General features: G+C 68.3%; 86 protein-coding genes and 1 pseudogene (1 of these 87 cut by a window edge). 39 read left to right on the plus strand and 48 right to left on the minus strand.

Annotated features, from left to right (window positions below; genetic code table 11):
• From ASE63_RS25910 to ASE63_RS25920, 3 genes are all read left to right on the plus strand, one after another.
• On the plus strand, positions 1-1,318 hold the 3' portion of the coding sequence (locus ASE63_RS25910; protein WP_056808504.1) for a cbb3-type cytochrome c oxidase subunit I. The gene continues 1,238 nt to the left of window position 1, outside the view; the window shows 1,318 of its 2,556 coding nt (coding positions 1,239-2,556); its start codon lies off the left edge, out of view; it ends in the stop codon at positions 1,316-1,318.
• Positions 1,315-1,644: a hypothetical protein gene (locus ASE63_RS25915; RefSeq protein ID WP_056808506.1), complete on the plus strand. Its 330-nt coding sequence runs from the start codon at positions 1,315-1,317 to the stop codon at positions 1,642-1,644. The genes ASE63_RS25910 and ASE63_RS25915 overlap by 4 nt, the downstream gene beginning before the upstream one ends.
• A 79-nt stretch (positions 1,645-1,723) precedes the next feature.
• On the plus strand, positions 1,724-2,173 hold the full coding sequence (locus ASE63_RS25920; protein ID WP_056808507.1) for a low affinity iron permease family protein: 450 nt from the start codon (positions 1,724-1,726) through the stop codon (positions 2,171-2,173).
• 12 nt (positions 2,174-2,185) lie between these two features.
• Here ASE63_RS25920 and glgX read toward each other — a convergent pair whose 3' ends face one another.
• Positions 2,186-4,273, minus strand: coding sequence for a glycogen debranching protein GlgX (gene glgX / locus ASE63_RS25925; RefSeq protein WP_056808509.1), 2,088 nt, complete (start codon positions 4,271-4,273; stop codon positions 2,186-2,188).
• A gap of 177 nt (positions 4,274-4,450) precedes the next feature.
• Positions 4,451-4,654, minus strand: a complete 204-nt coding sequence (locus ASE63_RS27655) for a hypothetical protein (RefSeq protein ID WP_156410622.1) — start codon at positions 4,652-4,654, stop codon at positions 4,451-4,453.
• A gap of 153 nt (positions 4,655-4,807) precedes the next feature.
• On the opposite strand from ASE63_RS27655, the gene treY reads away from it, so the two are divergent.
• On the plus strand, positions 4,808-7,375 hold the full coding sequence (gene treY, locus ASE63_RS25930; RefSeq protein ID WP_056808512.1) for a malto-oligosyltrehalose synthase: 2,568 nt from the start codon (positions 4,808-4,810) through the stop codon (positions 7,373-7,375).
• On the opposite strand, the gene treZ is transcribed toward treY, so the two are convergent.
• From treZ to ASE63_RS25950, 4 genes are read right to left on the minus strand one after another with little or no spacing between them, the layout of a single operon-like run.
• The gene (gene treZ, locus ASE63_RS25935; protein ID WP_082610310.1) at positions 7,372-9,105 is read right to left on the minus strand and encodes a malto-oligosyltrehalose trehalohydrolase; all 1,734 of its coding nucleotides are present in this window, start codon (positions 9,103-9,105) and stop codon (positions 7,372-7,374) included. The genes treY and treZ overlap by 4 nt on opposite strands.
• A 17-nt stretch (positions 9,106-9,122) precedes the next feature.
• Positions 9,123-9,980 (minus strand): SDR family oxidoreductase, encoded by an 858-nt coding sequence (locus ASE63_RS25940; RefSeq protein WP_056808514.1) that lies wholly within the window; start codon positions 9,978-9,980, stop codon positions 9,123-9,125.
• 27 nt (positions 9,981-10,007) lie between these two features.
• Positions 10,008-10,196, minus strand: a complete 189-nt coding sequence (locus ASE63_RS25945) for a DUF3008 family protein (protein WP_056808516.1) — start codon at positions 10,194-10,196, stop codon at positions 10,008-10,010.
• Positions 10,197-10,223: 27 nt separating this feature from the next.
• Positions 10,224-10,556, minus strand: a complete 333-nt coding sequence (locus ASE63_RS25950) for a GNAT family N-acetyltransferase (RefSeq protein WP_082610311.1) — start codon at positions 10,554-10,556, stop codon at positions 10,224-10,226.
• A 153-nt stretch (positions 10,557-10,709) separates the two neighbouring features.
• On the opposite strand from ASE63_RS25950, the gene ASE63_RS25955 reads away from it, so the two are divergent.
• The 3 genes from ASE63_RS25955 (at position 10,710) to ASE63_RS25965 (ending at position 12,220) form a co-directional block, all read left to right on the plus strand.
• Positions 10,710-11,225 carry a cupin domain-containing protein gene (locus ASE63_RS25955; RefSeq protein WP_056808519.1) on the plus strand — a complete coding sequence of 172 codons (516 nt, stop codon included), beginning with the start codon at positions 10,710-10,712 and terminating at the stop codon, positions 11,223-11,225.
• 118 nt (positions 11,226-11,343) lie between these two features.
• Complete coding sequence (locus ASE63_RS25960) at positions 11,344-11,643, plus strand: hypothetical protein (RefSeq protein ID WP_056808520.1); 300 nt, start codon at positions 11,344-11,346, stop codon at positions 11,641-11,643.
• 16 nt (positions 11,644-11,659) lie between these two features.
• Positions 11,660-12,220 (plus strand): general stress protein, encoded by a 561-nt coding sequence (locus ASE63_RS25965; protein ID WP_056808521.1) that lies wholly within the window; start codon positions 11,660-11,662, stop codon positions 12,218-12,220.
• A 207-nt stretch (positions 12,221-12,427) separates the two neighbouring features.
• On the opposite strand, the gene ASE63_RS25970 is transcribed toward ASE63_RS25965, so the two are convergent.
• Together ASE63_RS25970 and ASE63_RS25975 are read right to left on the minus strand one after the other, a co-directional pair.
• Positions 12,428-13,039 carry an invasion associated locus B family protein gene (locus ASE63_RS25970; RefSeq protein ID WP_056808522.1) on the minus strand — a complete coding sequence of 204 codons (612 nt, stop codon included), beginning with the start codon at positions 13,037-13,039 and terminating at the stop codon, positions 12,428-12,430.
• A gap of 190 nt (positions 13,040-13,229) precedes the next feature.
• Positions 13,230-13,478, minus strand: a complete 249-nt coding sequence (locus ASE63_RS25975; RefSeq protein ID WP_056808524.1) for a hypothetical protein — start codon at positions 13,476-13,478, stop codon at positions 13,230-13,232.
• 367 nt (positions 13,479-13,845) lie between these two features.
• On the opposite strand from ASE63_RS25975, the gene ASE63_RS25980 reads away from it, so the two are divergent.
• Together ASE63_RS25980 and ASE63_RS25985 are read left to right on the plus strand one after the other, a co-directional pair.
• Positions 13,846-15,276 carry an aldehyde dehydrogenase family protein gene (locus ASE63_RS25980; protein ID WP_056808526.1) on the plus strand — a complete coding sequence of 477 codons (1,431 nt, stop codon included), beginning with the start codon at positions 13,846-13,848 and terminating at the stop codon, positions 15,274-15,276.
• A gap of 137 nt (positions 15,277-15,413) precedes the next feature.
• Positions 15,414-17,735, plus strand: coding sequence for a molybdopterin guanine dinucleotide-containing S/N-oxide reductase (locus ASE63_RS25985; protein ID WP_056808528.1), 2,322 nt, complete (start codon positions 15,414-15,416; stop codon positions 17,733-17,735).
• A 15-nt stretch (positions 17,736-17,750) separates the two neighbouring features.
• Here the strand turns inward: ASE63_RS25985 and ASE63_RS25990 are convergent, their stop codons facing one another.
• Positions 17,751-18,182, minus strand: a complete 432-nt coding sequence (locus tag ASE63_RS25990) for an Rrf2 family transcriptional regulator (protein WP_056808530.1) — start codon at positions 18,180-18,182, stop codon at positions 17,751-17,753.
• A 426-nt stretch (positions 18,183-18,608) separates the two neighbouring features.
• Here ASE63_RS25990 and ASE63_RS25995 point away from each other — a divergent pair, with 426 nt between their 5' ends.
• The 5 genes from ASE63_RS25995 (at position 18,609) to ASE63_RS26015 (ending at position 24,630) form a co-directional block, all read left to right on the plus strand.
• Positions 18,609-20,831, plus strand: a complete 2,223-nt coding sequence (locus tag ASE63_RS25995) for a TonB-dependent receptor (RefSeq protein ID WP_056808532.1) — start codon at positions 18,609-18,611, stop codon at positions 20,829-20,831.
• 68 nt (positions 20,832-20,899) lie between these two features.
• Positions 20,900-21,865, plus strand: coding sequence for a PhnD/SsuA/transferrin family substrate-binding protein (locus ASE63_RS26000; RefSeq protein ID WP_056808534.1), 966 nt, complete (start codon positions 20,900-20,902; stop codon positions 21,863-21,865).
• 16 nt (positions 21,866-21,881) lie between these two features.
• Positions 21,882-22,691 carry an ABC transporter permease gene (locus tag ASE63_RS26005; protein WP_056808662.1) on the plus strand — a complete coding sequence of 270 codons (810 nt, stop codon included), beginning with the start codon at positions 21,882-21,884 and terminating at the stop codon, positions 22,689-22,691.
• Positions 22,688-23,428, plus strand: a complete 741-nt coding sequence (locus ASE63_RS26010; protein ID WP_056808535.1) for an ATP-binding cassette domain-containing protein — start codon at positions 22,688-22,690, stop codon at positions 23,426-23,428. The genes ASE63_RS26005 and ASE63_RS26010 overlap by 4 nt, the downstream gene beginning before the upstream one ends.
• 11 nt (positions 23,429-23,439) lie before the next feature.
• Positions 23,440-24,630 (plus strand): NnrS family protein, encoded by a 1,191-nt coding sequence (locus ASE63_RS26015; protein ID WP_056808537.1) that lies wholly within the window; start codon positions 23,440-23,442, stop codon positions 24,628-24,630.
• A 9-nt stretch (positions 24,631-24,639) separates the two neighbouring features.
• Here ASE63_RS26015 and ASE63_RS26020 read toward each other — a convergent pair whose 3' ends face one another.
• The gene (locus ASE63_RS26020; RefSeq protein WP_200962628.1) at positions 24,640-25,068 is read right to left on the minus strand and encodes a DUF1810 domain-containing protein; all 429 of its coding nucleotides are present in this window, start codon (positions 25,066-25,068) and stop codon (positions 24,640-24,642) included.
• Between the two features lie 166 nt (positions 25,069-25,234).
• Here ASE63_RS26020 and ASE63_RS26025 point away from each other — a divergent pair, with 166 nt between their 5' ends.
• On the plus strand, positions 25,235-27,172 hold the full coding sequence (locus ASE63_RS26025) for an AI-2E family transporter (protein WP_244491615.1): 1,938 nt from the start codon (positions 25,235-25,237) through the stop codon (positions 27,170-27,172).
• Positions 27,173-27,348: 176 nt separating this feature from the next.
• Here the strand turns inward: ASE63_RS26025 and ASE63_RS26030 are convergent, their stop codons facing one another.
• The 5 genes from ASE63_RS26030 to ASE63_RS26050 all read right to left on the minus strand — a co-directional run bounded on the left by ASE63_RS26030 (position 27,349) and on the right by ASE63_RS26050 (position 33,566).
• Entirely contained in the window at positions 27,349-28,302 is a 954-nt protein-coding gene (locus ASE63_RS26030; RefSeq protein ID WP_056808543.1) for a helix-turn-helix domain-containing protein, read from the minus strand.
• A gap of 237 nt (positions 28,303-28,539) precedes the next feature.
• Positions 28,540-28,779: a hypothetical protein gene (locus ASE63_RS26035; protein WP_056808545.1), complete on the minus strand. Its 240-nt coding sequence runs from the start codon at positions 28,777-28,779 to the stop codon at positions 28,540-28,542.
• 42 nt (positions 28,780-28,821) lie between these two features.
• Entirely contained in the window at positions 28,822-30,660 is a 1,839-nt protein-coding gene (locus ASE63_RS26040; RefSeq protein WP_056808547.1) for an SLC13 family permease, read from the minus strand.
• A gap of 55 nt (positions 30,661-30,715) precedes the next feature.
• Positions 30,716-31,927 carry a M20/M25/M40 family metallo-hydrolase gene (locus ASE63_RS26045; protein WP_056808550.1) on the minus strand — a complete coding sequence of 404 codons (1,212 nt, stop codon included), beginning with the start codon at positions 31,925-31,927 and terminating at the stop codon, positions 30,716-30,718.
• A gap of 88 nt (positions 31,928-32,015) precedes the next feature.
• On the minus strand, positions 32,016-33,566 hold the full coding sequence (locus ASE63_RS26050; RefSeq protein WP_056808553.1) for an AbgT family transporter: 1,551 nt from the start codon (positions 33,564-33,566) through the stop codon (positions 32,016-32,018).
• A 387-nt stretch (positions 33,567-33,953) separates the two neighbouring features.
• On the opposite strand from ASE63_RS26050, the gene ASE63_RS26055 reads away from it, so the two are divergent.
• The 8 genes from ASE63_RS26055 (at position 33,954) to ASE63_RS26090 (ending at position 45,422) form a co-directional block, all read left to right on the plus strand.
• Entirely contained in the window at positions 33,954-35,102 is a 1,149-nt protein-coding gene (locus tag ASE63_RS26055; RefSeq protein ID WP_244491617.1) for an alpha/beta hydrolase, read from the plus strand.
• A gap of 149 nt (positions 35,103-35,251) precedes the next feature.
• On the plus strand, positions 35,252-36,307 hold the full coding sequence (locus ASE63_RS26060) for an AraC family transcriptional regulator (protein WP_162261836.1): 1,056 nt from the start codon (positions 35,252-35,254) through the stop codon (positions 36,305-36,307).
• 226 nt (positions 36,308-36,533) lie between these two features.
• Positions 36,534-37,643 carry an efflux RND transporter periplasmic adaptor subunit gene (locus tag ASE63_RS26065; RefSeq protein ID WP_244491619.1) on the plus strand — a complete coding sequence of 370 codons (1,110 nt, stop codon included), beginning with the start codon at positions 36,534-36,536 and terminating at the stop codon, positions 37,641-37,643.
• Positions 37,640-40,753 (plus strand): efflux RND transporter permease subunit, encoded by a 3,114-nt coding sequence (locus ASE63_RS26070; protein WP_056808560.1) that lies wholly within the window; start codon positions 37,640-37,642, stop codon positions 40,751-40,753. The genes ASE63_RS26065 and ASE63_RS26070 overlap by 4 nt, the downstream gene beginning before the upstream one ends.
• Positions 40,750-41,925, plus strand: coding sequence for an efflux RND transporter periplasmic adaptor subunit (locus ASE63_RS26075; protein WP_056808562.1), 1,176 nt, complete (start codon positions 40,750-40,752; stop codon positions 41,923-41,925). Before ASE63_RS26070 ends, ASE63_RS26075 begins: the two co-directional genes overlap by 4 nt.
• Positions 41,926-42,009: 84 nt before the next feature.
• Positions 42,010-42,528: a DUF1269 domain-containing protein gene (locus tag ASE63_RS26080; RefSeq protein WP_056808563.1), complete on the plus strand. Its 519-nt coding sequence runs from the start codon at positions 42,010-42,012 to the stop codon at positions 42,526-42,528.
• Positions 42,525-44,264 (plus strand): hypothetical protein, encoded by a 1,740-nt coding sequence (locus ASE63_RS26085; RefSeq protein WP_056808565.1) that lies wholly within the window; start codon positions 42,525-42,527, stop codon positions 44,262-44,264. The genes ASE63_RS26080 and ASE63_RS26085 overlap by 4 nt, the downstream gene beginning before the upstream one ends.
• A gap of 102 nt (positions 44,265-44,366) precedes the next feature.
• Entirely contained in the window at positions 44,367-45,422 is a 1,056-nt protein-coding gene (locus tag ASE63_RS26090) for an AI-2E family transporter (protein ID WP_056808567.1), read from the plus strand.
• 92 nt (positions 45,423-45,514) lie between these two features.
• Here the strand turns inward: ASE63_RS26090 and ASE63_RS26095 are convergent, their stop codons facing one another.
• A complete protein-coding gene (locus ASE63_RS26095) occupies positions 45,515-47,251 on the minus strand; it encodes a metallophosphoesterase (protein ID WP_056808569.1) in 1,737 nt (578 codons plus the stop codon).
• 504 nt (positions 47,252-47,755) lie between these two features.
• Here ASE63_RS26095 and ASE63_RS26100 point away from each other — a divergent pair.
• The 8 genes from ASE63_RS26100 to ASE63_RS26135 are packed head-to-tail and all read left to right on the plus strand — an operon-like array spanning position 47,756 to position 55,102.
• Positions 47,756-48,268 carry a Na+/H+ antiporter subunit E gene (locus ASE63_RS26100; RefSeq protein WP_056808571.1) on the plus strand — a complete coding sequence of 171 codons (513 nt, stop codon included), beginning with the start codon at positions 47,756-47,758 and terminating at the stop codon, positions 48,266-48,268.
• A complete protein-coding gene (locus ASE63_RS26105) occupies positions 48,261-48,551 on the plus strand; it encodes a monovalent cation/H+ antiporter complex subunit F (protein ID WP_056808572.1) in 291 nt (96 codons plus the stop codon). Before ASE63_RS26100 ends, ASE63_RS26105 begins: the two co-directional genes overlap by 8 nt.
• A complete protein-coding gene (locus tag ASE63_RS26110) occupies positions 48,548-48,841 on the plus strand; it encodes a monovalent cation/H(+) antiporter subunit G (RefSeq protein ID WP_056808574.1) in 294 nt (97 codons plus the stop codon). The genes ASE63_RS26105 and ASE63_RS26110 overlap by 4 nt, the downstream gene beginning before the upstream one ends.
• Entirely contained in the window at positions 48,838-49,770 is a 933-nt protein-coding gene (locus ASE63_RS26115) for an MnhB domain-containing protein (RefSeq protein WP_056808575.1), read from the plus strand. The genes ASE63_RS26110 and ASE63_RS26115 overlap by 4 nt, the downstream gene beginning before the upstream one ends.
• Complete coding sequence (locus tag ASE63_RS26120) at positions 49,767-50,117, plus strand: NADH-quinone oxidoreductase subunit K (protein WP_056808577.1); 351 nt, start codon at positions 49,767-49,769, stop codon at positions 50,115-50,117. Before ASE63_RS26115 ends, ASE63_RS26120 begins: the two co-directional genes overlap by 4 nt.
• On the plus strand, positions 50,114-51,637 hold the full coding sequence (locus ASE63_RS26125) for a proton-conducting transporter membrane subunit (RefSeq protein WP_244491620.1): 1,524 nt from the start codon (positions 50,114-50,116) through the stop codon (positions 51,635-51,637). Before ASE63_RS26120 ends, ASE63_RS26125 begins: the two co-directional genes overlap by 4 nt.
• Positions 51,634-53,265: a complex I subunit 5 family protein gene (locus tag ASE63_RS26130; protein WP_056808579.1), complete on the plus strand. Its 1,632-nt coding sequence runs from the start codon at positions 51,634-51,636 to the stop codon at positions 53,263-53,265. Before ASE63_RS26125 ends, ASE63_RS26130 begins: the two co-directional genes overlap by 4 nt.
• A 19-nt stretch (positions 53,266-53,284) precedes the next feature.
• The gene (locus tag ASE63_RS26135) at positions 53,285-55,102 is read left to right on the plus strand and encodes an SLC13 family permease (RefSeq protein WP_056808581.1); all 1,818 of its coding nucleotides are present in this window, start codon (positions 53,285-53,287) and stop codon (positions 55,100-55,102) included.
• 151 nt (positions 55,103-55,253) lie between these two features.
• On the opposite strand, the gene ASE63_RS26140 is transcribed toward ASE63_RS26135, so the two are convergent.
• From ASE63_RS26140 to ASE63_RS26180, 9 genes are all read right to left on the minus strand, one after another.
• Positions 55,254-56,741, minus strand: a complete 1,488-nt coding sequence (locus tag ASE63_RS26140; RefSeq protein WP_056808582.1) for an alpha/beta hydrolase — start codon at positions 56,739-56,741, stop codon at positions 55,254-55,256.
• 168 nt (positions 56,742-56,909) lie between these two features.
• Positions 56,910-58,193, minus strand: a complete 1,284-nt coding sequence (locus ASE63_RS26145; protein WP_056808585.1) for an NAD(P)/FAD-dependent oxidoreductase — start codon at positions 58,191-58,193, stop codon at positions 56,910-56,912.
• 60 nt (positions 58,194-58,253) lie between these two features.
• Positions 58,254-58,583, minus strand: a complete 330-nt coding sequence (locus tag ASE63_RS26150) for a c-type cytochrome (protein ID WP_082610315.1) — start codon at positions 58,581-58,583, stop codon at positions 58,254-58,256.
• Positions 58,580-59,356, minus strand: coding sequence for a sulfur oxidation c-type cytochrome SoxA (gene soxA / locus ASE63_RS26155; protein WP_056808587.1), 777 nt, complete (start codon positions 59,354-59,356; stop codon positions 58,580-58,582). Before soxA ends, ASE63_RS26150 begins: the two co-directional genes overlap by 4 nt.
• Positions 59,357-59,361: 5 nt before the next feature.
• Positions 59,362-59,685 (minus strand): thiosulfate oxidation carrier complex protein SoxZ, encoded by a 324-nt coding sequence (gene soxZ, locus ASE63_RS26160; protein WP_056808589.1) that lies wholly within the window; start codon positions 59,683-59,685, stop codon positions 59,362-59,364.
• A gap of 7 nt (positions 59,686-59,692) precedes the next feature.
• Positions 59,693-60,187: a thiosulfate oxidation carrier protein SoxY gene (locus tag ASE63_RS26165; protein WP_056808590.1), complete on the minus strand. Its 495-nt coding sequence runs from the start codon at positions 60,185-60,187 to the stop codon at positions 59,693-59,695.
• Entirely contained in the window at positions 60,150-60,596 is a 447-nt protein-coding gene (gene soxX, locus ASE63_RS26170) for a sulfur oxidation c-type cytochrome SoxX (RefSeq protein ID WP_082610316.1), read from the minus strand. Before soxX ends, ASE63_RS26165 begins: the two co-directional genes overlap by 38 nt.
• A 10-nt stretch (positions 60,597-60,606) precedes the next feature.
• Positions 60,607-62,802, minus strand: coding sequence for a molybdopterin cofactor-binding domain-containing protein (locus ASE63_RS26175; RefSeq protein ID WP_056808592.1), 2,196 nt, complete (start codon positions 62,800-62,802; stop codon positions 60,607-60,609).
• Between the two features lie 96 nt (positions 62,803-62,898).
• The gene (locus ASE63_RS26180) at positions 62,899-63,366 is read right to left on the minus strand and encodes a (2Fe-2S)-binding protein (RefSeq protein ID WP_056808594.1); all 468 of its coding nucleotides are present in this window, start codon (positions 63,364-63,366) and stop codon (positions 62,899-62,901) included.
• Between the two features lie 470 nt (positions 63,367-63,836).
• On the opposite strand from ASE63_RS26180, the gene ASE63_RS26185 reads away from it, so the two are divergent.
• The 3 genes from ASE63_RS26185 to ASE63_RS26195 all read left to right on the plus strand — a co-directional run bounded on the left by ASE63_RS26185 (position 63,837) and on the right by ASE63_RS26195 (position 65,795).
• Complete coding sequence (locus ASE63_RS26185; protein WP_056808596.1) at positions 63,837-64,088, plus strand: hypothetical protein; 252 nt, start codon at positions 63,837-63,839, stop codon at positions 64,086-64,088.
• A 111-nt stretch (positions 64,089-64,199) separates the two neighbouring features.
• Complete coding sequence (locus ASE63_RS26190) at positions 64,200-65,357, plus strand: GGDEF domain-containing protein (RefSeq protein ID WP_056808597.1); 1,158 nt, start codon at positions 64,200-64,202, stop codon at positions 65,355-65,357.
• A gap of 120 nt (positions 65,358-65,477) precedes the next feature.
• Complete coding sequence (locus tag ASE63_RS26195) at positions 65,478-65,795, plus strand: hypothetical protein (RefSeq protein WP_056808600.1); 318 nt, start codon at positions 65,478-65,480, stop codon at positions 65,793-65,795.
• A gap of 18 nt (positions 65,796-65,813) precedes the next feature.
• Here the strand turns inward: ASE63_RS26195 and ASE63_RS26200 are convergent, their stop codons facing one another.
• The 4 genes from ASE63_RS26200 to ASE63_RS26215 all read right to left on the minus strand — a co-directional run bounded on the left by ASE63_RS26200 (position 65,814) and on the right by ASE63_RS26215 (position 70,554).
• The gene (locus ASE63_RS26200) at positions 65,814-66,926 is read right to left on the minus strand and encodes a CoA transferase (RefSeq protein WP_056808602.1); all 1,113 of its coding nucleotides are present in this window, start codon (positions 66,924-66,926) and stop codon (positions 65,814-65,816) included.
• Between the two features lie 22 nt (positions 66,927-66,948).
• On the minus strand, positions 66,949-67,719 hold the full coding sequence (locus ASE63_RS26205; protein WP_056808604.1) for an SDR family NAD(P)-dependent oxidoreductase: 771 nt from the start codon (positions 67,717-67,719) through the stop codon (positions 66,949-66,951).
• Between the two features lie 37 nt (positions 67,720-67,756).
• Entirely contained in the window at positions 67,757-69,259 is a 1,503-nt protein-coding gene (locus ASE63_RS26210; protein WP_056808606.1) for an aldehyde dehydrogenase, read from the minus strand.
• Positions 69,260-69,330: 71 nt separating this feature from the next.
• Positions 69,331-70,554, minus strand: coding sequence for an ABC transporter substrate-binding protein (locus ASE63_RS26215; RefSeq protein WP_056808608.1), 1,224 nt, complete (start codon positions 70,552-70,554; stop codon positions 69,331-69,333).
• Positions 70,555-70,802: 248 nt separating this feature from the next.
• On the opposite strand from ASE63_RS26215, the gene ASE63_RS26220 reads away from it, so the two are divergent.
• Positions 70,803-71,567: an IclR family transcriptional regulator gene (locus ASE63_RS26220; protein WP_056808610.1), complete on the plus strand. Its 765-nt coding sequence runs from the start codon at positions 70,803-70,805 to the stop codon at positions 71,565-71,567.
• A 152-nt stretch (positions 71,568-71,719) separates the two neighbouring features.
• Here ASE63_RS26220 and ASE63_RS26225 read toward each other — a convergent pair whose 3' ends face one another.
• Both ASE63_RS26225 and ASE63_RS26230 read right to left on the minus strand, forming a co-directional pair.
• Complete coding sequence (locus ASE63_RS26225) at positions 71,720-71,938, minus strand: DUF2934 domain-containing protein (protein ID WP_162261837.1); 219 nt, start codon at positions 71,936-71,938, stop codon at positions 71,720-71,722.
• A gap of 104 nt (positions 71,939-72,042) precedes the next feature.
• Entirely contained in the window at positions 72,043-74,661 is a 2,619-nt protein-coding gene (locus ASE63_RS26230; RefSeq protein ID WP_056808614.1) for a GNAT family N-acetyltransferase, read from the minus strand.
• Between the two features lie 169 nt (positions 74,662-74,830).
• Here ASE63_RS26230 and ASE63_RS26235 point away from each other — a divergent pair, with 169 nt between their 5' ends.
• Positions 74,831-76,285, plus strand: coding sequence for a protein adenylyltransferase SelO (locus ASE63_RS26235; protein ID WP_056808672.1), 1,455 nt, complete (start codon positions 74,831-74,833; stop codon positions 76,283-76,285).
• A gap of 215 nt (positions 76,286-76,500) precedes the next feature.
• Positions 76,501-78,099, plus strand: coding sequence for a gamma-glutamyltransferase (locus ASE63_RS26240; RefSeq protein ID WP_056808674.1), 1,599 nt, complete (start codon positions 76,501-76,503; stop codon positions 78,097-78,099).
• 66 nt (positions 78,100-78,165) lie between these two features.
• On the opposite strand, the gene ASE63_RS26245 is transcribed toward ASE63_RS26240, so the two are convergent.
• The 9 genes from ASE63_RS26245 to ASE63_RS26285 form a co-directional block, all read right to left on the minus strand.
• Positions 78,166-78,510: a Rid family hydrolase gene (locus tag ASE63_RS26245; RefSeq protein WP_056808616.1), complete on the minus strand. Its 345-nt coding sequence runs from the start codon at positions 78,508-78,510 to the stop codon at positions 78,166-78,168.
• On the minus strand, positions 78,507-79,673 hold the full coding sequence (locus ASE63_RS26250; RefSeq protein WP_056808618.1) for an FAD-dependent oxidoreductase: 1,167 nt from the start codon (positions 79,671-79,673) through the stop codon (positions 78,507-78,509). Before ASE63_RS26250 ends, ASE63_RS26245 begins: the two co-directional genes overlap by 4 nt.
• Positions 79,670-81,118 carry a (2Fe-2S)-binding protein gene (locus ASE63_RS26255; protein WP_056808621.1) on the minus strand — a complete coding sequence of 483 codons (1,449 nt, stop codon included), beginning with the start codon at positions 81,116-81,118 and terminating at the stop codon, positions 79,670-79,672. The genes ASE63_RS26250 and ASE63_RS26255 overlap by 4 nt, the downstream gene beginning before the upstream one ends.
• On the minus strand, positions 81,115-81,423 hold the full coding sequence (locus ASE63_RS26260) for a (2Fe-2S)-binding protein (RefSeq protein ID WP_056808623.1): 309 nt from the start codon (positions 81,421-81,423) through the stop codon (positions 81,115-81,117). Before ASE63_RS26260 ends, ASE63_RS26255 begins: the two co-directional genes overlap by 4 nt.
• Positions 81,404-82,537 (minus strand): FAD-dependent oxidoreductase, encoded by a 1,134-nt coding sequence (locus tag ASE63_RS26265; RefSeq protein WP_056808625.1) that lies wholly within the window; start codon positions 82,535-82,537, stop codon positions 81,404-81,406. The genes ASE63_RS26260 and ASE63_RS26265 overlap by 20 nt, the downstream gene beginning before the upstream one ends.
• Before the next feature lie 6 nt (positions 82,538-82,543).
• Positions 82,544-83,344, minus strand: coding sequence for an ABC transporter permease (locus tag ASE63_RS26270; protein ID WP_056808626.1), 801 nt, complete (start codon positions 83,342-83,344; stop codon positions 82,544-82,546).
• Positions 83,341-84,219, minus strand: coding sequence for an ABC transporter permease (locus tag ASE63_RS26275; RefSeq protein ID WP_056808628.1), 879 nt, complete (start codon positions 84,217-84,219; stop codon positions 83,341-83,343). Before ASE63_RS26275 ends, ASE63_RS26270 begins: the two co-directional genes overlap by 4 nt.
• Positions 84,216-85,271, minus strand: a complete 1,056-nt coding sequence (locus ASE63_RS26280; RefSeq protein WP_056808629.1) for an ABC transporter ATP-binding protein — start codon at positions 85,269-85,271, stop codon at positions 84,216-84,218. The genes ASE63_RS26275 and ASE63_RS26280 overlap by 4 nt, the downstream gene beginning before the upstream one ends.
• 145 nt (positions 85,272-85,416) lie before the next feature.
• Positions 85,417-86,373 (minus strand): ABC transporter substrate-binding protein, encoded by a 957-nt coding sequence (locus tag ASE63_RS26285; protein ID WP_082610318.1) that lies wholly within the window; start codon positions 86,371-86,373, stop codon positions 85,417-85,419.
• Positions 86,374-86,574: 201 nt separating this feature from the next.
• Here ASE63_RS26285 and ASE63_RS26290 point away from each other — a divergent pair, with 201 nt between their 5' ends.
• A complete protein-coding gene (locus tag ASE63_RS26290) occupies positions 86,575-87,471 on the plus strand; it encodes a LysR substrate-binding domain-containing protein (protein WP_056808675.1) in 897 nt (298 codons plus the stop codon).
• Between the two features lie 58 nt (positions 87,472-87,529).
• On the opposite strand, the gene ASE63_RS26295 is transcribed toward ASE63_RS26290, so the two are convergent.
• On the minus strand, positions 87,530-90,661 hold the full coding sequence (locus ASE63_RS26295; protein ID WP_056808678.1) for an efflux RND transporter permease subunit: 3,132 nt from the start codon (positions 90,659-90,661) through the stop codon (positions 87,530-87,532).
• Between the two features lie 7 nt (positions 90,662-90,668).
• Positions 90,669-91,907: an efflux RND transporter periplasmic adaptor subunit gene (locus tag ASE63_RS26300; protein WP_056808680.1), complete on the minus strand. Its 1,239-nt coding sequence runs from the start codon at positions 91,905-91,907 to the stop codon at positions 90,669-90,671.
• A gap of 88 nt (positions 91,908-91,995) precedes the next feature.
• Here ASE63_RS26300 and ASE63_RS26305 point away from each other — a divergent pair, with 88 nt between their 5' ends.
• Positions 91,996-92,661: a TetR/AcrR family transcriptional regulator gene (locus ASE63_RS26305; protein WP_056808633.1), complete on the plus strand. Its 666-nt coding sequence runs from the start codon at positions 91,996-91,998 to the stop codon at positions 92,659-92,661.
• 198 nt (positions 92,662-92,859) lie between these two features.
• Here ASE63_RS26305 and ASE63_RS26310 read toward each other — a convergent pair whose 3' ends face one another.
• The 6 genes and pseudogenes from ASE63_RS26310 to ASE63_RS26335 all read right to left on the minus strand — a co-directional run.
• Positions 92,860-93,309, minus strand: coding sequence for a MucR family transcriptional regulator (locus tag ASE63_RS26310; protein WP_056808635.1), 450 nt, complete (start codon positions 93,307-93,309; stop codon positions 92,860-92,862).
• A 383-nt stretch (positions 93,310-93,692) separates the two neighbouring features.
• On the minus strand, positions 93,693-95,441 hold the full coding sequence (locus ASE63_RS26315; RefSeq protein ID WP_056808637.1) for a hypothetical protein: 1,749 nt from the start codon (positions 95,439-95,441) through the stop codon (positions 93,693-93,695).
• A gap of 28 nt (positions 95,442-95,469) precedes the next feature.
• Entirely contained in the window at positions 95,470-96,576 is a 1,107-nt protein-coding gene (locus ASE63_RS26320; RefSeq protein WP_056808639.1) for a chemotaxis response regulator protein-glutamate methylesterase, read from the minus strand.
• The gene (locus ASE63_RS26325) at positions 96,573-97,439 is read right to left on the minus strand and encodes a protein-glutamate O-methyltransferase (protein WP_056808642.1); all 867 of its coding nucleotides are present in this window, start codon (positions 97,437-97,439) and stop codon (positions 96,573-96,575) included. The genes ASE63_RS26320 and ASE63_RS26325 overlap by 4 nt, the downstream gene beginning before the upstream one ends.
• 67 nt (positions 97,440-97,506) lie before the next feature.
• Entirely contained in the window at positions 97,507-97,989 is a 483-nt protein-coding gene (locus tag ASE63_RS26330; RefSeq protein ID WP_056808644.1) for a chemotaxis protein CheW, read from the minus strand.
• Between the two features lie 80 nt (positions 97,990-98,069).
• Positions 98,070-98,553, minus strand: a pseudogene (locus ASE63_RS26335) (methyl-accepting chemotaxis protein); the annotation flags it as partial.

Consider the following 98,553-nt stretch of genomic DNA (forward strand, 5'->3'; position numbering starts at 1 on the left):
CGGCGGTATGGTCTTCCCGCTGCTTGCGGCCATCACCTATTGGGCGCCCGCCTTCAGCCGGCGCCCGCTGAGCGAGCGGCTGGGCCGCTGGGCCTTCGGGCTGATCTTTGCCGGCTTCAACATCGCCTTCCTGCCGATGCACCTGACGGGCCTGCTCGGCATGCCGCGCCGGGTCTACACCTATCCGGCCGAGCGCGGCTGGGATTGGCTCAACATGGTCTCGACCCTCGGCAGCTTCATCCTCGCCGCGGGCATCCTCGTCTTCGTCTTCAACATCGTCAGGCATTTCCGGCCGTCAGGCAGCAAGCCGGCCGGCGACATCTGGGGTGCGGGTTCGCTCGAATGGCTGCCCAACCACACCTACGGGCTCCGCAGCGTGCCGCGCATCGACAGCCGCGAGCCGCTCTGGGAGCAGCCCGGCCTGGCGCGCGAGGTCGATGCCGGCGCGCATTACCTGCCCGGCACGGCGACCGGCACGCGCGAGACCATCGTCACGTCGCCGATCGAGGGCGAGCCCGAATATGTGATGCGCCTCAGCGGCCCGGGCTGGGCCCATGTCGTGGCAGCGGCCGGCACGGCCGGCTTCTTCCTGCTGCTCACGGTCAAGCTCGTCGTCCCGGCCGCGCTCTGCGCGGTCGCGGCGATCGTGGCGATGGTCGTCTGGATGTGGGATTGCGACCCACCCTCCGCCGGCGAAGTCGACATCGGCGGGGGCCTGCGCCTGCCGACCTATGCCTCGGGGCCGAACTCGCATGGCTGGTGGGCGGTCGCGATCCTCGCCATGGTCGCGGGAGCGCTCTATCTCTCCTTCATCTTCAGCTATCTCTACCTATGGGTCGTCTCGCCAACCCAGTGGCCCGGCGGCGCCGCCCTGCCGCCGCTGGCTTCCACCATGCTGCCCGTCGCCGCGCTGCTGGCGAGCGGAGCCGCCCTCTTCGCCGCCGCGCGCCTGCTGCGCCGCGAGCGCCTGCCGCGGATCGGCTTGGCCGCGCTGCTTGCGCTCGGCGCGCTTCTCGCCGCGGCGGCCGTCGGGCTTGACCTGTGGGCGCAGTGGCAGGCGGGCGTCCGGCCGCAGGCCAATGGCTATGGCGCGCTGGTCTACGGCCATGGCGTGCTGCAGGTCCAGATCGTCAGCGCGGTCGTGGCAGTCGGGCTTTTTGCCGCGGCGCGCAGCCTCGCCGGCAGGCTCACGGCGGCGCGTCGGGCGGTCTTCGACAATCTCGCACTGCTCTGGGCCTATGCGCTCGCGCAGATGCTGTTCGGTCTGGCGCTGACGCATGGCTTTCCGCGGCTGGTGGCCGAGGGGCTGCCGTCATGACGAAGCCGGAGCCCGTCGCGCGGCTGTTAAGGATGCTGTTCGGGCCGCTGGTCTGGGCCGCGCATTTCCTTTTGGTCTATGCGGCCGAATCCGTCTTCTGCCGCCTGCTGGACGGGCCCGGCCATAGCATCTTCGTCATCACCGCGACCGCGATCGCACTTGCCATGGTGCTGCTGCGCAGCTCCGCCGCGATGCGCCTGAAGCCCGCAGCGAGTTCGGACCATGAGGGCTTCCTGCTCCGGGTCGAAATGAGCCTCAGCGCACTCGCAGGCCTCGGCATCCTCTATGTCGGCACGGTCGGCGCTCTCCTTCCCGCCTGCCGCTAGCCCACTGCGATTGCAGCGGAACTTTCGCCTGGACACCCGGTTCAGGAAGACCAGCCTAGCGGCCCGACACAGGTGCGCGATGAACCGCTCCCACGAACACATCATCCACCGCGGCAACCGGGCATCGCTGTTCACGCGCCTTGCGCAATCGGTTTCGCGGTGGACCGGCAAGCCGGTGACCTTCTTCGCCGCGGTTTCCCTCATCGTGGTCTGGGCGGTATCCGGGCCGATCTTCGGCTTCAACGACACCTGGCAGCTCGTCATCAACACCTCGACGACGATCATCACCTTCCTGATGGTGTTCATCATCCAGAACAGCCAGAATCGCGACACCGCGGCGATGCAGATCAAGCTGGACGAGCTGATCGTGCGCTTGGAAGGCGCACGCGAGGAACTGCTGGATCTGGAGGAGCTCGACGAGGGCGATCTCTCGCAAATCCGCGACGATTTCACCGCCCGGGCGAACAAGGCGCGGCAAAAGGACCGTAGCGCGGCTTCGCAGCCTCAGGACGCGACCGGCGCGCCCTGAGGCGCTCGCCCACTACATCAAAACGATCAGCGAACGCGGCGCGAGCGTGATCTGCTGCTCGGCCTTCACGCCCTTGCGGCCTTCGTCCGAGTTCGGGCCGATCTCGGTGTCCAGCACCACCGACCACGATCCCTTCTTGACCCGCGGCGGGATCTTGAAATCGACCTCGCCGTCGAAGGAGTTGAACAGGATCAGCGCCTCGTCGCCGCCTTCCTCGACATCGGGCATGTGCATGAGGAGCCCGATCGCGAGCAGGCCGGCATCGTCCCAATGCTCCTCCTGCTGGTCGCCGCCGGCCGGGTTGACCCAGCGCAGGATGCAGCCATGGCGGAAGGAGGCCCGCCGGAAGATCGGGTGCTCGGCCCGCAGCGCCGCCAGCCGGCGCACGAAGGCGACCAGCGCCTCGTCGCGCTTCGAGATCTCCTCCCAGCGCATCCAGGCGATGTCGTTGTCCTGGCAGTAGACGTTGTTGTTGCCGCGGTTGGAATGGCCGTGCTCGTCGCCGGCGAGCAGCATCGGCGTGCCGTGCGAGAGAAACAGCGTCGCCAGCATGTTGCGCTTCTGGCGCTCGCGTACCGCGATGATGCCCTCGTCGTCCGTCGGCCCCTCGACCCCGTAGTTGAAGGACAGGTTGTGGCCGTGGCCGTCCTGGTTGTCCTCGCCATTCGCCTCGTTGTGCTTGTCATTGTAAGAGACGACGTCGTTCAGCGTGAAGCCGTCATGGGCGGTGATGAAGTTGACGCCTGACCAGGGGCGGCGGCCGTTCTGGTCGTAAACGTCGCCGGAGCCGGTCACCCGGGCGGCGAGATCGCGGACGATGCCTTCCTCGCCCTTCCAATAGGCCCGCACCGTGTCGCGGTACTTGTCGTTCCACTCGGCCCAGCCTGCCGGAAAACCGCCGACCTGATAGCCGCCGGGCCCGATATCCCAGGGCTCGCCGACCAGCTTGACCTTGCGCAGCACGGGGTCCTGGCCCATCGCGTCGAAGAAGCCGCCGCGCGGGTCGAAGCCATGCGGCTCGCGGCCGAGGATGGTGCCGAGATCGAAGCGGAAGCCGTCGACCTCCATGACCTCGACCCAGTAGCGCAGCGAGTCCATCACCATCTGCAGCACGCGCGGATGCGAGGTGTTGACGGTGTTCCCGGTGCCGGTGTCGTTGATGTAGTAGCGCGGCTCGTCCGGCATCGTCCGGTAGTACGAGAAATTGTCGATGCCCTTGAAGGAGAGCGTCGGGCCGAGCTCGTTGCCCTCGGCGGTGTGGTTGTAGACCACGTCGAGCACGACCTCGAGACCGGCATCGTGGAACTTGCGGACCATGTCGCGGAAGGACGACAGCCGCGCCTTGCCGAGATAGCGCGTCGTCGGCGCGAAGAAGCCGATGCTGTTGTAGCCCCAGTAGTTCGACAGCCCCTTCTCGGCGAGGTGGTGGTCATCGAGGAAGGCGTGGATCGGCAGGAGTTCGACGGAGGTGACGCCCAGGCTCTTGATGTAGTCGATCACGGCCGGCTCGGCGAGGCCGTCGAAGCGGCCGCGCTTGTCCTCGGGAACCGCCGGATGCAGCTGGGTGAAGCCGCGGACATGGGTCTCGTAGAAGATCGTCCGATCCCAGGGCACTGCCGGCGATGGCGGGCGCAGCGGGTCGGCATTCCAATCCACCACCACGCATTTCGGCGTGAAGGGTGCGCTGTCGAGCTCGCTGAACGTCAGGTCGCGATCCTCTTCCGCGCCGATCTCGTAGCCGTAATGCGCCTCGTTCCAGGCGAGCCTGCCGGCGTATTCGCGGGCATAAGGGTCGAGCAGGAGCTTGTTGGGATTGAAGCGGTGGCCCTCCTCCGGGGCGAACCGGCCATGAACGCGATATCCGTAGCGCTGCCCCGGGCCAATGCCGGGCAGATAGCCGTGGAAGATGCCGTCGGTATATTCCGGCAGCGTTATGCGCGCGGTTTCAGTCTCGCCGCTGTCGTTGAAGAGACACAACTCGACCCGCTCGGCATGGGCCGAGAACAGCGCGAAGTTGGTGCCATCCTCGTCGCAGGTCGCGCCGAGGTCGAGGTGATGGCCCGGCCTGACATCGATCGAACCGCCGCTTGCATCGGTCATCCGCTTCCGCCTTCTTTTCGATTGAAAGCGGTGACACGCCGCTCCGCGAAGCCTGCAACGTTCTGCCTGTCGCCCGGTTCCCGGGCGATCATCAGTACCGGACGAAGCGGCTTTGGCCGAGCAGGACCCGACAAGCCGGCTCATGCCGGCCGGGCGTCGCGACCGAGGTGCGCGGGATCAGGCGTGCGAACTCGGCGTGCCTTCGATCGGGCGCTTCTCCTGGCCGCTCGGCGACGTGATGCAGCTGTAATGTTCGATGGCATTGCGCAACGCCGCGCTTTCCATCTCTTCGATGGAGCCTGGCTTGCATCCGCCCAGCGCCTTGAGCCGGGACTGCGCGCGTTCCATGTCGAGCGGGGAACGAATCGGTGCGACTTGCATGGCTCACCTCCATGACTACAACCGGAGCCCCACCCCCTGGTTCCGCCCAGTTCAGCCTATTTTTGGGTCCTCGTCCATCGCCAGAAACGAGAACCGATGCGTCGTTGCCGCGTTAGGGGAAGGCCACGCTTCGCTGGCCGCAGAGGAGCCTGGATGAATCGCCCCGACGCCGTGCTTTCGACCTACCGGCTGCAGTTTCACAAGAATTTCCCGTTTGCTGCTGGGGCCGCGCTGGCCGGGTATCTGCGCCGGCTGGGGGTCAGCCATGTCTATGCCTCGCCGATCCTGACCGCGCGCGCCGGCTCGCAGCACGGCTACGACGTCATCAGCTATGACGAGATCAATCCCGAGCTCGGCGGCATCGCGGGCTTTCGCGTCATGGCGGAGGCGCTGCGGTCCGAAGGTCTGGGCATCATCCTCGACATCGTTCCCAACCATGTCGCGGTCGGCGGCGACGACAATGCGATGTGGCTCGACCTGCTAAAGCGTGGGCGCGACAGCCGCTATGCCGACTGGTTCGACATCGACTTCGACGACAGCGACCCGGTGCTCGGCGGGCGTGTCCATGTGCCGTTCCTCGGCGCGCCCTTGCAGGAGGTCCTCGACGGCGGCCAGCTGGAGCTCGTCGAGGATCCGCAGCGGGCCGGCTTCGCGCTGCGCTATGGCGAGCATCTCTATCCGATCCGGACGGAGGACGACGTGGCCGTCCGGGCGGGCGGCATCGAGAGCTTTCGCGAGCCCGAGGCCCTGCGCGAGCTTCTGTCCCGGCAGCACTACCAGCTCGACTACTGGCGCAACGCCTCTGACCGGCTCAACTGGCGGCGCTTCTTCGAGATCACGCAGCTCGCCGGCATGCGCATGGAGAACCCCGATGCCTTCGAGGCGGCACACCGGCTGGCCCTCGGATTCTACGAGGAGGGGCTGATCGACGGCTTGAGGATCGACCATGTCGACGGGCTGGCCGATCCGGCGGGCTATTGCGCGATGCTGCGCGCGAGGCTCGACGCGTTGGCATCGCGTCGGCCGGACTGGGCGACACCCGAGCCGGCCTGGCTGATCGTGGAGAAGATATTGGCGCCGGGCGAGGCGCTGCCCGCAGCCTGGGGCGTCGACGGCACGACGGGCTACGACTTCATGGACCAGGTCAGCGCCGTGCTGCATGGCGAGGATGCCGATAACCGGCTCGGCGGCTTCTGGTCCGAGATCAGCGGGCGGCCGGCGAGCTTCGCCGACGAGGAACAGAGCGCGCGCCGGGAGGTGCTGGAGCATGGCTTCGAAGGCCAGTTCGAGGCCGTCGTCGACCGGCTGATGGCGCTGGCCTCCGCCGCCGGTCGCGAGGAGGACATTCCGCGCGGGGCGATGCGGCGCGCCACCGCGGCGCTGTGCTGCCATATGCGCAGCTACCGGACCTATCTGACCGGGACGACGGCGCCGGAGGATCCGGGCCCCTTCTTCGGTGAGGCGCTGGAGGCCGCCCGCGCCCAGCCGCAGGCCGAACTAATCGCGCTGGAGTTCATCGCTGGCGTGATGAGCGGCACGCTGGAGGCGCTGCCGGTCGAATTACGGCAAACCGTGATCCGGCGCCTCAACCAGCTGACCTCGCCGCTGGCGGCGCGCAGCGTCGAGGATACGGCGTTCTACCGCTACGGCCGGCTGCTTTCGCGCAACGATGTCGGCTTCGATGCCGCCCGCTTCGCCATGCCGGTCGCGGACTTCCATAACCTGATGGCCGAGCGCCAGGAGCAGCAGCCGCGCGCGATGCTCGCGCTGGCCACCCATGACCACAAGCGCGGTGCCGATGTCCGCGCGCGGCTCGCGACCGTGAGCCATGACGTCGCGGACTGGCAGCAGGCGGTCTCCGGCTGGTTCGAGATCAACGACGCGATCAGGCCGGAGGGGCTGGATCGCGGCGACGAGTACCAGCTCTACCAGATGTTGCTCGGCACCTGGCCGGTCGAAGGCATCGGCGGCGATTATGGCGAGCGCCTGCAGGGCTGGTGGCAGAAGGCCCTGCGCGAGGCCAAGCTGCGGACCGGCTGGGTCGCCCCCAACGAGGCTTACGAGACGATCGCGTCGGACTTCCTCCAAGCCGCGCTCGACCCGGCTCGGAGCGCGCGCTTGCATGACGCGCTGCGCGCTTATCTCGACCGCATCGCGCCTGCCGCGGCGCTGAACGGGCTCGCGCAACTCGTGCTGCAATGCACGGTGCCGGGCGTGCCCGACACCTATCAGGGCAGCGAGTTCTGGGATTTCAGCATGGTCGACCCCGACAACCGCCGGCCGGTCGATTACGGCGCCCGTGAGCGGGCCCTGTCGCAGCCTGTAGATGAGGACGAGCTCCTCGCAACCTGGGACGATGGTCGGATCAAGCAGACCATCCTGCACCGGCTGCTGCTGGCACGCCGCGATCATCCGGCGCTTTTCGCGGGCGACTATGGTCGCCTGCCTGTGCAGGGCGCGCGCGCCGATCGGGTCATTGCGTTCACGCGAGAGAACGAGAAGCTAGCGCTTGCCGTCATCGTGCCCATCGGTTGTCCGGCGAGCGTCGCGCCCGATCTGACGCTGCGCGAGACGTGGTGGGAAGAGACCGACGTCGCGCTTCCGTCGATCGTCGGCGAATGGTCGCCGCTGGTGGGCAAGGCGATGGCAGCGGGAACCGCGTCCATCGCCGATGGCGGCCTCGGCTGCCATGTGCTTCTCGGGCGAAAAGGCCGAGATTAGGAGAGGAAAGCGCGGAAGGACCTGCCGTCGAGCCGGATTCCATCGGCTTCGACGGCGGCCTCGCCCAGGCCGAAGACGGGTTTGCCTGCCGGAAGCTCCGTCGTGACCACCTCCTCGCCGAAATTCACGAGCAGCACCCAGTCGCGCTCGCCGAGGCGCCAGCCGGCACGGATCGTCCGTGCGCCCAGCGCCTCGGCGCCGCTGCTGCGGCAGTCGTCGAGATGTGGGACGACATGCTCGAAGCGCAGCGCGATGAGCCTGCGGTAGAGCGAGAGCCACGCCTCGGCGTCGTCGCCGGGCAAGGGCTGCGAGGCGGCGAAGGTCTCAGGCAGATTGGGGTCGAGCGGCTGCCGATCGCTGCCGGGGTCCTGATGGGAGAATTCCCGCTTGCGCCCTTCTCGGATGGCCTGGGCCAACTCCTCCTTGTGATCGGTGAAGTAGAAGAAGGGCGTGCGGCTGCCGAATTCCTCGCCCATGAACAGCATCGGAATCTGCGGCGCGAGCAGGAGCAGGGCCGCAGCCAGTTTGACCGCCTCGGGATCGGCCAGGGCCAGGAGCCGCTCTCCGAACAGGCGGTTGCCGGTCTGGTCGTGGTTCTGCAGGCAGTTGACGAAGCAGGAAGGGGGGAGATGCCCGCTCGACATGCCGCGCGGGAGATCCCGGGAGGGCGGGGTCTCGCCCTGATAGGCGAAGCCTTCCGCGAGGATCCGCGCCAGATGGCGCGCCGGATCCGATGCGAAGCCGGCGTAATAGGTCGCGGTTTCGCCGGTGAGCAGGACATGCACCGCGTGATGGAAATCGTCGTTCCACTGCGCTTCGTATGCGGGCAGGAGACCGGCGTCGTTATCCTCGTTCTCGACGACCAGATGCACGTGCCTGTCGGCCGGCAGCGCCTTCCTGACCTCCCGGTTGAACTCCATCAGGAATTCGGTCGAGGGGATGGCGTGGACGGCGTCGAGCCGCAGGCCGTCGAAGCGGTATTCGTCGAGCCATTGGATGGCGCAGGCGATGTAGAAGGCGCGCACCTCCGGCCGGTCGAAATCGATCCCCGCGCCCCAGGGCGTCTCGGCGCCCTGCTGGAAGAACTGCGGGGCATAGGCGTGGAGATAGCAGCCATCCGGCCCGAAATGGTTGAAGACGACGTCGAGGAAGACGCTCAGGCCCAGCTCATGCGCGCGGTCGACGAGCTGCTTCAGCGCCGCCGGCGAACCATAGGCCTCTGCCGGCGCGAATTGCAGCACGCCGTCATAGCCCCAGGACCGCGTGCCGGGGAAATCCGCGACGGGCATCAGTTCGATCGCGGTGATGCCGAGTTCCGCCAGCCGCGGCAATTCGCGCTCGACGCCGGCGAAGCCGCCCGCGAGCCCGGGATGAATCTCGTAGAGGATGGTCTCGCGCCATGGCCGGCCGCGCCAGTCGCTGCAGCGCCAGACATGGCCGTCGGCATCGGTCAGGACGCTCCAGCCCTCGATCCCCTCCTCCTGCCTACGAGAGGCGGGGTCGGGCACCGCGGTGCCGTCCGGCAGGCGGTAGCGGTAGCGCGTGCCATAAGGCAGATCGGCGCGGTGCTCGAACCAGCCGGAGCCGATCGCCGCCATCGCCGCGCGCGAGCCGTCGGCCCATTCGATATCGACCGAGTCGAGGGCAGGCGCCCAGAGCCGGAAGCTTGCAAGCGAGCCCTCGCGCTGGGCGCCTAAACGGTGGCGCTCGCGCCATTCGGGATTGAGCATCGTGACAGCCTGCGACGTCAGAGAATCGGATGGCCGCCGGTCACGGCGATGGTCGCGCCCGAGACGTAGCTCGAGAGCGGGTCGGCCAGCATGACGTAGGCCGTCGCCAGTTCCGCCGGCTGGCCGGGCCGCTTCATCGGCACCTGCTTGCCGAACTCCGTGACACGGTCGCCTTTCATGGTCGAAGGGATCAGCGGGGTCCAGATCGGCCCGGGTGCGACCGTGTTGGCGCGAATGCCCTTCTCCGCCAGTAACTGGGCGAGCCCGCCGGTGAAATTCTGGATCGCACCCTTCGTCGTCGCATAGGCGAGCAAGGTCGGGTTCGGCTTGTCGGCATTGACCGAGGCCGTGTTGATGATCGAGGAGCCGGGCTGCATATGCGGCACGGCGGCCTTGGTCAGGTAGAACATGGCGTGGATGTTGACCGCGAAGGTCAGCTGCCACTCCTCGTCGGAGATGTCGCCGATCTCCTTGAAGGTCGCCTGATGGGCCGCGTTGTTGACGAGGACGTCGATGCCCCCGAGATCGGCCACCGCCTTCTCGACGATCGCCCGGCAATGTGCCGGGTCCTGGATGTCGCCCGGCACGAGGACGGCAGTGCGGCCGGCCTTCCGGACCAGTTCGGCCGTCTCGTTCGCGTCGTCGTCCTCGTCCAGATAGGAGATCAGAACGTCGGCGCCTTCGCGTGCGAAGGCGATGGCGACAGCCCGGCCGATGCCGCTGTCGCCGCCCGTGATGACAGCGCGCTTGCCCGCGAGCCGCCCCGAGCCGACATAGCTGTCCTCGCCATGGTCCGGCCGGGGCGACATCGCATCGGTCCGGCCCGGCATGGGCTGCTGCTGGTCGGGAAAAGGCGGTTCGGGGTGGCTCGCCATCGGGAATCCTAACTGCGCAAAAGGCGATCAGTGCTTGGTCTTGTGCTCGGGCTTCCCCTTGCGCTTGGTGGACGCCATCTTTTCCAGTTCGATTTCGCTCATCGACTTCTCCATGGACTTGGAGGCGCCTTTGAGTTCGCTCCTCTTCATGTCTCCGCGTTTGGCCGCGAGAGCGGCGCCGGCGGCTTTCTGCTGGGCGGCTGATTTGGCAGGCATGGCGTCCTCCTTCGCTTCAAGTGGCGGCTAGCGAGAGCCCGATCCGGCCACGTCCTCGCGGCCGGCGAGCAGATCCTCGTAGTCGGGGTTGAGCCGGGCCCAGTTCGCGATGAAGGAACAGGCCGGCACGATGCGCTCGCCGCGACTGCGGGCGAGGTCGAAGATGCCGCGGGCGAGCCTGGCGCCGAGCCCCCGGCCGCGCATGGCGCGCGGCACCTCTGTGTGGGAAATGACGAGGTAGTCGTCGATGCGCCGGTAGGTCGCGAAGGCCTCTCCGTCGGGGACGTCCATGACGAAGCGGTTATGCTTGGGCTCGTCGCGAACCTGACTATGACCGAGACTCGTCGGTTCCGTCCGCATGGCGGCTCCCTGCAATAGGCGGCTGTCAGGGATCAACCGCTGGCTCGGACGACGGTTCCCGGCGGGTGAGCCCGGCGGAGCCGTAAACGCGCTAAATCAGCGGAACCCCGGTCGTCGCAGCCTCGTTCCCGCTGGCAAAGCGAGGGACCTTTAATGATCCAGGCAACCGTTACCGCCATCCATATCGAGGAGCGGAAAGGTATTCCCAACAACCCGCGGCTTCCGGTGCTGCTCTATGAGGCGGCCTTCCCGCCCGAAGCGCCGGAACTGGCCTCGGCCATGGAAAAACGCTTCGCCGAGAATGGCTGGCCGCCGCAATGGCGAAACGGCATTTACGATTTCCACCATTACCACGCCCGCGGGCACGAGGTGCTCGGCATCGCGGCCGGATCGGTCCGGGTCGTGCTAGGTGGCCCTGACGGTCGCGAACTGACGCTGCGGGCCGGCGACGTGATCCTGCTTCCGGCCGGCACCGGCCACTGCCGCATCGAGGCTTCCGAGGATTTCCTCGCGGTCGGCGCCTATCCGCCCGGCCAGAGCGCCGACATCCTGCGCGATCCTCCGACCGCAGCGATCCGCGAGGCGATCGCCAAGCTCACCTTCCCGGTGGACGACCCGGTTCGCGGCAAGGACGGGCCGCTCAGCCAGCACTGGGTCGACACCCTTTAGATCCCCAGAGTGCCGATCTGGCTCGATTGCGCGGAATTCGGGGAACAGAATCGCCGCCCCAGGTGTTGGAAAGGCATCCCGCGGCATTGACCGCGCCAAAATCTCAGGGACCTCAAACATGAAAAAACTCGTGCTCGCGTCGCTCGTCGCGGCAGCGACTGCCTCTGGCGCATTCGCACAGACCTCCACCACCTCGCCTACGCCGGCACCCAAGGCGGACGCCGACAAGAACGCGCCGCTGCCCGGCGCCAACAGCTTCACCGAGGGCCAGGCCAAGAGCCGTCTCGAAGCCAATGGCTACTCGCAGATCGGCACGCTGGCGAAGGACGACAACGGCGTCTGGAAGGGCAGCGCCACGCATGGCGGCGCGCAGGTGACCGTATCCGTCGACTACCGCGGCAACATCACCCGCCATTGATCCGAGGAGCTACCAGATGACCCAGACATTGACCCGTTCCTATGACAACTACGAAACAGCGCGCGCCGTCGTCGAGCGGCTCGAAGCCGGGGGCATCCGCTCCGCGGATATCAGCGTCGTTGGCCATCACGAGAAGGCGAACGACAGCCATTACCAGAAGGCTGACGACAGCAATGCCGGCGAAGGCGCCGGCATTGGCGCAGCGCTCGGCGGCGCAGCGGGCCTGCTCGCAGGCATCGGCCTGATCGCGATCCCCGGCATCGGCCCGGTCGTCGCTGCCGGCTGGCTGGCCTCCACGGCCGCCGGAGCGGCCGCCGGCGGCGTTACCGGCGGCGTCATCGGTGCCTTCACCAACGCAGGCCACAGCGAGGAGGACGCCAACTATTATGCCGAAACCGTCCGGCGCGGCGGCAGCGTCGTCTCGGTGCGCGTGGCGGACGAGCAGGTGCCGGCGGTGGAAGCCATCCTGGACGGCGCAACGCCGATCGACCGCGACACCCGTCTGGCAGAGTATCGTGAGGGCGGCTGGAACCGCTTCGACGAAGCCGGCGCCCCGTATCGCCCGCCGGTCGTCTGAGTTCCTCCCCGCCTAGCCCCGCTTCGGCGGGGCTTTTTTCAGCGGTGCAGGTCTGCAGGATCGTGCGCAGCCGATACAGCTCCTGCGCTATCGCTGCGCATGAATGTGCTGACGACGACAGGCTTCCTGCACCGCGCCTGATACGGGATCGCCCCGGTAATCGCTGTCCTGCCGTCTGCTATTTGTCTCGCCGCCTTCGCGGGTCGCTCAGAGCGCTTCCTTCGACAGCGCGTCAAGCGCCTGGCCGAGGCCGTTGAACGAGAGCGGGAGGTTGATCGCCCGGCCCGTCGCATCCGTGAAGCCCAGCCGTCCGCGCTCGGTGGCCGCGCGCCAGCTCTTGAACTGCTCGTCCTTGACGACCACGTCGGCGATGCATCCGCCGGGCATGCAGCGGCGCCAGCTCAGGTCGAGCAGGGCGCCATCGTTCTCCATCGCCACCTGCACATTGCTCGGGAATGAGACGTTCGCCGGCACGACCGCCGTGGCGCGCAGCGGCTCGCCCTTGCCGGTGCGTCCGATGGCGAACTGCGCCAGCGGCGCGGACTGCCCCTGAACCTGGAATGTCTGCGCGACCTCGCAGGCCCGCTCGGGCTTGTCGGCCACGAGGCGCTGGCAGCGCAGCGTCCAGTCGCCGAAGCTCGCCGTGGTCTGGCTCGGTCCGGCCGGAACTGCGGGAGCTGCTGGCGCCGCCTGCGCGTTCTGCCTGGGCGCGCCAGCCGGCTGCGACAGGGCTGCGTTGCAGGTCAGCGCCAGCGCGGCGAGCGCGAGGGCAGCGGAGAGTGCGATCGGCTTTGCATTCTGGGTGGCGCGAAAAGGCATGGTGGAATCCGGGATCGAGGCAGGCAGACGATTCTTCTGCCAGAGTTCTCGCAGACAGGACGGCAAGCGTCTACGTCCGTCGCCCGGGTCCAGGCGATGAAACTGAGGCGCAGGCGTGAATCGTCCGTGGCGTCAAGGCCGCGCCGGCGCTGGCTCTTCGCCCCCCCCGTGGCCCCTCTGCACTGGAAACTCAGGGCGTGCGCCGCAGGACGTCGTTTCCGAAGAAGTCGGTCTGCTGGGGCGAACTCGTCAGGTTGGACCGGACATAGTTCGGCCCGCCCGTCGACGCGGTGTTGGGGCCGGGATCGAGATAGCTGCGCTGATCGGGAAGCGGCATCGACATCGGGGCCGAGACGACATCGGGCGCCTGGTTCTGGGAGACGCAGGCCGAGAGGCCCAGGAGGCACAGGAGGGGCAATCCAAGGCGGTAGGCGTTCATGGCAGTCTTCCCTCTGTCCTCGTCAGGGGCGCATTCCCCGGACAGCCAGAAGACTGAACCATTTGTTGCCGGCCGGCACAATGCCACCGGCTGCTCAAAGCCCGTCCTTTGAGAACATGGCGCCAATGCAGGAAACCGACACGCCGGACCGTGACAAGCCCCCACGTCATGCCTAGGTTCAGGCGGCAGACGGCGGCGCTCGACGGGTTTGCCTTGAAAGCGCGTGCCATTCTCCGACCTGTAGCCGCGGATGTGATCGAGTTGTCGCCTTCATCGTCCGCCGGACCAGTCGTCATGCCTGCCGAGCCCAAGCCCGGCCGCTAGTACGGCTGCAAGGTCCCCGTTCCGAGCCTGAGGAAACGATCCCATGTCGCATAACCTGCAGTTCTACATCGATGGCCAGTGGGTGCAGCCGTCCGGCTCCAAGACGCTCGAGGTGATCGATCCCTCGACCGAAGAGGCCATCGCCACCATCGCGCTCGGCGACGAAGCCGATGTCGACAAGGCCGTCGCTGCCGCGCGCGCCGCGTTCCCGGCTTTCGCCGCGACATCGAAGCAGGAGCGGCTCGCCCTGATGCGGCGCCTGCTCGAGGTCTACAAGGCGCGCTATGCCGACATCGCCGAAGCGCTGTCGCGCGAGATGGGCGCGCCGATCGAGCTCGCCACCAAGGCGCAGGCCGGCATGGGCACCGCCCATCTTTCGAAGATGATCGAGACGCTGGAGAATTTCGAGTTCGAGGAGGTGCGCGGCACCACGCTGATCGCGAAGGAGCCGATCGGCGTCGTCGGCATGATCACGCCGTGGAACTGGCCGATGAACCAGATCATGTGCAAGGTCGCGCCGGCGCTTGCCGCCGGTTGCACCATGGTGCTGAAGCCCTCCGAGATCGCGCCCCTGAACGCGATCATCTTCGCCGAGATCGTGCATGAGGCCGGCATCCCGAAGGGCGTGTTCAACCTCGTCAACGGCGACGGCCCGACCGTCGGCGAGGCGATCTCGCGCCATCCCGGCGTCGACATGGTCTCGTTCACCGGCTCGACCCGCGCCGGCATCCTGGTCGCCAAGGCCGCTGCCGACACGGTCAAGCGGGTGCATCAGGAGCTCGGCGGCAAGTCGGCCAACATCATCCTCGACGATGCCGACCTGAACCGCGCCGTGAAGCTCGGCGTCGAGAGCGTGATGCGCAACTCCGGCCAGTCCTGCAACGCGCCGACCCGGATGTTCGTGCCGGCTGCGCTGCACGACAAGGCCGTGGCGATCGCCAAGGCCGTTGCCGAGCCGCTCAAGGTCGGCGCTCCCGCTTCGAACGACACCTTCCTCGGCCCGGTCGTCAGCGAGACCCAGTACAACAAGATCCAGAAGCTCATCGAGGCCGGCATCAAGGAGGGCGCCGATCTGGTGGTGGGCGGCCCGGGGCGTCCCGAAGACCTCAATCGCGGCTACTATGTCCGCCCGACGATCTTCGGCAACGTCACCGACGAGATGACCATCGCGCGTGAGGAGATCTTCGGGCCGGTGCTGTCGATCCTGCCCTATCAGAGCGACGACGAGGTGGTGGTGCGCGCCAACGACACCCCCTACGGCCTGGCTTCCTATGTCCAGTCCGGCTCGATCGAGCGCGCCCGCAAGGTCGCGGCGCAGATGCGCTCGGGCAATGTCTACATCAATTACCCTGCCTGGGACGCCGGCGCCCCCTTCGGCGGCTACAAGCAGTCTGGCAACGGCCGCGAATACGCCGATTTCGGCCTTGAGGAGTTCCTCGAGATCAAGGGCACCGTCGGCTACGCCGCCGCGTGACGATATTGGCCGGCCGGGGCGTTCCGCTCCGGCCGGTCGGGCATGCCCGCCATCGCGCCGGCGTTATCGACGACGCGCCGCAGCAGCGCTAAACGCGCCACCAATGGGCCGAACAGTGGCCCTTCGAGATCAAGCCAATGAGCCAGACAGACCAAGCCGAGGCGCTGCGCGAGCAGGGCTTCGTGCCCCACACCTCGCATTGGGGCGTGTTCTCGGCGCGGATGAAGGATGGCGAGCTCGAGGTCAGGCCGCATGCGGGCGATCCCGACCCGAACCAGATCATCGAGAACTTCCCCGCGGCGCTGCGGCACCGGGCGAGGATCGCCCAGCCGATGGTCCGCCGCGGCTGGCTGGAAAACGGCCCGGGCCCCGACGCCCGGCGCGGCCGCGACGAATTCGTGCCCGTCTCCTGGGAGAAGGCGCACGACCTGCTCGGTGGAGAGCTCACGCGCATCAGGGACGGCGCAGGTCCTGGCGCGATCTTCGGCGGCTCCTATGGCTGGGCCAGCGCCGGGCGCTTCCACCACGCGCAGAGCCAGATCCACCGGTTCCTGAATGTCGCCTGCGGCGGCTACGTCAAGTCGGTCAACAGCTACTCCTCGGGCTCCTCGCAGGTGCTGGTGCCGCATATCATCGGCGAATACGAGGACCTGACCAAGCGCAACGTCTCCTGGGAGCAGATCGCCGAGCACACCGACATCGTGCTGGCCTTCGGCGGCATGGCGCTGAAGAACTCGATGGTCGCCGGCGGCAGCGTCAGCAAGCATGTCGAGCGCGGGGCGATGCGGCGCGCAGCCGAGCGCGGCTGCCAGTTCGTGCTGGTCGGGCCGCTGCGCTCCGACCTGCCCGAGGAGGCCAAGGCCGAATGGCTCTCCTGCATTCCCGGCAGCGACACCGCCCTGATGATGGGCATCGTCCATACCCTCGTCGTCGAGGGCAAGCATGACCACGCCTTCCTCGACCGCTGCACCGTCGGCTGGCCGGTCTTCGAGCGCTACCTGCTCGGCGAGAGCGACGGCCAGCCCAAGGATGCGGCCTGGGCCGCGAAGATCACCGGTGCATCGGCCGAAGAGATCGCGGCGCTGGCGCACCGGCTGCACGGCAAACGTGCGCTGATCGTCGTGGCGCATGCGCTGCAGCGCGCGGAGCATGGCGAGCAACCGGTCTGGATGGGCATGGTGCTGGCAGCGGCGCTCGGCCAGATCGGCCTGCCCGGCGGCGGCTACGGCTATGCGCTCGGCGCCATCGCCTATTACGGACGCCGCTTCAACGCCGTGCCGGTGCCGACCTTCTCGCAGGGCAAGAACGGCGTCACCGACTACATCCCGGTCGCGCGCATCTCCGACATGCTGCTCAACCCTGGCGAAACCTACCGCTACAACGGCCAGACCCGGACCTATCCGGAGATCAAGCTGGTCTACTGGGCGGGCGGCAACCCGTTCCATCATCATCAGGACCTGAACCGCCTGCGCCAGGCCTTCGGGAAGCTCGACACGCTGGTCGTCCATGAGCTCGCTTGGACGGCGACGGCGCGCCATGCCGACATCGTCCTGCCCTGCACGATGACGCTGGAGCGCGAGGATATCGGCGGCAGCTCGAACGACCCGCTGCTGCTGCCGATGCATCCGGTCGTGCCGCCCTATGGCGAGGCGCGCGACGACTACGAAATCTTCGCCGATCTCGCCGAGCGTCTGGGCGCGCGCGAGGCCTTCACCGAAGGGCGCAGCGTGCGCGACTGGCTCGAATATCTCTACGAACCGACCCGCGTGGGTCTCGCGGCGAAGGGGCTTCCGGCCCCGAACTTCGCCGAGTTCTGGGGCAGCGAGGGCTACATCCTGCCGCAGCAACCCGACGATGGCGGCCGCCTGCGCGCCTTCCGCGACGACCCCGAGGCCAAGCCGCTGCCGACGCCGAGCGGCAAGCTCGAAATCTTCAGCGAGACGATCGCGAGCTTCGGCGAGGCAGATTGCCCGGGCCATCCGACCTGGCTTGGCCCGACCAACGTACCTGATCCGGCGACGCCTTATGTGCTCGTCGCCAACCAGCCGCGCACCCGGCTGCACAGCCAGTTCGATTTCGGCGGCCATAGCGACGGCGCCAAGCATCGCGGCCGCGAGGTGGCGCGGATGCATCCGGAGGACGCAGCAATGCGTGGCATCTCCGACGGCGACATCATCCGCTTGCATAACGAGCGCGGCGCCTGCCTCGCCGGCGTCGTGCTGACCGACGGCATCCGTCGCGGCGTGATCCAGCTGCCGACCGGTGCCTGGTACGATCCGGTCGATCCCGCGGAGGAAAAGCCGCTCTGCGTGCACGGAAACCCGAACGTGCTGACGCGCGACATCGGCACCTCGGCGCTGGCGCAGGGCTGCACAGGCCAGCTGACGACGGTTCAGGTCGAGCGCTTCGACGGCAACCTGCCGCCGATCAACGCCTTCGAGCCGCCGCAGGCTGGCTAAGCCCGGCTGCCGGCTTCAGGCGGCCGGCCTGGCGATGCCGTAGCGCTCGGGATCGGCGAGAAGATCCTGAAGCGTGTGGCGGTCCAACTCCGCCAGGAAGGCATCCATCGCATCGGACAGGATGGCGCGCCAGCAATCCTGCCGCAGCGTCGAGCGACCTTCCGCCTCGCCGAAGCACTCCAGCACCGAGAAGGCCGGCTCGGTGAGGCGCACCAGCGCGCCGAGCGAGATCGTTTCGGGCGCGCGCGCCAGCACCAGGCCGCCGGAGCGGCCACGCTGCGCCTTGAGGAAGCCCTCCCGCGCCAGCAGGTTGGCGACCTTCATCAGATGGGTGCGTGAAATCTCGTGAGCGCTCGCCGCCTCCTCGACGGTGATCAACCTGTCGGGATGAGCAGCCGCGAATGTCAGAAGCCGCAATGCGTATTCGCTGAATTGGGTCAGGCGCATGGCGCCTCCTGTAGCACGATCGAAATAGACAGCAGCAGTTTATAACTATTCGAGAGTGCAAAAAGTTCAGCTTCGCTGCGAGCTCATGGCAAAGTTCGGGCATTTTCGCGGTTTCGACTGCCCGACCGGGTGCGACTGGTCGCCACAACCCCGGGCATGTATCCGGCAACAGCCAAAAACGACGCCGATTTCTGTTTACAGCACGATCCTCTCGGCCTAGTAAAACTGCATCTGAAATTCATATTTTAGAGTCAGTCCAGTTTCACCGAAAGCCTGCCCGGCACGAGCCCGTCCGCAGATCCCGACGGGACGGCCACGGCTTTCGGCCGCCTCCACGCATGCCTATTCCGCCGAGAAGGTCAGCCAGCGATGACGCCGCGTTCTGTAACCGCCCGCCCCGATCTGCCAGTCCGGCCGCGTCGCCACTTGCGTCTCCCCGTCGGACAGATCGCGCTCGGGCTGCTGCTTGCCAGCACGGTGAGCCAGGCCTGTCTGGCTCAGTCGGCCACGCCAGGCTCCGCGATCCAGCTCGATCCGATCGTCGTCGAGGGCAGCCGCGACGGCGTCCCGGCCTTCGTCCGCGAGCGCTTCTTCGCGACGGCCGGCGGCGCGACCCTCCTGACGACCGAAGCCCTGTCGCTGACCGGCAACCCGACCATGGCGAAGGCGCTGCGCGACGCGCCGGGCGTGGTGGTGCAGGAGTTCTTCGGCGGCAACGACCAGCCGCGTATCCAGATCCGCGGCTCCGGCCTGCAGCAGAACCCGGTCGAGCGCGGCATCCTGATGCTGCGCGACGGGCTGCCGCTGAACCGTGCCGACGGCTCCTATATCGTCGGCCTCGCCAATCCGGCCCAGGCACAGTCGATCGAGGTCTATCGCGGCCAGACATCGCATCGCCTCGGAGCAACTGTGCTCGGCGGCGCGCTCAACTTCGTCTCGCCGACGGGCAACAGCGCGCCGGGCTCCCAAGTGGCGGTGTCCGGCGGCAGCTTCGGGCAGCTCGACGTCTCCGGCCGGACCGGCTTCAACCGCGACGGCGTCGACGGCATGCTGCAGGCCGACATCAGTCGCCGCGACGGCTACCGCGTCTACAATGAATCGCAGCGCGTCAATGTCGGCGCCAATGTCGGCGTCGCCCTCACCGACAGCATCAAGACCCGCTTCTTCGTCGGTTATACCGATCTCGGCTTCGATGTCGCCGGGCCGCTGACCAAGCAGGCGCTGCGGGCCGATCCGCGGCAGATCCATGGCGGACCGCGCGTCGTCGGCGGTACCGCGATCGGGCCCGGGCCCAATGTCCCGCGCGACCGGCCGCGGCGCGAGACGCAGCAATTCTTCATCGGCAACCGCACCACGGCCGAATTCGGCCCGCATCTGTTCGATCTCGGCCTCGGCTACACCTATACCGACGACATGTTCCGCTTCCCGATCGCGTCCGGCGTGCGGGTCACCAAGGGCGGCGATTTCACGGCGGTCGGCCGCTATGCCTACAAGCCTGACCAGTCCGCGGCGCTGCCGCTGTTCGAGACGACGGCGCAATATGTCGTCGGGTCGGCCAAGCGCGAGAACTATCTCAACCAGGGCGGCGTGCAGGGCGCGCTCTTCGGCGAGAGCGATCTCGATGCCAGCACGCTCTCGCTCTATGCCGGCGCCAACATCCCGGTCTGGCAGGGCGTCACGATCTCTCCGGCGCTATCCTACTCCTACGCCACGCGCGACAATACCGACACCTATGCGCTCGCGCGGCGGCCGACCGTCGCCTACAGCCCGGCCTCGCCCTACACGCTCCTCCCGAATGGCTCGGTGCCGACGCAGAAATCCAGTTATGCGCGCAGCTATGACGGCTGGAGCCCTAGCCTCAGCGTGAGCTATCGGCCGGACGCCAACCAGATGTTCTTCGCCGCGCTCTCGCGCAGCTTCGAACCGCCGACCCATGACGACCTCCTGGCGACGGTCAACGGCACGCCCAACAGCAGCGCCGGGCGCCCGAACCCCGCTGCGCCGATGATGGCCGCTGCCGCCTTCACCACTCCGGCGCTGAAGGCGCAGACCGCGACCACGCTGGAGGGCGGCTGGCGCGGCCGCCATGGCGACTTCTCCTGGGACGGCGTCGCCTACTATTCCTGGGTCGACAAGGAACTGCTCAGCCTGCGCGACGCGTCCGGCACCTCGCTCGGCGCGATCAACGCCGACAAGACCACCCATTTCGGCATCGAGCTCGGGCTCGGCGCCAGGCTGCTGGAGCGGCTGACCGGGCGCCTCGCCTATACCTATCAGGACTTCCGCTTCGACAACGACCCGGTGCGCGGCAACAACCGCCTCGCGGGCGCGCCGCGCCATCTCGTCAACGCGACGCTGCAGTTCCAGGCGACGGAAGCCTGGATGCTCCAGGCCTCGCTGCGCTGGAATCCGGAGAAGACCCCGGTCGACAACATGAACACGCTCTATGCCGACCCTTATGCGCTGCTCGACCTGCGCACCGAATATCGCATCAACGAGAGCTTCACCGTCTTCGGCGAGGTCAGCAACCTCTTCGACAAGACTTATGCCTCCTCGACGCTGGTCGTCGACCAGGCCCGCGCGGACCAGGCCGCGTTCCAGCCCGGCACCGGCCGGGCCGTCTTTGGCGGCGTCCGCGCCCGGTTCTGAACATGTCGACCGCATCCACGTCCTCCGCCTCGACGGGCGTCGCAAGAACATCACCGCAGGAGAGCGCCATGCTCCATCGCCGCCGCTTCCTCGCCGCCGCCTCTGCGGCGCTCGTCGCGCCCGCCATCGCCCGCGCCGCCGAGCCCCTCGTGCTCTGGGGCCCGCCGGCGACGCCGGGGCTGCTGCTGGTGCGTGCGGCCGCCGATGCCGTGCTGAAGCCGCTCGGCCTGCCGGTCGAGGTCCGCGTCTGGCGCACGCCCGACGAGATGCGCGCCGGAATCAGCTCCGGCGGCATGAAGGCGGTGGTGGTGCCGAGCTATGTCGCCGCCAACCTGCATAACCGCGGCCTCGGCATCAGGCTGGCGAACATCCTGACCCATGGCCTCCTCCATGTCGTGGCGCCGGTGGGAACCGTGACGAGCCTCGCCGACCTCAAGGGCAAGCGCGTGGCGGTGCCGTTCAAGAACGACATGCCGGACTTCATCTTCCGCCGGCTGCTCGTCGCGCAGGGCATCGCGCCGGCTGAACTGAGCATCGACTATTCGGGTTCGGGCCCCGAAGCCGTGCAGATCCTGCTGGCGGGTCGGTGCGACGCGGCGCTGCTCAGCGAGCCCGCCGCCGCGGGCGCCCTGCTGCTGTCGGGCTTGCGCGGCAAGCCGCTCGAACGCGCGATCGACACCCGCAAGGCCTGGACGCAGGCGACCGGCGCCGCGACCCTGCCCCAGGCCGGCCTCGCCGTAACCGACGCGCTGACGAAGCAGATCGGCACTGACGGCATCGCGCTGCTGCAACGCGCGATCGAGGTCGCGCTGACGGAGATCACCGCCGACCCCGCCGCCACCGCGGCTCAGGCGGAAGCGATCTTCCAGCTGCCCGCGCCGGTGCTGGCGAAGGCCGTGCCCTTCAGCAACCTGGCGGCGCAGCCGGGCTCGGCCGCGCGCGCCAGCCTCACGACGCTGTTCGAAGCGCTGGCGGCGGATGATCCACGCATCATCGGCGGCAAGCAGCCGGGCGACGCCTTCTACGCGCTGTGAACGCATCGTCGTGATCATGCGCCACGGGCTCGCCTTTCTCGGCTGGGCCGGCCGCTATGTCTGGTCCGGCTGGGCCGGCGCGGCCGGGCTGTTCTGCATTGCCGCCGCCTGGCAGGCGGGGCACGAAGCCTATGGCTCCTTCATCCTGCCCTCGCCGCTCGAAACCGTCCGGGAGATGGGCAAGCTCGCCGGCGACGCCGGCTTCCGCCGCGCCGCCCTGGAAACGGCCGAGCGCGCCGCGGCAGGCTTTGCGCTCTCGGTCCTGATCGGCACGAGCGCCGGCATCGCTGCGGGCTATTCCTTCGCGGCCATGCGGCTGATGCGCCCGATCGTGACCGTGATCCTCGGCGTGCCGCCGATCGCCTGGATCGTGCTGGCGCTGATCTGGTTCGGCGCCAGCGGCGGCACCGCGATCATGACGGTGGTCGTCGCCTCGCTGCCGATCTCCTTCGCAGGCGGGCTCGAAGGCGTGGCGACGCGCGATCGCTCGCTCGACGCGATGGCGCGCTCCTTCGGCGCCGGAAGCTGGATGCGGCTGCGCACGGTCACCGCGCCGCATCTCGTCTCCTATCTCTTCCCGGCCTGGATCACGACGGCGGGCTCGGCCTGGAAGGTCACGGTGATGGCCGAGCTGCTGTCCAATGCCGGCGGTCTCGGCGGCGACCTCGCGAGCGCGCGCGCCCTGTTCGATATCCCGCGGGTCACCGCCATCGTCCTCGTCGTCGTCGCCTTCGCCCTCATCACCGAATACGTGCTGATCCAGCCGCTGCGCGACCGCCTCGAGCAATGGCGCCAGGCCGGCCTGCCCTGGGGCGTGAAGCGATGAGGCTGGAGCTGGACCGCATCGGCCACGCCTTCCTCGGCCGCGCCGTCTTCGAGAATCTCTCGCTGTCGCTCGGCCAAAGCGAGGTCGTCGCGCTGGTCGGCCCTTCGGGCTGCGGCAAGACCACCGTGCTGCAGATCGCCGCCGGGTTGGTCGACCCGCTGCGCGGGCGCGTGCGGCGCGGCTATCGCTGCCATGCGGTCGTCTTCCAGGAGCCGCGCCTGCTGCCCTGGATGACCGCGCGCGACAACATCGCCTACGGGCTCGCCGCGGGCGGAACCAGCCGGGCGGTCCGTCACGCCATCGCGGAGCGGCGCGCCGCCGAAGTCGGCCTGCATGCGCGCGATCTCGACAAATACCCGGCCGAGCTTTCGGGCGGCATGCGCCAGCGCGCGGCGGTCGCCCGCGCGCTGGCGGTGGACCCCGAGATCGTCTTCTTCGACGAGCCTTTCACCGCCGTCGATGTCGGCCTGCGGCGCGTGCTGCAGGACCTCGTCATCGAGGCCTCAGGTCGCGACGGGTTCTCCGCCCTCTTCGTCACCCATGACCTGTCCGAGGCGGTCAGGCTGGCGCATCGCGTCATCGTTCTGTCCGGCCGGCAGGAAGGCATCCTGGCCGAGCGCAGGCTGGACGGCCCGCCGGGCAGCCGCGACGACCGGGCCGTATTCGAACTCGTCCAGGATTGGACGCGGGATCCGGCCTTCGCCGACCTGTTCGACGGCAGCAGGGACGCGGCATGAGCCGGTGCGACATGGCGAAGCCCGCCCCCTCCTTCCACCCGCTGCTCAGCGAGGGGTTGAAGCTGTTTTTCCCGGTCGCGGCGCTGCACGCAATGCTGCTGCCGCTGCTCTGGGTCACCCTGCTCGGCCTCGACCTGCCTTTCGCGCGCGAGGTTCCGCCCGGGCAATGGCACGCACATGAGATGATCTTCGGGACCTATGGCGCGGCACTGGCCGGCTTCCTGACCTCCGCCATCCCGGAATGGACCGACACCGCGCCGCGCCGGGGGGGCGCGCTCCTGCTGCTGTTCGGGCTCTGGCTGCCCGGGCGCCTGGTCGGGCTCGTCGGCGCCGATACGCTGATCGCGCTCGCCGCGGCGACCGATCTCGCCTTCTACGCCGTGCTCTTCTGGTATGCGCTCTGCCCGATGCTGGAGCGGCGCAACAGCCGCCACGCCGCCTTCATCTTCTGGCTCGGCCTGTTCATCCTGGTCGAGGTCGCGATCCGGGCCGCCTGGCTCGCGGGCGCCTACGACGTTGCCGGGCGGCTGCTCCATGCGGCGCTTTCGATCTTCGTGATCTTCCTGTCGCTGGCGCTGGCGCGCATCGGCGTCGCGGTCATCAACAACGCGCTCGACCCCAGCGGCGAGACCACCCCTTATCGCCCGCATCCCGGCCGCCAGAACCTGACCACCGCGCTCGTCGCCTTGCAGCTGACCGCCGCGCTGTTCTGGCCGGCGTCGCAGGTTTCCGGCTGGCTTGCGCTGGCAGCCGCCGCCGCCTTCTTCGACCGGCTGGCGGAATGGTTCATCGGCCGGGAGGCCTTCCGCTTCGAAGTGCTCGCGCTCGCCCTCGCCAACGCCTTTGCCGGCATCGGCTTCCTGGCCATCGGCCTTGCCGGTCTCGGCGCGCCGCTGGCGGCAGCGACGGGCCTGCACCTCCTCTCGATCGGGGCGCTGGGCGTCGCGATCATGGCGGTCTTCGTCATCGCCGGCCTGCGGCACAGCGGCTACGACCTCGTCCTGCCTCCGGCGGCGAAGCTGGCGCTCACGACGATCGCCTCCGCCGGCCTCGTCCGCGTCCTGCCGGAACTCGGCATCGGTACCGCCTGGCTCGGCCCGCATTACGGCCTCGCCGCCGCGTTGTGGTCGGCCGCCTTCGCCATCTGGCTTGCGGGTTACTGGCCCATCCTCACGCGGCCGAAAGGCGACGCCGGGCATTGAAGTGGGCCGTCAGCCTCCGAGAAGCTGCAAGCTGCGCGCATCCATCCGTCCGCCGCAGCAGCGCAGGATAGCCTGCCGGAAGAGATTGTCGCGCTCGTCCGATGCGAGGGAGAACAGCGTCATGCTGGAGGCGAACTTCAGATCGTCCGGCGTACCGAAGATGGCGTGCAGGTCGCGATCCTCGATGGCGAGAACCGCCTCGGTGCAGCGCTTCAGGCGCGGCCCGAGCAGCAGATGGGCCAGATAGGCCCGCGCCTCGGCAAGATCGGCGATGCCGAACTGCTGGGCCGTCGCAGAGATGCCGAGGCCGCGCAGCTGCGGGAAGATGAACCACATCCAGTGGCTGCGCTTGCGGCCGGCGGCGAGCTCCGCCAGGGCTTTGTCGAACAGGGGCGCCTGGGCGGTGACGAAACGATCGAGCCTGGAGGCGTCGGCCATGGCCATCTCCTGCTTTTTTGGTGAGGTAGTCCGGCGCCCGGCCCCCTTCAAGCGGCGTGGCTCGACGCATTCGCCAACGGCCGCAGCAGCAGGCGGAACCTGACGGGCGATCGCGGGTTCTCGCACCGGAGCCGGTGGTGGCCTCCCTGAAAGCGGCGCAGGCAAGGTGGCAAAAATCGATCGATCCGTGGTCTCCGCCGAAAGACTGGCTCCGCGCCTCGCCGGAATGGAGGGCGTCGGCAGCCATTTCGGCAACATCGCCAGCGTCATGCTGATCGTTGCCGCGCTCTATCTGGGGCGCGACGTCTTCGTGCCGGTAGCGCTCGCCATCCTGTTCAGCTTCGTACTGGCACCACTCGTCAAGCTGCTGCAGAAAATCCGGATTCCGCGCGCCATCGCCGTCTGCGGCGTCGTGCTCCTGGCCTTCGCGGTCCTCTCCGCCCTGGCCGTGGCGATGGTGAGCCAGGCAACACAACTCGCCGGCGACCTGCCGACCTATCAGAGCACCATGCGCGAGAAGATCGCCTCGCTGAAGGGTGCCGGGCCGGGCAGCAACGTGCTCTCGCGCGCCGCCGATGTCTTGCAGGAGCTCGGCAAGGAGCTCGACCGGCCGCAGGACACCAAGCCCCTGCCCGGAACGGAGCAGCGCCAGCCGATCCCGGTCGAGGTTCACCAGCCGGAAGCGGGCGCGCTCGAGACGTTGAGCGCCTTCCTGGCGCCGCTGATCCATCCGCTGGCGACGACCGGCCTCGTCCTGATCTTCGTGATCTTCATCCTCCTGACGCGCGAGGACCTGCGGAACCGCTTCATCCGACTGACCGGAACCAGCGACCTGCAGAAGACGACCGCCGCGTTCGACGATGCCGGCAAGCGGCTGAGCCGCCTGTTCCTGACGCAGCTGCTGCTCAACGCCTCGTTCGGATTGGTCATCGGCACCGGATTGTGGCTGATCGGCGTGCCCAGTGCCCTGCTCTGGGGCATTCTCGCCGCAGTCCTGCGCTTCGTGCCCTATGTCGGCGCGATCCTTTCGGCGGTCTTTCCGATGGTCATCGCCGCAGCCGTCGATCCGGGCTGGACGATGCTGCTCTGGACGGCGGCGCTGTTCGCAATCACCGAGCCCATCGTCGGCCATGTCATCGAGCCGCTGCTCTACGGGCGCTCGACCGGCCTTTCCCCCTTCGCGATCGTCGTTGCCGCGACGTTCTGGACCTGGCTGTGGGGGCCGATCGGCCTCGTACTGGCGACGCCGCTGACGATCTGCCTCGTCGTGCTCGGTCGCCATGTCGAGCGGCTCGAATTCCTCGACGTGCTCCTCGGCGACCGGCCCGCGCTATCCGCGCCCGAAATCTTCTATCAGCGCGTCCTTGCAGGGGACCCGGCCGAGACCGCCGACAAGGCCGAGGAGGTGCTGAAGGAGCGCTCGCTGTCGGCCTATTACGACGAGGTTGCGCTGGAGGGCCTGCGGCTGGCTGCAGCGGACGCCACGCGCGGCGTCCTCGATGCGGAGCGGCAAGCTCGGATCCTCGAGACCGTTCGCGAGGTGGTCGACGATCTGTCCGATCGCGACGACAAGTCGCCCAAGGCCGGCGACGCCACGCGCGACACCGAAGCCGCAGCGGCGATCGACGAGAGCATCGACACGCTCGGCATGGCCGATCTGCCCGTCCTCGCGCCGGAGCAGCTTCGCGACGGTTTCGACGGGGAGGATCGCGTCGTCTGCATTGCCGCGCAGTCCGATCTCGACGAGGCCGCCGCGCTGATGCTGGCCCAGCTTTTGACCAAGCACGGCCTGCAGGCGCGCGTCACGGCTCCCGACACGCTGTCGAGCGCCAAGCTGGCCGCACTGGCGCAGGCAGCTCCGGCGCTGATCTGCCTGTGCTATCTGAACGGCGCGAGCACCGCGCATATGCGCTACGCCATCAAGCGGCTTCGGCGGCGCATGCCGAGCGTCGACATCGTCATCGCCTCGCTATCGGGAGCCGATCCCGCTGGCGACGCAGCCGGCCCCTCGCCGCAGGCGGACGAGACCGCCTCGACCCTGCGAGGCGTGACCCAGGCTTGCATCGAACGCGCCACTGCGCCCAGGATCGACGCCGCCGCTTGAGCGGCAAGGGGAGAGGATCGGCCTGAAACCGCGCCGTCTTCCGGGCTTCGCGAAGCCAAGAGCCCGGAACCCCATAACCGCCCCGGCACCGGGCCTTATCCTGAAACCGCAGTATTCATGGTTCCGGGGTCAGCCTGCGGCTTGCTGCGGAATGACGATACGGGAGACAGCAGGCGCTAAAACCGCAGCAGGCACTCGCGTAGTGTCAAAGGCACAGCTGAACGCTGCTCCTTGGGCCTGACGCGAAGCGTCAGCCCTGCCGTGGCGGCTGCGCGGACATCGCGCGGATTCAGGTCGAACTCCTGCTTGAAGGCCCGGCTGAAGCTCGACGCATCCTCGAAGCACAAGGAATCGGCGATGGCGTTGATGCTGGTGCTGTTCGATGGATCGGACAGGTCCGCATAGCTCCGCAGCAGCCGCCGCTGGCGGATATAGCGGGCGACGCCGCCATCGTCATGAAAGAGGCGGTAGAGTTGCGTCCGCGACATGCCGATCTCGCGGCAGAGCAAGGTGGCGTCGAGGCCGGGCTCGCGCAGGTTCCGGTCGATGAACTGCCGCGCCTTCTCGCGGCGGGTCAGGTTGATCTGGCTGGTAGCGATGTCGAGACGATCGGAAGACGGCCCCGTGCAGGCCAGCACCATCGCCCGGACGGCATTGGTGAGGCGCGGCACATCCTCGGCTTCGAGATCGACGAAGCTGCGTTCGAGCAGCGCTATATAATCCCCGAGCAGCCGGCCGAGCGGCGTGTCGAGGGCTTGCGCCTGGGCCGCCTCCAGAATCGGGGCCAGTTCGCGGAAGCTGTCGCGCGGGAGGTAGAGCTGGAGCCGCTCGTCCTGCGAGCGCTGGCTGACGAGTTCGCGCCCCAGCGAGGCGATGAACGGCACGGAGGGCGGCACGTCGAGCGCAAGACCTTGCCCGACCGAACCCAGGGTCCGGCGCTGGCCGAGCGTGATGACCCAGTGATCGACCGGGTTCGAGCGCAGGAGCGTGCGGTCGCGGACCGCCGTCAAACCCGGCGCCTTGACACGGCTCAAGCCGAAATTGTCCAGCGTCCAGACGATGCTGCTGGCGGCGAAGCCGGCTTCGCGATCCGCCAGAGCGACATTGAAGACGCCCTCGAACCAGCCCATCCATGCATCGAACTGTTCCCTGATGGGAAGATCGCTCGTGGTGAACCGGACTGGAATCATGATGCTACTGCGCTGACGAGGTACCGCTAGGTAACACGTTGCGCGGTAAAGTTGATACTTTAGAGACAAGTTGTCACGAAACGGCACCGGGCCGCGAAGAGCGGCTCGATTTCGCCTCGATCAAGACCAATTTTGCGCGATTTGAGACTTCCGCACTGCGGCAGAGGTAAAAACCACTCAGCGGCGGCAGACCTGGACGCGACGGTGAACCCAACGGCCACGGTGGTCGCGAACGCGCCGCGTCTCCCACCAGCAGCGTCGCGGGCCGACATGGCGGCCATGGCGCCATTGCGCCGGCACGACACCGCTTTCAGCGCCGAGGCCGGAGGCCATGGCGGCCGGTGCGGCGACGGCACCTTCCGTCGACAGAACGGCCAGCAGCAGCCCGGCGCCGAGCGCGAAAGTGCGAACCAACATCTTTGCTTTTCCTTGGTTGAAACCGAGCCGATCAGCCCCCGCTCAGAACCGCCAGATCAGCGGCACGATGAAGACCGCCACCACGAAGAACCAGAGCAGCAGCGGCAGGCCGAGCTTCCAGTAATCCCCGAAGGCGTAGCCGCCCGGCCCCATCACCATCAGGTTGGTCGGGGTGGCGATCGGGGTGAGGAAGGCGGCGGCGGCGGCGACCGCCGTGCTCATCAGCACCGGACGCGGCGAGATACCCATGCTGGTGGCGGCCGCGACGCCGATCGGGATCACGATCAGGGCCGTCGCCGTATTGCTGATCAGCTGGCCAAGCACCGCGGTCAGCACGAAGAGGCCGGCGAGCAGCGCCATCGGCCCGGCATCGCCGACCATGTAGACGAGTCGCTCCGCCAGGAGCTTGGCCGCACCGGTCTCCACCATCGCGGTCGAGAGCGGCATCATCGCGCCGACGAGGATCACGGTGGTCCAGCTGATCGCCCGATAGGATTGCTCGACCGTCATGATGCCGCAGAGGATGACGGCACCGGCGGCAAGCAGACCCGCTACCGCCGGCGGGACGATGCCGGTGGCCAGCATCAGCACCATGGCGAACAGGATGATGACCGCCTGCTTCGCACCGGGGCCCATCGGCACCGCCTGGCGCCGGACGAGTTCGGGCGAGCTGACGACCAGCACGTCGGGGTCGTCGAGATGGGTATCGAGCGCTTTCCAGGTGCCCTGAAGCAGCATGGTGTCGCCCGCCTGCAGCACGATGCCACCAGCATCCTTGGTGGCGTTGGCGGCCGCGATCTCGTTTCCGGAGCGCTGGACGGCCAGCACGATAAGGTCGCCGCTCTCGGTGACCATGCCCGGGAATACGCTCTCACCGATCAGCCCGGAGCGCGGCGGGATCACCACCTCCGCCAGGCCGGAGCGGCGGTTGAACAGCGTCTCTTCGCCCTGCCCCGTGGCTGCGCTGTCATCGCGGAAGGCGAGATGCATCGCCGCCGCGAAATTCGCCGCCGCCTCCGCATCGCCGCGCAGCAGGATGTGGTCGCCCTCGGCGATGGTGGCGCGACGCAGGGGGCTCGCGCTCTCGCCGTCCTGTACGGCGACGAGCTGCAGCCCGGGATAGGCGGCGAGGTCCATCGCCGAGGCCGGCTGGCCGACGAGAGGACAGGTGGCGCGCACGCGCAGCTGATAGATGCCGCTGGCGAGGCCGTATTGCTCGACCAGCGTCTTGGCGTGCCGGCTGAAATCGGCCGGCATGGTCGCACCGTTGCGCTCCGGCAGGAGCTTCTGGCCGAACAGGATCATGATCGCCATCGAGCCGATGAGCAGCGGGATGCCGGCGAGCGCGAACTCGAAGAAGCCGAATGCGCCGGCGCCGGCATCTGCAGCCGCATCCGAGACGAGGACGTTCACGGGCGTGCCCGTCAACGCCAGCATCGAGCCGGCATGGGCGGCGAAGACGAGCGGCATCAGGAGCTGGGAGGAGTTGCGCCGCAGCCTCACCGCGATGACCACGACGACGGGCAGGAGCGCGGCGACGGCACCGTTGACGCTGATCAGGGCCGTCAGCAGGGCGACAAGGGCCATGGTCAGGAGCAGGAGCCGGGTGCGGCTCTCCTCGCCGGCCCCCTTGATCAGGAGCTGTCCGGCCCAGGCGGTGACGCCCGTCATCTCCAGTCCCGAGCTTATGATGAAGAGCGACGCGATGAAGATGACCGCCGGATCGCCCAGCCCGCCGAGCGCCTGCGGCAGGGTCAGCACGCCAGTCGCCCAAAGGGACAGCGCCGTGCCCATCGCCACCAGGACGACGGGCACCTTGTTCGTGACGAAAAGGACGACGGCGACGCCGATGATCAGGGCCGTGTAGGCGATTGGGCTCACTCTTTCAGCTCCTGTTGGGCTTTTGCGCCGCCATCGGCCTCCCGGGGGGCGGGCGTCAGTCCTCGAGCGTGGCCATCAGGATGCCGAGCCGGCACCCCTTCTCGTATTCGTCGAGCTTCACGAACTCCTTGATCGTATGGATCTCGGCCTGGCCGGCACCGATGGTGATCGTCGGGATGCCGGCCTTGTCGAGCCAGTTCGCGTCGAGCCCGCCATTGGAGAAGAGATAGCTCGGCTCGATGCCGAGCAGCCCCAGTGCCCTGGCGGCGCGCTTCACCACCGGCGAATCCTCGGCCAGCTTGAACGGCGGATAGGAGGCGGCACGCCGGAAGGTCACCTCCGCGGTCGCGCCCTCATGGTCCGTCACAGCCGCCTTGGCCTTGGCGAAGGCCGCCTCGTAGCCGTCGACGATCTTGGTGGCGAAGGAGAGTTCGGGGCTGCGCGCCTCGCCCTTGAGGAAGGCATAGTCGGTGACGACGTTGGTGGCGTCGCCTGCCGGCTTGCCGTCCTTGCCACCGAAGATGCCGATATTGCTGGTGCCGAATTCGTCGCCCTTGACGACCTTGCCGAACCAGCCGGCGGCCTTGGCCTCGGCCAGGCCGATGGCGCCGACCAGCGTCGCCGAGATGCCCTTCTCCGGCGCGACGCCGGCATGGGAGGCGAGGCCCTTGATCGAGACCTCCCAGTTCTCCTGGCCGACGGCGCCGACGATCAGCTCGGAAGCCAGTTGGCCATCGACATTGACGCACATCACCGGGCCGCCGAGCTCCTTCGGATCGAGCTCGCGGGCACCGTGCAGGCCGCTTTCCTCGCGCACCGTGAAGAGCAGCGTGATCGGCGGATGGGGCAGCTTGTTCTTGAGCAGCGTCTCGGCCAGCACGACGAGCAGGGCGACGCCGGTGCGGGCATCGCCGCCGAGCGCGGTCGTGCCGTCGGAAACGATGCAGTTGCCCTCGCGCTTCGGCTTGGCACCGGCGCAGAGCGGGACGGTGTCGAGATGGGTCGAGAACAGCAGGCGCGGGCCGGGCTTGGTGCCCGGCAGGTCGACGATCAGGTTGCCGGTCTGGGTCGGGAGCGGGATGCGCTTGTTGGCGTCGTCGAAGCGAATCGCCGAGGCCGGCACGCCGATCTTCTTGAGGGCCTCGCTGACGGCGGCTGCGATCGCGGCCTCCTCGCCGGTGACGCCCTCGACCGAGAGGAAGTTCATCAGGTGGTCGATCGCCGCCTCGACATCGAGGGGAACATTGGCTGTGCTCATGGCATCCATCCGAAACTGGGGCTTCGATACGAAGCGGGCTTGCATGCGAGGCCGGGACGCCCTGAGACAGGCTGCCCCGCCCTCCTCGATTACGGCCTCACAGCCCCCAGGGCAGGCCGAGAACCTTCCAGAGCGCGAAGAGCGCAGTCCACAGCACGAACATCCACACGACATAGGGCAGCATCAGCGAGACGATGGTGCCGACGCCGGCATTGCGGTCGTATTTCTGGGCGAAGCCGACGACGAGGGCGAAATAGGCGTTGAGCGGGGTGATCGCGTTCATCGGAGAATCGCCGACGCGATAGGCCGCCAGCACGGCTTCCGGCTCGACGCCGAGCTTCATCAGCAGGGGCACGAAGACCGGGGCGAAGATCGCCCATTTCGCGATGGCGCCGGTCAGCAGCAGATCGATGATGGCGACGACGACGATGAAGCCGAGCAGCAGCGGCAGGGCGCCGATATTAGCCGCCTGCAGTGCACCCGAAAGGCTGAGCGCCATCACGGTGCCGATGTTGGTGTAGGTGAAATAGGCGACGAACTGGCTGAGCACGAAGAACAGGAAGATCGTGCCGCCCATGCTCTTGATCGACTTCTCGATCGCCGCGATCACCTCGGTCAGGGTGCGCATGGTGCCCGCGCCGATGCCGTAGCACCAGCCGCTGACGAGGAACATCAGCATGATCAGGGCGATCAGCCCGTTCATGAAGGGCGAGTTGCCGATCAGCTCGCCGGTCGCCGGATTGCGCAAGGGCGCCCAGGACGGCAGCGTCAGCACGCAGAACACGGCCGCCAGAGCGAGCAGCCCGAAGCCGGCATAGCGCAACCCGCGCGTTTCCGTCTCCGACAGGATCGCACCCTGCTCGGTCGTGGTGCCTTCGGCCGCTTTCGACGGGTCGTAGGCGCCCAGGCGAGGGGCAATCATCCTGTCTGTGATGAATGCGACGACGACGGTGAGGAAGATCACCGAGGCGATCGAGAACCAGAGATTGGAGGCAAGGCCGATCGTCCGGTTGGGATCGACCAGACGCGCGGCATCGTTGGTGAACTCGACCAGCACCGCATCGAGCGGCTTGATCAGCATGTTGACGGTGAAGGCGCCGGCCACCGCCGCGAAACCGAGCGCCAGGCCCGCCAGCGGGTTCCGGCCGACCGCGAGATAGGCGATGCCGGCGAGCGGGATCAGCACGAGATAGCCCGCATCGGCGGCGATCGACGCCAGGATGCCGACGAAGGCGAGGATGTAGGTCAGCGCCCATTTCGGCGAAACGATCACCAGCTTGCGGATCAGCGCGGTGACGAGCCCGGATTCCTCGGCGACGCCGGCGCCGATCATCGCGACGATCATCAGCCCGACCGCGGTGAAGCTCATGAAGTTCGGGATCAGCGACGAATAGATGAAGCGGATGCCCTCGATATTGAGCAGGCTGCGGATCTCGGTCGTCGCCGTCTCGATCTGATGGGTCTCGGCATTGATGCGCTCGAAGGAGACCCGCGCGCCGAACAGGCTGAGGATGGCCGAGAGCACGATCACGATGCCGATCAGGATCAGGAAGATCACGACCGGGTGCGGCACCATGTTGCCGACCTTCTCGACGCCGTCGAGAAAGCGCTGCATCGTGGTCTTGGGTGCGGTGCTTGCGGTAGCCATATCGGCCTCCCTCCGGCCAGGGCGAGGCCCGGCGCATACGATCGTGCCACCGCGCGGAGAGCGCAGCGGGGACGTCCCGCAGAACTTAAATGCCTGCGCCGCGAGGGCATCTGCACAGAATCCCAAAGCTTGGGCAGGCTGTCCCAAACTCGGCAAAAATGCGGCAGCACGGGCGCCGCGCCGACCGCATGACCGCAATGCGGCATGCCAAGGCGTCTCGCCTTGCTGCGGGAGCAGCGCTTCACTATCCTCCCCTCGTCGGAGGGGGGCTCCGATCTGACCGTCCCGGTTGGGACTCGGAGCAATGCTGATGCGTGCCTACGGATCTCTGCGGGTCCGCCGTGACGGCGGGCGCCGGCTGGCCGCTCTATTTTACCGGCCCCATCGATGACGCGGCATGCGCGGGCAGCGGCGCGCATCGTCCTGGCGATGGCTGCGGCGCTCGCTCTGTCGGCCTGCGCCTCGGTGCCCCGCGGTCTCCTGCAGCCCGTCGCAGCCGTTCCGGGCACAGACAAGATCGACATGCTGACCGCGACGACGCGCGCCTCTTCCGACGAGCCGGGCGTGCTCTATGACGGCCGGCGAGGCCGCGGCATGTCCTTCACCAACATCGTCGTGTCGATCCCGCGGGATCGTGAGCCCGGCACGATCCAGCTGCCGCGGACCGTCCCCGGCGACCCGGCACGGGATTTCGTCGTGACCTCCGCGACCTCGCTGCGGCGGGGCGAGCTGCCGCAATGGTTCGCCTCGGCCGGCGGGCGCAAGCGCCGGGCCTTCGTCTTCGTCCACGGCTTCAACACGCCGTTCGACCGCGCGGTCTTTCGCTTCGCCCAACTCACCCATGATTCCGATGCGGACGCAGCGCCGGTGCTGTTCTCCTGGCCGTCGAGGGGAAACCTGCTCGACTACCGGCTCGACCTCGACAACGCGTCCTATTCGCGCTCGGACCTTGCGGACCTGCTGGCGATGGCGGCACGAAGCCCTGCGGTCGGCGAGGTCGTCATCCTCGCCCATTCGATGGGCGCGTGGCTCGCGGTCGAGGCGCTGAAGCAGCTCGCCCTCAAGGAAGGCGGCGTACCGAAAAAGATCAACAACCTGATCCTCGCCTCACCCGATCTCGACATCGGCGTCTTCCGGCGCCAGGTCGAGGATATGGGACCGCGCCGCCCTCGCATCACGATCTTCGCCTCGCAGACCGACCGGGCGCTGCAGCTCTCGCAGTTCCTGGCGCGCGGCGCGACGCGGCTGGGCGCAATCGACCTCTCGCGCGAGGAGTACCAGGCCGAGTTCGGCGGCCTCAGCGGCGTCACCGTGATCGACATGAGCGCGATCCAGGCCGGCGACCGCATCAATCACGACACCTTCGCTTCCAGCCCCGAGATCGTCCGCCTCATCGGCGGCAGGCTCGTCGACGGGCAGGTCATAACCGATTCCGACGTCACAGGGGCAGGCACCGCGGTGGAGACGATCGGCTCGGCGGCAGGCCTGCTCATCACGGCGCCGATCCGGGTCTTCGACGCGGCCGCTACGCGATAGCAACTCCAAGATCCGAGAAGGAGAACAGCAGGCAAGAACAGCGGCAAGCGAGAGGCCTGAACAGAAGAGGCGATGCCGCGACGAAGCCAGCGAAAGCCACAACAGAGATCAGCAGCGGTCTTCGTCTTGTATCGAGTATGGAGGTCATCATGTCACTGCGCGTGAGCATCCGATCGAAGCCATCATCGAAAGCTGTCCATGACCGCCTGGCCAGCGCCGACAGCGACATATCCTGGGAGCAGATCGACGCCTGGACGGGCACCGGCTCCGCCACGATCGCCGTCTGGCCCGAACTCGACGCCAAACCGGTCTCCGCGCCGGAGCCGGCGATCTGGCACTTCGGCGACCTCGTAATGACAAGCCTGAGGCAATCCTTCCCATCACCTCCGCATTGGCCGCCGCACCTGCCGGATCATGGCTGCGTCGTCCTGCTGAGCAGCCGGCACCCGGCGCGCACGGCGGCATCGGTTCTCATCATGTCGCCGCATGCCGGGCTCGACCCGGCAACCCTGCCCTGGCCGGCCGGCCATTCGGGGCTGGATTGCGACGTGCTGACCCTGTTCATGCCGATTACTGCTTGCGATGGCGCGGCGCCCGCCGCGGCCGCGTCGCATCTCGACTCCAGCGCCGGCCACGGGGCGCTGCTTGCCGGCTTCATGCGGCAGCTTGCCGGGCATCTCGGGCAGATCCCGGAACACCGCAGAGGAATGCTGGCGGACGCGACGCACCAGCTGGTGATGGCCTGCATGGGCGAGCCGGCGCCACGCCCGGCCCCGCTGTCGCACCGCCCGAAGGCCGGCATGGTCGAACGCATGCGCGCCGTCGTCCAGCAGAACATGGGCTCGCCCGAATTCGGCCCGCAGCAGCTGGCCCGGCTGCTGGCGATGTCGCGCTCAAAGCTCTACCGCCTGCTCGACGGCGACGGCGGCGTCGCCCGTTTCATCAACAGCGAAAGGCTCTCACAGGCCGCGCGCGACCTGGCGACCGCGGATGAGGCGGTCTCGGTCCAGGCCATCGCCAGCAGGGCCGGCTTCCGCGATCACTCCACCTTCAGCCGGGCGTTTCGCCGGGCCTTCGGGTGCAGCCCGTCGCAGGCCCGCGAACAGGCGCTCCTCGCCCTGCCGGACCCCATCCCGCTGCCTGGGGCGGAGCGGGCAGTACAAGCCGCTGCGCAGTCCTGTGGAGGGGCGCCGCCCGCACGATAGGAGACCGCGCAACCGCGCCGGAGAATGGGATGAGCAGCCCAGATTTGGGATTCTGAGCTGATCCGGCCCGGAGGGAGTGTTGCTAGCCTTCCACGAGCCGCCTGAAAGATCGGTGCGATGACGCATGTCCGGCGCTTCGGGACCGGTATCTGTGGCGGCGACAGGACATCGCGATGCGGGCGAAGGATTCATGCGGAAGCCGAGATGCGACCGGGACAGGCGCGGCGTGAGCAGCATTGGCTCCCCCTTGGCGGTGCGCACTCGCCTGGCCAGTTGCCTCGCCGTCGCGGCGCTGGCCCTCGCCGGCTGCCAGCCCGAGGCCGACAAGGCGCCACCGGCGCCGGTCAGGATGGTCCGGACCATCGCGATCGAGCCGCCGCGGCAAAGCAGCGACCTCAGCTTCACCGGCCATATCGAGGCACAGGATCAGGCCTCCCTGTCCTTCCGGATCGGCGGTCGCCTGGCCGAGCGGCTGGTCGGCGTCGGCTCGACCGTCGCGGAAAATGAGGTCGTCGCCCGGCTCGATCCGGAGAACGAGCTCAACGATCTGCGCGCAGCGCGGGCGGCCCTGACCGCGGCCGAAGGCGCGCTGCGCAAGGCGGAGAACCAGTATCAGCGCCAGAGCCAGCTGCGGACCCGCAACGTCACGAGCCAGGCCGATTTCGAGGCCGCCGAACAGGGCCGCGTCGCGGCGCGGGCGCAGGCGGAAGCCGCGCAGGCGCGGGTCAGGACCGCCGAGGACATCGTCGCCTTCACCACGCTCAAGGCCGATGCGCCGGGCATCGTCACCAGCGTCGGCGCCGAGCCGGCAGAGGTCGTCCCGGCCGGGCGCATGATCGTCCAGCTCGCCCGCCGGGATGGGCGCGACGCCGTCTTCGAGCTGCCGGCCGAGGCGATCCGCGCCATCCCGGCCGACACGAATGTCTATGTGGCACTCACCGGCGATCCGGCGACCACGGTCCGCGGGCATGTGCGCGAGGTCGCGCCGCAGGCCGATCCCGTCACGCGAACCTTCCGGGTGCGGGTCGGCCTGATCGATCCGCCGGCCTCCTTCAGACTCGGCACTGCTGTGTCCGGCAGCATCCGAGGCGGCGAAGTATCAGGCATCGCGATCCCCGCGACCGCCCTGACCGAGCGCGGGCAGGACACGAGCGTCTGGATCGTCGATCCAAACGCGCTGACGGTCTCACTGCGCAAGCTCGATCTCATCTCGCGCGATCCGGCGACGGCGCTTGTCGGCAAGGGGTTGGCGCTCGGCGACATCGTCGTCACCGCCGGCGCCAATCTCCTGCAGGAAGGGCAGCGCGTGCGCCTGTCCGGAGCCGAGGCACGATGAGTTTCAACCTCTCCGAATGGGCCCTGAAGAACCGCTCGGTCGTGATCTACCTCATGATCGTGGCGGTCGCGGCCGGCATCTTCGCCTTCGTCAAGCTCGGCCGCAACGAGGATCCCTCCTTCGTCATCAAGTCGATGGTGGTCGCGGCCGCCTGGCCGGGCGCGACGATGGAGGACACGCTCAGCCAGGTCACCGAGCGGCTGGAACGCCAGATCGAGGAGACGCCGGGGCTCGACTTCGTGCGCAGCTTCACCAGGCCGGGCATGACGACGATCTTCGTCAACCTGAAGCAGTCCGTTCCCGGCCGCGACGTGCAGGAGACCTGGTTCAAGGTCCGCAACCTCGTCGCTGACATCCGCCATACGCTGCCCGCCGGCACGCAGGGCCCGTTCTTCAACGACCGCTTCGGCGACACCTTCGGCATCATCTACGGCTTCACCGCGGACGGCTTCACCGGCCGCGAGCTGCGCGACCATGTCGAGGCGGCCCGTTCGCGGCTGCTGCTGGTGCCGGACGTCTCCAAGATCGAGATCATCGGCGCGCAGGACGAGCGCATCTTCATCGAGTTCTCGGTGCGCGAGCTCGCCAATCTCGGCATCGACCGCACGGCGCTGCTCGCGGCGCTGCAGAGCCAGAACGTCGTGCGCCCGGCCGGGACCGTCCAGACCCGGGACGAGACGTTCTCGCTGCGCGTCTCCGGCGCCTTCCAGTCGGAAGCCGACCTGCTCGCGGTGAATTTCCCGGTCGGCGACCGCATGGTGCGGCTCGCCGACATCGCGACCGTCCGGCGCGGCTTCGCCGATCCGCCGCAACCGATGTTCCGCGTCAACGGGCAGGAGGCGATCGGGCTGGGCATCGCCATGCGCGACGGCGGCGACATCCTGGCGCTCGGACGCAACCTCAAGACGGCGATGGCCGGGATCACGGCCGACCTGCCCATCGGCATCGAGTCGCGGCTGGTCGCGGACCAGTCCGTCACAGTCGACGAGGCAATCGACGACTTCATGACCTCGCTCTGGCAGGCGGTGGCGATCATCCTGGTCGTCAGCTTCATCAGCCTCGGCGTGCGTCCGGGCCTGGTGGTCGCGCTCGCGATCCCGCTGACGCTCGCCGTCGTCTTCGCCGTCATGAACGTCGTCAACATCGACATGCAGCGCATCTCGCTGGGCGCGCTCATCATCGCGCTGGCGCTGCTCGTCGACGACGCGATGACCACGACGGATGCGATGGTGACGCGGCTCGCGGCCGGCGACGCGAAGGAGAAGGCGGCGACCTTTGCCTTCGACAAATATGCGGTGGCGATGTTCGCCGGCACGCTGGTCACGATCGCCGGCTTCGTGCCGATCGGCTTCGCGGCGAGCTCGGCCGGCGAATACACCTTCTCGCTCTTCGCCGTGGTGAGCATCGCGCTCGTCGTCTCGTGGTTCGTGGCCGTGCTCTTCGCGCCCGTGCTGGGCATGGCGCTGCTGAAGGCGCCCGAACCCTCGGCCAAGGCCTCGCAGCCGAGCCGCGTCGAGACGGGCTTCCGGCGGATGCTCTCGGGCGCGATCAGGCTGCGCTGGATCACCATCGCGGTCACGCTCGGGCTGTTCGCGGCCTCACTGCTGGCCTTGCCGCTGGTGCCGCGGCAGTTCTTCCCGGCCTCGGACCGGGCCGAGCTGCTCGTCGACATGACGCTGCCGCAGAACGCCTCGATCTATGCCAGCGAGGCGCTGGTGAAACGCTTCGACGCGGCGCTGAAGGACGACCCCGACGTCGCGCGCTGGAGCACCTATGTCGGGCGCGGCGCGATCCGCTTCTACCTGCCGCTGAACGCGCAGCTGCCGAACGACTTCTTCAACCAGGCCGTGATCGTCGCCAAGGACGTGGCGGCCCGCGACCGGCTGCAGAAGAAGCTCGAACAGCGCCTCGCCACCGAGTTCCCCAACCTGATCGCGCGTGTCTATCCGCTCGAGCTCGGCCCGCCGGTGGGCTGGCCGGTGCAGTATCGCGTCACCGGGCCGGACATCGCCGAAGTCCGCAGCATCGCGATGAAGCTGGCCCAGGTCGTCGCGGCGAACCAGCACACCGACCAGATCAATTTCGACTGGATCGAGCCCGCGCGCGAGTTGCGGCTGCGCGTCGACCAAGACGAGGCGCGCCGGCTGGGCCTGAGCTCGCAAGCGCTTGCCGGCATCGTCAACACGGTCGTCTCGGGCACGGTCGTGACGCAGATGCGCGACGACATCTATCTCGTCGACGTCGTCGTGCGCGCCCAGGGAGCGGACCGCATCTCACTCGATACGCTGCGCACGATGCAGGTCGCCCTGCCGGGTGGGCGCTCGGTGCCGCTCTCGCAGTTCGTCACCTTCAGCTACGATCTCGACACGCCGCTGATCTGGCGCCGCGACCGGGTGCCGACGCTCACCGTCGCGGCCGATGTGAAGCCCGAAGTCCTGCCGGAGACCGTGGTGAGCGCGCTGGCGCCCGCCATCGAGGAGTTGCGCAAGACCCTGCCGCCGAGCTACGGCATCGCCACTGGCGGCACGGTCGAGGAGAGCGCCAATTCGCAAGCCTCGGTCATCGCCGTCGTGCCGGTGATGCTGCTTTTGATGTTCACCGTGCTGATGGCGGAGCTGCGCAGCTTCAAGCTGCTCGCGATCGTGCTCAGCATCGCGCCTCTCGGCATGATCGGCGTCGTCGGGGCGCTCCTGCTCTCGGGCAAGCCGCTCGGCTTCGTCGCCCTGCTCGGCGTGCTGGCGCTGATCGGTATCATCACCAAGAACGCGGTGATCCTTGTCGGCCAGATCGAATCGGAGCGGACCGCCGGCAAGAGCGTCACCGATGCGGCGCTGGACGCGGCCTCGACCCGCTTCCGGCCGATCATGCTGACCGCCGTCTCGACCGTGCTCGGCATGATCCCGATTGCGCCGACCGTGTTCTGGGGGCCGATGGCCTTCGCGATCATGGGCGGCCTGCTGGTCGCCACCGTGCTGACCCTGATCCTGCTGCCGGTGCTCTACGTCACGGTGTTCGGCGGGGCATCGCCCGCCACGGGCCAGGCCAAGGCCCAGGACAAGGCGACAGCCAGGGGCAAGGCCCCTCGAACCGCGGGAGTGGCTGCACGATGACCTTCCGCACCGCCTTAGACCCGGCCGGCCTCCTGCTTGCGATCGCCCGTCCGTCGCTCGGCCGCCCGCTACTCGGCCTCGCCCTGCTGCTGGGCCTCGCGGCCTGCGACCGCGCCGAGGAAACCGCTCCCACGGCTGGCCGCCCCGTGCAGGTGGTCCAGGTCGAGGCGAGCAAGCTCGCCAGCGCCATCGAGCTCAGCGGCGAGATCCAGGCCGAGAAGACGGTCGCGCTCGGCTTCCGCATCGCAGGACGCATCGCCGAACGGCCGATCAATGTGGGCGACCGTGTCGCGGCCGGCCAGATCATCGCCCGGCTCGACCCGACGATCGAGCGCAATGCCGTGACCGCGGCCCGCGCCGCGCTCGAGGCCGCGCGGGGCGAAGTCGTCACCGCACGCAACGGCTTCGAGCGCCAGGAGCGGCTGATGGGCCAGGGCTTCACCACCCGCCCGCGCTTCGACCAGGCGCTGAAGGCTCAGGAGACGGCGCAGGCCGCGCTCGAGAATGCCGAGGCACAGCTCGAACTGGCGCAGGACCGACTGCGCTTCACCGAGCTGCGCTCCGAGGTGGCAGGCGTGGTAACGGCGCGCAGCGCCGAGCCCGGCGAGGTCGTCCAGCCGGGGCAGAACATCGTCCAGGTCGCCCGCGAGGACGGCCGCGACGCCGTGTTCAACGTGCCGGCGCAGCTCCTCGAGAGCAAGGCCGGCGAGCAGATCGTCCGGGTGCGCCTCGCCGAGGCCCCGGGCGTCAGCGCCTTGGGGCGGATCCGCGAGGTCGCGCCGCAGGCCGACCCGGTGACGCGGACCTTCCAGGTCAGGGTGGGGCTGCAAGACCCGCCCGAGGCGATGCAGCTCGGCGCGACGGTGGTAGGCGCGATCGAGACCAGCTCCGCCGTGATCATGTCGATCCCGGCCATGGCTCTGACCCAGTCAGGCGTTTCGCCCGCCGTCTGGATCGTCGACCCGGCGAACTCGACGGTCAGCCTCCGCCCCATCGACATCCTCCGCTTCGATCCGGACCACGTCATCGTCTCGCAGGGCCTGATGCCCGGCGAGACGATCGTCGCGGCAGGGGTCCAGGCGCTCCATCCCGGCCAGCGCGTGGCGCCGCTCCCGCCGCCAGCGGGTACCGGGCGCAGCGCTGCCGCATCTGCGGTCAAGGCGCCGGGCTGAGCGCCCGGGGATCAGCCGGCCCGGCCCTGCCGGGACGATTTGCGTTTCACCAGACGACAGACAGCCAACCGGAGGACACCGAAGATGAGCGATCTGGTCTTCATCTCATTCCCGACCGAGCAGCAGGCCGAGGAGGTCCGCAACAAGGTGCTTTCGCTGCAGCGCGAATATCTGATCGAGCTCGGCGATGCGGTCGTCGTCGTCAAGAACGAGGCCGGCCACATCAAGCTGAACCAACTGATGAACCTCACCACGACGGGCGCCGCGTCGGGTGCTCTCTGGGGCACGCTGATCGGCTTCATCTTCATGGCGCCGCTGCTGGGCACCGCGCTCGGCGCGGCCTCGGGCGCGCTTGGTGGCCGGCTGAGCGATGTCGGGATCAACGACAAGTTCATGACGGATGCCGCCGCCGCGCTGAAACCGAATACGGCAGGGTTGTTCCTGCTCATTCGCAAGATGACCACCGACAAGGTGCTGGCCGACCTGCGCGGGAGCGGCGGCACGCTGATCAGCACCTCCTTCGATGAAACGAAAGAGGCGGCCCTGCGCGAGGCCCTGGCGGCAGCGGCGCCCAGCGAAACGGCGGCCCCGGCCGCCACATGACCGTCGGCGTCGCGGGCGGCCCTCTCGCCGAGCGGGCGCAATGGGCGCTCGCGACGGCAAGGCTCGACGACTTCCAGCCGCTCCTGCCGGCGGAGGAAGAGGTCGTCGCACGGCTGCTCAGCGGCAATTACGATCGTCTCGGGGACGGTTCCCGGCCGCAGTCGCCGGACCCCGCTCGCGTCATCCGGGCCTCATTCCTGCGCTTCCTGATGCTTGGCGGGCAGGAGGGATGCCGCCCGCATGAGAAGGGCATCCGCATCACCGGCGCCTGGATCAGCGAGGTGCTCGACCTCGAGGCCTGCGTCGTCTTCCGCGACATCGGACTGATCGACTGCCATTTCGAGTCGACGCCGATCCTGCGGGCCGCGATCATCAACCGGCTCTTCCTCGACGGCTCGTCGCTGCCGGGCCTGCAGGCCGAGCGGCTGGAAGCGCGCGGCGGCGTCTATCTGCGCGGCGCCGAGGTGCAGGGCGAGGTCAATATCAGCCAGGCCCGACTCGGCGGCAATCTCGAATGCGACGGCGCGACGATCCGCACGTCACGTGGCTATGCGCTCGATGCCCGCGCAACCGAGCTGCGCAATCTGCTGCTGCGCGGCGCCACGCTGCGCGGCGGCGTCACGGTCGCCGGCGCCCGGATGGCGGCCGATCTCGACTGTGCGGGTGCCGTCATCGAGGCGGCGGAAAGCGCCGCCATCGACGCCGCCGAGGCCGAGCATGGCGGCAGCGTGGTGTTGCGCCAGGCGCGGATATCCGGCGAGGTCAAGCTCGTGGCCGCGGTAATCGGCGGTGATCTCGATTGCAGCGGCACGGTCGTCGAGCATCCCGGCATGATGGCGCTCGACATCAGCCGCACCGCCGTCACGGGCGCCTTCTTCATGCGCGGCGGCGCCAAAATCTCCGGCGCGCTGGCGCTGACGGGCGCTTCGATCGGGACGATCCATGACGAGGCGGCGAGCTGGCCGGCTCACGGCGACCTCCTGCTCAACCGCTGCCGCTACGGCGCCTTCATCGCCGCGCCGGTTGATGCGGCAAGCCGGCTCGACTGGCTCTCCCGCCAGGCGCCGGAGCGCTGGGGCGAGGATTTCTGGCCCCAGCCCTATGAGCAGCTCGCCTCCGTCTTCCGGGAGATGGGCCATAGCGAGGACGCGCGTAGCGTCCTGATCGTCAAGGAGAAGCTGCAGCGCCGCGCGCGCCGGGCCCGCGCCCGCAACCCGCTCTGGCGGGCCATGCTGAGGGTGAACGACAATTTCCTCGCCGTGACGGTCGTCTACGGGCGCCAGCCGCTGCTGGCCTTCCTCTGGCTCATCCTGTTCTGGGTGATCGGCGTCGGCGTCTTCGGCGTGGCCGAGGCGGGCGGCGCCTTCAAGCCGAACAGCGCCGTCGTGCTGCGCTCGCCGGAATGGACGCTCTGTGCCGTTCCAGCCTCCGAGCAGCGGCCCTTCGGCGCGCCACCTGTGGCGATGAGCGGGCGCGCCGCCCCCGGGCAGACGCAGCTCGCCTGCTACCGCGAGCAGGCGGAAGCTTCGAGCTACCCTGTGTTCAACCCGCTGTTCTACTCGCTCGACACGCTGCTGCCCGTCCTCGATCTCGGCCAGAAATCCTTCTGGCGTCCCCACCCGATCAACCGCTCCGGGGTGGTCGCGATCAATTATTTCTATTTCCAGGCCATCGTCGGCTGGGCGCTCAGCCTGCTCGCCGTCGCGGGCTTCTCGGGGCTGGTGAAATCCCCATGAGCGGGCAGCAAGGCCGGGCCACCATTCCTGGAACACGCACCCGGCCGGATTGCGCTTGGCCGCATCCCGTCGCATGAACCGACAGAACCGGCAGGGGTGCAGATGACGAGCGGCAAGATCCATCAAGGCGCGCAGGTTCTGATCGCGCTCATCCTGGTCGTCGCCGCGCTGTCGGTGGCGAGTTCCGTCTTCGCGCCGGTCGCCTTCGCGCTGTTCATCATCGCGCTGGTCTGGCCGCTGCAGCGCAGCCTCCAGGATTTCCTGCCGCGCATGCTGGCGCTGGCGATCAGCATCGTCGTCATGGTGCTGGCCTTCTTCGCCTTCGGTTCGCTGATCGTCTGGGCCTTCGGCCGCGTCGGCCGCTGGATCGTCAGCGATGCGGCGCGCTTCCAGTCCTTCTACGACCAGGCCACGGTCTGGCTCGAAGGCCACGGCATCGCGGTGACCGGGCTGTGGGCGGAGAATTTCAACGTCGCCTGGATGCTGCGCACGGCGCAGACGGTGACGGGTCGGCTCAACACGACGATGAGCTTCTGGCTCGTCGTTCTGGTTTACGTCATCCTCGGCCTGCTCGAGGTCGAGGATTTCGCCCGCAAGCTGAAGACCATGCGCAACCGCGTCGTCGGCGACGTGCTGCTGCGCGGCAGCGCACAGACCGCGGCGAAGCTCTACCGCTACATGCTGGTGCGCACGGCGATGAGCGTCGTCACCGGCCTCCTGGTCTGGGGCTTCGCGAAGTTCGTCGGGCTGCCGCTCGCCGCCGAATGGGGCTTCATCGCCTTCTCGCTGAACTATATCCCCTTCCTCGGGCCGCTGGTCGCGACCGTGTTCCCGACGCTGTTCGCGATGACGCAGTTCGGCTCGTGGCAGGCCGTGGTCGCGGTCTTCGCCTGCCTGAACCTGATCCAGTTCATCGTCGGCAGCTATGTCGAGCCGCGCGTGTCCGGCAGCGCGCTGTCGATGTCGCCGGCACTCGTCCTGTTCTCGGTGTTCTTCTGGAGCTACCTCTGGGGCATCTTCGGCGCCTTCATCGGCGTGCCGATCACCATCGCGCTGCTGACCTTCTGCAGCCAGCACCCGGCGAGCCTCTGGGTGGCGGACCTGTTCGGCTCGCCCTCACGCAAGCCGGTTCCGGCGAACGATGTCGTCAAGGCTTGAGAAAGTTCGCTCGCAGCGCAACCGGGAAGAAGACAACCGAAGCACCTTGCCCGTCATTGCGAGCGCAGCGAAGCAATGACGATCGGCCAGCCTCAAGACCCTGTCTCGGGAGGCGCAACCTCGACCCGTTCCGGCGCGAGCAGAGCAAGCCCGCCATCGGGGGCCGCCCCGAGGCGGTGGATGTAGAAGGCCGTCGGCTCGTCATCCGTCGCCTCCATCACCGGTGACGGCGCCGAGACGATGCGCAGCCGGCCGCAGCGGCCGATCCAGTCGATATGGCGGTGGCCGTGCAGCGCAACGAGCCGGTGCGCCTGCGGCTTGAGCAGGCGCACGAAGCGGCTGCCATTGATCAGCGCCGTGCCGATCCGCTCGGAGAAGGCCTTGGCCTGCTGCGGATATTCGACCGGATGATGATGCAGCGCGACGATCCAGCGCGCCCGCGGATACTGCCCGAGCGCGACCAGCATCGCCTGCATGTCCTCCTCGGCGACGAGGCCGAGCGCGTTGGTGAAGGAAAAATGCGTCTCGGCATTCGAGTTCAGCAGCAGTATGCCGAGACCGTCCGGCTCGTCCGGCGGCAGCACCAGCGGGAAGATCTCCTGCCAGAGGGCCGACAGCCCGAAGGACAGGCGCAGGCTGCCGGCATCGGCGAAGGCAGCGATGGCCGGGCGCTCGGTTTCAAGCCGCTCGGACAAGCTGCGGCCGACCTTGCCCTCCACCTTGTCCATGACATGCACGCGCCCGCCTTGCAGCGTCTCCATCGCCGAGAGCGTCCGCATCTGCCGCAGCCGCTTGCCCGGGCTCGTCGGGAGTTCGAGACGGGCTGGATTGGCGCGGTCGACGATGTTGACGTCGTGGTTGCCCGGCAGGATCAGCGTGCGCGCGGCGAGCTCGGGATGGCTCGCCAGCGCGTCGAGGAACTCGGCCCACTCGGCCGAGCGGCCGGCATCCGTCATGTCGCCCGTGATCAGCACCGCATCGAGCGGCGCTTCGGCATGGATGGCCGCCAGCCTTTCGAGCACGAGGTACAGTCGATCGTTGCCGCGCGGACCGGCACGGCCGCTCTCGATGCGGAAGCCGTAGCGCTCGCCGACGACATGGATGTCGGAGAGATGTGCGACCCGCCATTGCCGTCCGGCGGACGCGGTTTCGTCGAAGCCGGAGAGATCGCGCGGCTGGGCCATCAACGCGTCGACGATGCCCCAGGCCAGTGAGGCGATGGCGAGATAGGCGCTCATCACGCAAGCCGTGTTGGCAAGCGCAGGCACGACGAGGCGGAGGGGCTGCGCGAGATCGGCGAACTCGCCGACCCAGCGCGTCGCAGGCCAGATCGCGACCGCGAAGCCGCCGGCGACGACTACGGCGCCCAGCCCCGCAGCCAGCGCCGTCAGCGCCCGCAGCCGGGCCCGGCTGCCCTCGCTCGCGCCGACGGGCAGGAAGCGCTCGGCGAAATGGCGCATGCCTTCGCGGACGAGCACATATCCTGGCTGGACGGCGAGCGAATTCAGCGCCCAGAAGCTGCGCTCGACGGCCCGGAACAGCGGCCGGAAGCCGAACCAGCCGAGCGCCGCAATGCCGGCGAGGACAAGGAGCGGCCCGAGCCCCGCCAGCGCCGTGATGCGGGTGGAGACGGTCCCGAGCCAGGCCGTGGCGAGGAGCGGTGCGACACCGAGCAGGACGCCGGGAAGCAGGGCCAGGATGACCCATGCCAGGACGAGCTTCGGCAGGTTGATCTCGCCCAGCAGCGTGCCCGCGATGGCGATCAGCGAATGCTGCTTCGTGCTGCTGGCGTCGTCCTCGGCGTCGCCGTCGCGTGGTTCGATCAGCATCGTCTCATCATGGTCCCGAGGTCGTCATGGCGGGCGGCCGGCCAGTAACCATGAACGCGATCCGAAGCGGAACGGCCCGCCCGGAAAATGGGACATCGGGCACAGAACTGAGACAGGCGGCAAATGACCAGCACTGCCCCGGATGCTACGTTATCGTCGCGGCTGAATGCAAGTTCAGATCTGACCGACCAGCAAGAGATTTCACCATCGCATGAAACTGGAAAGAACAATTTCTTCCAGCGATAATATTTATTCCAAATGGCGACAGCACTCTGCTTGGACGCCCCTCTCCGGCCGCCGGCGGGCTGGCGTGACTGAGAGCCTGTTTGGCAACTCCATCAGCGCTCATCCTGAGGAGCCATTCCGGAAGGAAGGGCGTCTCGAAGGATGTTTCAGGAGGCTCGGGAGGCATCTGGAGCATCCTTCGAGGCGCCGCTTCACGGCTTCTCAGGGCGAGGGCTGGAGGGCCCAAACGGGCTCCGAGCGCCTCGACCGGGGCTTGCGATGAGCCCTTCCACGATCCCTCGCCTGCGCCCCTCTCGCAGCGCGCTTCTCCTGCGCGCTCTCGGCTTTCTCGCGCTCTGGCTCGCGCTGATCGGCACCGCCGCGAATGACTGGCCCTTCGGCCTGCTCGCCGCCGCCGCCGCGACATGGGCCAGCCTCGCGCTCTGGCCACCGGACAGCCGGCTGTCCCTGCCCGGCCTCGCACGCTTCGTGCTGCGCTTCCTGCCGCAGGCGGTGGTCGCAGGGGTAGACATCGCCCGGCGCGCCATGGCACCGCGCATCGCGCTGAACCCAGGGCTGGTCGACTACCAGACGACGCTTCCCGCCGGCCTCGCGCAGGGCGCGATGTGCGCGGTGATGAGCCTCCAGCCAGGGAAGCTCCCCATCTCCTGCCAGGCCAGCGGCGCCATGCTGATCCATTGCCTCGACACGGAGACGCAGGTGGGGGCCGAGCTCGCCGCCGACGAGGCCGCCTTCCTGCGCATCCTGCCGGAAAGGGGCCGGCATGGCTGACGTCCTGACTGCCATCGCCCTCTTCATTCTCGCCGCCATCGCGCTCGGGTTGTTCGCCGTGCTGCGCTCCCGCGTCGCGATCGAGCGGATGATGGCGGTGCAGTTGCTCGGGACGGGCGGCGCCGCGACGCTGCTCCTGCTCGGCGCGGCCACGGCCCAGCCGGCGCTCGCCGATGTGGCGCTGCTGCTGGTGCTGCTCTCGGCCTTCTCCTGCGCGGCCTTCACGCTCGGCGAGCGCGGGGCTGCGGCCGATGAGCCGGCCGAGCCGGGCCAGTCGTCATGATCTCGCTGGCCGACAGCTTTACGCTGGCCTTCGTCGCAGCCGGGGCATTGCTGTTCCTGGCCGGCACGCTCGGATTGCTGCGCTTCCCGGACACGCTGAGCCGGCTGCACGCGCTGAGCAAGGCCGACAATCTCGGCCTCGGCCTGATCGTGATCGGGCTGCTGCCGCAGACGCAGACGATCGCCGGCGGGGTGAAGCTGGTCTGCATCTGGCTGCTCGCGCAGCTTTCGGCGGCGACCGCGAGCCAGCTCATCGCCGGCATCGCCGCGCGCCGGCAGCCGGACGCATGAGCCTCGTCTTCGACGTCGCGCTGGCCGCCGGCCTCGTCGCGCTCGCGCTGCATGTCGTGCTGACACGCGACGGCAAGGGCGCGATCATCGCCTTCATCGGCTTCGGGCTGCTGCTCGGTATCGGCTGGGCCAGGCTTGCCTCCGTCGATGTCGCGCTGACGGAGGCCGCGATCGGGGGCGGGCTCACAGGAATGCTGCTGCTGCGGACGCAAGCCCATCTCGCGGGGCGTGGCGTCCGTCCGGCGCAGACGGGCCATCCATCGTGGCGCCTCGCCGCGGCGGGCTGCACCATCGTCACGCTCGGGCTCGGCTATGTCGTCCTCGCCTTCCCTTCGCCTGCGCCGAGCCTGGCGCGAGAAGTCGCCGGCTCCCTCGATGCCACGGGCCTCGGCAATCCGGTCACGGCCGTGCTGCTGGCCTTCCGCGCCATCGATACGCTGCTCGAGAAGATCGTCATCATCCTCGCCCTGATCGGCGTCTGGTCGCTCGCATCCGACCCGAACTGGGGCGGTTCGTCCCATCTGCGCCCGGCGAGCGTTCCGGAACCGCTCGTGTTCCTCGCACGCATGCTGCCGCCCTTCGGCGTGGTGATCGCGGTCTATCAGGTCTGGGTCGGGGCCGACCTGCCGGGCGGAACCTTCCAGGCCGGCACGATCCTGGCGGCGATGTGGCTCCTGGTCATGCTGGCGGGCCTGCGTCCCGCGCCCGAGACCAGAGCCGCGGGGCTGCGCATGATGCTCGCCGCCGGCCCTGCCCTGTTCCTCCTGATCGGCTTCCTTGGCTTCCTCATCGCCGGCGGCTTCCTGGCCTATCCGGAGGCCGTCGCGAAGCCGCTGATCGTCGCGATCGAGGTGGCGCTGACGCTCTCGGTCGCGGCCACGCTCGGCCTGCTGGTCGCGGGCCCTCCCGACAAGGAGCCCGCGCGATGAGCGCGCTCGCCCTCACCTCCGCCTCCCTGTTCGGGCTTTGCGGCGCGGCCCTCGTCGGCATCGGCCTGTTCTGCATCCTCACCCATCCCGAGCTGCTGCGCCGGCTCGTCGGCTTCAACATCCTCGGCGCCGGCATTTTCCTGGTCTTCGGGGCCGTGGCGCGGCGCGGCGCGGCGCTGGGCTTCGGCGGCGATCCGGTGCCGCAGGCGATGGTCATCACCGGCATCGTCGTCGCCTTCGCCGCGACCGCGCTGGCGGCGGCCCTGCTGCGCCGCCTGTTCGACCTGACCGGCAGGGCCTCGCTCGAAACCGGGCAGGCCGAGCTGCGCCCGCGGAGCGAGCCGTGACGCCAGCGACCTATAGCGCGACGCCGGGCGGCTTCCTGCTCGTGCTCGCCGTCATGCTGCCAGCCGCCGCCATGCTCACGATGCTTGTGTCGCGCCCGCGCCATGCCCGCACGATCGCGCTCGCGACCATGGTTTTCGGCCTCGCGGTCGCTTTCTGGATCGGCGCCGAGCTCATGCGCAGCGGTACCGCACTGATCTATCTCGTCGGCAACTGGCAGCCGCCGCTCGGCATCGCGCTGCGGGCGGACGGCCTCTCGCTGATGATGCTCGCCGTGACGGCGCTCGTCATCACCGGCACCGGCCTGTTCGCCCACCGCCTGTTCGGACTCGACGCCACGACCTGCGACGGCCGCGTGGCGACGAGCTTCTGGATGCTGCTGATGGGGCTGTGGAGCGGGCTCAACCTCGTCTTCGTCTCGCAGGATCTGTTCAATCTCTATGTTGCGCTCGAACTCCTGACCTTCGCGGCCGTGCCGCTGGTCTGCCTCGACGGGCGCGGCGAAACCGTGGCCGCAGCGCTGCGCTACCTGATGTTCGCGCTGCTCGGCTCGCTGCTCTATCTGCTCGGGGCGGGGCTGCTCTACGGCACCTATGGAACGCTCGACATCCGGCTGATCGCGAGCGCCAGCGAGCACGGCCCGGCGGTCCATCTCGCGCTGGCGCTGATGATCCCGGGGCTTCTCGCCAAGGCCGCGCTATTTCCTTTCCATCTCTGGCTGCCGCCGGCCCATGCGGGGGCGCCGGCCGCGGCCAGCACCGTGCTCTCGGCGCTCGTCGTCAAGGCGCCGATCTTCCTGATCCTGCGGCTGGTGCTGGACATCGCCCCGCCCGAGGCAGCGGCCTTCGCCGGCCAGGCGCTCGCTGTGCTGGGCGCGGGCTCGATCCTGTTCTGCAGCGTCATGGCGCTGCGGCAGGCGCGGCTGAAGCTGATGATCGCCTATTCGACCGTGGCGCAGATCGGCTATCTCTTCATCGTCTTCCCGCTCGCCGCTGGTGGCGACGGCGTGCCGCCCTGGGGCACGATCGCCTGGACCGGCGGCGCACTCCAGCTCACCTCGCATGCGCTCGCCAAGGCCGCGATGTTCATGGCGGCCGGCATCGTCGCGGAAGCGATCGGGCATGACCGCATCCGCGATCTCGGCGGCTTCGGCCGGGTTCTGCCCCTGTCGGCCGCGACCTTCGGTCTGGCCGGGCTCTCGCTGATGGGCATCCCGCCCAGCGGCGGCTTCATCGCGAAATGCCTGCTGCTGACCGCCGCGGTCATCGAAGACCATTACTGGCTCGCCTTCACCATTCTCGCAGGGGGGCTTCTGGCCGGTGCTTACGTCTTCCGCGTGATGAACCGCGCGCTCGCGACTCCCGCCGTGCCGCTGGTGCTGCGCCAGCCGATCCCGCTCGGCCTCGAACTCATCCCGCTCGCGCTGGCGGTGATGGCGGTCGCGCTCGGCTTCCTGCCGCTCGAGCCCTTCGGCCTGCTGCAGATCGGCCGGCCCGATGCAATCCCGGTGGTCGCGCCATGAGCGCCGCAAGCCTGCTCCTCGCCGCGACGATCCTGCTGCCGCTGGCCATGGCGGCCGGCTGCCTGTCCCAGCGGTTCAGGGCGCGGGCGCCGGCATTGCTCGTCCTCGCGCCGCTGCCGGCGATGCTCGCAGCCCTGCTCCTCCCGGACGGTGCCTCGGCCTCCTTCCCGGTTCCGTTCCGGATGACGCTGGCGCTGGATCGGCCCGGCGCGATCCTGCTCGGCGGCGCGGCGCTGCTCTGGAGCGCGGCCGGCGCCTACACCGCCTCCTATATGGGCGGCAAGCCCGGCACGCAGGGTTTTGCGATCTGGTGGCTGCTGACGCTCGCCGGCAGCCTCGGCGTCTTCATCGTCGCGGATTTCGCGAGCTTCTACCTGCTTTTCACCCTGGCGAGCCTGTCGGCCTACGGCCTCGTCGCGCATGAGCAGACCGCCGGGGCGAAGCGTGCCGGCGTCGTCTACATGGTGCTGGCCCTGCTTGCCGAAGCCTTCCTGCTGCTCGCGCTGGTGATGCTCGCCACCGGCAGCCCGGACTCCAATCCGCTGATCCGGGAGACGGCCGCGACCCTGCCCGCCTCACCACTGCGGGACGGCATTGTCCTCCTCGTCATACTCGCCTTCGCGTTGAAAATGGGGCTCGTGCCGCTGCATGTCTGGCTGCCGCTGGCGCATCCGGCCGCGCCGATGCCGGCCTCGGCCGTGCTCAGCGGCGTGCTGGTCAAGGCCGGCGTGATCGGGCTGATCCGCTTCCTGCCCTATGAGACGGCGCTGCCGGCCTGGGGCTTCGGGCTGGCGGTGGCCGGCGTGCTGACCGCTTGGTACGGCGCCGCTGTCGGCATCGCGCAGCGACGGCCAAAGACGATCCTGGCCTATTCGACGGTCAGCCAGATGGGGCTGGTTGCTGCGATCGCCGGTGCGGGCCTGGCGGCCGGCGATGCCGGGACGCCCGGCCTCGCGGCCTATTACGGGCTGCATCACACGCTGGTCAAAGGCGCACTCTTCCTCGCCGTCGGCATTGCTTTGGCCAGCGGGGGCCTGCGGCTGCGGGTCGTGCTGCTGCTGACCGGCCTGCTCGCGCTCAGCCTCGCCGGCCTGCCCCTGACCAGCGGCGCGCTCGCCAAGCTCGCGGTCAAGCCGATGCTCGGCTACGGCCTGCTCAGCCTTGCGGTCTCGCTCGCCGCCGCCGGCAGCACGATGCTGATGCTGCATTTCATCGCGGTACTCGCGCGGGAGACGGTTCAGAATCCAGATGCCGCGGCTCCAAAGGGTCAGGTGATCCCCTTCCTCGCCGTTCTGATCGCTTCTTTCGTCCTGCCATGGTGGCTCTACCCCTCCCTGACGGGCGCTGCGCTCGCCAGCGTCTGGGAATTCGCCTCGTTCTGGAAGCTGGTCTGGCCGCTGCTGCTGGGGGCGGCCGTCTTCGTCCTGTTCCGGCGCTTCAACGGCATCGCGGGCGCGATCCCGGAAGGCGATATCCTGGTCCTGGCCGAGCGGCAGGCTCCGCGCCTGTCCCATCTGGCTGCCGCGATCGAGCGGCTCGACCGCTCGCTGCGCCAGTGGCCGGTCGCCGGCCTTCTGCTGATCGGCCTCGCCATCCTGCTCGGCGGGCGCTTCCTTCTGACCTCGTAGCAAACGGACAAGACCTGACGTGACCGCCATCGAAAGCACCGCCCTCGTTGTCGCCGTTACGGTCGCGCTCTTCGCCTGGAACCGGCTCCCGGTGGTCGTGGTCGCGATCGGGGCTGCGCTGTCGCTCTGGGCGCTGGAAGTGGTCACGATCGAGCAGGCGCTGGCCGGCTTCGGCGACCGGGCGGTGCTCTTCGTCGCGAGCCTCTTCATCGTCAGCGCGGCGCTGGAGAAGACCGGCGTCACCGCCTGGGCGGGGCAACTCCTGATCTCCCGGGCCGGCGAGAGCCGCTCGCGCCTGCTGGTGATCATCATGGCGGCTTCCGGCTGCCTGACGGCGCTGATCAGCGGCGGCGGCGCAGTCGCGGCGCTGATGCCGGTCGTCGTCATGGCGGCGATCCGGCTGCGCCAGTCGCCTGCGCAGCTCCTGATGCCGCTCGCCTTCGCCGCCCATGCCGGAGCCAATATCCTGCTCACCGGCGCGCCGAAGAACATCCTCGTCTCGGAGGCGCTGGAGGATAGCGGGCTGCCCGGCTTCGGCTTCGCCGAGTTCGCCCTCGTCGGCGTGCCGCTGCTCGCCGGGACGATGCTGATCATCCTGCTGCTGGGCCGGCGGCTGCTGCCGGAACAGAGCCGTGCGCGGCTCCCGGCCGATTTCAGCCGGCACGCCCAGACGCTGGTCGAGCATTACGGGCTGACCGACGGCTTCTTCCATCTGCGCGTGCGGGCGAGTTCACCCTCCATTGGCCTTCCGGCGGCGGAACTGGACCTGCGGCGCCATGGCAGCGTCGAGCTCGTCTCCGCCCTCGCGGGCGCCTCAAGCAGGCCGCTCGGCGCCGCCGCGATCCGCGAAGGCGACTATCTCCTGGTCAGGGGTGAGGGGGACGCCGTCGCCCGCCTCTGCGCCGAGCAGCATCTTGCGCCCCGGGACGAGACAGCCGACGCAACCGGCGACGCGGCCGGAGCCCTGCTGAACGAGCGGACCGGGCTGGCCGAGGTGGTCATCCCGCCGCGCTCCGGCCTGATCGGGCAGGCCCTGCATCCCGGCATGACGACGGAGAGCGGCGATCTCATCGTGCTCGCGGTCCAGCGCGGCGGGCTCGATCTCGACCCGGGCAGCCCCGCCCTTCAGGCGGGCGACACCATCCTGGTGAAGGGAAGCTGGAAGGCGCTCGACCTCCGGCTCGCGGATCCGGATGTCCTCGTCGTCAACTCGCCCGACCTCGTCCGCCGCCAGGCGGTGCCGATGGGCGCCGGTGCGGGCGTCGCGATAGCTGCCCTGTCGGCGCTCGTCGTGCTGCTCGCGACCGGCATCGTGCCGCCGGCGGTGGCGGCGCTCATCTGCGCGCTGGGGCTGATCGGCGCCGGCATCCTCTCGGTCGAGGAAGCCTATCGCGCCATCCATTGGACCACGATCATCCTGATCGGCGCGATGATGCCGCTCTCGGTCGCGATGGTGCAGTCCGGCGCGGCCGACCTCGTCGCCAGCCATCTCGTGGCGTTGACGGGCGGCGGGGGGCCGATCGTCTTCCTCGCCGGGCTCTTTCTGCTGACCGCCTGCCTCGGCCAGATCATGAGCAACACCGCGACGACGATGCTGGTGATCCCGATCGCGATGGCGGCCGCGACCAGCATGGGCGTCTCGCCCCGGCCGATCCTGATGAGCCTGTGCATCGCCGGCGCCGCCTCCTTCATGACGCCGATCGCGACCTCGACCAATCTGATGGTGATGGGCCCGGGCGGCTACGCCTTTGGCGATTACTGGAAGCTCGGCCTGCCGCTGATGATCTGGTTCTTCGTGATGGCGGTATTTTATGTGCCGCTGGTGTGGCGGTTCTGAACGCGCGGAAACCCAATGAGCCCTCATCCTGAGGAGCCGCGAGCGGCGTCTCGAAGGATGCTTTCAGGAGGCTCCAGTGACCGCTGGACCATCCTTCGAGACGCGGCCTACGGCCGCTCCTCAGGGTGAGGGCTAAGGGGAAAGGCGTGCGCTACTCCGGCTTCTTCTCCACTGCCGCCGCGCTCGCCCGCGGGCCGAGCCGCTCGTCGATGCGCTCCTGCAGATAGGGGTAGAACGGGTTCGAGGACATGCGCAGCAGCGCGTCGAGATTGACGATCAGCGTGCCGCGCTCGCCGCGCGCCGCGACCGAGCCGAGCGCGATGCCGAAATCGTCCTTCGGATCGGGCGTCATGCCGTAGAGCCCGTCCGTCAGCGGAAACGGCAGCGCGACATGCGAGAGCGAGAAGACGTCGCGCGGATAGGTCAGGCCGAGCGCCCGCTCGCTCTCCTCGGTCGCGCCGGCCTCCGTCACCCGCTCGACAACATCGCTCGAATCCGGGCCTGAATTGGTGATGACGGACAGGCGGAAATTGCGCGGCGCCGGCGGCAGCATCCGCGTCAGCAAGGTGTCGGCCGAGCTGTTCAGCAGCGGCCCGAACTTGGCGCTGCGGTTGAGATCGAACAGCACGAGCTCGCTGCCATTGGCCGGCAGATGGGCATAGAGCGAGGAGAGGATCGCGCGGGTGCTGACCGTGAAGTCCATCACCGACTGGAAGGTGATCAGCGGCGCGATGTCCTTGAGGCGGCCTTCGCGCGACTGCCGCAGGATTTTCTGCTGCAGGGCTGCGGTCAGGAGATGGGATTGCCGCGCGCCGTTCACCGGAAACGAGTTGTATTTGAACGGGTTGAACTCGGGCAGCACGCTGAGCCAGGCCGCCTTGGCGAAGGCAGGCAGGATCGCCGGCAAGGCGGCGAGGCCGGCGAAGCGCGCGAAAGAGGTGATGCCGACCATCGGCGAGATCAGCACGAGCCGGTCCGGCCGCGCCAGCTTCGCATCGTCGAGGGCTTCGAGCGCGTACATCAGCGCGAGCGCGCCACCATTCGAGAAACCGACCAGATGCAAGGGCACCGACGCGCCCGACAGGCGGCGCGCCTCGCGTACGGCAAGCCGCGTCGCGGCGAGCCAGTCTTCCCATTCGACCTCGGTCAGGCCGGCCGGCACGGTGCCATGGCCGGGCAGCCTGATCGCCACCGCGACAAAGCCGCGCTCGCGATATTGCCGGGCGATGTGGCGCAGGCTGTAGGGGGAATCCGTCAGCCCGTGCAGGAAGACGGCCGCTCCCTTCGGCGGCCCCTCCGGCTGCAGCACATAGGAGCGGTTCCAGTCCTGCGCGAAGCGTCCGGGATAGATCGGGCTGTCGTCGAAATAGCGGTTGAACGAAACCCGCTCCTCCGGCTCGAGCTTCTGCGTCACCTCGGCTCGGACCTCGGCGAAGGCCTCGCCCTCGGCCGTGAGATAATCCTGCCAGCCGGACCGATCGAGCTCGGCAATCGAGAGCTCGCGGGGGATATAGGTATGCCAGGGCTCGAGTGGCGCGCCGCGCTGGGTCGCATAGATGCGGAAACCCAGCAGTGAGACGGCAACGATCGCGACGGCGATCGCCGCGCGTTTCAGGGCCTTCTTGAGAAAGATCCGCATCTCACCGCTTCCCGCGCAGGAGCGGCGATGCCGGTTCCGGCATCCCGCAATCTCGCCGTTATGTCGGCCCGTTCCCTGTCAGGGGAGTGCGCAGTATCCCAAAAACGCACCTTGTGTCCCGATTTTTTCTCGATCGTCCGAACTTCCCCGCCGGCACGAGGCATGCCGTCAGGAAAACATGTCGGCCGTGATCGCGCCATACCAGCTCATGTTCTCGGCCTGGGTCTGGCGGCGGAGTTCCTCACTCTCGCCCGGGGCAGAGACGAAGGTCTCGGTAGCCGCGATCCGTCCGTCCTTAGGCTCGTAGCGGCCACCCACCTTGATCGCGTCGTCGGTATCGATCAGGCTCCAGCAGGTGTTGACGTAACGCGCCGGGAAGGCCCGGCTGCCGGTCAGCTCGTGGCGGATGACCATGGCCGCTACCTTGGCCTGGCTGTTGGCGGAGAAGGCGGATTTCGGCATGTCGCCGGCGATGCAGGCATCGCCCAGCACGAAGACGTTCGGGTCGGAGGCCGATTTCATCGTCGCCGGGTCGATGGTGCAGTAACCGCCGGGGGGTGCCAGGCCCGCGCTGCGGGCGATTTCTCCGGCCATCTGCGCCGGGATGACGTTGACGAAGGCGCAGTCGCGATAGGTCTCGAAGCCGGTCTCGACGCTGTTCGTGCCAGGATCGACGGATTTGACGCCGTCATGCACCTTGGGACCGAGCCATTCGATCATGCCGCCATAGCGCTTCTCCCAGTCGGCCTGGAAGGCGGCCTGCTTGGAGAAGCTCTCCTTGGGGTCGAGGATGACGATCTTCGCCTTCGCCTTGCCGGCCTGCTTCAGCACATGGGCGAACATCGAGGCCCGTTCATAGGGCCCGGGCGGGCAGCGATAGGGGTTCGGCGGTGCGATCATGACGATGATGCCGCCATCCGGCACCTGCTCGAGCCGCTCGCGGACCAACTGCGTCTGGCGCCCCGGCTTCCAGCCATGCGGCATCGCCTCCTCGCTCTCCTTCGACCAGCCGGGGACGGAATCGTATTTCAGGTCGATGCCGGGGGAGAGGACGAGCCGGTCATAAGGCAGGCGCTGGCCGGTGGAGAGCAGTACCTCCCTGCGGTCGCGGTCGATCGCGGTCGCCCGGGCGCGCGCCAGCGTCAGCGCCTCGCCGTAATTTGCCGCCAGCGCATCGTAGCGGTGGACGATCTCGTCATAGCCCTTGAAGCCCCCGATATAGAGGTTCGAGTGGAAGCAGCTCTGGTAGGTCTCGTTCTCCTCGACCAGCGTGACGGCAATCGCCCCCTGGCTGTCCCTGGCAATGTAGCGGGCGGCGGTGGCACCGCCGGCCCCGCCGCCGACCACCACGACACGCGGCCTTGCCTGTCCGAGCACGGCCGGCGCAGGCAGGCCGAGCGCTGCTGCGGCGGCAAGCCCGGAGGCGACGAGGCCTCGACGATCGATCTGCATGGCTCCCTCCCGTTCTGTCCCTAGTCTCGCATCAGCGCGGCCCGGCGCCGTCGCGAACGCTCATTCGGCCTGCCTGAGACCGCCATAATACGCCGCCAGCGCCGCGATTTCCTCGGCGGACAGGCCCGCGGCGATCGTCTGCATCACCCGGTTTTCGCGCTGGCCTTGCCTGTAGGCCTGCATCAGCGCGACGAACTGGTCGGGGGGGATGCCGATAATCGCCGGGATGCCGCCCTGCTGCCGCCCGCTGCTCTGATGGCAACTGGCGCATTCCGCCGCGAGATACTCGCCGAGCGCGGCGTCCGCAGCGGCGGCGCTGCCCTGCGCCGCGAGCGCGCCGGCCAGCACCAGGGCTGCACGCCGCAGGCTATCGCCCGTTCGCGTCGTCATCGCCGAATTCCCGGCGTTTCGACGGGAAGTCCCTTGGCTCTTGCGGCGAGATAGAGCTCCAGCGCCAGATACTCCGGTGCGCCATAGTCGAACTGGGTCGCGCGCACGCCGAGCGAGCAGGCCCGCAGGCGCCGGTGCAGCGAGCCGACATCGTTCCATTCGAGGCGATAGGCCGGAAATGCGGTGCCGACACCTTGGGAGATAGTGTCACCGCGCAGCTTCTGGCCGACGAGCCCGTCATGGCACTGCGTGCAGGAGAGGTTGAGCTGGCCCTGACGGCGCTCGAACAGCGTCTTGCCAGCCTCGTAGAATGGTTTTGCCGGGCCGTCGGTCCTGACATCGAGCGGCAGGCCGCGCGAAAGGGAGGCGACATAAGCGGTAAGAGACAGGAGTTCCGGCGTCTCGTAGCCGAAGGGCGGCTGCCCCTGGCGCTCGACACGGCACTGCTCGATGCGTCCTTCGAGATTGAGCAGCCTGCCCGAGGCCGCATCGACCTGCGGATAGCGGGTGGCGGTGCCGCGCAGGCTCTGCTGCGGCTCGGCATGGCAGGTGATGCAGGCTTGCGCGTCGGGAGTAGGCTTGCGGCTGAACAGCTCGCGGCCCTGCTCGACCCAGAAGAAGGCCGGATTGCGGGCCTCGTCCGCCTGCTGGCGCTGCAATTCGGGGGATAGGAATTCCGTGCCGGATTTGATCTCTGCCTGCACGGGCGCAAGCAGGATGGCAACCAGGACCAGCCCGGCCGCCGGCGCCCTGCCTCGGCTGGCACGGCCCATGGCTCTCACGTCACGGTAAGCCTGGCGGTCCGGGTGAAGGTCGCGCCGCCATCCTCGCGCCATTCGAAGAGCAGGTCGCCGGTTGCGACGGCCTTCGTCGTGAAGGAGACGAAGGGGTTGGCGGAGACGCCGGTATGCATGTCGAAGCGAAAGACCGGCTCCCCGGCATAGGTCACTGTCAGCCGGTTCAGGATCTTGCGCGGCACGGTGCCGCCCTTGCCGTCGGACTGGCCGCCGCGATCCATCGGGTGGCGGGTCAGGACCTTGATCTCGACGATCTCGCCGGCGCGGGCCTCGGCCGGCATGGTGATGCGGGCGTTGAAGGACATGGTCTCCTCAGCCTCCGTCGATGCAGGCGCTGAGCGTCACGACGACATTCGCATCCGCCATGACGAAGCGGCCATCGCTCAGCGCAGCCACCGCCGCGACCTTCTGCGACTGCGCCAGCCGCAGGGTCGTCGCGACCTCGGCGCGACCGGCACGCGGGCTCAAGATAAAGCGCGCCATGTCGGGAAACGGGTTCTTCTCGGCGATCAGGTGAATCCAGCGGACATGATCGGCCTCGGTCATCGGGCTTTCGACGCGGATGCGGGTATCGACAGAATTGCCGTTCTCCACGAGAGGCGGAATGTCGAGCGTGATGCGGCCGCGTTCGGGCGCGGCGCCTTCCGTGACGCGGGCGACCAGTTCCGCGAGGTCGGGCGCGACCTCCGCTGCGGCAAGGCGCGGCAGCGCCGCCGCCACGAGCCCCACCGCGGCCCCTGTGACGAGGCACCGCCGGTCGGGGCCCTGGTCACGGCGTCCTGAGCGAGGCGAGATAGCTGACGACATCCTCGATCTCCTGGGCCGAAAGGGCCGGCTTGCCCCGATAGGCAGGGGCCACATCATGCAGATTTTCCGTCCTGAAATAGGGCGGCATCACCGTCTGCGGATTGAGCAGCGAGGCATCGACCAGCCGCAGGCGAATCTGGCCGGCATCGAGTCGTGCGCCCACGCCGGCGAGCGGCGGGCCGATCGTGCCCTGGAACGGCTCGGACGGATCCGCGCCGTTGTGGCAGATCAGGCAGTTGCCGCGCTCGCGGTCGCGCAGCAGCCCCTCGCCGCGCGCCGGATCACCGGCAAGGCCGCCTAGCGGACCCGGGATCGCGTCACCGACGACCGTGTATGGCTCGAGTGCGACGGCAGCCGGAGCCCCGGCGGCGGCCAGCACCGCGCCGACCAGCAGGAGCGCCGGAAGCATTTCGCCCGCCTCACGCCTTCTTCAGGTCGGCGTTCTTGAGCGGCAGGCTGCGGATGCGCTTGCCGGTCGCGGCGAAGATCGCGTTGAGCACGGCCGGCGCGGCGACCGCGATCGTCGGCTCGCCGACGCCGCCCCAGAAGCCGCCGGACGGCACGATCACCGTCTCGACAGCGGGCATCGCCTCCAGCCGCATCACCTCATAGGTGTCGAAATTCTCCTGCTCGACGCGGCCGTCCTTGACGGTGATCTCGCCATAGAGCGAGGCCGAAAGCCCGTAGACGAAGGAGCCCTCGACCTGCCGCTCGATCTGCGCCGGGTTGACCGCATAGCCCGGATCGGTGGCCGCGACGATGCGGCGGATCTTGAGCTGCCCCTCCGGACTGACCGAGACCTCAGCGACCGCCGCGACATAGGAGCCGAAGCCCATGGTCTGGCAGATGCCGCGGAAGACGCCGTCCGGGAGCGGCTTGCCCCAGCCGGCCCTCTCGGCCGCCGCGTTGAGCACGGCGAGGTGCTTGGGGTGGTCCTTCATCAGGGCGCGGCGGAATTCGAGCGGGTCCTTGCCGGCGGCATGGGCCAGTTCGTCCATGAAGGATTCCAGATAGATCGCGTTCTGGTTCAGGTTGACGCCGCGCCAGAAGCCCGGCGGCACATGCGGGTTGCGCATGGCGTGGTCGATCAGCAGGTTGGGCACCGAATAGCCGATCGAGGCCTCCGGCCCGGGCGGGTTGAGGCCCTGGAAGACGACCGGGTCGCGCCCGTTCTGGATGTTCTGCGGGAAAATGCCGGCGACGATCGACTGGCCGGAGATGCGCATGTGCAGGCCGGTCAGGTTGCCGTCCTTGTCGAGCGCGCCGGTCATCTTGCATTGGGTTACCGGGTGGAAGCGGCCATGCAGCATGTCCTCCTCGCGCGACCAGATCAGCTTCACCGGCGTTCCGGGGATCTGCCTGGCGATGGCGACGACCTGCCGGACCCAGTCATGCACCGCGCCGCGCCGGCCGAAGCCGCCGCCGAGGTCGATCTTGTAGGCCTCGCATTTGGCGATCGGCAGGCCCGAGGCCTCGGCCGTGGCGGCGAGCGCCGCCTCGCCGTTCTGCGTCGGCGTCCAGACCTCGCATTTCTCCGGCGTCCAGACCGCCGTCGCGTTCATCGTCTCCATGCAGGCATGGTTCTGGTAGGGGTAGCTGTAGACGGCCTCGACCGTGCGGGCGGCACCGGCGATCGCCGCCTTCACGTCGCCGTTCTGGTTGCCGACCACGGCGTTGGATGCATCGAGCCCCTCCTTCAGCCAGGCGGCTATGCTTTCGCTCGAAACCTTGGCGTGCTCGCCCTCGTCCCAGACGATCGGCAGCGCGTCGAGCGCGGTCTTGGCCTGCCACCAGTTGTCGGCGACGACGGTGACGGCGCTGTCGCCGACCGGCAGCACATGCCTGACGCCGGGCATGGCCTTGATCGCGGCGGCGTCGAAGCTCTTCACCTTGCCGCCGAAGACCGGGCAATCCTTGATCGCGGCATTGAGCATGCCCGGCATCGTCAGATCCATACCGTAGATCTTCTTGCCGTTGGTCTTGTCTGCCGTGTCGAGCCGCGGCAGCGGCTTGCCGACGACTGTCCAGTCCTTCGGGTCCTTGAGCGGCACCTCCTTCGGCGCCTCGAGCTTCGCGGCGGCTGCCGCGACCTGCCCATAGCGCAGTGAGCGTCCCGAGGCCTTGTGGCTGATCACGCCCTTCTGCGCGCCGCATTCGGCCGCCGGCACCTTCCACTCGTTCGCGGCAGCCTGGACCAGCATCATCCGGGCTGCGGCGCCGCCCTTGCGGACATAGTCATGCGATTCGCGGATGCCGCGGCTGCCGCCCGTCGAGAAATTGCCCCAGATCCGGTTGCGGGCGACGTTCTGGCCCGGCGTCGGGTATTCGGTCGTGACTCGAGCCCAGTCGCATTCGAGTTCCTCGGCGACGAGCTGGGCGAGGCCGGTGAGCGTGCCCTGCCCCATCTCCGAGCGGGCGATGCGGATCACCACCTTGTCGTCCGGATGGATCACCACCCAGGCGTTGATCTCGGGCACGGCTCCCTGCGCCAGCGCCTCGCCCGAGAAGGGAATGGCAAAGCCGAAGCTGAAAGCCCCCGCAGCGGCGGCAGAACCGGCGAGCAGGCTGCGGCGGGACAGGTTGGTTCTGGAAGAGGCGGTCGAGGTGGATGTCATTGTCGTCCTCCGGATCTGCATGGACGCGAGGGATGCGCGGGGCCCTGGGCCCGGCCGCGCTCGACCTCACGCAGGAAGTGCGGAACAGGCAGCCGCTCAGCCGCGGCCGAGCGTGCCGCCGGCGACGACGTCGAGGATCGCGGTCTTGACCCGCGCATAGGTGCCGCAGCGACAGATATTGGTGATCTCGGCGGCGATGTCGGCCTCGGTCGCCTTCGGATTGGCCTGCAGCAGCGCCGCCGTCGCCATGATCATGCCGCTCTGGCAGAAGCCGCATTGCGGCACGTCATGCTTGATCCAGGCCTGCTGGACGGGATGCGAACCATCGGGCGACAGCCCCTCGATCGTGACGATCTTCTGGTCTTCGGTGACCGCGCTGAGCGGCAGGACGCAGGAGCGGGTCGCGACGCCGTCGATATGGACCGTGCAGGCTCCGCATTGCGCGACGCCGCAGCCATATTTTGTACCCGTCAGGCCGATCTGTTCGCGGATGACCCAGAGCAGCGGCGTGTCGCCATCCGCCTCGACGTCGAGCGCCTTGCCGTTCACATTGAGCTTCGCCACCGTAAACCTCCCGGTTCGGTTTAAAAAGATCGGCGAGAGCGCCAACGCGCCTCGCCGGAGATCCGGCGCGCCGCGCGGCGCACCGGTTGTTTTTGATTGGAATCAATTGAAACTCAGCCGGAGCGATCCGCCAACGTCCGATACGCGGACACTCACGCGGCGTGATCGTTGACGGAGCAACGAATTGCCGGGTGGAAAAAAGCAATTCTTCTCGGTTTCTCGGCCTGTTATGGCCACATTGGCGAGGGTATCGCCCCGCCCCTGCGTCAGGGCGCCTCACAGCAACGTGAAGCGAGCCGCCATCCGAGCGGCCCATAGTGACGGTCTCCGCCACGGATGAGCACCAACGGCGTCGCGCTCCTGTCACGCTGCGGGGTCAGGTTCAGGCAATGGTTCCGCAACAAGCTGCATCAGCGCGGAGCCGAACAGGGAGATCAGGCGCGGGGGCGGCCAAGAAGCGGACCAGGAACATGGAACGATACAGAGGAGCAGATATCGGCAGCGCTCGGTCAGAGGCGCCGTTCAAGGTCGACCTGCCGCTCGATCCCCGCTGCGTGAACGAGAGCCTTTTCGCCATCGGGCTGTGGCTGATCGCCCGCGAAATGTCGCATCGCGCCCGGATTTCCATGGAGCCGAGGGACGGCCGCATCCGCGTCAGCCTGCCCGACGCCGATGCGGCCAGGGATTTCGGCGAGCGCTTCGCGCAGCGGCTGGTCGCCTGACGGCTGAAACAGTCGCGGATGACCTCGACCACGCCGATTCTCCGCCAACCCATTCAAATTTTAACAACTGGCTTAGAGCCACCTTATCGCCCCCTCGCTAGCCTAGGTGGAATGGTCACCTTTCTCGGACAAAAGCGACGGGCGACAACGCTGCCGCCGGCCGTCGAAATCGAGATCATTTCGCGCCTCTTCGGTGCCGCCCCCCAGATCATCTGCATCGCACTCGGCCTCATCATCGGTTCGGCGATGATGGCAGCGCAGACGGGCGAGGCGATCTATGCCTGGCTGGCGGCGGCCGGTGTCGCCACCTCCGGCTGGCGGCTGGCCAACATCGTCGGCTTCATGCGCCGCGACCAGCGCGTCGCGCTCACCCTCACCGAGGCAAGGCGCTGGGAGAAGGGCTATGCCTATTCCGCCTTCGCCTTCACACTGGTTATCGCCGTGCTGGTGGTCGCGACCTTCCGCACGGACGACCAGAGCGGCGAGGACGATCAGGGCGGCCATGTGCTCAGCATCGGGCTGGTGATGGCCCTGACCGCAGGATCCTATCTCAGGACCCTGCGCTTCTGGATCTGCGCGACGCTCTCGACGGTCGCCATCGGCACGCTCGCGGCAGCCTTCCTTTTGTCCGGCGACCCGCTCTACCAGGCGCTCAGCATCCTGCTGCTGGTCTATTTGATCTCGATCTATGAAAGCTCGGACTTCATGATCGGCCAGTTCGAGGAGCTGATCATCGCGCGGCGCGAGCTCGACCTCGCCTCACGGCAGGACGCGCTGACCGGCCTGCTCAACCGGCGCGGCGTCGACCGGCTGCTGGCCGAGGCTTGCCAGAGCGGCGAGCCGCTGGCGCTTCTGATGCTCGATCTCGATGGCTTCAAGCAGGTCAACGACAGGCTCGGCCACGCTGCCGGCGACGAGCTGCTGCGACAGGTCGGCAAGCGGCTCGGCGCCCTGATGCGCTCGGAGGACGTGGTGGGCCGCGTCGGCGGCGACGAGTTCATCGTCCTGATCCGGGGCAAAGCCGGCCCGGGCTTCGCGGATTCGGTCGCGGCGCGCGCGGTCTCCGCGATCAGCGCCCCCTTCGAGGTCATGGGGCAGCCGGTGCGGATCGGCACCAGCGTCGGCGTCGCGACGAGCGATGGCTGCGGCTCGGCCGCCCCCGACCTGGCGAAGGCACTGTTCGACCAGGCGGACGCCGCGCTCTACGAGGCCAAGCGCGCCGGCCGAGGCCAGTACCGGCAGGCGACGACACTCTATTCGGTCATCTAGGTCGGCGCACATTGGACGCGACCTGAGCAGTTTTCCGGTCTGCAGCTCTCAACATCCGTCGCGTTCCGGGGTATCAATGGCAAAGTCTGGAGCCTTTCCAGACAATGGAGGTGCCTGCCGATGCATCCCGCCAATCTGCAGATCGAGGGCCTTCTGGCGCTCGTCTCCGAGCTGACCAGCCAGTTGGTCAAGGCCGGCGTGCTGACGCCGGAGGCCGTCCAGGAGATGCTCTCCCGCGCCGAGACCGCGATCACTGACGACAAGCAGCGGCGCGACCAGCTAGGCGACAGCCACCGCGACGCCATGCTCTTCCCGGTGCGCTATCTCGGCCGGGCGCTGGCAGCAGCCGACGGGCAGGCGCAATGCGTCTCGGCCGTCACCGCCGCGGTGGGGCGCAGCAAGGACCGGCAAGCCCCGCCGCCCGCGCAGGCGCCCTGAGGCGGAACCGGACCTGCACTAGGCCCTCGGCTTCGACGGCGCCAGATTGCGGGTTTCGCAAGGCGTCTTCGAGAAGCGCAGCGGCGAGCGCATGGCGAGCATCGGTCCTTCGCTCGGGTGATCGATCGCCTCGAAGAAACCGACCGCCTTCAGATGCGGATCCTCGATCAAGTCATCCATCCTGTTGACCGGCGAGCAGGGAATGTCGGCCTCGGCGAGGATGGCGAGCCATTCGGCGCTCGGACGCGCCACGAGGCAGGTGGCGAGCCGCTCGTAGAGCTCGCCCACCATGGCGGCCCGTTCGGCGTCGACGCCGAGCGCCGGCTCCTCGGCCCAGTCGTCCCGTCCGGCTGCCCGGAAGAAGGAGCGCCAATGTGCCCCGGTATAGGGCATCACGGCGACGAAGCCGTCGGCCGTGCGATAGGGTTTGCGATGCGGCGAGAGCACGCGCGTATAGCCGGTCGGCCCGAGTGGCGGCACGAAGCTCTTCCCGGCCAGATGCTCGACCGCAAGGAACGACACCATCGCCTCGAACATCGGCACCTCGACCGCCTGCCCCTCGCCGGAAACGGAACGATGGTAGAGCGCGGCGTTGATCGCGCCGACGGCGAACAGCGCCGTCGTCTTGTCGGCGACGATGGTGGGCGCATAGCGCGGCTCGCCGCCGGCCCCCTGCTCCAGCCCGGCCCAGCCGGACGCGGCCTGGATCACGTCGTCATAGGCCGGCCGGTCGCGATAGGGCCCGTCCTGGCCGAAGCCGACGATCGAGCAATGGATCAGCCGCGGATTGCGCGCGAGCAGCGCCTCCGCGCCGAGGCCGGCGCGCTGCGCCGCCTCCATCCGCATGTTGTGGATGAAGACGTCAGCGCCGTCGATCAGCTCCAGCAGCCGTGCGCGGCCCGCGTCCTGCCGGAGGTCGAGCGCCAGGCTTTGCTTGTTGCGGTTGCAGTTGAGAAAGGCCGCGCCCATGCCGGGCGAGCGGGCGGGGCCGGGCGCGCGCATGATGTCGCCGCCCGGCGGCTCGACCTTCAGGACCTCGGCGCCCATGTCGCCGAGCGTCTGCGTCGCATAGGGGCCGGCGATGACCGTGGTCAGATCGACGATCCTGACGCCCTGCAGCGGTCCCGCCATGATGCCCCTCGACTCGTTTGCCTCAGCGGGCAGTAAAGCCGCCATCCACCGGCAGCGCTACACCGGTCACGAAGGAGGCATCGTCCGAGGCCAGCCAGAGCACGGCATGGGCCGCCTCCTCCGCCTTGCAGAGGCGGCCCATCGGCACCGAGGCGAGCAGGCGGGCCTGGTTCGCTTCGGCTTCCGTGGGGTCGCCGGAGCGGCCGGTAAAGCCGATCTTCATCGGCGTGTCGGCGAGGCCGGGGCAGACCACGTTCACGCGGACATTGTCCGGCGCAAAAGTCTGCGCCAGCGACTTGGTCAGGCCGACCACCGCGAACTTTGCGGCTGAATAGATTGGTGAGAACATCGAACCGACGAGGCCGGAGATCGAGGCGGTGAAGACGATCGAGCCGCTGCCGCGCTTGCGCATGTGCTTGATCGCCTCGCCCGCGGCCAGCGCTGCCGAGGTCACGTTGAGCGCGATCGCCCGGTCATAAGCTGCGAGGTCGAGGTTCTCGATGCCGCCGGGGCCTGGAATCCCGGCATGGGCCCAGAGGATGTCGAGGCCGCCCAGCGCCGCGGCCGCCTCGTTGATCGAGCTGCGCATCTGGTCGGGCTGCGAGAGATCGGCCTGGATCGTGACGAGGTCGTGGCCCCTGGCCCTGGCCACGCCCTTGAGCGCGGCCAGGGCCTCCTCGTTGATGTCGATCGCGGCGACCTTCGCGCCTTCGCGCAGGAAGAGTTCGACGCCGGCCAGGCCCATGCCGGAGGCTGCGGCAGTGACGATGGCGAGCTTGTTGGCGAGACGCATGGTTCTTCTCTCTGCTTGTTTTCGGGCCGCTTGGTCGTCAGCTGGCATAGGCGTCGGGGAAGCGCCCGGTGGTGCTGATCACCGTGGTGCGCGTCTCGAGATAAGCGTCGAGCGCCTCGACGCCGTTCTCGCGGCCCCAGCCGCTGCCCTTGAAGCCGCCATAGGGCGTCGACCAGCGGATGAAGCGATAGGTGTTGACCCAGACCATGCCGGCCTTGATGCGGCTGGAGACGCGGTGCGCGCGGCCGACATCGCTGGTCCAGAGTCCCGCGGTCAGGCCATAGGCACTGTCATTGGCGAGGCCGATCGCCTCCTCCTCGTCGTCGAAGGGGATCAGCGCCGCGACGGGACCGAAGATCTCCTCGCGGGCGATGCGCATGTCGTTGGCGACATTGGCGAAGACCGTCGGCTCGACGAAATAGCCCTCGCCATGGATGCCGCCGCTGAGCCGCTTGCCGCCAGCGACGAGCTCGGCGCCGGCCTGCCGGCCGAGCTCGATATAGGAGAGCGTCTTGGCGAGCTGCTCGGCATGGGCCTGCGGGCCCATATGGTTGGCCTCGTCGAGCGGCGGGCCGACGCGGACTTTTGCGGCGCGGGCGCGGAAGGCCTCGACGACGCGGTCATAGATCGGGCGCTGCACCAGCACGCGGGAACCGAGCGCACAGCTCTGGCCGCAGAGCGTCCAGGCCGAGTTGGTCGCGGCGTTCAGCGCCTGCTCGACATCGGCATCGGCGAAGATGATGTGGGGCGACTTGCCGCCGAGCTCGAAGGTGAAGCGCTTCATTGTGTCGGCGCCGACACGCAGGATCGCCTTGGCGGTCGCGCCCTCGCCGGTGAAGGTGATCTTGTCGACATCGGGATGGGCGGTCAGGCGCTCGCCGGCGCCGTCCCTGCCGTAGCCGGGCACGATGTTGACGACTCCGGGCGGGAAACCGGCCTGCTCGAACAGGCGCCCCAGCGCCAGCGAGGTCACCGGCGTCTGCTCGGCCGGCTTCAGCACGACGGTGCAGCCAGCCGCGAGTGCCGGGCCGAGCTTCCAGGCCGCAGCCATCAGCGGCACATTCCAGGGCGTGATCGCGCCGACGACGCCGACCGGCACGCGGGTGGTGAAGGCGTGGACGCTGTCATCGAATGGGATGGTGCGGCCGGACGCCTTGTCGGCCAGCGATGCCCACCAGTGATAGCCGAGATGGTGGCCGCCGGCATCGACGCGCGTCTCGCGCAGCGCGCGGCCATTGTCGCGGGTCTCCAGCATGGCGAGTTCGGCGGCATTGTCGCGGTAGAGATCGGCGAAGCGGCGCAGCAGAGCGGCGCGCTCATGGCCCGGCATCCTGCCCCACGGCCCTTCGAGCGCGGCCCGCGCCGCCGCGACCGCCTTGTCGATGTCGCGCGGCCCGCCATAGGCCGCGACCGCCCAGACCCGACCGGTCGAGGGGTCGATGCTCTCGATGAAGCCGCCATCCTCCGGCGCGACCCATTCGCCGCCGATGAAGAGATGCTCGTAGCGGGCGAGCTGAACGGCTTGCACGGCAGCAGTCATGGCGGCTCCGGATCGACAGACGGATTGTGGAAGATGGGGCGGCCGCCCGGAGAGCCGGGCGGCCGAAGAGCTCACTTCACGAGTGGGCAGTTACCGTCCTGCAGCGGGCGGAAGGCGCGCTCGGCGGGGATGGTGGCCAGCACCTTGTAGTAGTCGAAGGGCTTCTTCGACTCGGAGGGCTTCTTGACCTCGACCAGCATCATGTCGTGCAGAACGCGGCCATCCTCGCGCATCGAGGTCTTGCCGAAGAGCGGGTCGTCGAAGGTGCCGGCGTCGCGCATCGCCTTGACGACCGCCGCGCCATCCTTGGCGGAGCCGACCTTGGCGACGGCGTCGAGATAGGCCAGCGTCGCCGAGTAGGCGCCGGCCTGGTTCATCGAGGGGAAACGGCCGTTGCTGCGGGCGGCGAAGCGCTCGCCGAAGGCGCGGGTCTTGTCGTTGAGGTCCCAGTAGAAGGCCGTGGTCAGCTGAAGGCCCTGCGCGGTCTGCAGGCCGAGCGAATGGATGTCCGAGATGAAGAGCAGCATGCCGGCGAGCTTCTGCCCGCCCTGCACGATGCCGAACTCGGCCGCCTGCTTGATCGCGTTGATGGTGTCGCCGCCGGCATTCGCCAACGCGATCACGTTCGCCTTCGAGGACTGCGCCTGCAGCAGATAGGAGGAGAAGTCCTTCGAATCGGTCGGGTGCCGGACTGCGCCGAGGACGCTGCCGCCATTGGCCTTGACCACCGCGCTCGCATCGCGCTCCAGCGAATGGCCGAGCGCGAAGTCGACGGTGAGGAAGTACCAGGACTTTCCGCCGCCCTTGGTGATCGCGTCGGCGGTGCCGTGCGACAGAGCCCAGGTGTCATAGGTCCAGTGCACCGAGTTCGGCGTGCAGGCCTTGCCGGTCAGGTCCGAGGTACCGGAGGCCGTGAACAGCGCGACCTTGTTCTTTTCCTGGGCGATCGGCGCGATCGCCAGCGAGATGGCGCTGGTCGGCAGGTCGACGAGAGCATCCACGCCTTCGGTATCGAACCATTTGCGCGCGATGGCGCTGGAGATGTCGGGCTTGTTCTGGGCGTCCGCGGAGACGACCTCGATCTTGAAGCGCTCCGAGCCCGGCCGCTTCATGAAATCCTCGACCGCCATCTTCGTGGCCTCGGTCGCGCCCGGCCCGCCGATATCCGAGAAGATGCCGGACATGTCGGCGAGGACGCCGAGCTTCACCGGGATCTGCTGCGCCTGGGCGGAGGCCGCCGCAAGGCAGGTCGAAAGCGCAAGCGCGCAACGCGTCGCGTAAATCCGTGCCGTCATGTCTTCCTCCCGAGGCCGCTTTCGCGCGGCCGATATGTCGCTGCATGTCGGCTTTTGCCTGAGCAGCAATTCTTGTTTGTGAATTTAGAAAACGTGACCGTGAATTATATGTCAAGTAGGGAGTGGATCTCGGGCTTATCGAACAGCCCCGCACCCGGCTCCCGGCTTGCCTCGGGCGCGTGCTTGGGGTTGGGCTAGCGGCGGACGGATCGGCAGGGATTGCCGGAGAGGCGAAAGACGACATCGACATGCTGGTCAGGCAGGCTGCCAATGTTCTCGAACTGATGGAGTATTTCGCGCGGCGGAAGCGTCCGGCGACGATGGCGGAGATTTCCGACGATCTCGGCTGGCCGCGCTCGAGCACCTTCAACCTGGTCGGGACGATCGCGGAGAAGGGCTGGCTCTACGAGCCGCGCAGCCGCGGCGGCTACTATCCGAGCCCGCGCTGGCTGACGCTGGCGCGCATCGTCGCCGATGCCGAGCCCCTGCCCGAGCCTGTCCATGCGCTCGTCGCGCGGATTGCGGAGGAAACGGGCGAGACGACGGCAGTCGGGGCGCTCGCCGGGACCTCGGCGATCTTCATGGCGGTAGCGGAATCACGCCATTCCGTGCGCTACTTCGCCGAGGTCGGCGAACGCATCCCGGTGCATGCAAGCTCGGCCGGGCGGGCGATACTGGCGCAATATTCGCCGGAGGAGCGCCAGGCGATCTACCGAAAGATCCGCTTCGAGCCCTTCTCCGCGACGACGCCGATGAATGCGGAGCGGATCGAGGCCGATCTGCGCGACGCCGCCGCGCGCGGCTATCACCAGAGTTCGTCGGAGTTCATTCCCGACCTCGCGGGCGTGGCCCTGCCGCTGCCGATCGGCCCGCGGCGGCTTTCGATCGTGGTCGCGGGGCCGACCTCGCGCTGCCTCGAACGCCGCCCGCAGACGGCCGTGACGATGACCGAGATCATCAGGCGGATGCTGCCCGAGGCGGCCGGCAAAATTTTCGAGGGATTGGCGAAATAACCGACGCGCGATCATCGCGTGTCAGCCCGTCATGCTCGCCCGGGTGGCGAGCATCCCCGTCTTGAACACGACGCTCGGCCAGCGAAGCCGTGGATGGTCGGGCCAAGCCCGACCATGACGGAGCAGGCGCGCTATGAGGACTTACCGCCTGCTCAGGCGCGTTGCCTTACAGCCGCGCCGCGGCCGCTCGGCCGTGCCTTCTGCGGCTGACGCCCCGGCTGGGACGGAGCATCGTCCTCGCCGCTATGCTGATAGGCCCAGATCTCCTTGGCCTTGTCCCAATGTCGCCTGTCCTGCCCGTCGGGCCGTCCATCCTCGACCCAGAGACTGTAGGCGATCTTCCTGATTTCGCTGTGAGCCTTGTCGTTCATCATCCGCCCTCCGGAGCACCCGCCAGCAGCCAACAGCAGAGCATGCAACTATGGCCAGATGCCGGTGCACGTCGAACGTTCTCGAGACGCCTTCGTTCCCGCTCTCAGGGGCGCAGGCTCGCAGCGCCGGAATCCACCGACAGGGTGACGACGCGCAGCGCGGGATCGTCCGGATCGTTGGCGATCGCGAAGCCCAGTTGGCGGCAGAGCGCCAGCATGCGCGTGTTCTCCGCCAGGACCTGGCTGCGGATCGTCTTCAGCCCCTCCGCCTTCGCCCATTCGATGATCAGCGTCATCAGCGTCCAGCCGAGCCCGACACCCTTCAGGTCCGAGCGCAGCAGGATGGCATATTCGGCCTCCTCTCCTGCGGCATCCGCATGCAGGCGGACGACGCCCGCCACCTCGCCGGCCGCCTCCTCGAAGGCGACGAAGGCCATGGCCCGGGCATAATCGAGCTGCGTCAGATGAGCGAGGAAGGCGTGGCTGAACACCTTCAGCGGCGCGAAGAAGCGCAGGCGCAGATCCTCCGGCGTGACCTTCTGCAGCATGGCGGCGATCGCGCCCTCGTCCTCGGGCCGGATCGGCCGGACCAGGAAGCCCTGCCCGCCGCGCAAGCTGACGCGCCGGCGCCAGCTCGCGGGATAGGGCCGGATCGCGGGGCGGCGGCGGTGCTCCGGCCGGCGCTCCAGCATGATGCGGGCATCGACGGCCATGACGCCGGTCTCGTCGGCCAGCAGCGGGTTGAGGTCGAGTTCGCGGATCTCGGGCAGGTCGACAGCCATCTGGCCGACCGCGACCAGGGTGGCTGCGACCGCGTCGAGCTTGGCGGCGGGCACGTCTCGATAGGCCGCGAGCACGCGCGAGACGCGGGTGCGGGCGATCAGCCGGCTCGCGAGGCCGAGATCAAGCGGCGGCAGGGCGGCGTGGCTGTCGTCGATCAGTTCGGCGGCGATGCCGCCTCGGCCGAAGACCACGACCGGGCCGAAGCAGGGATCGGTCGCGAAGCCGACGATCAGCTCACGGGCCTTGGCACGCTGCGCCATCGGCTGCACGGCGAGCCCGGTGATCCGGGCTTCCGGCCGCTCGCTGCGCACCCGCGCCAGCATGCGCTCGGCCGCCTCGCGGATGGCCGCTTCGGTCGCAAGGTCGAGCGCAACGCCGCCGACATCGGATTTGTGGACGATGTCGGGCGAGACGATCTTCAGCGCGACCGGGCGCCCGCCCGCCAGGAGCGGCCGCGCCAAGGCGAGCGCCGCCTCGACATCGGCAGCCACGACGGGCCGCAGCGCCGGGATGCGGTAGATCGCGAGCAGGGCCGAGACCTCGCCGGGGTCGAGCCAGTCGCGCTCCTCGGCCAGCGCCTTCGCGACGATGGCGCGCGCCTCCGCGAGGTCGGGCTGCGGCATCTCCTCGGCCGAGGGCGGCGTCGCCATCAATTCGGACTGCAGGCGGGCATGGCGCAGCAGGTGCTGGAAGCCGACCACCGCCTCCGCCCCCGTCGCGAAGGACGGCAGCCCGGCCGTGGCGAAGCGGGAGGCCAGCGCCGTCCCGCCGCCGATCCAGGCGGCGAGCACCGGCTTGGAGGTGCCGGCCTCGCGCGCAGCGTCGATGACGGCATCGGCACAGGCCTCCGCCTCGGCCAGCAGATGCGGCGCGTGAACCGCGAGCACCGCGTCGACGCCGTTATCGCCGAGCAGGCTGGTCACGGCCTTGCCGTACTGCGCCGGCGTCGCGGCTTCCGTCACGGCTTCGTCCGGGAGCGCCGCCGCACCATCGCCCGCCCGCGTCGCCAGCGCTCCGCCGAGCTGGCGCAGGCGCCCGGCAGCCAGCGCCGCCAGCCCCGAGCCGTTGCTGACGATCGCCAGCCTGCCACCGGTCAGCGAGCGCGTCCGGCCCAGCGTCTCGGCCGCCGCGAACAGCTCGTCGAGATCGTTGACCCGCAGCAGGCCGGCGCGATGGAAGGCAGCGTCATGCGCCCGGTCGCCGGTGACGATCAGCCCGGCATGCGTCAGCGAGGACGCCCCAGTCGCCGCCCGCCAGGGTTTCAGCACGAGCACCGGCTTGAGGCGCGCCGCCGCGCGGGCCGAAGACAGGAAGCGCGCGGCATCCTCGACCTCGTCCAGCGCCAGCAGGATCGAACGTGTCCGCCCGTCCAGGCCGAAATGATCGAGACAATCGGCGATGTCGATATCGGCCTGCTCGCCCAGCGTCACGGCGCCCGAGAAGCCGACATCGCGACGCGCCGCCCAGGCCAGGATTCCGGCCGCGATCGAGCTGGACTGGGCGATGAGGGCGACACTGCCGGTCCGCGGCACGACGGGCGCGAAGCTCGCATTGAGGCGCAGGCGCGGGGCGACGAGGCCGATCGAATCGGGCCCGATCAGCCGGATGCCGGCCTGACGCGCCGCCTCCCCGAGCGGGGCGGCCTGCGCCTTGTCGCCATCGACGACCAGCACGCCCGCGCAGCCGCGGCGGCCCGCAGCCGCGGCTGCCTCGATTGCAGCCGAAGCCGGGACGATCACGAGATCGACCGCTTCCGGCAGCGCCTCGATGCCGGAGACCTGCTCGAAACCCTCAGCCGCGGCACCGCCGAGCGCAAAGCGGCGGCCGGCATAGCCGCCGGCCGCGATACTGGCTAGCAGAGGCGTCGTCGCAGCACCGGGTGGCGCCAGCACCGCGACCGCTGCCGGCTCGAGCATACGTTTCAATCTGTCGGTCGCCATGGCAGCCTAGGCTCTGGAAGCGGCTTTAACGTGCGGCGGCAGGTTCGTCGCGGATCGCGGCGGTGGCAAGCGCCCTTCTGTCGCGCCCTCTGGTACCGGCTATGGAACAGTTGCGGGGCTGCCCGCTTTCGAGAAGATGGGACCCGCAGTGACGACCTCGAACCCCGCCATGCCGATCACCTTCGACAACAGCTATGCCCGGTTGCCGGAGCGCTTCTTCGCGCTGACCCCGCCGACGCCGGTCAAGGCGCCGCGGCTGGTCAAGCTCAACCGCCCGCTCGCCGCCGAACTCGGGCTCGACGCCGACTGGCTGGAGAGCCCGGAGGGCGTCGCGATGCTGGCGGGCAATGCGATTGCCGCCGGCTCGACGCCGATTTCCACCGCCTATGCCGGCCACCAGTTCGGGAATTTCGTGCCGCAGCTCGGCGACGGCCGCGCGATCCTGCTCGGCGAGGTCCTGGACCGGGCGGGCAGTCGCCGCGACATCCAGCTCAAGGGGGCCGGCCGCACGCGCTATTCGCGCGGTGGTGACGGGCGCGCGGCACTTGGCCCGGTGATGCGGGAGTATCTGGTCAGCGAGGCGATGGCCGCGCTCGGCATCCCGACGACGCGCTCGCTCGCCTTCGTGCTGACCGGGGAACATGTGCTGCGCGACGAGCCCCTGCCCGGCGCGATCCTGACGCGGGTCGCGGCGAGCCATATCCGCATCGGCACATTCCAGTTCTTCGCCACGCGGCAGGATGCCGAGGCCCTGCGGCAGCTGGCCGACCACGCCATCGCCCGGCACTATCCTGCCGCCGCGGAGGCCGCCAATCCGCATCTCGCGCTTTTCGAAGCTGTGATCGCGGCGCAGGCCGAACTGGTGGTGCGCTGGCTGCTGGTCGGCTTCATCCATGGCGTGATGAATACGGACAACATGTCGATCGCCGGCGAGACGATTGATTACGGGCCCTGCGCCTTCCTCGACGCCTATGATCCGGCGACAGTGTTTTCCTCGATCGATGCCGGCGGGCGCTACGCCTATGGCAACCAGCCCAGCATCGCGCTCTGGAACCTGACGCGCCTCGCGGAAGCGATGCTGCCGTTGCTGGGCGCCGACACCGACGCAGCGGTCGAGGCCGCGCAGAGCGCGCTGGCTGCGTTCGCGCCGCGCTATCGTGCCGCCTATGATGCCGGCATCGCCCGCAAGCTCGGCCTCGCGGTAGTCGAGGAAGCGGATGTGACGCTGGGCGTGGAGTTCCTCGAACTGCTGGGCCGGCACGGTTCCGACTTCACCCTGACGTTCCGCCAGCTCAGCCGGCTGCATGCCGGGCAGGCAGATACGGCGCCGCTGCGCACCGCGCTCGGCGACGACCCGACGCTGGACGACTGGCTGGAACGCTGGCGCGCGCGTAGCGCCGGCACGGCGCCCGGCGCGATGCTCGCGGTCAACCCGGCCTATATCCCGCGCAACCACCGTATCGAGGCGGCGATCGTCGCTGCGCAGGAACGCGACGATTTCGCGCCCTTCGAGGAGCTGCACGCGGTGCTGGCGAATCCATTCGAGGAACGGCCGGAGTTCGCCGCTTACGAGAACCCGCCCGAGCCGCATGAGCGCGTGCGGGCGACGTTCTGCGGGACGTGAGGTCGTCATTGCGAGCGTAAGCGAAGCAATCCAGGAGCGGCAGCGCTCTACGTCTTCCTGGATTGCTTCGTCGCTGCGCTCCTCGCAATGACGGGACCGCGCCATGCGTCTCGCGCCAGCGGTGAAACGCGAAATGCAGAGGCCCGCGACCTGTCCAATCACGAAAACTGTGCTCTGATCGCGATCCGAGAACCGGATTGCGAGGACGAACCATGATGACCGGCCGCCGCCCGACGCTCTATTCCCGCCACGGCATGGTCGCCGCGGCGCATCCGCTGGCGGCACAGGCCGGGGCGCGGCTGCTGATCCAGGGCGGCAACGCCTTCGACGCCATCGCCGCGACGGCAGCCGCGCTCAGCGTGGTCGAACCGTTCATGTCGAGCCTGTCGGGCATGGGCTCCGCGACGTTGTGGAGTGCGGCGGAGGGACGCGTGCGCGTCCTCGATTTCGTGCCGCCGATCCAGAAGAGCTTTCCGGTGGAGCGCTTCTCCAGGCGCTCCGAGCTCGAACGCGGGCCGCATGCGGTCGCGATGCCGGGAAACCTCGCCGGCTGGTGCGAGCTGGCGCAGCGCTATGGTCGCCGGCCGCTTGCCGACATCTTGGCGCCGGCGATCGCCCTGGCGCGGGACGGCTTCGCGCTGTCCGAATTCGGCGTCACCGAGTTCAACGAGCAGGCGCCCCTGCTGGAGGCCTGGCCGGGGCTTTATCCCGGCTTCGCCGCGAATTACCTGCCCGAGGGCGGATCGGTGAAGCTCGGCCAGTTGCTGCGCCAGCCCGATCTCGCCCGCACCTTCGCAGAGATCGGCGAGAAGGGTCCAGAGCATCTCTATCGCGGCGAACTCGGCCAGCGCATCGTCACGCATCTGCGCTCGCTCGGCGGGCTGATGACGATGGACGATCTCGCGGCGGTCCAACCGCGCTGGCGCGAACCGTTCGTCACCTCCTATCGCGGCCTCGACATCAACGTGCCGCCACCGCCCTGCGAGGCCTTCCAGTTCCTGCTCAGCCTGAAGATCCTCGAGGGCTTCGATCTCGCCAGCCTGCCCAAGGACGGGCCGGAGCATCTCGACCTCGTCTATCGCGCGATCCGGCTCGCCGCCGGGGTGCGGATCGCGTCGAATAATCCCTCACCCGAAACCCTGGCGAAGATCTTCTCGGAGGCTTCGGTCGCGGCGCTCCGGCAGCGCGTCGCGGACGGCCAGCCGGTCGAGGGTCCGACGGAGCAATGGCTGCCGCAGCCGAGCGAGGACCCGGCCCACACCACCTCCTTCTCCGCCGCCGATGCAGAGGGCAACCTCGTCTGCATCACCAACAGCCTCGGCAGCCCCTTCGGCAGCGGCATCGTCGTGCCCGGCACGGGCGTCTGCCTGAACAACTTTCTCTACTGGTCGGACGTGCAGCCTGGCAGCCCGAACCGCTCGCAGCCCGGCGACGAATTGCCGATGTGCATGTCGCCCAGCATCTCGACGCGGGCCGGCAAGCCGGTGCTCGCGCTGGGAACGCCCGGCAGCTACGGTATCATGCAGACCCAGACACAGGCGATGGTACAGCATCTCGATTTCGGGCTGCCGCTGCAGCAGGCCATCGAGGCGCCGCGCTCGCGGCTCTGGGACGGACGCCTGATCGAGTCGGAGAACCGGATCGCGCCGGAAACGCTGGCCGAGCTGCGTCGCCGCGGCCACGACATCGCGGCTTTCGACACCGGCTGGACGATGCGCTGCGGCGGCATGCAGGCGGTCGGGATCGATCCGGCGACGGGGTTGATGACCGGTGGCGCCGATCCGCGCCGGGACGGCTATGTCGTGGCGGTGTGAATGGGCACCCGTAACGCCCCGTCATCCCGGGCGACCGGAGGGCGACCCGGGATGGCTCGCGCTTGATCAACGCGACGCCGTGACCACGATCTCGATGATCGCGCCGCCGCCCAGATCGGCTACGCCGACGGTGGCGCGGGTCGGCATGTCCTCGCCGAAGAAGCCGGTCCAGGCCGCGTCCATCGCCTTCTTCTGCGAGAGGTCCGTGACGAAGATCTGCGCGGCGACGACCGCCTTGCGGTCGAGCCCGACCTCGCCGAGATAGCTTTCGATCTTGCCGAGAATGTTTTCCGTCTGCGGGCCCATCGACTGCGTGGTGTCGTCGGCGATGACGCCGCCGACGAAGACGAGACTGCCGGTCTCGACGACGCGGTTCTGGATCGGCGTCTTGATGCTGCGCTTGATGGTCATCGGTCTTCTCCTGTGGTGGAAGCGATGCGTTGGCATGCCGCCGGCTGCGCAAAACGCGCGATGCCGAGGCCGTCGATCGGCACGTTGCTTGAGCCGGTCGCGATGATCTCGGCCATGACCGCTCCGGCACCGGGCCCGAGCTGGAAGCCATGGGCCGAGAAGCCGAACTGGTGGTAGACGCCCTCATGCTTCGCGCTCCTGCCGAAGACCGGCAAATCGTCCGGCATGCGCGCCTCGATCCCGGCCCAGGCGCGCACGACCGGCGCAGCCCGCATGATCGGGAACAGGTCCCAGACCGTCCCGGCATTGGTCGCGAGCTTGGCCCAGTCGAGCACGGTGCGGTTCTCGTCGCGGATGGCGCGGCCGAGATAGCCGCCGCCGATCAGCACGGTGCCGTTGCGGAACTGCTTGAAGGAGAGCTTGCGCTTGCGCAGGATCACCACCGGCCTGATGAAGGCCGGCATCGCGGCGGTGATCATCAGCATCGGCGCGATGACCTCGAGCGGCACGGGTTCGCCGAGATCGGCCGCGATGCGGTCGGCCCAGGCGCCAGCCGCGTTGACGATGCGGGGGCTGAGAAAGTTACCCTCGTCGGTCCCGACCCGCCAATTCGTGCCGTCGCGGCTGACGCTCGTGACCCGCACGCCCTCGCGTATCTCGGCGCCCAATTCGGCGGCCTTGCGCTTGAAGGCCTGCGTCGCGCGCAAAGGGATCGCCGCGCCGTCGCGGCGCGAGACCACGCCGCCGGGACAGCTATCGGAGACGGCCGGCACCAGCCGGCGCAGCTCGGCCGCGTCGATCAGCTCCTCATGGTGGAAGCCGCGCAGCGTCAGTTCGGCGACACGGGCGCGGCAGTTGCCGAGGTCCTCCTCGTCCTCCGCGACCAGGACCTGGCCATCCGAGGTGAAGCCGCAATCGTCGTCGACCAGGTCCTCGATGCGATGCCAGAGCGCCATCGAGGCGTTGGAGAGCGGGATTTCCGCGACATGGCGCGCCAGTTGCCGGACACCGCCGGCATTGACGCCCGAGGCATGCCGGCCGGCGTGATCCTTCTCGATCAGGATGACGGACATGCCGCGCATCGCGCAGTGCAGCGCCGTCGAGCAGCCATGGATGCCGCCGCCGATGACGATGACGTCGGCGCTGCGGCGCTCGCCGCTCACCGCACGACCGCTTTCACCGCCGCATCGGTCGGCGGCAGGGCGGCGAGTTCTGCCAAGGTGATCGGCTTCACCGGCGGGCGCAGGCGGGAATAGCCCACCTCGGCCGGGGAGACGCCGTGTGCCTGCGCGATCAACTCGACCACCGTCGGTCCGCAGAGCCTGCCCTGGCATGGGCCCATGCCGCAGCGCAGGAAGGCCTTCATCTGGTTGGGGCCGGTGACGCCGAGGCGGCTCGCGGTATCGCGGATCTGGCCGGCGGTGATCTCCTCGCAGCGGCAGACGATGGTCTCGTCGGCGGGCGGGGCGAGGAAGGTCTCAGCGGGACGATAAAGCAGGTCGAGGAAGCGCCGTCCGCGCAGGCTGCGCGCCAGCGCCCCGCGGATCGGCGCGGCCCGGCGGTCGCGCTCGGCCTCGGAGAAACGACCGAGCCGGCGTGCCGCGTCGAGGGCCGCCATCTCGCCGCGCAACGCCGCGCTCTCGGCACCACCGATGCCGGCCCCGTCGCCGGCGATGGCGATGCCCGGTATCGAAGAGGCGAACCAGTCGTCGACCTCCGGCGTCCAGCAATGCTGCTCGGGGTCGAACTCCTGCGCGCAGCCGGCCGCGTTGGAGAGGTTGATGCCGGGGATCACGCCATGATGCAGCAGCAGCGTCTCGCAGGCGATGGTCTCGCTGGCACCGCCGCGCTGGGCCTTCACAGCCGTGACCTTATCCGCTCCTTCGGCGGCGAGCGCCGTGACACCGGTCCTGAACGGCAGCTTGCGGCGCGCCTGCGTCATCAATCTCAGCCCCTTGGCGAGATAGGGCGAGCGGAGGAAATCCGGAAAAGCCGCGATCGCCGCCAGCCAGTTGCGGCGCGGCGTCGTGTCCAGCACCGCGACGATGTTGGCACCGGCCGCCGCGAGCTGCCCGGCCAGCAGATAGAGCAAGGGGCCGCAGCCTGCGATCACGGTGCGCCCGCTCGGCACGAGGCCGGAGCTCTTCAGCGCGATCTGCGCCGCGCCCGCCGTCATGACGCCGGGCAGGGTCCAGCCCGGGATCGGGAAGGGCCGCTCCTGCGCGCCCGTCGCCAGGATGATCTGGGCAGCGGCGATCAGCCTTGCCTTGCCGTTGAGCGAGAGGCCCAATTCGAAGCCGCCGGCCTCGTCGGGCGCGACCGACCAGACCGTGCAGCCCGGCGCGTAAGCCGCTTCCGTCCGCTCCAGCCGCGCGACGAGCGCCCCGCCTTTCCAGTAATCCTCGCCCAGGACCGCGCGGTCCGCGACCGGTGTCGTGGTGATGGCGCGGTAGATCTGCCCGCCCGGAGCCGGGCTCTCGTCGGCCAGCAGCACGGAGAGCCCCAGTTCGGCGGCGCGTGCGGCAGCCGCCAGCCCTGCCGGGCCGGCGCCGACCACGGCGATGTCGTAATGCTCGGCCAGCAGGCCGATCTCGGCAATAGTGTTCATGACCGCACCTCGTCCGGCTGGCGCCGCCCGGCCTGCGTCTCGATCCGCATGCCCTCGCGCAGGGGCACGAGGCAGCCCTGCCGGTTGCCGATGCCGTCGATGACGACGAGGCATTCGAAGCAGACGCCCATCATGCAATAGGGCCCGCGCGCTGCGCCCGAGACCGGCGTCTGGCGGCAGGCCGCGACGCCATTGGCGAGCAGCGCGGCCGCGACGGTGTCGCCGGCACGCGCCGTCATGGCGCGGCCGTCGAAGGTGAAGCCGAGCGAAGGGCCGGGCCTGGTCTCAGCTATGGGCCGGAACATGGAACCTCCGTGCCGAGAAGGCGGCAAGCGTTTCGGGCAGGGCGCCCGACAGGATGGCGGGTGCGAGCGTCAACACATGGTTGGCGGCAAGCGTCACGCCGGAATGGCAGGTGACGACGAAGGCGCCGGGGCAGCTTTCCGACTGGTCGTAGATCGGGAAGCCGTCCGGGCTCATCACGCGCAGCGCGGACCAGGTCCTGACGACGTTCAGCCCGGCGAGCCGCGGAAACATCCTGACTGCACGCTCGGCCATGACGGAGAGGATCGGCTGGCCGACCACCGTGTCGAAGCCGCGATCTTCCTGGCTGTCACCGATCATGACGCCGCCCTCGTCGGTCTGGCGGATCGTGACCATCGGGTTGTGCAGGAAGGGCGCGGTCTTCTCGGTGACGATGATCTGGCCCTTGCTCGGCTTCACCGGCGCGTCGAGGCCGACCATGGGGGCGAGCCGCGCATTGCCGAGGCCGGCCGCCAGCACGACCTTGGCCGTTGCGATCTCGCCGAAGGCGCCGCGCAGGAAAAAGCCGCCATCGCGCGGCACGATACTCTCCACCGTGCAGTTCGGCCGATAATCGACGCCGCGCCGCTGCGTCGCCTCGCGCAGCGCCCGGAACAGCTTCAGCGAGTTCACATGGCCGTCGAGCGGGCTGTAGACCGAGCCGACGACATCGGGGCCGATATCGGGCAGGCGGCGCCTCGTCTCGGCATGGTCGAGGATCTCATAGGGAAACTCGGCCAGCGACATCTGGTTGTGCAGCCGCTGCATCGTCTTGCGGCGCTGCTCCAGCTCGCCCTCGGACAGGCAGAGCATGAAGCCGCCGGGCTGGCTGTGCGCGACATCGAGGCCGGCCTCGTCGTTCAGCACGGCCGCAAGCTGGTGCCACTGCTCCGCCGAGCGGCGCGACCACATCGCATAGTCCGGCATGCCCAGCCCCTTGGACTGGACCCAGATCAGCGCGAAATTGCCGCGCGAGGCGCGAAAGGCGACATCGCCCTCGTCGAGGATGGTGACGCGGGCGCCGTTGCGCGCGAGGCCGAGCGCGATGGCGCCGCCGACGACCCCGCCGCCGACGACGACGATGTCGGCTTCCGATGAAGGTGAATGCGCAGTCACGGGATGTCAGCCTTTTCCGGATCCGACGAAGAGGCGGTCGAGGCCGAACAGCCTGTCGAGCGCGAACAGCATCACGGCGGTCAGCGCGATCAGGCAGGCGGAGATCGCCGCGATCAGCGGATCGATATTGTCCTGGATGTAAAGGAACATGCGGACGGGAAGCGTGGTGGTCTGGGGCGAGGCGATGAACACCGTCATCGTGACCTCGTCAAAGGAATTGATCGCCGCCAGCAGCCAGCCCGAGACGACGCCGGGCAGGATCAGCGGCAGGGTCACGCGCCGGAATACGGTGCCGGTGCCGGCGCCCAGCGAGACCGCAGCATGCTCGATACGCTGGTCGATGCCGTAGGAGGAGGCGAGGACCAGCCTGAGCGCGAAGGGCAGGATGACGATAACATGGCTCAACACCAGCCCGGTGAAGGTGCCGGACAGGCCGATCTGCGTGAAGAAGCGCAGGAAGGCGATGCCGAGCACGACATGCGGCACCATCAGCGGCGACATGAACAGCGCCGTCATGGCCTCGCGGCCGGGGAAGCGGTAGCGCGCGATGGCGAGTGCGGCCGGCACGGCGAGGATGATCGCGATGGTCGAGGAAAGGGCCGCCAGCCAGAGCGAGTCGCGGAAGGCGCGGATGAACTCGGGATAGTCGAAGATCGCCCTGAACCAGCGCAGGCTCGGGCCCCGCGTCGGCAGGGAGAGGTAGCCCTCCGGCGTGAAGGCGACGATGCAGACGATCAGCAGCGGCGCCAGCATGAAGACGAGGAAGAGCGCGTGGAAGACCAGCGCGAGGGGGCCGTTGCGCTTCATTCGAACACCTGTGCGTAGCGACGTTCGACGAGGCGGTTCGAGCCGACGATGATCAGCACCAGTGCGACCAGCAGCAGCGTCGCGACGGCGGCGCCGAGCGGCCAGTTCAGCGTGTTGAGGAACTCGTCATAGGCCAGCGTCGAGGCGACCTTGAGCCGGCGCCCGCCGATGATCGCCGGCGAGGCGAAGGCGCTCGCGGCGAGCGCGAAGACGATGATCGAGCCCGAGAGGATGCCCGGCACGACCTGCGGCAGGATCACCCGGCGCCAGATGGTGAGCGAACCGGCCCCGAGCGAGGAGGCCGCGTTCTCGATCTGCGGGTCGAGCCGCTGCAGCGAGGCCCAGACGGCGAGGATCATGAAGGGGATCAGCACATGGGTCAGCGCGATGACGACGCCGGTCTCTGTGAACATGAATTCGAGCGGCGTCGAAATCAGGCCGAGCGCGATCAGGCCCTGGTTGACGAGGCCGGTCGAGCCCAGCAGCAGGGCCCAGCCCAGTGTGCGCGCCACCACCGAGACCAGGAGCGGGCCGATGACCACGAGCAGGAAGGCGCTGCGCCAGGCCGGCGACATCCGGTTCAGGATATAGGCCTCGGGCACGCCGATCAGGATCGTCGCCAGCGTCACCAGAACCGAGATGCGGAAGGTCCGCAGAAAGATCTCGAAGAAATAGGAATCGGTCGCGATCTCGAGCCAGTTCTTCAGCGTGAACTCCGGCACGATGCCCTTGTACTGCCCCCAGTCGTAGAAGGAGAGCAGCACGGTCATGCCGAGCGGGATGATGACGAGCCCGAGGAAGACGAGCAGCGCCGGCCCGGTCAGCGCATAAGGCGTGGCCCGCTGGGGCAAGGCGAACGGAGCGGCGAGCGTCATGGCGCCACCCCATCCGACAGGTCTTGGGGCAGGATCGAGACATCGCCCGCCGCGAAGGCGAGGCGCACGCTCTCTCCCTCCGCCGGCACTCCGGCCCCGTCATTGTGGCGGATGATCGTGAGCTTTCCCGCCGCGCTCTCGGCCCCGAGCAGCCAATGCGCGCCCTGGAAGACGCACGAGATGATCCGCGCCTGGAAGCCCGGCGCATCGGCCGCCGCGAAGACAAGCCGCTCCGGCCGCACCGCGATGCGTACAAGACCGCGCGGCACCGCCGGCAGGCACAGCGACAGCGCCTCGATGCCGATCACCCCCGCCCCGTCGCCGGTTGCGGTCAGGACATTGGTCTTGCCGAGGAAATGCGCGACGAAGGAGGTCGAGGGCGCGCCATAGACGCTATCCGGCGCGCCGATCTGCTCGACGCGGCCATGGTTCATCAGCACGATGCGGTCGGAAAGCGCCATCGCCTCCTGCTGGTCATGGGTGACGAGGATGGTGGTGGTGCCGACCGAGCGCTGAATCTGGCGCAGTTCCCCCTGCATCTCCTCGCGCAGCTTGGCATCGAGATTGGAGAGCGGCTCGTCGAGCAGCAGCAGGGCCGGCTTGATGACCAGCGCCCGCGCCAAGGCGACGCGCTGCTGCTGGCCGCCCGACATGCGTCGCGGATAGCGATCCGAAAACCCCTTCAGCCCGACCAGCGCCATCGCATCGAGCGTTCGCTTCTCGCGCTCGGCCTTGTCGATGCGGCGCATCTCGAGACCGAAGGCGATGTTCTCGGCGACCGTCATGTGCGGAAACAGCGCATAGCTCTGGAAGACGATGCCCAGCCCGCGCTTGCTCGGCGGGACATGGCCGAGATCCTGCCCGTCGAGCAGGATGCGCCCGCGATCGACCGTGGCGAAGCCGGCGATCATCTGCAGCGTCGTGGTCTTGCCGCAGCCGGAGGGGCCGAGCAGCGAGACGAACTCGCCGCGCTCGACGGAAAGATCGAGCCCGTCGACGGCGGCGACGCTGCCATAGGACTTGCCGAGGCCTTCGAGAACGAGATGCGACATGGGTTCCGGACGATTTCTGCTTGAGCGCGGGCGTCATGGTCGGGCTTGACCCGACCATCTCATGCCATGCGGGCGAGAGCCCCTGTCACGAGATTCTCGGGTCGTTGCAAAGCGACGCCCGAGAATGACGGCTTACGGCTGACGGCTACCGCTCGACCTCGCGGTTCCAGCGCCGGGTCCACTCCTCGCGCTTGGCGTTGGCGACGTCCCAGTCGACCGCCTTGAGCTTCTTCACGTCCTCGCCATAGGGCAGGCCCTTCTGCTCGTCCGGCGTCAGTGTCACGGTCGTGTTGGCGGGGCCGAAGCCGGCGCCGGTCGCCATCACCTTCTGGATCGCAGGGGAGAGCATGAACTGGATGAAGGCGTTGGCTTCGGCCGCGTTCTTCGAGCCCTCGATCGGGCAGGCCGCGACACCGAGCGCATAGCCGCCCTCCTTCGGGTAGACGAATTCGACCGGGAAGCCGGTGTCGGCGAAAGCCTTGACGCGGCCCGAACCCCAGACACCGAGCACGGCCTGGCCGTTCTGGAACAGCTCCGTCATCTTCGCCGGTGACGGCTCATAGGCGACGATGTTGGGGTTGATCTCGTCCTTGAAGGCCTTGAAGCCGGGCTCGATATTGCCTTCGCCGCCCCCGCCCATCTGCGCGAAGGCGATCAGCGCATGCAGGCCGTAGGTGTTGTTGATCGGCGGCACGACGACCTTCTTGCCGTAGGTCTTGGCCTTCAGGTCGTTCCAGGAGGTCGGGGCCGGCCACTTGTTCTCGTCGAAGACCTTCTTGTTGTAGAACAGCCCGGTGCCGACGAGGCCGAGCCCCACCCCCCTGTTCGACTTGAACTTCATCACCGGCGCCACGTCCCTGTAGACGGGTGCGTCGGTCAGCGTGCCGCAGAAGCCGAGCGCCACGGCCTGATAGGCCGGGCCGTCATCGACGATGGCGACGTCGATCTGCTGGTTGCCCTTCTGCGCCTGCAGCTTGGCAAGCGTGTCGGTCGAATTGCCGGCGACGTACTCGATCTTGACGTTGGCCTGCTTCTCGAAGGCCGGGATGACCTCCTTGCGCATGGTCTGCTCGTAGGAGCCGCCATAGCCGGCGACGAACATCGTCTTTTGCTGGGCGAGAGCTGCTGGAGCAGCAAGCGCGGTGCCGGCGGCCAGAGCGAATGTGATGGCAAGTTTCACGGTATCCCCTCCTCGTTTTCGAGTGATGGGTGAAGGTTCCGTGACAGTCTGGAGTTGGTCAAATCGAAAGATTCACCCAGTCCATACCGAAATGTTATGAGTTGCGGCGGGGAGAATGCGACCATGCTAAATCCGCGCCAGATCGAGGCTTTCCGGACCGTCGTCGTCACCGGCGGGGTCACCGCGGCGGCGAAGGCGCTGAACGTCACGCAGCCGGCTGTGACGCGGCTGATCCACGACCTGCAATATGCGCTGGGCCTCACCCTGTTCGTGAAGCGCGGCTCGCGGCTCGTCCCGACCAACGTGGCGCTGTCGCTCTATCGCGAGGTCGAGCGGCAGTTCGTCGGCCTGGAGCGCATCGAGAACGCCGCGCGCAACCTGCGCGAGGGGCGCGCCGGCTCGCTTCGCGTCGCGGCGCTGCCGGCCTTCGGCGTCGGCTTCCTGCCGCGTCTGGTCGGCCATTATCTCAAGCAGCGGCCCGACCTCGAGATCGCGCTCTACAGCAGCATCTCGTCGCAGGTGGTCGATTGGGTCGCTTCGGGCTTCTGCGAGGTCGGCTTCGCGCAGATGCCGCTCGACTTTCCCGGCATCGACATCGAGATGCTGCCGTCGGTGGAGCAGGTCGCGGTGGTGCCGGCGGACCACCGCCTCGCGGCCAAGGCCGAGTTGGTCCCGGAGGATTTCGCCGGCGAGCCCTTCGTCTCGCTCGAGCAGTCGACGCAGCTGCGCTACCGGGTCGATGCGCTGTTCTCGGCCCATGGCGTGGCGCGCTCGACGCGGGTCGAAACGCCCCTGTCGATGATCGCCTGCGGGCTGGTCGCCTCGGGGGTGGGGGTCTCGGTGGTCGATCCGTTCACGGCTGCGGAATATCGCGGCAAGGGTATCGAGATCCGGCCGATGCGGCCGGCGGTGGTGTTCGACATCGCCGTGGTCTGGGGCGCGGGGCGCTTCCGCTCAGCCGTGGCGCGCGACTTCGCCGCGACGGTGCGCAGCGCGATCGAAGCGCACCGCCACGGCTAGACCATCGGGCCGCCCGAAACCGTAAGCCGCTTTTCGGTCCGATGCTCTGAACCGCGCCTCAATGCGCCTCGGCGGGCGCCGTGGCCTTGCCCCTGCGCAGGCGCCGGACCGTTCCGGCGACGGCGACATAGAGCAGCGGCACGAAGAACACGCCGAGCACGGTCGCGGCGATCATGCCGCCCATCACGCCGATGCCGATGGCGTTCTGGCTGCCGGAGCCGGCGCCGCTCGCGATCGCCAGCGGCAGCACGCCAAGTATGAAGGCAAAGGACGTCATCAGGATCGGGCGCAGGCGCTGGCGCGCCGCCTCCAGCGTCGCCTCGACCAGACCCTTGCCCTTGGCCTCCTGCTCGATCGCGAACTCGACGATCAGGATGGCGTTCTTGGCAGCCAAGCCGATCGTCGTGAGCAGCCCAACCTTGAAGTAGACGTCGTTGGACTGGCCGAACAGCGTCGCCGCCAGCAGCGCGCCGAGGATGCCGATCGGCACCGAGAGCATGACCGCGAAGGGGATCGACCAGCTCTCGTAGAGCGCCGCCAGGCAGAGGAACACGACCAGCATCGAGAGGATGTAGAGCGCCGTCGCCTGACTGCCCGAGAGCCGTTCCTGATAGGATAGCCCGGTCCATTCATGGGCGAAGCCGCTCGGCAGCTGCGCCATCAACCGGTCGACCTCCTCCATCGCCGAGCCCGAGCTGACGCCCGGCGCCGCGGCGCCCTGAAGCTGGATGGCAGACGAGCCGTTGTAGCGTTCGAGGCGCGGCGAGCCATAGCGCCACGTCCCGGAGGAGAAGGCGGAGAACGGCACCATCTCGCCGGACTGATTGCGGACATACCAGCGCCCGATATCCTCCGGCTGCATGCGGAAGGGCGCATCCGCCTGCACGTAGACGGATTTCACCCGGCCGCGGTCGATGAAGTCGTTGACATAGGCCGAGCCCCAGGCGGTCGAGAGCGTGTCGTTGATCGCCCCCAGCGAAAGTGTCAGGGCGCTCGCCTTCTCCTGGTCGATCTCGACGGCATATTGCGGCGTGTCCTCCTGCCCGTTGGGCCGGGTGCCGGACAGCTGCTTGCTCTGCCCCGCAAGGCCGAGGAACTGATTGCGCACCTCCATCAGCCGGGCATGGCCGGCGCCGGCGATGTCCTGCAGGTAGACGTCGAAGCCGGCCGTGTTGCCGAAGCCCTGGATCGCGGGCGGGGCCAGCGCGAAGACGGTGCCGTCCTTGATCGAGCGGAAGGCCCCCATGGCACGGCCCGCGATGGCCTGCGCCGTCGCCTGCTTGCCGGAGCGTTCGGCGAAGGGCTTGAGGCGCACGAAGGCGAGGCCGACATTCTGGCCCTGCCCGCCGAAGCCGAAGCCGGCGACGGTCAGGACGCCCTCGACGAGGTCCTTCTCCTTTTCGAGATAGTGCTTCTGCACCTCGTCGAGCACCCGCAGCGTGCGGTCCTGCGTGGCGCCGACGGGCAGCTGGACGCTGGTCAGCAGGATGCCCTGATCCTCCTCCGGCAGGAAGGAGCTGGGCAGCCGGGCGAAGAGATAGGCCATGCCGCCGGTGATCAGCAGGAACACCAGCAGGAAGCGCGCCGGCCTTGCGATCATGCCGGCGATACCGGACCGATAGCCGTTCGTCGTGCGCTCGAAATTGCGGTTGAACCAGCCGAAGAAGCCCTTGCGCGGGCCGTGATCGTCGATCGGCTTCAGCAGCGTGGCGCAGAGCGCCGGCGTCAGCACCAGCGCGACCACGACGGAGAGCGCCATCGCGGTCACGATGGTGATCGAGAACTGCCGGTAGATGACGCCGACCGAACCGCCGAAGAAGGCCATCGGCACGAAAACCGCCGAGAGCACGGTCGCGATGCCGATCAGCGCGCCGGTGATCTCGCCCATCGACTTGATGGTCGCTTCCTTGGGCGAGAGCTTCTCTTCGCGCATCACGCGCTCGACGTTTTCGACCACGACGATGGCATCGTCGACGAGCAGGCCGATGGCGAGCACCATGGCGAACATGGTGAGCGTGTTGATGGAATAGCCGGCCAGCGCCAGCACGCCGAAGGTGCCGAGCAGCACGACAGGCACGGCCAGCATCGGGATGAAGGTCGCGCGCAGGTTCTGCAGGAAGACGTACATCACCACGAAGACGAGCAGGATCGCCTCGAACAGCGTGTGCACCACCTTCTCGATCGAGAGGGTGACGAAGGGCGTGGTGTCATACGGGTAGGTGACCTCGACGCCTTCCGGCAGGGTCGGCTTCAGGCGGTCGATGGTCGCCTGCACGGCCTTGGCGGTGTCGATCGCGTTGGCGCCGGTGGCGAGGCTGATGGCGAGGCCGGTGGTCGGCTGGCCGTTATAGCGCGAGACCGTGTCGTAGCTCCTGGCGCCGAGCTCGACGCGCGCGACGTCGTTCAGCCTGACGATCGAGCCCGAGGGGCCGCTCTTCAGGATGATGTTCTCGAATTGCGCGACCGTCTGTAGCCGCGACAGGGCGGTGACCGTGGCGTTGAGCTGCTGGCCCTTGATCTGCGGCAGGCCGCCGAGCTGGCCGGCCGAGACCTGCGTGTTCTGCGCCTGGATCGCGGCGGAGACGTCGCTCGGCATCAGCGCGTATTTCTCAAGCTTCGTCGGGTCGAGCCAGATGCGCATGGCGTAGCCGGCGCCGAAGAGCTGGGTCGAGCCGACACCCTCCACGCGCTTCAGCGTATCGTTCAGGGTGGAATCGACATAGTCGGCGAGATCGGTCGTGTTCATCCGACCGTCCTTCGAGACGAAGGCAGCGACCATCAGGAAGCCGGTCGAAGCCTTCGCGACCGAGATGCCGGTGCTCTGCACCACCTGCGGCAGCTGCCTTGTGACGAGCTGCAGCTTGTTCTGCACCTGCATCTGCGCGACGTCGGGGTCGGCCTGGCTGTTGAAGGTCAGCGTGATCGAGGCGTTGCCGGTCGCGGTCGAGGTCGCCGTCATGTATTGCAGGTTGTCGAGGCCGGTCATGCCCTGCTCGATGACCTTGGTCACCGAATTCTCGACGGTCTGGGCGTCGGCGCCCGGGTAATTGGCGCTGATCTGCACAGTGGTCGGCGCGATCTGCGGATATTGCGAGATCGGCAGCGTGCGCAGCGCGAGCAGGCCCGCCAGCATGATGGCGATGGCGACGACCCAGGCGAAGATCGGACGTTCGATGAAGAAACGCGACAGCATGGCGTCAGTTCTTCACGGCCGGAGCTGCGGCAGAATCCGCCGATGCGCCCAGAGCGGCCTGTCGGTTGGCCGACCGGATCTCGCCGGTGGCCTCGTCGATCGTCACTTCGGTACCGGTCACGGTCTGGCCGGAGCGCACGAGCTGCCCGCCCTCGACGATGATGCGGTCGCCGTCCTTGACGTTCTGGTTGATCAGCCAGTTGTTACCGACGCTGCGCTCGGTCACGAGCACGCGCTCCTCGACCTTTCCGTCCGGGCCGACGAATTTTGCCGTCGCCTCGCCCTTCGGATTGCGGGCGACCGCGCGCTGCGGCAGCAGGAAGCTGTTCTGCGCGATGCCCTCCTCGACCACGGCGCGGACGAACATGCCTGGCAGCAGCAGCCGGTCCGGATTTGGGAACTCGGCCCTGACCGTGAAGGTGCCGGTGGTGACGTCGATGCTGGACTCGGCGAATTCGATCCTGCCGGGCGGCTCGTACGCCACGCCCGTGTCGAGCTTGAGCTTGACCGCGACATTGTTGCCCGAGAGCTTCAGACGCCCTTCGGCGACGGCCTGGCGAAATTTCAGGAGGTTTGTGCTCGACTGGATGATGTCGACATTGATCGGCTCGAGCTGGCGGATGGTGGTCAGCGCCGTCGCCTGGTTCGCCGTCACGAGGGCGCCAGGCGTCAGCGTCGAGCGGTCGACGCGGCCGCCGATCGGCGCCGTCACCTTGGTGAAGTCGAGATTGATCCTCGCTGTCTCGACGGCCGCCTTCGCGGCGGCAACGTCGGCGAGAGCCTGCGCCAGCGTGGCCCTGGCATCGTCGGTATCCTGCTGGCTCGTGGCATTCCGCTGCAGCAGCTCGCGGTAGCGGTCGGCCCGTAGCCTGGCGTTGACCGCGGCGGCTTCCGCCTTCTGCTGGGATGCCACGGCGCTGTCGAAAGCGGCCTGATAGGGTGCAGGCTCGATCTCGTAGAGCACGGCCCCGGCCTTGACCTCGCTGCCTTCCTGAAAAAGGCGCGACTTGATGATGCCGCCGACCTGCGGACGCACCTCGGCGATGAGGCTGGCCGCGACCCGGCCCGGCAGCTCCGCCGTGACGGCGACCGATTGCGGATGCAGCACCATGACGCTGACCTGCGCCTGGGGCTGCGGCGGCGCGGCGGCCTGCTCGCTGTTGCAGCCGGCAAGCGCGAGGCCGATGAGGGCACCTCCGAGGAGCAGCAGACGCTGCGGATTTTCGGCTCGCTTGATCGGCATCGGAGGCCTCATTAGGAAACTGATGAGTTTCTTAACTCTTGATTTCCGCAACTGTCAAACGGCATGATGTGTTCTGGAGAAATGCCAGATGGACAGTGATTGTGGATTGGGGACGGCGCCGGCTCAGCCGCGAGGCCCCGGACGGCCGAAGCAGCGCACCGACGATCAGGAGCGGCGGCGCATCGTCGCTGTCGCCTGCGAACTCTTTCTCGATGTCGGATATGGCGGCACCACGATGGATGCGGTCGCGGCACGCTGCGGCGTGTCGAAGAAGACGCTCTATCGCCTGTTCCCCGCAAAGACAGACCTGTTCGGGGCGATGATCGCCGATCATCGCCGGACCATGCTGGCCTTGCCGCGGCCGGACGATGCCTTGTCGCCGGCTCAGGCCCTAGCCCATATCTTCCGCCTCGATATCGACGAGGTGGAGAACCGCCAGCGGCTCGCCTTCATCCGCCTCGCGACCGCCGACGCCGACCGCTTTCCCGAAATCGGCACGGCGATCACGCAGGAGGGTGCGGAGCCGGCGCGCCGGCTGCTGGCCGACTGGCTCGAGCGCCAGCAGCAGCGCGGAATCCTGCGCGCCTTTCCGCCGGAAACGGCCGCGCGGATGCTGATGGACATGGTCTTCAGTGTGATGGTGAAGCGCTTCCCGGGCGACAATCTGTTGACGCGCGAGGCGCGCGTTGCCCACGCCCGGCAATGCATCGACGTCTTCCTGCACGGCCTGGGCCGGACCGTGCCGGGCGACTGAGAACGACACGCTCTCGCGTGACCGATCAGGGCGAGCCCGCACGAGCGTCCGGAAGGCCAGGTTCACCGGCGCGGCCCTTCCCCAAACAAAAACACCATCCCGAGCCCGGGATGGTGATGCTTTTTTGTCCAGATCGGCTGGCTTCCCTTGCAGAGCGCTGCGCTAGGCAGGCGGCTGAGCCCGGAAGCCGGCGCTGAATCAGGCCTTGGCGCGGGCGACGCGCTTGGGCTTAGCCGCCACGGCCGGAGTGGCGGCCTTGCGGCCGAGGCCCATCGACTTGGCCAGGGCGGAACGCGCCTCGGCATAGGCCGGCGCAACCATCGGGTAATCCGCCGGCAGGCCCCACTTGGTGCGATACTGTTCGGGCGTGAGGTCGTATTTGCTGCTCAGATGCCGCTTCAGCGACTTGAAGGACTTGCCGTCCTCCAGGCAGATGATCGCGTCCGGGGTCACGGATTTGCGGATCGGAACCGCCGGGACCAGTGGCGCGGCCGGGGGGGCCTCGGGCTCGGCACCGAGCTTTGCCAGCGAGCTGTGAACGCTTGCGATCAGCTCGGCGAGCTCAGCGCGCGGGACGTTGTTGCGGGTGACATAGGCAGCCACGATCGCGGTCGTCAGATCGAGAAGCTCTTCGTTATTCTCCGGCATCGTCCGTTCCAATCCAGAAAAGAAATCGCATAGTAACTGGTAACTGCACCCGGATTACGGCCTAGGCGGGGCCATGTCTATCGGTAATGCTTGGAAAATTCTGGCATCAATCGATCCATCCGCGCAGCAGACCACCCGTTACACGCCCAACGTGTAGCTGCAACGCTCCATAACCGACCGAAAACGCTGACAATTTTATTCAATCACTGAATCGCAGTAGCCGTCATTACGGGAGCGCAAGCGGCGAAGCAATCTGGAGACGCTGGACAGTACTGCCTCAGTCCCTCGATTGCTTCGCTACGTTCACAAAGACGATTTGATTCGCTCTAGCGACGGGTAGAGACCTATTCATGACCGGGTTCGCCGACTGATCGGCGCCGGCTCTAGAACAGGATGTCGTCTAGGTCGCTTTCCACCGGAACCGCGATCGACGGCGCGGCAGCGCCGGCTTCTGCCGGCAGCAGCGGTCCGATCACGGCCTGGTGGATCGTGCGCTCCGCGGCCATCGTGTAGTTCGGCCAGACCTCGGCGTTGATCAGCGCGCGCAGGCGATCAGCCAGGCCGACGCGCTGCGGCAACTCCTGGCCGGCGGCGGCACGGGAAAGTTCGGCCGCTCCCGAGGCGATCAGGTCGCTCATCGCGCCGGCGTTGGAGAAGGACAGCCGTGCCTGCGCCACGACCGTACCGAAGCCGCCGCCCTCGCGCGCGAGCTGGTCCAGCGTCGCGCCCAGGCGGTCGCCGGTCCGTCGCATCGCCTCGAGCGAGCCACGCATCGCCTCGTTGAGTCCGACGAAATGGGCCGCATCGAGACGCCCCACGCTGGTCAGCCCGCTCGATGCCTGCTGCATCTGCGCGAAGGTCGGCGTCAGCCGCTCGGCATCGCCGGCGACCTGGTCGGCCGCGAATTTCAGCTCCTGCGCGATGACGACGAGGCTGCGCCCACCGGTACCGATCCGCGCCGCACGCAGACCTGCATTGGTGCCGATCAGCACGATGCTGTCCACCGTGTCGCCCAGCGCCGCCACGGTCTTCTGGCAGGTTTCGAGAACGGTCGAGAGCGCAGACGTGACACGGTCGACGCCCGAACGCGCCCGGTCGCATTTGCCGAGAAGATCGGAGGCCTGGGCGAGCTCCGCTTCGAGATCGGCAAGGAAGGATCCGGATTTCGCGCCGTCGCCCTGATAGAGCGAGCGGACCAGATCGAGCAGGCCGGCGGTATCCCCGGCAAGGAGTGCGAGCGCCGCTTCGATCGCCTCGGCGTCCTGGGCGAGCGTCTGGGCGCTCTCCTCGAGTTGTGCGGACTCGAGCCGCCGGAGCAGCAACTCCGCCGCCGCTTTTTCCTCGGCGTCGAGCCCTGCGCCCGGCCCGGTGCCCTCGGCGATGTCGACGAGCAACCGCAGCGCGGCGATGACATGCTCAAGCCTCTGCCGAATGCTGTCGCCTGATTGCAGCGCGATGATCGCGCCGCCCGCCGCCATCGCGATCTTGCCGGAGTGGCGCGCGGCTTCGCTCGTCAGCGAGACGCTGCGATGCTGGCGTTCCGTGACCTCCGCCAGGGTCTCTTCCAGATTGCCCGCGAGAGACGACAGGGCGTGGCCGTAGCGCGCCTCGAAATCGCGTTGCGCCGCCAGCGCCGAGCCGAGCAGCGCGCTGAGATGGTCATGGTCGCGGGCGCAGCTCTGGATGGTGTGCTGGGCCTGTGTGGTCAGGGCTACGATCTCGCTGGTGAAATCGCCGAAGTCGCGACCGGCTGCCTGCACCGAGACGGCCTCGATGCGGGCGCTGCGGGCCAGGATCGTGATCAGCCGCATATGCTCGAGCAGGCGATCGAGAGACTGGGAGGCCGCCTTGCTGTGCGTCGCCAGATCCTGCAGCAGGCCTGTCTCGTCGCGCAGGCCGCCATTGATGGCACGTAGCTCCCCGGCGAGGCCGGACAGCGTCTCGCCGGCCTGGGCGATCTCGTCGCCGGAGAGCTCGGCCGAGAGGGTCGAGAGCCGTTCCTTCAGCCCCTCGAACAGGCCCAGACCGTCGCCGAGCCGGCTCCCAGCCTGCGCGAAGGTGACGTCGATCTCGCGGGCGCTGCCTTCCAGCGCCCGGATCAGCCGCGGCAGCGCCGCATCCTTATCGTGCATCCCTGCCCCGCTCACGCTTCTGCCGTGTTCATATGCCGCGCGCATTCTCGCCCCCTGCGCCGGGCGCCGCCTGCGGCCACGCCATGATCTCCTGCGGTACGCGCGAGAGCCTGACGATGCGCTCGGCCGCGCCAAGGTCGATCGCCTCCTTCGGCATGCCGAAGACGACGCAGCTCTCGGCGTCCTGCGCCAGCGTGCGGGCGCCGGCCTTGCGCATCTCGAGCAGACCGCGCGCGCCATCGTCGCCCATGCCGGTCATGACGATGCCGAGCGCGTTGGCGCCGGCATATTGCGCGGCCGAGCGGAACAGCACGTCGACCGAGGGACGGTGGCGCGAGACATGCGGGCCGTCCTTGATCGCGATGCGGTATTGCTGGCCCGAGCGCTGCAGCAGCATGTGACGGTTGCCGGGCGCGATCAGGACCCGGCCGACGCCGACCTCGTCGCCGTCCTCGGCCTCCTTGATCTCCATGGCGCAGATGCCGTTCAGCCTCCGCGCGAAGGCGAGCGTGAACTTCTCCGGCATGTGCTGGACGATGGCGATGCCCGGGCAGTTCGCCGGCAGCTGCTCCAGCACTTCGCGCAGCGTCTCCGTGCCGCCGGTCGAGATGCCGATGCAGACGATGCGGTCGGTCGCCTGGCGGACGCGGCCGAGCACCGGCGGCGGCAGGATGGCGTCGGCCGTCAGCTTCTTCTCGATCGGCATGCGCGGCTCGCGCGGCCGCAGCTTGGCCTGTGCCGCAGCGCGCACGGCATGACGGAGCCGGTCGGCGGTTTCCAGCAGCGCATTGCGGGTGTCGATGCGCGGCTTCGGCAGCACGTCGACGGCGCCTGCCTCCAACGCATCGAAGAGCGCCTTCGAGCCAGCATCGGTCAGCGTCGAGCAGATGATCACCGGGATCGGCCGCTGCGCCATGATCTTGCGCAGGAAGGTGAGCCCGTCCATGCCGGGCATCTCGATGTCGAGGATCATGACATCGGGCAGCTCGCTCTGGAGCTTGCGCGCGGCGGCGAAGGCATCCGCCGCCGTGCCCATGATCTCGATGCCGGGATCCTCGGACAGGATCGAGCTGAGCACCTGGCGAACCGACGCCGAATCGTCGACGACGAGGACGCGGATGGGTTTGCGGCTCATGCTGCCGATCTCCCGGCAGCCGCCCCGGTCGCCTGGAAGACGGTGGGTACGACGGAACGCAAGCCTTCGGCCCCGCCTCCGGCCATCGATTCCGAGTGTCCGAGCATCAGATAGCCGCCCGGCCGCAGATGCGAAGCCAGCCGCGACAGCACGGCCTGCTGCGTCGGCTTGTCGAAATAGATCAGCACGTTCCGGCAGAAGATCACATCGACGTCGTGGTCGAAGGGGTAGCTGTCGTCCATCAGGTTGAGGCGCTCGAAATGGACAAGCCGGCGCAGCTCGGGAACGACCCTGACCATATCGGCCCGTGCATCCTTCGAGCGCATCAGATAGCGCTGCTGCATGGCGGCGGGCACAGGGGCGACGAAGCTGCGCGGGTAGATCGCCGAACGCGCCTCCTGCAACACCTCGGTCGAGACGTCGGTGCCCAGGATCGAAAAGCGCGAAACCTTCCTGACCGCGACGAGATCCTGCAGCACCATGGCGGCGGTATAAGCTTCGGCGCCCGTCGAAGAAGCGGCGCTCCAGACCTTCAGGTCGAGCGGGCGGGCGCCACGGCGCTGCGCGAGCTGCGGCACGGCGACGTCGCGCAGGAACTCGAAATGGCTGGGCTCGCGAAAGAAGTCGGTCTTGTTGGTCGTGACGCAGTCGATCAGGTGCACGAGCTCCTGTTCGAGCCCGTTGCGATCGAACAGATGCGCGCCATAGGCCTTGAGCCCTGGCAGGCCGAGCGCCCGCACGCGCCTGCGCAGCCGCCCCTCCACCATGGTTCGCTTGGTCTGCGGCAGCTTGATGCCGACACGGGATTCGATGACCTTGGCAATCGCCGTGAAATGCTTGTCGGCCAGATGGTCGTAGCTCATCTGGTCGCGGGACGTGGGCGACGAAGTCTTGGGCGATGAGGCGTTGGGCACTGACTGCGTCATCTGTTCAGGCCGCCCTCTCGGGCAGGATCGATGCGAGAGCCGGCAGATCGTCCGATTCCATCAGCCGTTCGAGATCGAAGACGACGATGAAGGCTTCGCCCTTGCGGCCGATGCCGGCGATGTAGTTCGACTGCCAGCGGCCGCCGACATCGGGCGCCGCCTCGGTGTGGTCGCGGTCGAGCCCCGTCACCTCGAAGACCCGGTCAGCGACGAAGCCGACGCCGAGCGTGCGGCCCTTGACCGGCACGTCGAGGATGATGATCCGGGTGGCGTCGGTCGGCTCCGCACGCGGCAACCCGAGCTTGGTGCGCAGATCGACGATCGGGTAGCCCGCGCCGCGGACATCGATCATGCCGAGCAGGAAGTCCGGCGCATGCGGCAGCTTCGAGATCGGCCGCATGTCGAGGATCTCCCGGACATTGCGGATGTCGATGCCGAACAGTTCTTCGTCGATGCCGAGCGTCAGATATTGGGCGGTGTCAGCCATGGTGATCTCGCGATGTAGGCGGCCTGGCCTGAAGGGATGGCATCCCGGCCCCGCGACGCGCGGAGCCGGGCTTATCCCCGTCAGTTGCGGTGGAAGGCGGCGTCGTCCTGGTCTTCTGCGCCGTCGAGATCGAAGGCGAAGCCGCCATTGGCGACCTTCCGAGCGGGACGCGCCTGCGCCTTCTTCGGCTGGATCGCAGCCGCCATGCTGGCAGCCTTGCCGCGCAGCTGCTTCACCGCCTTGTCGACCGCCACAGGCTGCATCCGCGAGGCCGCGCCGTCCTCGAGGCGGAAGAAGGCGATGGTGGCCTGGAGCTGCTCGGCCTGGGCAGCGAGTTCCTCGGAGGTGGCCGAGACCTGCTCGGAAGCCGCCGCGTTCTGCTGGGTGACCTTGTCGAGCTGCTGGATCGCCTGGTTGATCTGGGTCGAGCCGACATCCTGCTCGCGGCAGGCGGCAGTGATCTCTTCGACCAGCTCGGCCGTCTTCTTGATGTCCGGCACCAGCTTGGCCAGCATCGAGCCCGCCTCCTGCGCCACCTTCACCGTGTCGGTCGAGAGCGTGCCG

The sequence above is a fragment of the Allobosea sp. Root381 genome, from assembly GCF_001429395.1.
Lineage (GTDB): Bacteria > Pseudomonadota > Alphaproteobacteria > Rhizobiales > Beijerinckiaceae > Allobosea.

Bases quoted from the DNA above. Each gene is read 5' to 3' on its own strand.
- ASE63_RS26100 (WP_056808571.1), top strand. From the start codon at position 47,756: ATGAGCCCTTCCACGATCCCTCGCCTGCGCCCCTCTCGCAGCGCGCTT.
- ASE63_RS25975 (WP_056808524.1), bottom strand. From the start codon at position 13,478: ATGAACGCCTACCGCCTTGGATTGCCCCTCCTGTGCCTCCTGGGCCTC.
- ASE63_RS26045 (WP_056808550.1), bottom strand. From the start codon at position 31,927: ATGGATGCCATGAGCACAGCCAATGTTCCCCTCGATGTCGAGGCGGCG.
- ASE63_RS26315 (WP_056808637.1), bottom strand. From the start codon at position 95,441: ATGCACGATAAGGATGCGGCGCTGCCGCGGCTGATCCGGGCGCTGGAA.
- ASE63_RS26095 (WP_056808569.1), bottom strand. From the start codon at position 47,251: ATGCTGATCGAACCACGCGACGGCGACGCCGAGGACGACGCCAGCAGC.
- ASE63_RS26195 (WP_056808600.1), top strand. From the start codon at position 65,478: ATGCATCCCGCCAATCTGCAGATCGAGGGCCTTCTGGCGCTCGTCTCC.
- ASE63_RS25945 (WP_056808516.1), bottom strand. From the start codon at position 10,196: ATGCCTGCCAAATCAGCCGCCCAGCAGAAAGCCGCCGGCGCCGCTCTC.
- ASE63_RS26245 (WP_056808616.1), bottom strand. From the start codon at position 78,510: ATGACCATCAAGCGCAGCATCAAGACGCCGATCCAGAACCGCGTCGTC.
- ASE63_RS26080 (WP_056808563.1), top strand. From the start codon at position 42,010: ATGAGCGATCTGGTCTTCATCTCATTCCCGACCGAGCAGCAGGCCGAG.
- ASE63_RS25990 (WP_056808530.1), bottom strand. From the start codon at position 18,182: ATGCGCCTGACCCAATTCAGCGAATACGCATTGCGGCTTCTGACATTC.
- ASE63_RS25965 (WP_056808521.1), top strand. From the start codon at position 11,660: ATGACCCAGACATTGACCCGTTCCTATGACAACTACGAAACAGCGCGC.
- ASE63_RS26030 (WP_056808543.1), bottom strand. From the start codon at position 28,302: ATGGGCTGGTTCGAGGGCGTCTTCAATGTCGCTCTGGCGGATCGCGAA.
- ASE63_RS26090 (WP_056808567.1), top strand. From the start codon at position 44,367: ATGACGAGCGGCAAGATCCATCAAGGCGCGCAGGTTCTGATCGCGCTC.
- ASE63_RS26205 (WP_056808604.1), bottom strand. From the start codon at position 67,719: ATGCGTCTCGCCAACAAGCTCGCCATCGTCACTGCCGCAGCCTCCGGC.
- ASE63_RS26060 (WP_162261836.1), top strand. From the start codon at position 35,252: ATGTCACTGCGCGTGAGCATCCGATCGAAGCCATCATCGAAAGCTGTC.
- ASE63_RS26055 (WP_244491617.1), top strand. From the start codon at position 33,954: ATGACGCGGCATGCGCGGGCAGCGGCGCGCATCGTCCTGGCGATGGCT.
- ASE63_RS26140 (WP_056808582.1), bottom strand. From the start codon at position 56,741: ATGCGGATCTTTCTCAAGAAGGCCCTGAAACGCGCGGCGATCGCCGTC.
- ASE63_RS26105 (WP_056808572.1), top strand. From the start codon at position 48,261: ATGGCTGACGTCCTGACTGCCATCGCCCTCTTCATTCTCGCCGCCATC.
- ASE63_RS26010 (WP_056808535.1), top strand. From the start codon at position 22,688: ATGAGGCTGGAGCTGGACCGCATCGGCCACGCCTTCCTCGGCCGCGCC.
- ASE63_RS25980 (WP_056808526.1), top strand. From the start codon at position 13,846: ATGTCGCATAACCTGCAGTTCTACATCGATGGCCAGTGGGTGCAGCCG.
- ASE63_RS26240 (WP_056808674.1), top strand. From the start codon at position 76,501: ATGACCGGCCGCCGCCCGACGCTCTATTCCCGCCACGGCATGGTCGCC.
- ASE63_RS26255 (WP_056808621.1), bottom strand. From the start codon at position 81,118: ATGAACACTATTGCCGAGATCGGCCTGCTGGCCGAGCATTACGACATC.
- ASE63_RS26270 (WP_056808626.1), bottom strand. From the start codon at position 83,344: ATGAAGCGCAACGGCCCCCTCGCGCTGGTCTTCCACGCGCTCTTCCTC.
- ASE63_RS26260 (WP_056808623.1), bottom strand. From the start codon at position 81,423: ATGTTCCGGCCCATAGCTGAGACCAGGCCCGGCCCTTCGCTCGGCTTC.
- ASE63_RS26215 (WP_056808608.1), bottom strand. From the start codon at position 70,554: ATGACGGCACGGATTTACGCGACGCGTTGCGCGCTTGCGCTTTCGACC.
- ASE63_RS26020 (WP_200962628.1), bottom strand. From the start codon at position 25,068: ATGGCCGACGCCTCCAGGCTCGATCGTTTCGTCACCGCCCAGGCGCCC.
- treZ (WP_082610310.1), bottom strand. From the start codon at position 9,105: ATGCTCAATCCCGAATGGCGCGAGCGCCACCGTTTAGGCGCCCAGCGC.
- ASE63_RS26285 (WP_082610318.1), bottom strand. From the start codon at position 86,373: ATGTTCGTCGCCGGCTATGGCGGCTCCTACGAGCAGACCATGCGCAAG.
- ASE63_RS26015 (WP_056808537.1), top strand. From the start codon at position 23,440: ATGGCGAAGCCCGCCCCCTCCTTCCACCCGCTGCTCAGCGAGGGGTTG.
- soxZ (WP_056808589.1), bottom strand. From the start codon at position 59,685: ATGTCCTTCAACGCCCGCATCACCATGCCGGCCGAGGCCCGCGCCGGC.
- ASE63_RS25970 (WP_056808522.1), bottom strand. From the start codon at position 13,039: ATGCCTTTTCGCGCCACCCAGAATGCAAAGCCGATCGCACTCTCCGCT.
- ASE63_RS26290 (WP_056808675.1), top strand. From the start codon at position 86,575: ATGCTAAATCCGCGCCAGATCGAGGCTTTCCGGACCGTCGTCGTCACC.
- ASE63_RS26175 (WP_056808592.1), bottom strand. From the start codon at position 62,802: ATGACATCCACCTCGACCGCCTCTTCCAGAACCAACCTGTCCCGCCGC.
- ASE63_RS26225 (WP_162261837.1), bottom strand. From the start codon at position 71,938: ATGAACGACAAGGCTCACAGCGAAATCAGGAAGATCGCCTACAGTCTC.
- ASE63_RS25955 (WP_056808519.1), top strand. From the start codon at position 10,710: ATGATCCAGGCAACCGTTACCGCCATCCATATCGAGGAGCGGAAAGGT.
- ASE63_RS26035 (WP_056808545.1), bottom strand. From the start codon at position 28,779: ATGTTGGTTCGCACTTTCGCGCTCGGCGCCGGGCTGCTGCTGGCCGTT.
- ASE63_RS26310 (WP_056808635.1), bottom strand. From the start codon at position 93,309: ATGCCGGAGAATAACGAAGAGCTTCTCGATCTGACGACCGCGATCGTG.
- ASE63_RS25915 (WP_056808506.1), top strand. From the start codon at position 1,315: ATGACGAAGCCGGAGCCCGTCGCGCGGCTGTTAAGGATGCTGTTCGGG.
- ASE63_RS26185 (WP_056808596.1), top strand. From the start codon at position 63,837: ATGGAACGATACAGAGGAGCAGATATCGGCAGCGCTCGGTCAGAGGCG.
- ASE63_RS26150 (WP_082610315.1), bottom strand. From the start codon at position 58,583: ATGACGACGCGAACGGGCGATAGCCTGCGGCGTGCAGCCCTGGTGCTG.
- ASE63_RS25950 (WP_082610311.1), bottom strand. From the start codon at position 10,556: ATGCGGACGGAACCGACGAGTCTCGGTCATAGTCAGGTTCGCGACGAG.
- ASE63_RS26115 (WP_056808575.1), top strand. From the start codon at position 48,838: ATGAGCCTCGTCTTCGACGTCGCGCTGGCCGCCGGCCTCGTCGCGCTC.
- ASE63_RS25985 (WP_056808528.1), top strand. From the start codon at position 15,414: ATGAGCCAGACAGACCAAGCCGAGGCGCTGCGCGAGCAGGGCTTCGTG.
- ASE63_RS25960 (WP_056808520.1), top strand. From the start codon at position 11,344: ATGAAAAAACTCGTGCTCGCGTCGCTCGTCGCGGCAGCGACTGCCTCT.
- ASE63_RS26005 (WP_056808662.1), top strand. From the start codon at position 21,882: ATGCGCCACGGGCTCGCCTTTCTCGGCTGGGCCGGCCGCTATGTCTGG.
- glgX (WP_056808509.1), bottom strand. From the start codon at position 4,273: ATGACCGATGCAAGCGGCGGTTCGATCGATGTCAGGCCGGGCCATCAC.
- ASE63_RS26280 (WP_056808629.1), bottom strand. From the start codon at position 85,271: ATGTCGCATCTCGTTCTCGAAGGCCTCGGCAAGTCCTATGGCAGCGTC.
- ASE63_RS26000 (WP_056808534.1), top strand. From the start codon at position 20,900: ATGCTCCATCGCCGCCGCTTCCTCGCCGCCGCCTCTGCGGCGCTCGTC.
- ASE63_RS26200 (WP_056808602.1), bottom strand. From the start codon at position 66,926: ATGGCGGGACCGCTGCAGGGCGTCAGGATCGTCGATCTGACCACGGTC.
- ASE63_RS27655 (WP_156410622.1), bottom strand. From the start codon at position 4,654: ATGCAAGTCGCACCGATTCGTTCCCCGCTCGACATGGAACGCGCGCAG.
- ASE63_RS26145 (WP_056808585.1), bottom strand. From the start codon at position 58,193: ATGCAGATCGATCGTCGAGGCCTCGTCGCCTCCGGGCTTGCCGCCGCA.
- ASE63_RS26300 (WP_056808680.1), bottom strand. From the start codon at position 91,907: ATGCCGATCAAGCGAGCCGAAAATCCGCAGCGTCTGCTGCTCCTCGGA.
- ASE63_RS26130 (WP_056808579.1), top strand. From the start codon at position 51,634: ATGAGCGCCGCAAGCCTGCTCCTCGCCGCGACGATCCTGCTGCCGCTG.
- ASE63_RS26070 (WP_056808560.1), top strand. From the start codon at position 37,640: ATGAGTTTCAACCTCTCCGAATGGGCCCTGAAGAACCGCTCGGTCGTG.
- soxX (WP_082610316.1), bottom strand. From the start codon at position 60,596: ATGCTTCCGGCGCTCCTGCTGGTCGGCGCGGTGCTGGCCGCCGCCGGG.
- ASE63_RS26050 (WP_056808553.1), bottom strand. From the start codon at position 33,566: ATGGCTACCGCAAGCACCGCACCCAAGACCACGATGCAGCGCTTTCTC.
- ASE63_RS26275 (WP_056808628.1), bottom strand. From the start codon at position 84,219: ATGACGCTCGCCGCTCCGTTCGCCTTGCCCCAGCGGGCCACGCCTTAT.
- ASE63_RS26230 (WP_056808614.1), bottom strand. From the start codon at position 74,661: ATGGCGACCGACAGATTGAAACGTATGCTCGAGCCGGCAGCGGTCGCG.
- ASE63_RS26235 (WP_056808672.1), top strand. From the start codon at position 74,831: ATGCCGATCACCTTCGACAACAGCTATGCCCGGTTGCCGGAGCGCTTC.
- ASE63_RS25920 (WP_056808507.1), top strand. From the start codon at position 1,724: ATGAACCGCTCCCACGAACACATCATCCACCGCGGCAACCGGGCATCG.
- ASE63_RS26085 (WP_056808565.1), top strand. From the start codon at position 42,525: ATGACCGTCGGCGTCGCGGGCGGCCCTCTCGCCGAGCGGGCGCAATGG.
- ASE63_RS26075 (WP_056808562.1), top strand. From the start codon at position 40,750: ATGACCTTCCGCACCGCCTTAGACCCGGCCGGCCTCCTGCTTGCGATC.
- ASE63_RS26325 (WP_056808642.1), bottom strand. From the start codon at position 97,439: ATGAGCTACGACCATCTGGCCGACAAGCATTTCACGGCGATTGCCAAG.
- ASE63_RS26330 (WP_056808644.1), bottom strand. From the start codon at position 97,989: ATGGCTGACACCGCCCAATATCTGACGCTCGGCATCGACGAAGAACTG.
- ASE63_RS26110 (WP_056808574.1), top strand. From the start codon at position 48,548: ATGATCTCGCTGGCCGACAGCTTTACGCTGGCCTTCGTCGCAGCCGGG.
- treY (WP_056808512.1), top strand. From the start codon at position 4,808: ATGAATCGCCCCGACGCCGTGCTTTCGACCTACCGGCTGCAGTTTCAC.
- ASE63_RS25940 (WP_056808514.1), bottom strand. From the start codon at position 9,980: ATGGCGAGCCACCCCGAACCGCCTTTTCCCGACCAGCAGCAGCCCATG.
- soxA (WP_056808587.1), bottom strand. From the start codon at position 59,356: ATGGGCCGTGCCAGCCGAGGCAGGGCGCCGGCGGCCGGGCTGGTCCTG.
- ASE63_RS26220 (WP_056808610.1), top strand. From the start codon at position 70,803: ATGCTGGTCAGGCAGGCTGCCAATGTTCTCGAACTGATGGAGTATTTC.
- ASE63_RS26120 (WP_056808577.1), top strand. From the start codon at position 49,767: ATGAGCGCGCTCGCCCTCACCTCCGCCTCCCTGTTCGGGCTTTGCGGC.
- ASE63_RS26210 (WP_056808606.1), bottom strand. From the start codon at position 69,259: ATGACTGCTGCCGTGCAAGCCGTTCAGCTCGCCCGCTACGAGCATCTC.
- ASE63_RS26320 (WP_056808639.1), bottom strand. From the start codon at position 96,576: ATGAGCCGCAAACCCATCCGCGTCCTCGTCGTCGACGATTCGGCGTCG.
- ASE63_RS26305 (WP_056808633.1), top strand. From the start codon at position 91,996: ATGGACAGTGATTGTGGATTGGGGACGGCGCCGGCTCAGCCGCGAGGC.
- ASE63_RS26190 (WP_056808597.1), top strand. From the start codon at position 64,200: ATGGTCACCTTTCTCGGACAAAAGCGACGGGCGACAACGCTGCCGCCG.
- ASE63_RS26165 (WP_056808590.1), bottom strand. From the start codon at position 60,187: ATGTCGTCAGCTATCTCGCCTCGCTCAGGACGCCGTGACCAGGGCCCC.